The 115,343-nt window shown below is 49.3% G+C and carries 95 protein-coding genes and 6 pseudogenes (1 of these 101 running past the window's edge); 55 read left to right on the top strand and 46 right to left on the bottom strand.

Going from position 1 to position 115,343, the window contains the following annotated elements; translation table 11 throughout:
• Positions 1 to 88, bottom strand: an 88-nt coding sequence (tnpA, locus tag J2T14_RS31070) for an IS66 family insertion sequence element accessory protein TnpA (RefSeq protein WP_444939709.1), incomplete at its 3' end; no start/stop codon positions are given.
• 232 nt (positions 89 to 320) lie between these two features.
• Here tnpA (J2T14_RS31070) and J2T14_RS00005 point away from each other — a divergent pair.
• The 14 genes from J2T14_RS00005 to J2T14_RS00070 all read left to right on the top strand — a co-directional run bounded on the left by J2T14_RS00005 (position 321) and on the right by J2T14_RS00070 (position 15,521).
• Complete coding sequence (locus tag J2T14_RS00005; RefSeq protein ID WP_307466519.1) at positions 321 to 1,352, top strand: ABC transporter substrate-binding protein; 1,032 nt, start codon at positions 321 to 323, stop codon at positions 1,350 to 1,352.
• A 14-nt stretch (positions 1,353 to 1,366) separates the two neighbouring features.
• Positions 1,367 to 2,395 carry a FecCD family ABC transporter permease gene (locus J2T14_RS00010; RefSeq protein WP_307466521.1) on the top strand — a complete coding sequence of 343 codons (1,029 nt, stop codon included), beginning with the start codon at positions 1,367 to 1,369 and terminating at the stop codon, positions 2,393 to 2,395.
• Positions 2,388 to 3,446: a FecCD family ABC transporter permease gene (locus tag J2T14_RS00015; protein WP_307466522.1), complete on the top strand. Its 1,059-nt coding sequence runs from the start codon at positions 2,388 to 2,390 to the stop codon at positions 3,444 to 3,446. The genes J2T14_RS00010 and J2T14_RS00015 overlap by 8 nt, the downstream gene beginning before the upstream one ends.
• A gap of 1 nt (position 3,447) precedes the next feature.
• Positions 3,448 to 4,755, top strand: a complete 1,308-nt coding sequence (locus J2T14_RS00020; RefSeq protein ID WP_307466525.1) for an MFS transporter — start codon at positions 3,448 to 3,450, stop codon at positions 4,753 to 4,755.
• 70 nt (positions 4,756 to 4,825) lie between these two features.
• The gene (locus tag J2T14_RS00025; protein ID WP_307466528.1) at positions 4,826 to 5,635 is read left to right on the top strand and encodes an AAA family ATPase; all 810 of its coding nucleotides are present in this window, start codon (positions 4,826 to 4,828) and stop codon (positions 5,633 to 5,635) included.
• 258 nt (positions 5,636 to 5,893) lie between these two features.
• On the top strand, positions 5,894 to 6,256 hold the full coding sequence (locus J2T14_RS00030; protein WP_307208584.1) for a DUF1304 domain-containing protein: 363 nt from the start codon (positions 5,894 to 5,896) through the stop codon (positions 6,254 to 6,256).
• A 446-nt stretch (positions 6,257 to 6,702) separates the two neighbouring features.
• Positions 6,703 to 9,318: a phosphoenolpyruvate synthase gene (ppsA, locus tag J2T14_RS00035; RefSeq protein WP_307466531.1), complete on the top strand. Its 2,616-nt coding sequence runs from the start codon at positions 6,703 to 6,705 to the stop codon at positions 9,316 to 9,318.
• Positions 9,319 to 9,510: 192 nt separating this feature from the next.
• Positions 9,511 to 10,083, top strand: a complete 573-nt coding sequence (locus J2T14_RS00040; protein ID WP_307466534.1) for a TetR/AcrR family transcriptional regulator — start codon at positions 9,511 to 9,513, stop codon at positions 10,081 to 10,083.
• A 187-nt stretch (positions 10,084 to 10,270) separates the two neighbouring features.
• Positions 10,271 to 11,023: an SDR family NAD(P)-dependent oxidoreductase gene (locus tag J2T14_RS00045; RefSeq protein ID WP_307208587.1), complete on the top strand. Its 753-nt coding sequence runs from the start codon at positions 10,271 to 10,273 to the stop codon at positions 11,021 to 11,023.
• Positions 11,024 to 11,047: 24 nt separating this feature from the next.
• Positions 11,048 to 12,046: an NADP-dependent oxidoreductase gene (locus tag J2T14_RS00050; protein WP_307466537.1), complete on the top strand. Its 999-nt coding sequence runs from the start codon at positions 11,048 to 11,050 to the stop codon at positions 12,044 to 12,046.
• A gap of 109 nt (positions 12,047 to 12,155) precedes the next feature.
• On the top strand, positions 12,156 to 12,938 hold the full coding sequence (locus tag J2T14_RS00055; RefSeq protein WP_307466540.1) for an SDR family NAD(P)-dependent oxidoreductase: 783 nt from the start codon (positions 12,156 to 12,158) through the stop codon (positions 12,936 to 12,938).
• 238 nt (positions 12,939 to 13,176) lie between these two features.
• The gene (locus tag J2T14_RS00060) at positions 13,177 to 13,455 is read left to right on the top strand and encodes an ArsR/SmtB family transcription factor (RefSeq protein ID WP_307208590.1); all 279 of its coding nucleotides are present in this window, start codon (positions 13,177 to 13,179) and stop codon (positions 13,453 to 13,455) included.
• A 91-nt stretch (positions 13,456 to 13,546) separates the two neighbouring features.
• Positions 13,547 to 13,930, top strand: a complete 384-nt coding sequence (locus J2T14_RS00065) for a VOC family protein (protein WP_307468542.1) — start codon at positions 13,547 to 13,549, stop codon at positions 13,928 to 13,930.
• Between the two features lie 421 nt (positions 13,931 to 14,351).
• Positions 14,352 to 15,521, top strand: coding sequence for a styrene monooxygenase/indole monooxygenase family protein (locus tag J2T14_RS00070; protein ID WP_307466543.1), 1,170 nt, complete (start codon positions 14,352 to 14,354; stop codon positions 15,519 to 15,521).
• Positions 15,522 to 15,797: 276 nt separating this feature from the next.
• On the opposite strand, the gene J2T14_RS00075 is transcribed toward J2T14_RS00070, so the two are convergent.
• A complete protein-coding gene (locus J2T14_RS00075) occupies positions 15,798 to 17,384 on the bottom strand; it encodes a S8 family serine peptidase (RefSeq protein WP_307466546.1) in 1,587 nt (528 codons plus the stop codon).
• Between the two features lie 234 nt (positions 17,385 to 17,618).
• Between J2T14_RS00075 and J2T14_RS00080 the strand changes: the two genes are divergently transcribed.
• Positions 17,619 to 18,647, top strand: coding sequence for a phosphotransferase enzyme family protein (locus J2T14_RS00080; protein ID WP_307466549.1), 1,029 nt, complete (start codon positions 17,619 to 17,621; stop codon positions 18,645 to 18,647).
• A 430-nt stretch (positions 18,648 to 19,077) separates the two neighbouring features.
• The gene (locus tag J2T14_RS00085) at positions 19,078 to 22,263 is read left to right on the top strand and encodes a rhamnogalacturonan lyase (RefSeq protein WP_307466551.1); all 3,186 of its coding nucleotides are present in this window, start codon (positions 19,078 to 19,080) and stop codon (positions 22,261 to 22,263) included.
• A 211-nt stretch (positions 22,264 to 22,474) separates the two neighbouring features.
• Here the strand turns inward: J2T14_RS00085 and map are convergent, their stop codons facing one another.
• Positions 22,475 to 23,221 carry a type I methionyl aminopeptidase gene (gene map / locus J2T14_RS00090; protein ID WP_307466553.1) on the bottom strand — a complete coding sequence of 249 codons (747 nt, stop codon included), beginning with the start codon at positions 23,219 to 23,221 and terminating at the stop codon, positions 22,475 to 22,477.
• 7 nt (positions 23,222 to 23,228) lie between these two features.
• Positions 23,229 to 23,621, bottom strand: coding sequence for a hypothetical protein (locus tag J2T14_RS00095; protein ID WP_307468604.1), 393 nt, complete (start codon positions 23,619 to 23,621; stop codon positions 23,229 to 23,231).
• A 44-nt stretch (positions 23,622 to 23,665) separates the two neighbouring features.
• Between J2T14_RS00095 and J2T14_RS00100 the strand changes: the two are divergent.
• Positions 23,666 to 24,591, top strand: a pseudogene (locus J2T14_RS00100) (alpha-galactosidase); the annotation flags it as partial.
• 95 nt (positions 24,592 to 24,686) lie between these two features.
• Here J2T14_RS00100 and J2T14_RS00105 read toward each other — a convergent pair.
• Positions 24,687 to 25,136 (bottom strand): hypothetical protein, encoded by a 450-nt coding sequence (locus J2T14_RS00105; protein ID WP_307466555.1) that lies wholly within the window; start codon positions 25,134 to 25,136, stop codon positions 24,687 to 24,689.
• Between the two features lie 82 nt (positions 25,137 to 25,218).
• Between J2T14_RS00105 and J2T14_RS00110 the strand changes: the two genes are divergently transcribed.
• The gene (locus J2T14_RS00110) at positions 25,219 to 25,815 is read left to right on the top strand and encodes a hypothetical protein (RefSeq protein WP_307466557.1); all 597 of its coding nucleotides are present in this window, start codon (positions 25,219 to 25,221) and stop codon (positions 25,813 to 25,815) included.
• Positions 25,816 to 26,019: 204 nt separating this feature from the next.
• Here J2T14_RS00110 and J2T14_RS00115 read toward each other — a convergent pair whose 3' ends face one another.
• Entirely contained in the window at positions 26,020 to 26,196 is a 177-nt protein-coding gene (locus tag J2T14_RS00115) for a DUF7695 domain-containing protein (RefSeq protein WP_307466561.1), read from the bottom strand.
• Between the two features lie 287 nt (positions 26,197 to 26,483).
• Between J2T14_RS00115 and tnpA (J2T14_RS00120) the strand changes: the two genes are divergently transcribed.
• From tnpA (J2T14_RS00120) to J2T14_RS00160, 9 genes and pseudogenes are all read left to right on the top strand, one after another.
• On the top strand, positions 26,484 to 26,771 hold the full coding sequence (tnpA, locus tag J2T14_RS00120; RefSeq protein WP_307466564.1) for an IS66 family insertion sequence element accessory protein TnpA: 288 nt from the start codon (positions 26,484 to 26,486) through the stop codon (positions 26,769 to 26,771).
• Positions 26,772 to 26,951: 180 nt separating this feature from the next.
• A complete protein-coding gene (locus tag J2T14_RS00125; protein WP_373458084.1) occupies positions 26,952 to 27,257 on the top strand; it encodes a TetR/AcrR family transcriptional regulator in 306 nt (101 codons plus the stop codon).
• Between the two features lie 98 nt (positions 27,258 to 27,355).
• Positions 27,356 to 28,039, top strand: a complete 684-nt coding sequence (locus J2T14_RS00130; RefSeq protein WP_307466569.1) for a response regulator transcription factor — start codon at positions 27,356 to 27,358, stop codon at positions 28,037 to 28,039.
• Positions 28,032 to 29,384 (top strand): sensor histidine kinase, encoded by a 1,353-nt coding sequence (locus tag J2T14_RS00135; RefSeq protein WP_307466572.1) that lies wholly within the window; start codon positions 28,032 to 28,034, stop codon positions 29,382 to 29,384. Before J2T14_RS00130 ends, J2T14_RS00135 begins: the two co-directional genes overlap by 8 nt.
• Before the next feature lie 280 nt (positions 29,385 to 29,664).
• Positions 29,665 to 31,599: a multicopper oxidase family protein gene (locus J2T14_RS00140; RefSeq protein ID WP_307466575.1), complete on the top strand. Its 1,935-nt coding sequence runs from the start codon at positions 29,665 to 29,667 to the stop codon at positions 31,597 to 31,599.
• Between the two features lie 77 nt (positions 31,600 to 31,676).
• A complete protein-coding gene (locus tag J2T14_RS00145; RefSeq protein ID WP_307466577.1) occupies positions 31,677 to 33,194 on the top strand; it encodes a DHA2 family efflux MFS transporter permease subunit in 1,518 nt (505 codons plus the stop codon).
• Positions 33,191 to 35,023 (top strand): annotated as a pseudogene (locus J2T14_RS00150) (ABC transporter ATP-binding protein). Before J2T14_RS00145 ends, J2T14_RS00150 begins: the two are co-directional and overlap by 4 nt.
• Positions 34,992 to 36,717 (top strand): annotated as a pseudogene (locus tag J2T14_RS00155) (ABC transporter ATP-binding protein). The pseudogenes J2T14_RS00150 and J2T14_RS00155 overlap by 32 nt, the downstream one beginning before the upstream one ends.
• 167 nt (positions 36,718 to 36,884) lie before the next feature.
• Positions 36,885 to 37,784, top strand: a complete 900-nt coding sequence (locus J2T14_RS00160; protein ID WP_307466579.1) for an alpha/beta hydrolase fold domain-containing protein — start codon at positions 36,885 to 36,887, stop codon at positions 37,782 to 37,784.
• A 547-nt stretch (positions 37,785 to 38,331) separates the two neighbouring features.
• Here the strand turns inward: J2T14_RS00160 and J2T14_RS00165 are convergent.
• Positions 38,332 to 38,682 carry a DinB family protein gene (locus tag J2T14_RS00165; protein ID WP_307466582.1) on the bottom strand — a complete coding sequence of 117 codons (351 nt, stop codon included), beginning with the start codon at positions 38,680 to 38,682 and terminating at the stop codon, positions 38,332 to 38,334.
• Between the two features lie 128 nt (positions 38,683 to 38,810).
• Between J2T14_RS00165 and J2T14_RS00170 the strand changes: the two are divergent.
• From J2T14_RS00170 to J2T14_RS00220, 11 genes and pseudogenes are all read left to right on the top strand, one after another.
• A pseudogene (locus J2T14_RS00170) lies at positions 38,811 to 39,081 on the top strand (helix-turn-helix transcriptional regulator); the annotation flags it as partial.
• Positions 39,082 to 39,084: 3 nt separating this feature from the next.
• Positions 39,085 to 39,954, top strand: a pseudogene (locus tag J2T14_RS31075) (transposase); the annotation flags it as partial.
• A gap of 513 nt (positions 39,955 to 40,467) precedes the next feature.
• Entirely contained in the window at positions 40,468 to 40,680 is a 213-nt protein-coding gene (locus J2T14_RS00180; RefSeq protein WP_307466584.1) for a hypothetical protein, read from the top strand.
• A 234-nt stretch (positions 40,681 to 40,914) separates the two neighbouring features.
• Entirely contained in the window at positions 40,915 to 41,988 is a 1,074-nt protein-coding gene (locus J2T14_RS00185) for a substrate-binding domain-containing protein (RefSeq protein ID WP_307466585.1), read from the top strand.
• 76 nt (positions 41,989 to 42,064) lie between these two features.
• Positions 42,065 to 43,588: a sugar ABC transporter ATP-binding protein gene (locus tag J2T14_RS00190; RefSeq protein ID WP_307466586.1), complete on the top strand. Its 1,524-nt coding sequence runs from the start codon at positions 42,065 to 42,067 to the stop codon at positions 43,586 to 43,588.
• The gene (locus J2T14_RS00195) at positions 43,572 to 44,543 is read left to right on the top strand and encodes an ABC transporter permease (protein ID WP_307203412.1); all 972 of its coding nucleotides are present in this window, start codon (positions 43,572 to 43,574) and stop codon (positions 44,541 to 44,543) included. The genes J2T14_RS00190 and J2T14_RS00195 overlap by 17 nt, the downstream gene beginning before the upstream one ends.
• A 706-nt stretch (positions 44,544 to 45,249) precedes the next feature.
• The gene (locus J2T14_RS00200) at positions 45,250 to 45,480 is read left to right on the top strand and encodes a hypothetical protein (protein WP_307466587.1); all 231 of its coding nucleotides are present in this window, start codon (positions 45,250 to 45,252) and stop codon (positions 45,478 to 45,480) included.
• Between the two features lie 805 nt (positions 45,481 to 46,285).
• Positions 46,286 to 46,819 carry a hypothetical protein gene (locus J2T14_RS00205; protein ID WP_307466589.1) on the top strand — a complete coding sequence of 178 codons (534 nt, stop codon included), beginning with the start codon at positions 46,286 to 46,288 and terminating at the stop codon, positions 46,817 to 46,819.
• Positions 46,820 to 47,153: 334 nt separating this feature from the next.
• Positions 47,154 to 47,495 (top strand): DUF3888 domain-containing protein, encoded by a 342-nt coding sequence (locus tag J2T14_RS00210; RefSeq protein WP_307466591.1) that lies wholly within the window; start codon positions 47,154 to 47,156, stop codon positions 47,493 to 47,495.
• Positions 47,496 to 47,832: 337 nt separating this feature from the next.
• Positions 47,833 to 48,351: a hypothetical protein gene (locus J2T14_RS00215; protein ID WP_307466592.1), complete on the top strand. Its 519-nt coding sequence runs from the start codon at positions 47,833 to 47,835 to the stop codon at positions 48,349 to 48,351.
• Between the two features lie 293 nt (positions 48,352 to 48,644).
• Positions 48,645 to 49,058, top strand: a complete 414-nt coding sequence (locus J2T14_RS00220) for a hypothetical protein (protein ID WP_307466594.1) — start codon at positions 48,645 to 48,647, stop codon at positions 49,056 to 49,058.
• Between the two features lie 958 nt (positions 49,059 to 50,016).
• On the opposite strand, the gene J2T14_RS00225 is transcribed toward J2T14_RS00220, so the two are convergent.
• Positions 50,017 to 50,232: a tyrosine-type recombinase/integrase gene (locus J2T14_RS00225; RefSeq protein ID WP_307468545.1), complete on the bottom strand. Its 216-nt coding sequence runs from the start codon at positions 50,230 to 50,232 to the stop codon at positions 50,017 to 50,019.
• 100 nt (positions 50,233 to 50,332) lie between these two features.
• Here J2T14_RS00225 and J2T14_RS00230 point away from each other — a divergent pair, with 100 nt between their 5' ends.
• From J2T14_RS00230 to J2T14_RS30770, 4 genes and pseudogenes are all read left to right on the top strand, one after another.
• A complete protein-coding gene (locus J2T14_RS00230) occupies positions 50,333 to 52,255 on the top strand; it encodes a hypothetical protein (RefSeq protein WP_307466596.1) in 1,923 nt (640 codons plus the stop codon).
• Between the two features lie 109 nt (positions 52,256 to 52,364).
• On the top strand, positions 52,365 to 52,520 hold the full coding sequence (locus J2T14_RS00235; protein WP_307466597.1) for a hypothetical protein: 156 nt from the start codon (positions 52,365 to 52,367) through the stop codon (positions 52,518 to 52,520).
• Positions 52,521 to 52,564: 44 nt separating this feature from the next.
• Positions 52,565 to 53,494, top strand: a complete 930-nt coding sequence (locus J2T14_RS00240) for a glycosyl hydrolase (protein WP_307466598.1) — start codon at positions 52,565 to 52,567, stop codon at positions 53,492 to 53,494.
• A gap of 32 nt (positions 53,495 to 53,526) precedes the next feature.
• Positions 53,527 to 53,596: pseudogene (locus J2T14_RS30770) on the top strand (23S rRNA (pseudouridine(1915)-N(3))-methyltransferase RlmH); the annotation flags it as partial.
• Between the two features lie 91 nt (positions 53,597 to 53,687).
• Here J2T14_RS30770 and J2T14_RS00245 read toward each other — a convergent pair.
• The gene (locus tag J2T14_RS00245) at positions 53,688 to 54,611 is read right to left on the bottom strand and encodes an oxidoreductase (RefSeq protein ID WP_307466599.1); all 924 of its coding nucleotides are present in this window, start codon (positions 54,609 to 54,611) and stop codon (positions 53,688 to 53,690) included.
• A gap of 25 nt (positions 54,612 to 54,636) precedes the next feature.
• The gene (locus J2T14_RS00250; RefSeq protein ID WP_307466602.1) at positions 54,637 to 55,302 is read right to left on the bottom strand and encodes an NAD(P)H-binding protein; all 666 of its coding nucleotides are present in this window, start codon (positions 55,300 to 55,302) and stop codon (positions 54,637 to 54,639) included.
• 210 nt (positions 55,303 to 55,512) lie between these two features.
• Between J2T14_RS00250 and J2T14_RS00255 the strand changes: the two genes are divergently transcribed.
• Both J2T14_RS00255 and J2T14_RS00260 read left to right on the top strand, forming a co-directional pair.
• A complete protein-coding gene (locus J2T14_RS00255; protein ID WP_307466604.1) occupies positions 55,513 to 56,169 on the top strand; it encodes a TetR/AcrR family transcriptional regulator in 657 nt (218 codons plus the stop codon).
• A gap of 618 nt (positions 56,170 to 56,787) precedes the next feature.
• The gene (locus J2T14_RS00260) at positions 56,788 to 57,630 is read left to right on the top strand and encodes an oxidoreductase (RefSeq protein WP_307466606.1); all 843 of its coding nucleotides are present in this window, start codon (positions 56,788 to 56,790) and stop codon (positions 57,628 to 57,630) included.
• Between the two features lie 586 nt (positions 57,631 to 58,216).
• On the opposite strand, the gene J2T14_RS00265 is transcribed toward J2T14_RS00260, so the two are convergent.
• Genes J2T14_RS00265 through J2T14_RS00280 form a run of 4 tightly spaced genes read right to left on the bottom strand, consistent with a single transcriptional unit; the run spans position 58,217 to position 63,354 of the window.
• A complete protein-coding gene (locus J2T14_RS00265) occupies positions 58,217 to 60,274 on the bottom strand; it encodes an MMPL family transporter (protein ID WP_307466608.1) in 2,058 nt (685 codons plus the stop codon).
• A 44-nt stretch (positions 60,275 to 60,318) separates the two neighbouring features.
• Positions 60,319 to 61,464 carry an NAD(P)/FAD-dependent oxidoreductase gene (locus J2T14_RS00270; RefSeq protein ID WP_307201079.1) on the bottom strand — a complete coding sequence of 382 codons (1,146 nt, stop codon included), beginning with the start codon at positions 61,462 to 61,464 and terminating at the stop codon, positions 60,319 to 60,321.
• Positions 61,461 to 62,201: a methyltransferase domain-containing protein gene (locus tag J2T14_RS00275; protein ID WP_307468547.1), complete on the bottom strand. Its 741-nt coding sequence runs from the start codon at positions 62,199 to 62,201 to the stop codon at positions 61,461 to 61,463. The genes J2T14_RS00270 and J2T14_RS00275 overlap by 4 nt, the downstream gene beginning before the upstream one ends.
• Positions 62,194 to 63,354, bottom strand: coding sequence for a type III polyketide synthase (locus tag J2T14_RS00280; RefSeq protein WP_307466609.1), 1,161 nt, complete (start codon positions 63,352 to 63,354; stop codon positions 62,194 to 62,196). The genes J2T14_RS00275 and J2T14_RS00280 overlap by 8 nt, the downstream gene beginning before the upstream one ends.
• A 176-nt stretch (positions 63,355 to 63,530) precedes the next feature.
• On the opposite strand from J2T14_RS00280, the gene ku reads away from it, so the two are divergent.
• Complete coding sequence (gene ku, locus J2T14_RS00285) at positions 63,531 to 64,367, top strand: non-homologous end joining protein Ku (RefSeq protein WP_307201083.1); 837 nt, start codon at positions 63,531 to 63,533, stop codon at positions 64,365 to 64,367.
• Positions 64,368 to 64,442: 75 nt separating this feature from the next.
• On the opposite strand, the gene J2T14_RS00290 is transcribed toward ku, so the two are convergent.
• Positions 64,443 to 65,291 carry a deoxyribonuclease IV gene (locus J2T14_RS00290; RefSeq protein ID WP_307466610.1) on the bottom strand — a complete coding sequence of 283 codons (849 nt, stop codon included), beginning with the start codon at positions 65,289 to 65,291 and terminating at the stop codon, positions 64,443 to 64,445.
• A gap of 143 nt (positions 65,292 to 65,434) precedes the next feature.
• Here J2T14_RS00290 and J2T14_RS00295 point away from each other — a divergent pair, with 143 nt between their 5' ends.
• Positions 65,435 to 66,388, top strand: coding sequence for an ATP-dependent DNA ligase (locus J2T14_RS00295; protein ID WP_307466612.1), 954 nt, complete (start codon positions 65,435 to 65,437; stop codon positions 66,386 to 66,388).
• A gap of 54 nt (positions 66,389 to 66,442) precedes the next feature.
• On the opposite strand, the gene J2T14_RS00300 is transcribed toward J2T14_RS00295, so the two are convergent.
• From J2T14_RS00300 to J2T14_RS00310, 3 genes are all read right to left on the bottom strand, one after another.
• Positions 66,443 to 68,002 carry an MDR family MFS transporter gene (locus tag J2T14_RS00300; protein ID WP_307466613.1) on the bottom strand — a complete coding sequence of 520 codons (1,560 nt, stop codon included), beginning with the start codon at positions 68,000 to 68,002 and terminating at the stop codon, positions 66,443 to 66,445.
• A 78-nt stretch (positions 68,003 to 68,080) separates the two neighbouring features.
• Positions 68,081 to 69,004, bottom strand: a complete 924-nt coding sequence (locus J2T14_RS00305) for a helix-turn-helix transcriptional regulator (RefSeq protein WP_307466616.1) — start codon at positions 69,002 to 69,004, stop codon at positions 68,081 to 68,083.
• Between the two features lie 78 nt (positions 69,005 to 69,082).
• Entirely contained in the window at positions 69,083 to 69,502 is a 420-nt protein-coding gene (locus J2T14_RS00310) for a tellurite resistance TerB family protein (RefSeq protein ID WP_307201094.1), read from the bottom strand.
• Positions 69,503 to 69,694: 192 nt separating this feature from the next.
• Between J2T14_RS00310 and J2T14_RS00315 the strand changes: the two genes are divergently transcribed.
• Positions 69,695 to 70,465 (top strand): MerR family transcriptional regulator, encoded by a 771-nt coding sequence (locus J2T14_RS00315; RefSeq protein ID WP_307466618.1) that lies wholly within the window; start codon positions 69,695 to 69,697, stop codon positions 70,463 to 70,465.
• A gap of 69 nt (positions 70,466 to 70,534) precedes the next feature.
• Here J2T14_RS00315 and thrS read toward each other — a convergent pair whose 3' ends face one another.
• From thrS to J2T14_RS00345, 6 genes are all read right to left on the bottom strand, one after another.
• Entirely contained in the window at positions 70,535 to 72,451 is a 1,917-nt protein-coding gene (gene thrS / locus J2T14_RS00320) for a threonine--tRNA ligase (RefSeq protein WP_307466620.1), read from the bottom strand.
• A 546-nt stretch (positions 72,452 to 72,997) separates the two neighbouring features.
• Positions 72,998 to 73,933 (bottom strand): TIGR03943 family putative permease subunit, encoded by a 936-nt coding sequence (locus tag J2T14_RS00325; protein ID WP_307466623.1) that lies wholly within the window; start codon positions 73,931 to 73,933, stop codon positions 72,998 to 73,000.
• The gene (locus J2T14_RS00330) at positions 73,934 to 74,854 is read right to left on the bottom strand and encodes a permease (RefSeq protein ID WP_307466624.1); all 921 of its coding nucleotides are present in this window, start codon (positions 74,852 to 74,854) and stop codon (positions 73,934 to 73,936) included. It abuts the gene before it with no gap.
• 214 nt (positions 74,855 to 75,068) lie between these two features.
• Entirely contained in the window at positions 75,069 to 77,219 is a 2,151-nt protein-coding gene (gene nasC, locus J2T14_RS00335; RefSeq protein WP_307468549.1) for an assimilatory nitrate reductase catalytic subunit NasC, read from the bottom strand.
• Positions 77,200 to 79,371, bottom strand: coding sequence for a nitrite reductase large subunit NirB (nirB, locus tag J2T14_RS00340; RefSeq protein WP_307466626.1), 2,172 nt, complete (start codon positions 79,369 to 79,371; stop codon positions 77,200 to 77,202). The genes nasC and nirB overlap by 20 nt, the downstream gene beginning before the upstream one ends.
• Positions 79,372 to 79,400: 29 nt before the next feature.
• Positions 79,401 to 80,672, bottom strand: a complete 1,272-nt coding sequence (locus J2T14_RS00345) for a molybdopterin molybdotransferase MoeA (RefSeq protein ID WP_307466628.1) — start codon at positions 80,670 to 80,672, stop codon at positions 79,401 to 79,403.
• Between the two features lie 441 nt (positions 80,673 to 81,113).
• Here J2T14_RS00345 and J2T14_RS00350 point away from each other — a divergent pair, with 441 nt between their 5' ends.
• Positions 81,114 to 82,355 carry a nitrate/nitrite transporter gene (locus tag J2T14_RS00350; RefSeq protein ID WP_307466632.1) on the top strand — a complete coding sequence of 414 codons (1,242 nt, stop codon included), beginning with the start codon at positions 81,114 to 81,116 and terminating at the stop codon, positions 82,353 to 82,355.
• 156 nt (positions 82,356 to 82,511) lie between these two features.
• Positions 82,512 to 82,802 carry a hypothetical protein gene (locus tag J2T14_RS00355; RefSeq protein WP_307466635.1) on the top strand — a complete coding sequence of 97 codons (291 nt, stop codon included), beginning with the start codon at positions 82,512 to 82,514 and terminating at the stop codon, positions 82,800 to 82,802.
• 84 nt (positions 82,803 to 82,886) lie between these two features.
• Here J2T14_RS00355 and J2T14_RS00360 read toward each other — a convergent pair whose 3' ends face one another.
• From J2T14_RS00360 to J2T14_RS00380, 5 genes are all read right to left on the bottom strand, one after another.
• Positions 82,887 to 83,384 (bottom strand): DUF1854 domain-containing protein, encoded by a 498-nt coding sequence (locus J2T14_RS00360; protein WP_307201116.1) that lies wholly within the window; start codon positions 83,382 to 83,384, stop codon positions 82,887 to 82,889.
• On the bottom strand, positions 83,384 to 85,573 hold the full coding sequence (locus J2T14_RS00365) for an ABC transporter ATP-binding protein (RefSeq protein WP_307466638.1): 2,190 nt from the start codon (positions 85,571 to 85,573) through the stop codon (positions 83,384 to 83,386). The genes J2T14_RS00360 and J2T14_RS00365 overlap by 1 nt, the downstream gene beginning before the upstream one ends.
• A gap of 28 nt (positions 85,574 to 85,601) precedes the next feature.
• Entirely contained in the window at positions 85,602 to 85,868 is a 267-nt protein-coding gene (locus tag J2T14_RS00370) for a CD3324 family protein (RefSeq protein WP_373458085.1), read from the bottom strand.
• An 833-nt stretch (positions 85,869 to 86,701) separates the two neighbouring features.
• On the bottom strand, positions 86,702 to 87,673 hold the full coding sequence (locus J2T14_RS00375; RefSeq protein WP_307466640.1) for an EamA family transporter: 972 nt from the start codon (positions 87,671 to 87,673) through the stop codon (positions 86,702 to 86,704).
• A gap of 298 nt (positions 87,674 to 87,971) precedes the next feature.
• Entirely contained in the window at positions 87,972 to 88,739 is a 768-nt protein-coding gene (locus J2T14_RS00380) for an RNA polymerase sigma factor (RefSeq protein ID WP_307466643.1), read from the bottom strand.
• Between the two features lie 189 nt (positions 88,740 to 88,928).
• On the opposite strand from J2T14_RS00380, the gene clpP reads away from it, so the two are divergent.
• The gene (gene clpP / locus J2T14_RS00385) at positions 88,929 to 89,513 is read left to right on the top strand and encodes an ATP-dependent Clp endopeptidase proteolytic subunit ClpP (RefSeq protein ID WP_307201124.1); all 585 of its coding nucleotides are present in this window, start codon (positions 88,929 to 88,931) and stop codon (positions 89,511 to 89,513) included.
• An 11-nt stretch (positions 89,514 to 89,524) separates the two neighbouring features.
• Here the strand turns inward: clpP and J2T14_RS00390 are convergent, their stop codons facing one another.
• From J2T14_RS00390 to aroC, 4 genes are all read right to left on the bottom strand, one after another.
• Positions 89,525 to 89,995, bottom strand: coding sequence for an AAA family ATPase (locus J2T14_RS00390; protein ID WP_307466646.1), 471 nt, complete (start codon positions 89,993 to 89,995; stop codon positions 89,525 to 89,527).
• 2 nt (positions 89,996 to 89,997) lie between these two features.
• Positions 89,998 to 90,747 (bottom strand): tRNA(His) guanylyltransferase Thg1 family protein, encoded by a 750-nt coding sequence (locus J2T14_RS00395; protein ID WP_307466648.1) that lies wholly within the window; start codon positions 90,745 to 90,747, stop codon positions 89,998 to 90,000.
• 123 nt (positions 90,748 to 90,870) lie between these two features.
• Positions 90,871 to 91,275, bottom strand: a complete 405-nt coding sequence (locus J2T14_RS00400) for a hypothetical protein (protein WP_307466650.1) — start codon at positions 91,273 to 91,275, stop codon at positions 90,871 to 90,873.
• A 321-nt stretch (positions 91,276 to 91,596) separates the two neighbouring features.
• A complete protein-coding gene (gene aroC / locus J2T14_RS00405; RefSeq protein WP_307201132.1) occupies positions 91,597 to 92,652 on the bottom strand; it encodes a chorismate synthase in 1,056 nt (351 codons plus the stop codon).
• Between the two features lie 113 nt (positions 92,653 to 92,765).
• Between aroC and J2T14_RS00410 the strand changes: the two genes are divergently transcribed.
• The gene (locus J2T14_RS00410) at positions 92,766 to 93,650 is read left to right on the top strand and encodes a LysR family transcriptional regulator (RefSeq protein ID WP_307466653.1); all 885 of its coding nucleotides are present in this window, start codon (positions 92,766 to 92,768) and stop codon (positions 93,648 to 93,650) included.
• 10 nt (positions 93,651 to 93,660) lie between these two features.
• Here the strand turns inward: J2T14_RS00410 and J2T14_RS00415 are convergent, their stop codons facing one another.
• From J2T14_RS00415 to J2T14_RS00425, 3 genes are read right to left on the bottom strand one after another with little or no spacing between them, the layout of a single operon-like run.
• Positions 93,661 to 94,194, bottom strand: a complete 534-nt coding sequence (locus J2T14_RS00415; protein WP_307201136.1) for a hypothetical protein — start codon at positions 94,192 to 94,194, stop codon at positions 93,661 to 93,663.
• A gap of 59 nt (positions 94,195 to 94,253) precedes the next feature.
• Positions 94,254 to 95,942: an extracellular solute-binding protein gene (locus tag J2T14_RS00420; RefSeq protein ID WP_307466657.1), complete on the bottom strand. Its 1,689-nt coding sequence runs from the start codon at positions 95,940 to 95,942 to the stop codon at positions 94,254 to 94,256.
• A complete protein-coding gene (locus tag J2T14_RS00425) occupies positions 95,939 to 97,702 on the bottom strand; it encodes a sensor histidine kinase (RefSeq protein WP_307468550.1) in 1,764 nt (587 codons plus the stop codon). The genes J2T14_RS00420 and J2T14_RS00425 overlap by 4 nt, the downstream gene beginning before the upstream one ends.
• Positions 97,703 to 97,900: 198 nt before the next feature.
• On the opposite strand from J2T14_RS00425, the gene J2T14_RS00430 reads away from it, so the two are divergent.
• Entirely contained in the window at positions 97,901 to 98,413 is a 513-nt protein-coding gene (locus J2T14_RS00430; protein ID WP_307466659.1) for a PCYCGC motif-containing (lipo)protein, read from the top strand.
• 74 nt (positions 98,414 to 98,487) lie between these two features.
• Here J2T14_RS00430 and J2T14_RS00435 read toward each other — a convergent pair whose 3' ends face one another.
• From J2T14_RS00435 to thrC, 6 genes are all read right to left on the bottom strand, one after another.
• Entirely contained in the window at positions 98,488 to 99,696 is a 1,209-nt protein-coding gene (locus J2T14_RS00435) for a VWA domain-containing protein (protein WP_307466662.1), read from the bottom strand.
• A gap of 1 nt (position 99,697) precedes the next feature.
• Positions 99,698 to 102,022: a DUF5682 family protein gene (locus J2T14_RS00440; RefSeq protein WP_307468551.1), complete on the bottom strand. Its 2,325-nt coding sequence runs from the start codon at positions 102,020 to 102,022 to the stop codon at positions 99,698 to 99,700.
• A gap of 5 nt (positions 102,023 to 102,027) precedes the next feature.
• Positions 102,028 to 103,119: an ATP-binding protein gene (locus J2T14_RS00445; RefSeq protein ID WP_307466664.1), complete on the bottom strand. Its 1,092-nt coding sequence runs from the start codon at positions 103,117 to 103,119 to the stop codon at positions 102,028 to 102,030.
• A complete protein-coding gene (locus J2T14_RS00450; RefSeq protein WP_307466666.1) occupies positions 103,095 to 104,918 on the bottom strand; it encodes a HEAT repeat domain-containing protein in 1,824 nt (607 codons plus the stop codon). The genes J2T14_RS00445 and J2T14_RS00450 overlap by 25 nt, the downstream gene beginning before the upstream one ends.
• Before the next feature lie 59 nt (positions 104,919 to 104,977).
• Complete coding sequence (locus tag J2T14_RS00455; RefSeq protein WP_307466672.1) at positions 104,978 to 106,417, bottom strand: SWIM zinc finger family protein; 1,440 nt, start codon at positions 106,415 to 106,417, stop codon at positions 104,978 to 104,980.
• A gap of 148 nt (positions 106,418 to 106,565) precedes the next feature.
• Positions 106,566 to 107,777, bottom strand: a complete 1,212-nt coding sequence (thrC, locus tag J2T14_RS00460) for a threonine synthase (RefSeq protein WP_373458086.1) — start codon at positions 107,775 to 107,777, stop codon at positions 106,566 to 106,568.
• 149 nt (positions 107,778 to 107,926) lie between these two features.
• Here thrC and J2T14_RS00465 point away from each other — a divergent pair, with 149 nt between their 5' ends.
• Complete coding sequence (locus tag J2T14_RS00465) at positions 107,927 to 108,814, top strand: LysR family transcriptional regulator (protein WP_307466680.1); 888 nt, start codon at positions 107,927 to 107,929, stop codon at positions 108,812 to 108,814.
• A 61-nt stretch (positions 108,815 to 108,875) separates the two neighbouring features.
• Here the strand turns inward: J2T14_RS00465 and J2T14_RS00470 are convergent, their stop codons facing one another.
• Positions 108,876 to 109,883, bottom strand: coding sequence for an aldo/keto reductase (locus J2T14_RS00470; RefSeq protein WP_307466682.1), 1,008 nt, complete (start codon positions 109,881 to 109,883; stop codon positions 108,876 to 108,878).
• Positions 109,884 to 110,071: 188 nt separating this feature from the next.
• On the opposite strand from J2T14_RS00470, the gene J2T14_RS00475 reads away from it, so the two are divergent.
• Complete coding sequence (locus J2T14_RS00475; RefSeq protein WP_307466685.1) at positions 110,072 to 110,890, top strand: AraC family transcriptional regulator; 819 nt, start codon at positions 110,072 to 110,074, stop codon at positions 110,888 to 110,890.
• A gap of 33 nt (positions 110,891 to 110,923) precedes the next feature.
• On the opposite strand, the gene J2T14_RS00480 is transcribed toward J2T14_RS00475, so the two are convergent.
• Complete coding sequence (locus tag J2T14_RS00480; protein ID WP_307466687.1) at positions 110,924 to 111,520, bottom strand: YdcF family protein; 597 nt, start codon at positions 111,518 to 111,520, stop codon at positions 110,924 to 110,926.
• A gap of 204 nt (positions 111,521 to 111,724) precedes the next feature.
• On the opposite strand from J2T14_RS00480, the gene J2T14_RS00485 reads away from it, so the two are divergent.
• Positions 111,725 to 112,555 (top strand): sugar phosphate isomerase/epimerase family protein, encoded by an 831-nt coding sequence (locus J2T14_RS00485; RefSeq protein ID WP_307466691.1) that lies wholly within the window; start codon positions 111,725 to 111,727, stop codon positions 112,553 to 112,555.
• Positions 112,556 to 112,732: 177 nt separating this feature from the next.
• Here the strand turns inward: J2T14_RS00485 and J2T14_RS00490 are convergent, their stop codons facing one another.
• Positions 112,733 to 113,746, bottom strand: a complete 1,014-nt coding sequence (locus J2T14_RS00490) for a hypothetical protein (protein ID WP_307466694.1) — start codon at positions 113,744 to 113,746, stop codon at positions 112,733 to 112,735.
• 226 nt (positions 113,747 to 113,972) lie between these two features.
• On the bottom strand, positions 113,973 to 115,343 hold the 3' portion of the coding sequence (locus tag J2T14_RS00495) for an IPT/TIG domain-containing protein (RefSeq protein ID WP_307466697.1). It continues 1,311 nt past the right edge of the window; 1,371 of the gene's 2,682 nt are visible here — the last part of the coding sequence; its start codon lies off the right edge, out of view — the gene reads right to left on this strand; it ends in the stop codon at positions 113,973 to 113,975.

Consider the following 115,343-nt stretch of genomic DNA (forward strand, 5'->3'; position numbering starts at 1 on the left):
AGCACCAAGCTTTCATCGTGAGGCCACTTGCCCGATAGTCAGCGATACGTGTGTGCCAATCTTGTCTGCGTTGTTCTTTGGCATTCATGAGTTACTCTCCGTATTCAGGTTAATCTCATGATCTCATAGTTAGGTTAGTAGTTGAAGGTGTGGAGAGTTTGACGCTAAAAAAGCTCTATCTCCGTTCATCTTTGATGAACGGAGATAGAGCTTTTTTATGAAAGGTAAACATAAAAAAACAGTTTGACATATTTATTAGTAATGATTACTATTAACTATTAGTAATCATTACTATTATTCGAAAGAAGGGGCCCATTGAAATGTCTAGAACTAAAATGAAGGTCAGCTTATTGGTTATAGCGGGAATGGCCATGTTGGCAGCATGCAGCAATAACACAAGTAATAATAAGGGGGATGTGTCTAGCCCCGCTCCAACGGAAACGATAGAACCAACAATCCTGCCTGCTTCTGAGGCAGTATTTAAACCGATTACTATAGAAGACGATACTGGTGAAGCACTTGTGTTTAATAAGCCGGTTGAGAAGGTTGCTTGCGTCGTCTCGCTATGCGTTGACGTTCTTATTGAACTGGGGATGGAGCCGATTGCGATAGCTGAGAGCGGGGTTCGTACCATCGCAACCTCGCCAGAGTTTTTCGGAAGTAAGGGTGAGTCTATTCCTTCCATCGGCGGAAGCTTTTTTGAACCAAGTATTGAGGATCTCGTAACTGCAGAGCCTGATTTGGTCATAGGATTGAAGGGAGTACACGATTCGTTGCGGGAAGGATTGAAAGGAGTCGTCCCTCTAGTCCTTTCTAATCCTAGTAACTATATGGAATCTATCGCTTTTCTCGAAACTATCGGGAAACTGACAGGAAAAACGTTGGAAGCTGAAGAAGCAAAGCAGCGCTTCTTAGACAAACTGAACGATGCCATGGTGAAGGCTCCTAAGAATAAGAAAGCATTGATTATTTTCGGATCAGACGTGAATTTCTCAGTAGTAACTGGATCCGGGCTTGGCGGTACGGTAATGAAAGAAATTTCAAACTATCCTTGGAAGGTAGAGAAGCCGGAGGACGATCCATACGGTGAAGGCAGTGTTCCATACTCGTTAGAGAAGTTGCTGGTCGAAAATCCCGATGTCATTTTTGTTGAAAGCTATTCTTTCAGTCCAGGTACGAAACCGATTTCCGAGCAACTTGCGGCTTCCCCCATCTGGAGCAAATTGAAGGCAGTTCAGAACCAACAAGTACATGAGGTTCGCTCTCCGATATGGGGAGATGGCAGAGGGACACGCTCGTTAGGAATTATGTTGGATGAATCGCTTGCCATTATGTATCCGGACTTATTCTAGGAGGAACTACATCCATGATGAATAAACCTCATTCAGCTTTAGCCGGAAGAAGAATACTTCTTCCGGTTTTTATTTTATTATTCGTACTTGCAGGCGTGTTCGCCGTCAGTATGAAATTTGGTACTCCCACTATGACTATGCACGGACTTTTCGACGTTTTATTGACCGGCGGCGGGGAGGAGCTTGGCCGAATGATTGTCAGGGAAATACGCCTTCCCCGATTTCTGCTGGGATTATTGGTCGGAGCTATGCTCGCGGCTTCCGGCACCCTGATGCAAGGAGCGATGAACAATCGACTAGCCGGTCCCGAACTGCTTGGCATATCGGCCGGTGCATCATTGACAATGGCATCGATTACTGTATTCCATATGCCGATTGCATTTCAATTTCATCCCTTATTTGGTTTAACGGGAGGTCTAGCAGGAGGAGCTGCAGTTGTACTTTCGTCAAGAGGAAGCAAAGGGGCAACGGGTATGTTGCTAATGGGTATGTCCGTTACCGCAATTCTAAACGGCCTATTAATCGTGCTGATTGCCCTGGGGACAAGTAACGATGTGAACTTGCTCTACACCTACTTGCTCGGTTCGTTGGCCAATAGAAGTTGGGAGCATGTCGACAGAATGCTGCCTTGGTTTTTGGTGATGCTGCCCGTGGCGATGTTTTTCACGCGAGCGATCAACCTGCTTCAACTTGGCGATGATACTGCCTCCGGGCTAGGACTGAAAGTCGATCGAACACGAATCGTGATTTTGATCGTCTGTGCGGGGCTCGTTGCGATTTCCGTGGCGCAATGTGGACCAATCGGTTATATTTCCTTACTTGCACCACATTTGACTCGTCTTTTTCTCCGGTCTTCCGATGCTCGCTTCGTTCTACCCCTATCGGCATTATGCGGTGCGGTAATGCTCACAGCTGCGGACCAGATCGCCCGCCTCCTGCTTTCACCGCTGGAAATCCCCGTGGGGGTTTGGACAACCTTGGTTGGGGGCTCTCTATTTCTGATTTTTTTACAAAGACACAGAGGGGGCAGTATCCATGGATGAGTTACCACGAAAAAAGGCTATGTCCATCAAGGTAAGATTCCAGATGACAATAGGGATATTGCTGATTGCTCTTGCGGCTTTCGTCATTTTACATCTTGCATTTGGAAGAACGATGATGTCATTAGAAGAAGTATTGAAGGCTATACTCAATTCTTCAGAGGATAGAGGTCGGCATCATATCGTTTGGAACCTGCGACTTCCAAGGGTGCTAATCGCAATTGCGTCGGGGTTGATGCTTGGTTTGGCCGGGGCTATTCTTCAAGTCATCATGCGTAACCCTCTGGCAGAGCCGGGTCTGATTGGTGCTTCCGCAGGTTCGGTTCTGTTCGTAGTACTTTGGATGCTGTACGTGTCAGGAGATATGTCAACCAATGCGATGCTTCCGTTCGTTGCTCTTCTTGGCGGGGTTATAACAGTGGGTGGTATTTATTTTCTCAATGGAACAAACGGTAATAACAACTTGCGATTGGTGTTGACGGGAGTCATCGTGACTTCTATCCTTCAATCAGCAACTTCGTTACTGCTGCTGAAAAGCCAGGATGGACTTGCATCCATATTGTTATGGAATTTCGGATCCTTGAATGGCAGGGTTTGGGCTCAATGGAATAACGTCTGGCCTTGGGCGCTAGTGCTGTTTTTACTATCTATGTTGCTAGCTCGTAAAGCGGCCCTCTTGCAATTGGGAGATTCGATAGCTGCGGGACTCGGGCTTCCGGTTAATCGCACGCGGCTGATGCTGCTGCTCATCGCGGCAGCTCTGACCGCGGCATCTGTGTCCGTAGTCGGCGCAATCGGGTTTATCGGGTTAATCGGTCCTCATATTGCGGGTTTATTGATTGGCCGCAATCCCGTATATCTGTTCCCGGCGAGCGCCTTGTTCTCCGCTGTGCTGTTAGTTGCTGCAGATTGGATAGGCCAAAGTATATCTGTGAACTTTTACCTTCCCGGCATGGAGCATCACGTAACAACATTGCCGGTTGGGGCAGTAACAACATTAATGGGTGCACCGTTTTTTATATTTTTACTCCGCAGAACTTTGGTAAAGAAGTGAGGTGTCGATTAGATTGTTTAACAAGGGTATACCGCTTTGGACAATTCACAACTTCAGAAGGTATTACATGTTTAATTTATTGAGCTATCTGGGTTCCGGAATATCGATGGTGGCACTCCCGTTTTATATTTATGAACAGACCTTGTCACCGATTTATACATCGCTTGTAGCGGCAAGTTCCAGCACGCCGTACTTATTGTTCGGCCTATTCGCTGGTGTATTAGCTGATAACGGCAATCGGAAACGGATCATGATCGGCTGCAATTTATTTTGCGCCGCCGTACTTGCCAGCGTGCCAGCCACCGCTTTGTTAATGGGTTATACATCGCCACTCCAGTTACTCGTGGTATCATTCCTGGTTGCAACAGCCTTTGTTGGTATGGATTCGGCTAGCCATGGCGCGCTGCTTCAATTAGTGGGAAGGCAGAATCTCGTCGCTGCTAACAGTCTTTTAATCTCTTCGGATACGGTCATCCGAATTGCGAGCCCGGTAATTACAGGAGTTATCATCACTACTTTCGGTGCTGAAAGGGCGATTGCTGTAACGGCAAGCTGCTATTTGATCGCTGCATTGCTCGTTTGGTCCATCAAGCAATCGCTTCTAGTGGCGCAATCTACGAATGTTGGTGGGATCAAGCCTAAACTGTTTTACAAATTAAGAACTGATATAGGCGAAGGCCTGTCCTACATTTGGTCTCAGCCGCTTATTCGCAGCTTGACGCTGATCGGATTCGGGAACAGCTTTGTAGGCGGAATGGTAACTGGTTTAATCGTCGTATTCGGAGCGCAAGTGCTCGGTTTTGCCGATGACGCGCCGCAGCTCGGGGTATTAATCACTTGCGGCTCGTTAGGTGCCTTGCTGGCAAGCATGAGCCTGCCTACGCTCCGCAGACGATTCAAGCCGGGCAGAATCACAATTATTGGACTAGCATTGAATGGGGTATCGCTGCTTGGTTTCTCTCTGAGCAGCCAGATGACGGCTGTCTCGTTATTTTATTTGTTCTGGAATTTAAGCAGCACGCTGATCATTATTAACGGAATTACATTGAGGCAGCAGTTGACACCCGACCATCTTCAGGGCCGGGTTCATGCAAGCAGCCGCATGATCGCATATGGCGGATCGCCGTTTGGATCAATGCTGGGAGGAATGACGGCAGCGGGGTTAGGCGTGCAATCTGCCTATATGTTCATGTCTATATTAATGATCATATTGTTTGTCATTGCACTTCTAACGCCTCTGCGCAGCTATATTATCCATTCTGATTCAAAATCGCAAGAGGCTTTGCAAAATGATCATTCTTCGTTATAATTAAACGTAACTATTACGATTAAAAATAAATTACCGCCATTGCGCCGCACATGATAGGAGCCTAAAACCAATGTCCAATAAAAATGCAAACTCTCGGCTTCCACGAGCAAAAGGAATAGAAATGGCAACGTATTATGCGCCAAAAGACTGCGTAAAAAAGGTTAAGCGTATTGTTCTTCCCCCAATGAATCGACAAATTGTCGAAGAGTTCCTTGTTATCCTTGGCATGAAAGAAAGATTTATCCAATATGATGTACCGATTCCTAACAAAGTTGTTATGTACGGGCCGCCTGGAACTGGTAAAACGTTAACTGCGTTTTATATTGCGACGCGGCTGGAGGTACCGCTTCTACTTGTTCGATTGGATGCGATCATCCATAGTCACCTTGGCGAGACAGCAAGTAATGTTCGAAAAATATTCGAATATTCGAAGGCTATGCCATGTGTATTGTTTCTTGATGAATTCGATGCGATCGCTCGGACTCGTGAAAATAATGATGAAGTGAAAGAAATGGCAAGAGTAGTGAATACTTTGCTTCAATGCTTGGATGAATTCGAAGGAGAGAGCATTCTCATCGCAGCAACTAACCTTCAAGAAGAACTGGATAATGCTATATGGCGTCGATTTGATACGAAAATGACTTATAGCTTGCCAGACGAAGACAGCAGAAATGAATATATAAAATTGTTAATCGGCGATTTCGAGCAAAAGGGGGACATTCTTAACACGACATCGGAGTTATTGGAGGAATGTAGTTTTGCCGATATAGAACAAATTATTCTTAAGGCAAAGCGCAAAGCAATTATCGAAGACAGTCCCCTTTGCCCAACGCACATTGATATTGCATTCAAAGAGTACATGCCTAGACTTAGGGAGTAAATTCAGCGGTATTTAGCAAAAGCCGCAGAAATGATATCAAACGAATTGGTACAGGAAATACAGAAGTATGTTAAAGGTAAGCATCTTTCTCCGAAAATGACCGTTGGAGCAAGCTGGCAGCAGCGGAAAATTTGCGTCTGCGGACTATCTGCAGACGATGCCGATTGGATTTGCCTTGCCAATCTTGTTTCCGACGATTAGAATACAATTATTGGCTTTGGAACGGGCCTAATCCGAGGAACGGAGAAGTGAAATTTTATGGTCATATGGGGTGTTATTCTCGTAGCGCTTGTTGCCTTGGAGCATATCTATATCCTTATTCTGGAGATGTTTCTATGGACCAAGCCGCGGGCCATGCGAATCTTCGGCACGACGAAGTCGTTCGCGGAGCAAACCAAATCGTTGGCGGCCAATCAAGGGCTTTACAACGGTTTTCTGGCGGCTGGTTTAGCATGGGGACTGCTGCATCCGGATGTCCTATTCGGACGGCAGATCCAATTGTTTTTCCTAGCCTGCGTGCTCGTTGCGGCGGTCTTCGGAGGTTTGACGGCGAAGCGGTCGATTCTCGTCACCCAGGGACTCCCGGCACTTATTGCGCTAATCGTTGTTCTTCTGACATAGTACCTACGCCGATCTAAAAACCGCGCAGCTTATAGGCTGCGCGGTTTTTAGAGTTTATTCGATCCAATCTGGTCACAATCCTTAGAAAACGTGAGCATTTTAGGAGTAAAGTGATTCACCGTAGATAGGGATTAGCTTAAAAAGAACCCGATGTAACTTCAGGATTTCCAGGGTTGCATAGGACCGCTAGGGAACTATGCAGCAAATGGAATTCGGCTCGGACCATGGTTTTTGATGTGACAACGATGGCGGGAAATCAAAAAAGAACCTATGCAGATTTATCAGGTTCTTTTTATTGTATATAAACAGACACGATGGTATAATCAGATTGCGATTGCATTGAGTTACTTAGACATAACTGATGCATCTTACACTTTAAATGTACCATGCCGGTAAACTCTTGTCAAATGTTTTTTTCTCAAATTAATGGATAGGAGAGATGTTGAATGAGTTCTTTGGTTCTCGGTTTTCAGGAAATGGAAAAAACGCAGCTTTTGCTCGTTGGCGGAAAAGGGTTGAATTTAGGGGAATTATCGAAAATGGAAGGAATACGAGTACCTGAAGGATTTTGTGTTACAACAGCGGGATATCAAAAGGCCATCGAACAAAATGAAACGTTTCATGCTTTGCTCAATCAACTAACCGTGCTTAAAGCAGAAGATCGAGATCAAATTAGTGAAATCAGCAGGAAGATTCGACAAATCATTATGGAAGCAGAAATTCCTTCCGATGTTGTGAAAGCAGTTACTCACTATCTCTCCCAGTTTGGTGACGAACATGCTTATGCCGTGCGTTCCAGTGCGACTGCCGAAGACTTGCCACATGCCTCTTTCGCCGGTCAACAAGACACCTATTTAAACATCATCGGCAAAGAAGCAATCATGAAGCATATCAGCAAATGTTGGGCTTCCTTATTTACGGATCGCGCGGTAATTTACCGTATGAAAAATGGATTTGATCACAGTCAGGTTTATTTATCCGTTATCGTTCAAAGGATGGTCTTCCCACAGGCTTCAGGGATTTTATTTACCGCTGATCCGATGACTTCCAATCGAAAACTGCTATCAATCGATGCCGGTTTTGGACTTGGAGAAGCGCTGGTCTCTGGCTTGGTCTCTGCCGATTGTTATAAAGTAGAGGAAGGGGTAATCGTCGATAAGAGGATTGCAACCAAAAAATTGGCAATTTATGGGCTAAATGAAGGCGGAACAGAGACAAAGCAGATCGAACCCGATCAGCAAAAGACTCAAACACTCACTGAACAGCAAATTTTACGATTGGCACGCATCGGAAGACAGATCGAAGCTTATTTTGGTTGCCCGCAAGATATCGAATGGTGTTTGGTTGATGATACCTTTTATATTGTCCAAAGTCGGCCTATCACTACTTTATACCCCATTCCTGAAGCGAATGATGCAGAAAATCACGTTTACGTATCTGTCGGTCATCAACAAATGATGACTGACCCCATGAAACCATTGGGATTGTCTTTTTACCTGTTAATTACTCCTGCACCCATGCGTAAAGCTGGCGGAAGGTTGTTTGTCGATGTTACAGCTATGCTGGCTTCACCTTCCGGCAGGGAAACTTTAGTAAATGTCCTGGGAAAATCCGATCCGCTCATAAGAGACGCATTCATAACCATCATTGAGCGCGAAGATTTTATCAAATCGTCACCAGAAGGCGAAAAAGAACCGGGTCCCGCTAAAAGCAATAAAAGGATCTCGCCTGCGGATTATCAAACACAAATCGAATACGATCCGACAATAGTTCCTGCTTTGATCAAGCGTAGTGAAACATCGATTAACGAGTTAAAGCATAACATCCAAACGAAATCAGGATTAGGTTTATTTTATTTTATTCTGGAAGATATCCAAGAATTAAAGAAGGTTGTAACTGACCCGCAAAGTTTTAGTGTAATTATGACTGCCATGAACGCTTCAACATGGATCAACGAAAAAATGGAGAAGTGGTTAGGTGAAAAAAACGCTGCAGACACGCTTTCTCAATCTGTGCCAAACAATATCACTTCGGAAATGGGTCTGGCGCTATTGGATGTCGCAGATGAGATTCGTCCTTATCCGGAAGTCATTGAGTATTTAAAACATGTAAAAGATGATAACTTTATGGATGAACTGGTTAAGTTTGATGGTGGAAAGGAAACCCGGGACGCTATCTATGCTTATCTGGGCAAATATGGAATGCGATGTGCCGGTGAAATCGATATTACTAGAACCAGGTGGAGCGAAAAGCCAGCTACACTTGTCCCCATGATTCTTAATAATATCAAAAGCTTTGATTTTAACGCGAGTCATCGGAAATTTGAGCAAGGGCGACAGGAAGCTTTGGAAAAAGAAAAAGAGATATTGGATCGATTGAAGCAATTACCGGATGGTGAAGAAAAAGCCCAAGAAACAAAACGAATGATCGACCTGATCCGGAATTTCAGCGGGTATAGGGAATATCCTAAATACGCCATAGTCAGTCGCTACTTCGCTTATAAGCAGGCTTTACTGAAAGAAGCCGAACAACTCATACAAGCGGGCGTTATACATGAAAAAGAAGATATTTACTACCTCACTTTTGAAGAGCTTCACGAAGTCGTACGCACAAATAAACTGGATTACCAGATCATTGGCAAACGAAAAGACGAGTACAAATTATATGAAAAACTAACTCCGCCACGGGTTATCACGTCCGATGGCGAAATCATTTCAGGTAAATACAAGCGAGAAAATCTCCCTGCCGAAGCTCTTGTAGGTTTAGCGGTTTCTTCCGGAGTTATAGAGGGGCGAGCACGCGTCATCTTAAACATGGAAGATGCCGATCTGGAAGACGGAGATATATTAGTCACCGCCTTTACTGACCCTAGCTGGACACCTTTGTTTGTATCTATTAAAGGTCTAGTCACCGAAGTTGGCGGACTGATGACCCATGGAGCGGTTATCGCGCGTGAATATGGCTTGCCCGCAGTCGTCGGGGTTGAAAATGCTACCAAACTGATAAGAGATGGGCAACGAATTCGCGTGCATGGAACAGAAGGGTATATCGAAATATTATAAGGGCTGAATGCATCAAGTAAGAGCCTTTGTCATATTAGTCGGCATTAAATGAAACTTGTCATGGATAAAAGGGCGGTTATCCTGTTCGTCCTTTTATCTATGAGAAGATTACTGTCGGGTGACAAAAACATAGTATCATTCAGTTTGCTGATCGTTTACTTAAATGTATAATGATTGTCTGAGGTGATGACAATGGCAAGATCCAAAGAATTTGAAGTTAATGAAGTATTGGATAAAGCAATACAACTGTTTTGGACACAAGGATATGAGAAAACTTCAATGCAGGAATTAGTTGATTTTATGGGCATTCATCGGAGAAGTATCTATGATACGTTTGGGGATAAGCATGCCTTGTTTATGAAAGCTCTGGAACGGTATGAAGCTAAGCAAATTCAAAAAATGAGATTCCTCGTTGAAAAGAAAAAGCCGGTCAAGGAAATAATCCGAGAAGTATTCGAATCGACATTGAGAAATGAAGGAGAGCCGCTGGGATGTTTACTTGTGAACTCGGGTGTGGAATTGGGCGTATTAGATCCGGAGGTTGCATCCTTGGTTGAGGGAAGTTATTCCAAGACTGAAGATTTTTTGAATCAACTTCTTCAGGAAGGGCAGCAAACCGGTGAAATCAGGGCAAACCTTGAAGCAAAAGTTATGTCCCGCTTTTTAACGAATGCCTGGTCGGGACTACGCACATTGGTTAAGACTACGACGGATCAACAAAAGCTAAAGGATATCGTTGATACGACGCTGGCTGTACTAGATTGAACGTGATAACTGGATCATTTTCTAGGCATAGGTTGGATTTATTCCTTTCGAAAAAAAATTCTTTACCAATCGTTCTAGAAATGATAAAGTAAATGCAAGTTAGATCTGACTTTTTTTATTCTTATTAGAATGATCGTTCTTTAATTAGATAACACACATGAAACTGAACTTTGGAGGAGAAATTAATATGAAGTACACCGTGATCACAGGAGCAAGCTCCGGCATTGGATATGAGACGGCATTGGCGTTTGCTGCACGTGGCAAAAACTTGGTTTTGGTAGCCAGAAGATTGGACAAATTAGAAGAGCTTAAATCGACGATCCAAGATAACCATCCTGAGTTAGATGTTGTGATTCATTTAAGCGACCTATCGGTTACGCATCAAGCCTATAAACTGTATAACGATTTAAAGGAATATCAAATCGAGACATGGATTAATAATGCAGGGCTTGGTGAAGGCTCTTTCGTAGCCGAGCAGAAACTGGAAAAAGTCGAAACCATGTTACGCGTTAACATCGAATCCTTGACCATTCTTTCAACACTGTATGTGCGAGATTATGCCGACGTAGAAGGAACTCAGTTAATTAACGTATCATCAGCACTCGGATATGTCATAGCTGTCGGTAGTGTTGCTTACTCTGCATCTAAATATTATGTGAGTGCCTTCACTGAAGGGCTTGCTAAAGAACTCGAATTGAAAGGCGCGAAAACAAAGGCGAAAATTCTAGCACCAGCCATAACGGAAACGGAATTCGTGAAAAAATCAATCGATGTCGAAGAATTTGATTATACAGCCAATATGCCTAAGTACCATACTGCCAAGCAGATGGCGAGCTTCATGCTTGATCTTTTTGATAGCAACGAAGTGGTGGGGATTGTAGACCAGAATTATGATTTCAATTTGAGAGGGCCAATCTATCCGATCTTTGAAGGGCTGTAATAATTCATAGAAAGAGGATAAAACATGAGAGCAGCGCAAATGCGCAAGTATTCAAAAAACATTCAACTGGAACTGAATGAAACGGAAATACCGGCAATCCATAGCGATGAGGTTCTCATCAACGTAAAAGCCGCGGGTGTAAATCCATTAGATATTCTAATTATTAATGGCAATGTTCGGTTGATTTCTGATTATAAATTCCCAATAACTTTAGGCAATGAACTATCCGGCGTTATTGAAGCCGTAGGAAAAGAGGTTGTGAATTTCCGTGTGGGTGATCACGTTTATACGCGATTGCCGATGAACCAAATTGGAGCTTTTGCGGAATACGCAGCGGTAAAGGAAGAGGCTATAGCCATCATGCCTAAACATCTTTCGTTTACTGAAGCAGCGGCTGTACCCCTCACTGCTTTGACGGCCTATCAAGCATTACATGATATGCTTCATGCTCAGCCCAATAAAAAGCTGTTTATTCCTGGAGGTACCGGAGGCTTTGGTGCAATGGCAATTCCTATCGCCAAATCCATGGGTTTGTATGTCATTACAAGCGGCAGCGAAAGAGGCAGATCACGGACCCTGTCGATTGGCGCCGACCAATTCATCAATTATAAAGAAGAGAACTATGCTGACGTTCTATCCGACATTGATTATGTGATCGACACCTTGGGAACCAAAGAGATCAAAGCCGAAATGGGTATTCTAAAACCCCAAGGAAAATTGGTATCCTTAAAAGCTGCGCCAAATTATCAATTTGCGGCTGATCGGAATTTTCCATTATGGAAAAAACTATTGTTTGGCTTAGTTGGGTCCCGCATCGATTCTTTGGCACGCAAGCATCAAATTGAATATCGTTTTATATTCGTGCAGGCCAATGGCAGTCAGTTACAAGAGGTCACTAATCTTGTCGAACAAGAAAACATCAAGCCCTCAATAGACTCCGTTTATCATTTTAATGACATTAACAAGGCATTGGTTAAAGTCTCTACTGGCCATTCGCAAGGCAAAGTAATTGTAACGTTCTAAGCCGAGCTCTCGAAGCTGGATTTCCGATGACAGAGACGTATATCTCTTATAGCATATATTTTTTCGTTTTATTAGAACGATCATTCCCTAATATGAGGTGGATATCACAATGAGAAGGACTGTTCTTATTACAGGGGCTTCCGGTGGGATCGGTAAAGAATTAGCTGATCGGTTTGCCAAGGGCGGACATAACATAGTTCTGGTAGCTCGCAGCAAGAGTAAAATAGTGGAACTCGCGCAGGAATATCAAAAAAAACACGGTATTCAGGCAACGGTCATCGCCAAGGATGTGGCGGCACCAGGGGTACCCGAGGAAATCTTCACGGAGCTCAAGGAGAAGGGGATTACCGTTGACTATTTGGTCAACAATGCCGGCTTCGGTTTGTTTGGGACATTTATGGAAACGGATATGGAGCAAGAAGTGAATATGATTGACGTTAATATCAAGGCTCTGACGGTTATGACGAAGCTATTCTTGCCGGATATGATCAAACGCGGGCAAGGTGGGGTGATGAATGTAGCTTCCTTGGTAGGTTTCTTCCCAGGACCGATGATGTCTGTTTACTATGCGACGAAGGCGTACGTGTTGTCGTTCACCGAAGCTTTGGCGAACGAAGTGAGCGGAACAGGCGTGACTGTAACCGCATTATGCCCGGGGCTGACGTCAACCGGCTTTGTTGATCGTTCTGGTATGGGCGCCTCGAAAATGTTGAAGGGCGCGATCATGGAAGCTGGACAGGTGGCTGAAGAAGGGTATCGAGGCTTCTTGCGTGGAAAGACATTAATTATGCCCGGTGTCCGCAACCGTTTCATTGCGTTTATGCCGCGGTTGCTGCCTCGTATGATGATGACTCGTTTAGTTAGAAGGTTACAGGACAGGACGGAGCATTGATTCAAACGGGAAACTGAAGTAGGAATAAGATCCAGGAATCTGCCTGATTGAGGCTGTTAGAAGTGAAGATTATCGTTAGCTCCTTAAACACAAAGACGGGGGTGTCTCAAAAGGGTCACCCTCGAATTTGTGTTCACTTTGAAGCATTAAAATTTTTTTATAATACGATACCTTGAACATGCAACTTATAAGTTGCTTATTCTTGACGAGCAACCACAGGGTTGCTTATAATCGATATATGAAATGGGACAAAGACGCTATATTCAAAGCACTTGGCGACTCGACTCGGCGGACGATATTAGACGAACTATCCGAACGCAACGAGCAGACGTTGTATGAACTTACGGTACGTCTTATTACGAAGCACGACCTTGCCATTTCGCGACAGGCGATCGCTAAACACCTTTCTGTATTGGAAGATGCAGGGCTCGTCAAATCAGAAAAAAAGGGGAAATTTCGAGTGGTTATTTTCAATAACGAACCACTGAAAAATTTACTGAAAGGATGGATTGAGTAGTTTTAATTAAAAAGTTCTGACGAATGTACTGGTTGGAGCGGATTGTTAGCAGAGCACCAACGTTGCAAATATCAAAGGAGGCAAAAACATGATGAAAATCATTGTTACCAGTCTATTCGTTCAAGATCAAGACAAGGCATTGGAGTTTTATACAGAAACGCTGGGCTTTGTTAAAAAGCATGACGTTCCCATGGGGAAATTCAGATGGATAGCGCTTGTTTCTCCCGATGAGCAAGATGGTACCGAGCTTATACTCGAACCGAATGAACATCCTGCCGCCAAAGAGTATCAAAAGAAGATATTTGCCGAAGGCGTCCCAGCAACAATGTTTGGCGTTGCAGACATTCATAAAGAGTACAATCGATTATTGGAAAACGGCGTGAAGTTTACTATGGAGCCGACAAAAATGGGCGAATTCACAATTGCTGTCTTCGACGATACATGCGGCAACCTACTTCAGATTATTCAGAAGTAATTTTATGACGAAATATCGGCACTTAAAAGAAAAAGGATTAAAAATACAATAGCGCTCGCTGTGTCTCGATTTGCCAAAAGAATTCGCTGTTCTTCGCAGGCTTCCGGGAGTGCCTTAAACCTCCAAAATTTTCGTTTTGCGTATATAATTGATTGAGTGAAAGCTTGAGTAAATCAGGCTTTTTTTTTATACGGAAATTGATTTCGAAGAAATGTCGATACGCTCTGAGTTGCGTTAACGGGATACGTTAGCAACAACTGCGGCAGCCGGTTCAGACCGAGCAGTCTTATGAAAATCAACCGGAGGGACGAGTAGCTGCCCACTTGGCAAAATTACTACATCGCATAGGTAATAATTCCCTTATGATCGAATAAAATATTCGGGATTCTTATAGGAGTCCTTTCAAAGGGGGAGATCATTTATGAGCAAACGGATTGGAATTATCGGCAGCGGTACCGCCGGACTGCAGCTAGCCTATTCCTTACATAAGGATTTCGACGTAACCCTGCTTCATTATGAGGAGCCGGATGAGATTCGACGCGGGCGAATACAGTCGACCCAAGTTCATTTTCATCCAACGCTTCTTAGGGAGCAGCGCTTTCTTATGCCGGAAACGGACGCGGCCCCTTCCATTCGAACGATTCATTTCAACATGGGCCAGCAGAAGTTATTCGTAGGGAGACTGAAGGGCAAGGCAACGTCTGTCGATCAGCGCTTGGCCTACGCCAAGACGATGGATGATTTGGCGCGGCAAGGCGTACGCTTACGCAATGGCCGCGTAATGCGGAACGAGTTGGAGTCCTTGGCTGAATCGTATGAACTATTGATCGATGCCACCGGTAAATCCGGACCGCTGTTCTCTTTCCCGGTTGATGCGGAGCTTACGCCATTCCTTACGCCTCAACGCAAATGCATCGTCGGTTATTTTACGGGGGTATCTCCGGTTGAACCCGAAGGGATTTCGATAACGGTACTCCCCGGAGCCGGCGAAATGTTTGAAATTCCCGCATTAACCGAACAAGGACGCGTAACTATTTTATTTATAGAGGCGCAGCCTGACGGAATATTGGATGCCTTTAAAGGGGTAAGGACAGCTCGAGATTTTACGGACCGGATGAAGAGCATCGTGCAAGACTATTTGCCGGAAGTTTACGGGCGTATCGATCCGGATCGTTTCTCTCTGACAGATGAGGCCGCATATCTCCAGACTGCAATCACGCCTGTTGTTCATCATCCGTATTTCATGCTGAATGGCACTTTGGTGCTGGGATGCGGGGACAGTGTGATCCTTGCAGATCCGATCACGGGTCAAGGCTGCAATACGGCCTCCTATTGTGCGGAGCAGTTGTTTGAGACCCTTATGGCACACAAGGAATCCCCATGGGACGAACAAATTGGAATCGATTATCGGAACCGAACCAAATCCTATGTAACGGCCGTGACGGAATGGACGAATGCCATGACAGAACCACTGCCCGAGCATATCGTCCAAATGCTTATGCAGGCAGCAACGGATCAAGAGACTGCCGACCGTATAGTCCATTGGTTCGAGAATCCGCCGAAAGCCCATGAGGCATTCTTCCTGACATAATAGGAAAGCCATCCAAGCTCGGATAACCTTAAAAAGACATGAAACCTGCATAATTTGCGGGTTTTGTTTTTTACTAATCCGAACGAATAGCAGGAGTAGAACTGGGATGATTAAACCCTTTGGGTCGGTTTTTTACGGTAAAATACCGGAGGATCTGTTACTCCTTACGGATCGTGACAGAGATTACCTAATGAGAAATATAGCTCATAATACAACAGCGGAAGCCTAGGACTTTAATTTGTCCAGGGCTCCCGCTGTTCTTCTCCATGCCGCGATTTACAAGCCTTTCGCCAGAGTGACCGCCGCATCCGCTTGAACGAGACCGTAACCGTATGAATGATCCCGACCGGAAGCGCCTAGGTCCAGCGAGCTGTTCCGGAGGACGCTGCGAATTTGCTCGTTGGTGAGGCTCGGATTCGCGGACCAAGCGATGGCGGCTACGGCCGAGACATGCGGCGTAGCCATTGAAGTGCCTTCAAAGTAGTCGTAATCCCACTGGGAAACATGGACGAGCCCGCTACCGAGCCCGCCGCTCCGGATGTTGCTTCCGCTGTTATAAGATACGGAGACGGCGGGAATCCAGCTGCCTTCGGCGCCTAACGTGAAGCTGCCTGCGTCTTCAGGGCTAACTGTATCGTTGTTTGCAATGATAGCTCCAGCCGCTCCTTGAGTCATGACGTTCTGGAGCTTCTCTGTAAAGGTGATATCCCCCCGATCGATGAAGGCGATCCAGGATCCGGTTTCGGGTTTGCCGTTACACGATGTAGTGGAATCGGCCAAGCCGCAATCGACCAGAGGTCCCGTTGCATTGCCGACGTTGGAGAACTCGATGATGTTGTTCCGATAAGGCGTTTCCGTCCCGTTCTCTGTTTCCATTACCGTTCCCTTCAACGCGGTGCCCTGCGGCACACTGGATAACGTTCCTACTCCCGGGGCAACCAGCTCCTGATCTTTACCGAAATTGGAAAATCCGGCGAGAGCCAGGTTGCTGTCGACGGCGCCCACAGCGACAACGGAATCGTACTTGGCGGGGTAACCGATTTTGCCGCTGTCGTTTCCGCTTGCCGCGATGCTGAGCATGTTATTCATATAGGCAAGATCGAATACTTTCTGCTCCGTTCGGGACGGCTTGCTGCTGCCGAGGGAGAGGGTTGCGATATTTGCATTATTTTCCTGGCACCAATTCATGCCGCTGATGACGCTGCTGGTCGTACCGCTGCCGTCGTCGCCCAACACTCGCGCGATATAAAGGTTAACGCTTGGAGCAACTCCGATCCTGCTGCCGCTGGCATCGGTCTGCCCGGCAATCGTGCCTGCAACGTGGGTGCCATGCCCGTCCCCGTCGCGCGCATCCGGATGACCGTCATTGACAAAATTTTTGCTCGCTTTTATGATCGAAACGCCATTTCGAGTAAATTCCGGTTGATCGTAGTCAATGCCGGTATCAAGCACGCAAATATTGATATTCGTTCCAGTGGCATTTTGGCTCCAAGCTTGTTCGGCATGAACAGCCTGCAATCCCCATGTTAGCGCCCCGTCGGAATACGAACCACCGTCACTCGTTGCATAAACGGGGCGGTCCTCCTCGATATAGCTGACATTGGGGTTACGCGCCAGACCGGATGCGGCGGCTTCCGAAGCTTCGATATGCATCGCTTCAAGGTTGGCCCAATGGGATGCAATCCGGACGCCCGGTACATGCAGGGCCTTTGTTGAAGCGCCGGGCTTTAACCCGATTAGGTACGAATGCTTCTGGGATTTGTCAGTTGGAGCAGCTGCAACTACATTGGAGGCGAGGAGCAGGACGACCGTCATGGAACTTAACGCTTTAGATACAATGCCGGCTTGAATCCATTTTTTCATTACTCATTCTCCTTTCGTTTCGCATGGCTACTCAGATTACATTCGTCTAGTTCCAGTAAATTCCTTCAATGAATCACTAAATTTGGTCGTATAGTACTACAATTAAAAATATATTTGCTGACAGACATACGAAACTACTAAAATGTATATTAATTGGATAGATTGGTGTCGAAAAAAGGAAATCGTATTCATGTGTGCAATATACGATCATTAGAACAATGGAGGGCGGTCGTTATGGAGCGGGAAGTAGAGAGGCTGTTCGGGGACCATATTCTGCGGGAAGCCGCAGACCGGTTCGGCCTGAAGGCAGATGCATGGTCGAAGCTGGGTGATTTTGAAAACTACGTGTACGCTGCGTGCATGGACGGTACCGACGTTGTTTTGCGGCTGACCCACAACAGCCATCGAACGCTTGACCAAGTGAAGGCGGAGCTGGATTGGATCGCGTATCTCTCGGCATCCGGCTTGGAAGAAGAGATTTCCGGATGTCTCCCGTCCCTCAATCATCTTCTGGCTGAACGGATTGATGCGGATGGTAACGACTCCTACTTTATAGCCTGTCTGTTCCGGAAAGCTCCTGGCAAACGCCCCGATACCAAGGATCCGGCCGACTGGAACGCTAATTTGTTCAGGGAATGGGGAGCGGTAACGGGACGGATCCACCGAATCACGAGAGGGTACCGCCCGGCCGTGCCTGAAGCTCCGCGCCGACCCGATTGGGACGAGGATGAGCTGATCTTAGAGTCGAACCGTTACATTCCGAAGGAAGAGCACATCGTTCGGGAAAGGCTAACGACGGTGCTTGCCCGTCTTAAAAGCTTGCCTAAGCCGGCCGACGGTTACGGCCTTATTCACACCGACATGCATTCAGGTAATTTTTTTGTGGAGCAGGGGCGCATCACGGTCTTCGATTTCGACGATTCGGCGTACAACTGGTTCGTTCATGATCTGGCCATCCCGCTTTACTATTCCGTAAGCAGAGGAGTTCCAGAAGCATATGCCGGAGACCGGACCGCCTTCGCCCGGGACTACTTTCAGGCATTCTGGAAAGGGTATGCGTCCGAGTACCGTCTATCTCCGGAATGGCTCGACTGGCTTACGCTCTTTCTGGAGATGAGAGACCTGACGCTCTATTTGGTTATTCATAAAAAGATGGATGTGACAGCGCTGCCGGATAATCTCAGAGACTGGTTCGGAGAAATCCGGGAACGGATCGTCTCCGGACGACCGTTGGTGGAGCTCGATTTTCGGGGACTCGTGTAAATCGTCCGATTACGCTAAAAGGCAACTTTTAAGCTTAAACGGGTACGTTAGTTGAATAAAACAGCGGCAGTCTAAGACGTTATTTTCCGTCCAGGGCTTCCGCTGTTTCTTTTTTGGAGGTCCCCTTCCAAGCTGGATCATCAATCACAGTGTTTCTTGTTCCGGTCGATGCAAAAAAAGTGTTAAACGGCAAAAATGTGCAATCCTTCCGAAAAACAAATAATGCAAACAGGTTCAAGAATGTGCAATATACATCCATTTTTGTAGGATTTAGAATGAGTGTGAAGTTGGCTGATCATATCTTTTTGAATAGGATCATGAATCATCAATTTCCAAAGGGGGAGGTATGGAAGCTGTCGTTTGGATTCTTCCAATGAAAAGCAGCAAGACAAACAACATTCACAAGCATGACAATAAAAGGAGTGAAAAGATGGGTATTCGCAAACCGAAAAAATTCATTTCTATTGTTTTCGCAATGAGCCTCTTGTTAACAAGTATGTCGCCTGCATTTGGCAAAGAGGTAAATGCCTTGAATGTTGACGGCTATGAAACAGTGGATTATACCGATTTTGGCGATGAAGGGGAAGTGGTTCCTCCCTATTGGGGCTTCGCTCCGGCTTCTTCAACAGTTACTATTCATACGGAAGATCTCGGCGGCAATACGACTCCTAAGCTGCAGTACAATATCGTGGACCAGTCAGGGGGACGACTGGCATCGAAGACGTTCGCTTCCCCTGTTGGAGGAACAAAGGTTCTGTTTGAATTTGACTGGTATCCCGGCAAGGTGAATGATAAAGGAACCCACCAATACGAAAATGGCGGCGAAGTAAAAATCTTTGACAGCGCAGGCAAAGCGATCTTTACTTTGAATAATACGAATAATGCGAATCTCACCTATTATGTCGGCAGTCAGGAGCGCGTTGCTACCGGCTTTGCCGATTCGGAAGCCTGGTATCATGCCAAGGTTGCTTTTGACCTGATCAACAATGAAGTCATGTTAAGTCTTCAAGATCAAAGCGATACAAAGGAAGAATATGCGGCTTCCTTGGACGGAGTTAATTTCAGCGGTTCTTTCAACATGATCAGGTTGCAAGGCGTGCGAACATCCGGCAATAATCTTACATGGACGTCGTATCTGGACAACTTCGGCATTTATAATGCGCCGGTCTCCGATCATGCTATCTTGAAAGTGGACGACCTGCCGTATCATAGAGTCTATGTCGGTGAGACAGCTAAAGACATATCTTCCATCGGATTGCGGGACGAAGTACCCGTTACGCTTGCTGACGACAGTAAAGTTAATGTGCCGATAAGTGAGTGGGTTGCGATCGGCAGCGAATGGGATCCGGATCAATCCGGCGTATACGAGTTCAGGGGTACGCTTGCCGAAACAGAAGGCGTGGAGAACGTCTTCGGAAGATTTGCCACGCTCTATGTCTATAATCGTCTGCATCCGGTCGATCCGGCGCAGCAAGTGGAATGGCTGGACAGAGGCGTTATCGCTCTTCCGTCTGAAGAGGGTATCTTCATTAGTTGGCGATTGCTAGCGGATGAATATGATCAAAATGTAAAGTTTAATATTTACCGCAACGATGAGAAATTAAATGACGAACCGTTAATCGTGACAAATTTTGTTGATGCGGAAGGTGTACCTGGAGACACCTATACAGTGGAGACGCTTGTTCAAGGAGCTCCTGCAGAAAGCAATGAAAGAACAGCGGCAGCCAAAGATTACCTCTCCCTCCCGCTGCAAAAACCTGAGGGTGGAACGACGGCTACAGGTGTTTACACCTATGCATCAAATGATGCGAGTGTAGGGGATTTGGATGGCGACGGGGAATATGAAGTGATCGTGTTATGGAGTCCGTCTAACGCCATGATGGCCCTGGAAGACGTGATCACGGGTCCGGCGATTTTCGATGCCTATAAATTAGACGGTACTCTGTTGTGGCGGATCGATATGGGGCCTAACCTGACATCCGGACCCCAGTATCATCAGTTTGTCGTAGGGGATATGGACGGGGACGGAAAATCCGAATTCCTCATCAAATCTGCGGACGGTACAACCGTATATGGCGCAACGAACGGCGTTTACGACAGCAGCAAAGTTATCAGCGTGATCGGCGATCCGGAAGCCGATTGGGTCAATGACGGCGGTCATGTCGTTGGCGGGCCTGAATATATATCCGTATTCAACGGGGAAACCGGGTCAGTGATCGATACGATTGACTTTGCATTCCCGGTAGAAAAGGTTCCAGGAGACGGCGGTATTTCTTGGGGAGATAACTTCTATAACCGTTCGGACCGATTCCTTGCTGCTATGGCTTACTTGGACGGAGTTACGCCGAGTGCTATTTATGGCAGAGGATATTATGCAAGAACGGGCTTTGCGGCATATAGCTTAGTGGATGGCGAGCTTCAGGAAGTATGGACGTTTGATTCCGACGAAGCAGGCAGAGGGGGAGGCCTCGGCAACCATAACCTGGCCGTCGGCGATCTTGACAATGACGGATATGATGAGATCGTAGCCGGCTCATTGACCCTTGATCATGATGGCACGATTCTTTACGCGATGGACGGCGAGATGGGACGCGTAAAAGGCTCTCATGGCGATGCTCTGCATGTAGGCGCATTTGACCCTGATCGAGAAGGACTACAAGTCTTCGGTGTACATGAGGAAACCACCGTAGCTTCTTTAGAGTACCATGACGGTGCGACGGGAGAAACGCTGCAAGCGTTCTATGCATACAAGGATGCAGGCCGTGGAGTAGCTGCCAACATTACCTCTTCACCGGGTTATGAGTACTGGGGAGCAGGCGGCTCGACGGTTGAAACAGGCGGCGGTGTCTATAATGTACAAGGTGATGTAGCCCTGGAGAGTTTCAGAAATATCAGTCTTCCCGTTAACTTTGTCATGTATTGGGACGGCGATTTGCTGCACGAATTGCTGGACGGTACAACCATTTCGAAGTATGACGAAACGACTGGCGAAGTGAATGTGATGAAGGCTTTCGAAGGCGTTGTAAGCAATAACGGCACAAAAGCCAACCCGACGCTGCAAGCTGATATTGTGGGCGACTGGCGCGAAGAAGTGATTTACCGCACACCTGACGATTCGGAGCTCAGATTATACAGCACAACGATTCCTACTTCGTACAGACTGTATACTTTGATGCATGATCCGGTCTATAGAACGGGTATTGCGTGGCAGAATGCAACCTATAATCAGCCGCCGCATATCGGTTTCTATCTGGGTGAAGATATTAGAGACACTGTTCTTGCCGGAGAATTGGAAGCAGAAAATATCGATTATACGCCAAATGTCGATGCGATGAGGCAGTCCGTAACTCTTGAATGGGATGGTCCGTTACAAGCGAAATTAACGAATGCTCTGGATCAGGTGCAGCATCAATTATATATTGGAAGACCCGGTCAAGCGGCAAAGCATATGCAGAATTTTATAAAACACCTGGATAATATAAGTGATAACATTGAGGTGGAAGATCAGTTGAAAGCCAATTTGATCGCCGATGCTCAAAGGTTAATAGAGGGATGGAATCATTTAGCTTCTAAAATAATATCGCAAGACGAACAGCTGCCTGGAACGCTCCAATAAGTGCATGTCGCCGCGAATAGATGATAAAGTCCATTCAAAAGCTGAATGAAATCAGGCACTTTTGCCTGATTTCACTCGGCTTTTTCTTTTTCATCATATAAAAACATTTAATGAATAAAGGGGTATATCGATTTACAGACATTTGTATAAAATATTAAGCAATCTACATTTACTGAAATGACCTAAAACGCTAGTCGGGCCTCTAATTATTCTATTGCGCGGTCAGAATCTGTGGACCTTCAGCCGTGATGGCGATCGTGTGCTCGTATTGGGCGGCGAGCTTGCGGTCCAGCGTCCGCGCGGTCCAGCCGTCCGCATCGATTGTCATGTAGTAGGTTCCTTCGGTAATCATGGGCTCGATCGTGAACACCATGCCCTCCTTGATGCGGAGGCCTTTGCCGGGCTTGCCGACATGCATATAGTTCGGCGCCTCGTGCAGGTCCCGGCCGATGCCATGCGCGAGAAGGTCGCGCACGACGCCGAAGCCGTTCGATTCGGCATGCTGCTGGATCGCGCTCGTCACGTCGCCTAGCCGATTGCCGGGCTGCGCCTGCGAGATGCCGAGGTCAAGGCATTCCTTCGTGACGCGAATCAGCTTCTCGGCCGTCGGTGAGATCTTCCCGACCGCATAGCTCCAGGCCGAATCGCCGAGCCAGCCGTCGAGCTCCGCAACCGTGTCGATCGTCACGATATCGCCTTCCTCAAGTGGCTTATCGCTAGGGAAACCATGCGCGATCACGTCGTTGACGGAGACGCAGGTCGCATATTGATAGCCCTTGTAGCCCTTCGTGTAGGGCTTGGCGCCGTGCTTCAAGATAATGTCCTCGAAGATGCGCTCAATCTCGTTCGTCGTGATGCCCGGTTGGATAAGCGGGGCGATCGTGCGATGGCATTCGGCCACCACTTGGCATGCCTTGCGGATGGCCTCGATTTCATGCTTGTTTTTTAAGATGACCATGTTCGTATCAGGACTCCTTCGTAATGGCTTGCAACGCGAGCTTGGCTATTCGATCAACGTCCAGCTCGGAAGTGCCCGCATAGTAGTGCAGCCCGCAGCAGCCGACCAGCACCGCAAGCATATGATCGACGCTGTCGTCTTCGCGTTGGGCGATCGATTGGAGCGTAACGTACAACCGTTCCATGAATCGTCTCTTGGAGGCGTGCCGATCCTTCTCAGGCAAGCCTGCATAATGCTCCGCCGCCATCTTGTAGACGAGATATGCGCGGGCGTCCGACTGCCACAGCCGGAGCAGCGCCTTGCAATACGTCAACAGCTGACTGTCATCCGGGCTGCCGCCGCGGATTTTCGCCCATTCTGCCAGGCCTTGCTCGCATCGATCGAAACCGCTGTCCAACACATCTTCTATCAATAAATGGCGGTTGGGGTAATAATGGTATACCGGCAGAGAAAATCGAGAAGATCGCCGAGGCGGGAGCCGAGCCGGGGATCGAGCTTTTCGTGCTGGATGACGGTTGGTTTGGCAGGCGCGACAGCGACAACACTTCGCTCGGCGACTGGGTCGAAGACCGCCGCAAGCTGCCCAGCGGACTTCGGGATTTGGCGGAACGGATTACCCGGCGCGGTCTGAAGTTCGGTTTGTGGTTCGAGCCGGAGATGATCTCGCCTGACAGCTACCTGTATCGCGCTCATCCCGACTGGTGCCTGCATGTTGCAGGCCGTCGTCGGACGGAAGCGCGCTGGCAGCTGGTCTTGATCTTTCGCGTCAGGAGGTTCGGGATTATTTGTACGATTCCCTTGCCCGAATTTTCTCGGATGTTCCTATCGCTTACGTCAAGTGGGATATGAACCGCGGGCTGACGGAGATTGGATCCGCTGCCGCCTCGCCGGATCGTCAACAGGAGATAGCGAACCGGTATGTGCGGGCCTATACGATCTTCTGGAGAGGCTGACCTCGGCTTTTCCGCAGATTCTATTCGAAAGCTGCTCGAGCGGCGGCGGGCGATTCGACCCAGGCATGCTTTATGACATGCGCAGACCTGGACAAGCGATAATACGGACGCCTTGGAACGGCTAAAAATCCAGTACGGCTTCAGCCTGATCTATCCGGTAAGCACGATCGGCGCTCATGAATCATCAAGTCAGAGACGCCGCTCAAAATGCGCGGCGAGGTGGCGATGTCCGGCAACTTCGGCTACGAGCTTGACCTGACGAAATTCAGCGAAGCTGAAAGAGCCGAGGTCAAGAAACAGGTTGAGATGTACAAGGAGATACGTTCTCTCGTGCAGAAGGGCGATCTCTTCCGGCTCCGCAGCCCGTTCGCGGGCAACGAGACGAAGAAACTCTGGGCGAAAGTAAGCGTCAAACAGCCCCCACCTTGTCATCAAGTTGAGGGCTGTTTGACGCTTACATAGCAAGGTGGAGGTCATTTTACGCTTACATTAATACCAAGCTGCCATTTACTTTATTTACGTTTCCGAGAACTAATTCTCATCAGTTGATCTTGATTAAAGGTTAACCCTGGGACTGTGGAGGTATCTCCATTGATTGCGAAAGTATTTGCGATTACGTTATCATTACGAAGATAAATAATCCTAACTTCATAATGGAAAGGTTCTACATCTTGTGAAATAGCAGTATGAGAAAGTGGTGGAAGGGTTACATTCTCGCTCAATAGTATAACTGGAGATCCACTATTCCAATCATAGACCTGAACCGTCACTTCCGCTGATGTAGTAGCACTAAAGTTCGCCACTTCAATGTGAGCGGCTGTTTGGCCGACAGCAGTATTTAAGACGCCTGTTGTTAACACTTTCGTTCCACTTTTACTTCCTTTACTACCGCCACTTTTAGCTGAAGTACGCAGTACTAAGCGTTTTAGGATTTTCGCAGTAGGTTTGCGAGTTTTTTTCATAGTATCGCCTTCTCCTTTATTTTAAATTTAGAGGGTCTCCATACCCTCAATAGTAATGTATTCTATTGAATCAACATCAGATATGGATAAACCTTCAGTAGAATTAGTGGAGTTTAATAGAATCATTACGCTAACAAATACCTACCGTATTAATGCTGTTGCTGGTGTCAGCGCGGCAGACATGGGTAGGACATTCCGTGAAGGATGGACGGGTGGAGGTCCGGCATCTTCTGTAATCGGTACGCTTGAGGCCGTCGCTAAGCAACGTACCGCTGAACCAAATGGTGCTGAACCGGCTTATTTCGCTTATGTACCGAATGAGGTAGATGAGGAAACCGATCCGGAAACCGCAGAAGGGCACGAATACTACAGAACACCACGAGCACAGCATCCAAACTCTGTAAACAAGTTCCTGTTTACGAGCGTTGATAAAATCATGGCATTCACTGCAATTGACGATAAAATCAGCACGTTCTTAAACCAGCCGCTCTTGTTGGTTGCTGGAAGCAAAGCCGGTACACGTTGGCAAAGTGAAGAAATTCATAAATTTGGGAACGAACCGAAAGAACTGGTTATTCTTGAAGGTGGATCCCGTTTGATAAATATCTGTCCGGTGAACATCTTGATTCTCAGTCGGAACAGCTTCCTGAGACTATCCAGTAAGCACCAATCAGACTAAATCCGGCTGCCCAAAAGGGGCAGCCGGATTTGTCTATTATCAACATAGTATTATTAAAAGGGAAAAAACAACTCATATAATGTGGTGTAGATTGACATAAAGCTCCCCACTACAAAAACCTTATATTTATAGGGTTTTTCCCTACTTTATTGGAAATTGACATTAAACCGCCAACCTTATAGCTGGAGGCAGCTTGTGTAATATTTACTTCCATTCCGACAGTTCTTCATAATCATCTAAAGAGCCTATACGTCTTAAATAATCATAACCTCCGTCCACACCGACTTTCCCACACTTGCAAATTCTAAAATCATTTTTATCTTCTGAACTAACTTCATTATGACAATGTTTGCATCGAATAGCATTTCGAATTATTTTCATTGAATCCTCCTTTTGTTTATCGATGAGTCTAAACTTTATTCATTATTGTCTTTGTCTATCAGCATTTAATCAATGCCTTTGTCGAACTAACCACTATCATTTTAAAAATTGATTTTCAACATAATTCGATAAAACTAGTGTTTTTTCATCAAAGGATTTTATTATGGAAAGCTAGAATAACGAAGTAACTCCATTCTTCAACAAATGTAAGCGTCAAACTCTCCACACCTTCAACTACTAACCTAGCTATGAGATCATGAGATTAACCTGAATACGGAGGGTAACTCATGAATGCCAAAGAACAACGCAGACAAGATTGGCACACACGTATCGCAGCCTATCGGGCAAGTGGCCTCACGATGAAAGCTTGGTGCTCCGCAAATCATTGTTCTGTCGAACAATTGAAATATTGGCTGTACAAAATAAAGCGTGTATCATCCTCAGCTACTCCAGATCCAAAGACTTCTCCCGTACAGTTTGTACCTCTTGCCACTGTAGATCCACCTGGCAGCGTTTCTCCTTCTCCTTCTCTAATCCTTCGTATCGGTGAAGCCAGTATCGAGCTTGTTACTTAGAGAAAGAATTGCCAATAGATTTCGGAGAAGAATTGCCTATTTTGAAATTTAGATGTGAGCAAGATACACGTATTAATGAGAATACTTTTTACGAACAGCTACTCCAACAATTAGGACATAGCCTGCCGTATTCGGGCCGTAAAACTCTTAAAAGTGAGCGAAGTTTTAGCCGAGGATGGATTGGAAGCAACCAAAGTTTCCAAAATTGTAAAACGAGCAGGCGTGGCTCAGGGAACCTTTTATTTGTACTTTCCTTCCAAAAATTCCGTGATTACTGCTCTCGCACAAGAAATGCTGGAAAGTGTTTTGGTCGCTGTCCGAATGGAAACGGAAGGGTTGCAGACCTTTGAGGATGTAGACTCAAAGGGGATTTCAGCAGCCTGCTATCAAATGGGGGAATATCGTGATGTTTTTGCGATTCTCAACAATGGTGGGGGAGTTGTGGAGGACCCGTTAGAGTGCAACAGTTTGCAAACAAGAAGTTAGAACAAGCTATTACAAGAGGCCCGGAGCCCAACCGCGTGGCATTGTGTAATTCTACAGATGTACACCATGGTTACTAGTTTAGTAAGGAGGCATAAGCAATGACAAGTGTTCTTGTAGTCGAAGATGATGCGCATATGTTGGAAATGATTTTAATAGTTTTAAACCACGAAGGATATCATGTCCGGGGCGCGGTTAACGGCAAAGAGGCGCTTGCAGAAATGGAAAGCTCACCGGCGGATTTGGTTGTGCTTGATATCATGATGCCTGTCATGGACGGGTGGGATTTGTGCCGCGAACTGCGGCTTTTGTACCCCGAACTGCCCATAATCATGATTACGGTCAAGCACGAGACGAGTCAGAAGGTGAAAGGATTCGGCCTGGGCGCCGACGATTACCTGGTCAAGCCCTTCGACCCGCAGGAGCTGGTGATCCGAATCAAAGCGGTGCTGCGCCGGTACCGTATTGCGGCCGATAAGAGGGTTATATTGGGCAGCTTCAAGCTGGATCGGCTTCGGGGAACCGTTTCGGACGGTAACGTTAATTGGAATTTGCCGCTCAAGGAATTCGAACTGTTATATCAGCTTGCAAGCTATCCCGGCCAAATCTTTATGCGAGAGCAGTTAATCGAAGCGGTATGGGGATTCGACCACGATGGGGACGAGCGGACGGTCGATGTTCATATCAAGCGGCTGCGGGAGCGGTTCGCCGCCTATACCCATCTGTTTCGCATTGTAACGGTTCGCGGTCTCGGATACCGATTGGAGACCGAAAGCTATGATTAAGAGCATCAACTTCAAAATTTTATTGATCTTTATCGTTGCACTAGCGGTAGGTTTTGGACTCTCCATTCCGATCACCGTATCTTTGTTTCAAAACCAAGTCACGCAATCCATCCGGGACGAGTATGCGATGAAAAGCGGGTTGATTGCGGATGTTTATTCCCGATTGGCGCCAACCGAGCGCGGACATTATCTGAAACAGTTGTCCGAAGAGATGAAGGTATCCCTGTGGATCTACGATCGGATCGGATTGCGCTACGCGTACGGCCAGACAAGCAAGCCCAACCTTACCGATGACGATATACGACTCGTCCGGGGCGGCGCCGAAGTCATGAGGCGCGCGTCCGTCCTGCCCTTGCCGACGAGCCTGCAAATGGGTTTTCCTTTGCGAACGGCGGATGAGCCGCTGGCGCTCGTCATCCATCCGGAAAGCTCCAGTATGTATCTCCTATTCACCATTATGGGTTCGTTCATTTTGATTGCGCTCACGATCGGCAGTTTCAAATTCATTCTCTTTACGAGAGTAGTGGTGAAGCCCTTAAAGGCATTGACGGCCGCGACCCAAAAAGTTGCCAAAGGAGACTATAATATCGTTTTTCAGACGAAGAGCAAGGATGAATTAGGCGTCTTGTCGAAGCAATTTCAGCAAATGGCCCACGAGATCGGCCAGGTTGAAAGGATGCGGCAGGAGTTCGTTTCCAACGTGTCCCACGAAATTCAAACCCCGCTGGCGTCCATTTCGGGTTTTGTTTCCATCCTGCAGAAAGACGGTCTTGATGAAGCCGAGCAGCTACGCTATCTGAACATTATCCGGCAGGAAAGTATGCGGTTGTCCCGACTGAGCGAGAACATGCTCCGACTGGCCACGATCGATTCGAACCATTATCCCTTCTATCCGTCGCTCGTTCGGCTTGACAGGCAGCTGCGCCGTATTGTCGTAGCCGCAGAGCCGCAATGGGCGGCGAAACGCTTGAATATTCACCTCGTGCTTCCGAAAACGACGATTCATGCGGACGAAGACCTTCTGAGCCAGGTTTGGCTGAATATTTTCGGCAACAGCATCAAATTTACGCCCGAAGGCGGCGACATCTCCATCGAGCTTCAGTCCGGAAACGGTGAAATCGGAGTCGTCTTTCGGGATACGGGAATCGGAATCGCCGAAGAAGACCGCAAGCGCGTTTTCGAGCGCTTTTATATGGCCGATAAATCGCACAACCGCGAAGCGGGGGGAAGCGGACTTGGTCTCGCGATCGTCAAGCGCGTTGTCGAATTACACAGCGGCTCGATCGAGATCGACAGCGCTGTAGGAAAAGGCACGGCGGTAACCGTCTTTCTGCCAGCCATGTAACTCCGTCACACAATCGAAAACCCGAGCGAACGAAAAGGTGAACGATCCGTTCATCTTTTTTACATTTGTTTCCATTTTGTTCATATTACGTTCACATAGGTCGCGTAGTATCGGTTGCGTAATCGAATCAGAAAAGATAAATCCACGAGGAGGAAATCGTTCATGCTGTGGTTGATGGTCAATTTTGCGATGACCATATTGTTTCCAATTTTTTGGGGGGATTGCCGCTTGGCATGCGAGCCGAGCCTATCGGGCGCCTACGAAAGGCAAGTATTCCCGTTTGCGGTCGTCGCTCATTTGGACGGGAATAAGTGGACTGGCCTTTTTCGTCAAAGCGACGGTGGTTGTTCTCCTGGGGGCGTCCGGGTGGTTCGTCGAAGATAAAGTGACGATGCAGTTGCCGATGGTGGCGATCCCCGCGGCGGCGATCGTGTTGTTCTCGATACCGGCGGCAAAGGCCATTCGGGCGGCAGCGGTTAAAGCATCAAAGGAACCGTTGACGGTTCAAGATCGTTTGGCGGCGGCCGCGCCAGGCTGGGTGTTCCCGGTCCTTGTTTCGTTTGTCGGCTCGCTTGCGGCGGCGGTTCAAGCTTTTTTTATCGCACAATGGCCGCTAAAAATCGGAACGGTAATTGCTGTTTGGTCGGTTTATGCGATGGTCGTCTATCTGCTATGGATTCGCCAAAAAAGAAGTTACTGCCATTTCGTCGTAACCGGATCGCCGAAAACGGGTACGCTCGCAGTACGAATATCCTGGAAATTCGGAGTTTTACTGCCGGTCGTGCTAGTTGCCGCAGTCGGGTTTATGTTCGGAGCGAAGGCGAGCCGCTTGCCAGAGCGGATGAGCATGGCCGATCATATGCACGCTCATACCGGCGGTAACGCACCGCAATTCGTGAACGTCACCGAATTGACCGGACCAAGAACCAGGACCCCCGACCGATCGTTTACCCTTGAAGCAAAAAAAACGATGATTACGCTGCCTTCAGGTGAAAGAAAAGAAGCTTGGACCTACAACGGTCAAATTCCCGGACCGGAATTGCGAGTGAATCAAGGGGAATTGGTCGAGGTCACCTTGATCAACAAAGACATCGATGAAGGCGTTACAAACCATTGGCACGGTGTTGATGTTCCGAACAGTGAAGACGGAGTCGCGGGATTGACGCAAGATGCCGTCATGCCGCAAGAGAGGCACGTATATCGTTTCACTGCCGAGCAAGCGGGGACGAATTGGTATCATTCCCACCAGCAATCGTCCAAACAAGTGCAAATGGGACTTTATGGCGTCTTCATAGTGGAACCGGACACAACGCTGCCGTACAAAACGGCGGATATGGCGGTCGTCTTGCACAACTGGCAGGTGGAAAACGGAACGTCCGTTTCCTTGGGCGAACTGAACCGGCTTCAGCGCAAAATTGCGGAACCCGGAACTCTCGTTCGACTGAGGTTCGTGAATGCGGGAAATATGCGTGCCCCGATTCATATTTCGGGCGTTCCGTTTCAAGTGGCGGCCATTGACGGCACCGACATTCATGAACCGGAGGATATGACCGACAGCCGTCTGGATTTGGCGGCCGGAGGAAGATACGATGTGACGTTCGTTATGCCGAATACGGTTGTAGGCATATCACGGCAAACCGGACCGTTTGCCCATGACGGCAACGTTCTCGTTATTAGCCCATCGAATGAGGGAATACCGCCGGACGCCGTCAAGGGGCCGATATTCGATCCCGCGTCTTATGGAACGCCCGCGAAGACGAAGTTCGGTCTCGATACCCGGTATGACCGAAATTACAAGCTAGTATTCGACAATCGGCTCGGCTTTTATAATGGGAAGTTTACGTTTGTGCATACGATCAACGGTAATGTTTTTCCGGATGCGCCGATGCATACGGTTCGCGAAGGCGAACTTGTAAAAATAACGTTCGTGAACCGCGGCTTTGATGATCATCCGATGCATCTGCACGGTCACCATATCCAAGTGCTCAGCCGCAACGGCAAGGCCGTTACGGGCAGTCCGTGGATCGCCGATACGCTGAACGTGGCTCCAGGGGAAACGTATAAGGTTGCTTTCATTGCCGACAATCCCGGCATCTGGATGGATCACTGCCACAATCTCGACCACGCCGCCGTCGGGATGTCGGCGCACCTCGCCTATGAAGGCGTCTTTTCACCGTTTGAAATCGGCAGCGCTACCGTCAACCTGCCGGAGTGAGCGAATACTTCGATAAGGAACATACCGGAATCAGAAAATGGGTATCAGGAAAGCAAAAAGGCTTGGAGGAGTTCGCTATGACCGCAAATTCTAAAGCAAGCATTCCCGATTCAAAACCATCATTACGTGCGCTTATTGCACCGCTTATTGCCATTATTATCGGGATGTTCATGGTTATTCTGGATGCCACTGCCGTGAATGTGGCCATTCCGGTTCTCGCAGATGATTTCAAAAGTTCCTTAAGCCTCATTCAATGGACGATTACTGGTTATGCACTTGCACAGGCAGCAGTGATTCCATTGGCAGGGTGGATGTCCGACCGGTTCGGTCCCAAGCAGGTTTTCATTATTTCCATCATTTTGTTCACAGCCAGCTCCATCTTATGTGCCTTTGCCAATACGGCAGAGCAGCTAATCCTCTTCAGAATATTGCAAGGCTTGGGCGGCGGCATGGTCATGCCGATTGCTTTTGCCATGACCTATCGGATCAGTCCGCCTGAGTCAGTAGGCAGAATCATGGGCTTGATGGGTGTTCCGATTTTGCTTGCGCCTGCGCTCGGACCGATTGTATCCGGTTATTTGGTTGACTATGTGAGCTGGGAATGGATATTCCTGATTAATGTGCCCATCGGAATCATAGGTGTTATTACGTGTATCCTGGCGCTGCCGAATTTGCCGAAGAAGGCATCGACCTCATTGGATTTCCTGGGGATCTTGCTGGCACCGCTCGCTTTTGGCGGCCTTTCTTACGGACTGAGCGAAGGAGGGTCCGGTTGGAATTCGGTCAAAACCGTCACCGGTGTTGCTGTCGGTGCGGTCGCCCTGATTCTGTTCGCCATCGTTGAGCTTAGACGTAATAAAGAACCTTTGCTGGAACTGAGGGTTTTCAGATCTTCGCAATTTACCCGCGGGATTCTCGTTCAGTGGACTTTGCAATTCGCCATGTTCGGCATTATTTTCGCTGTGCCGTATTTTATGCAGCAGTTAATGGGGATGAGTGCATTCGAAGCGGGTTTTTGGACACTGCCTCAAGCGCTTGCCGCCGGAATCATGATACCGTTTGGCGGACGTCTATTCGATCGCATCGGTGCAAGACCTTTAGTGATCGGCGGCTTGATCTTCGTAGCTGCAGGCGCTTATCTTTTTTCCTTGATCGATCCGAGCAATAGCCCTTGGACATTTCTCGTTCCCCGTATGTTGCTCGGCATCGGAATGGGCTTGTCATACATTGCATTGAATACTCATTTGATTCAAACGGCGCCTCGCGAACTGGTTGGACGAGTTACCTCGCTGACAAGCGCATCCCAACAGGTTGTCACTTCATTCGCAATAGCTGGACTTACAACTTTTCTTGTCAGCCGTTCAAGTCATTATGTAAGCAAGGGTGAGGCTGCATTGCCCGATGCACTGACGCATGCCTTCCATAACTCCTACATTCTGATTGCTATACTTGCTGTAGCGGGTCTATTTTTAGCGACCACACTCAAACGCCCCGCTAAAGACGATACAGCCATTCAGCCTAGCGTTGCAGATGAAGGTTCAATATTGGCCGTCGGCGACATCCTGAACCAAACGCAATGGGAGGGAGAGCAATGACAAATAAAACGGGAGTCACCAGACTACTGGAAATCGCCGGAGAGAAGCGCGGACTGATGATGGTCTCCGGCCTGTTATCTTCGCTTAGCGCCGTTTGCATGCTGGTGCCTTACGCTTCCGTCTTTTTCATTTTGAAAGAGTTGCTGGAACACGCAGCATCCCCGGCTTTGGCAGACGGAGCGAAGATGATCCGTTGGGGCGTTATCGCTTTAATCGGCTTAGCGGCCGGTTTGGTTACGATGTATGCGGGAGGAATGGTTTCTCATATCGCCGCTTTTCGTATTCTTTACGGTCTCAGAGTCAAGCTTTCCGGCCATATCGGCAAGCTTCCGCTTGGTTGGCTGAACGGTAAGTCGACGGGAGCCGTCAAGAAAACGCTGGAACAAAACGTGGAGAAAGTGGAAACGTTCATTGCTCATCATTTGCCCGATCTCGTCCATGTTGCTGTGACCACGGTCCTGATGATCGCCGTGATGTTTACGCTGAATGTTTGGTTGGCGCTTGCGTGCGTCGTGCCGATTGTCCTCGCTTTTGCGGTTCAGATCGCGTTGATCAGCGGAACGAGGACGAAAGAAAACCTCAAGCTTTGCCATGATTCGCTGGAACAGATGAATGCTTCTGCCGTCCAGTATGTGCGGGGGATGCCAGCCGTCAAGGTGTTCGGGCAAACCGTGCAGTCTTTTCGCCAGTTTTATCAGGACATGATCCGCTACCGTGACTATGGTGTGAAATTAACGGATCAGTTTCAATACGGATATTTGATTTTTAAGGTAATTCTCGGCTCGCTTGCCGCATTTGTTCTGCCTGTCGGCGTGTTCTTATTGAGCCGCGATCCGGGCAGCGTCGCCTTCGCCTCCGTCCTGCTGTTTTTCCTGGTCATGGCGCCAGGCATATACGCTCCGATGTTTAAAATCATGTTCCTGGCTTAAACGCTCAGGGATATTAACGAGGGCGTTCAGCGCATCGACCGCATATTGGCGGAAGGGCATGTGCCGGAGCCTGAGCGTCCGAGGCGGCCGACTTCATTCGATGTTTCATTCGATCATGTCTTTTTTTCGTATGGTACGGAGCCTGCGGATAACGATGCGCTTAAGGACATTTCCTTTACCGCTCGCCAAGGGGAAGTGACAGCGCTCGTTGGCCCGTCGGGAGCGGGCAAATCGACCGTGGCCAATCTGGTGCCTCGTTTCTGGAATGTAAACACGGGAGCGATCCGCATCGGCAATGTGGATATCCGCGAAATTGCGACCCCTGATCTGATGAACACCGTCGCATTCGTGTTTCAGGAGTCGTTTTTGTTTTACGATACCGTGTACAACAATATTGCGGTCGGGCGGCCGGATGCGTCGCCGGAAGAAGTGTACGCCGCGGCGAAGGCGGCGCAGTGTCATGCGTTCATCGAGATCCTTCCGCTAGGGTATGACACGTTGATTGGAGAAGGAGGCGTCTATTTGTCCGGCGGGGAAGAACAGCGGATCTCCGTGGCCAGAGCGATCCTGAAAAACTCTCCCATCCTAGTGCTCGATGAGGCGACGGCGTTTGCCGATCCGGAGAACGAGCATGAGATGCAGCTGGCGTTGAAAGCGTTGATAAAAAACAAGACGGTCATCGTCATCGCTCATCGCCTGTCCACCATTCGAGATGCGGAACAAATTCTTGTGATGGAAAGCGGGAGAATCGTCGAACGGGGAAGGCATGAAGCCCTCATCTCGGTAAACGGATTGTACGGACTCATGTGGCGTTCCTATAGACATGCAGTACAATGGCATATGGGCAAAGGGGAGGGGGACGCTGAACATGAGCATGCTGCGCAACATTACGGCGGATAATCCGCGCTCGTTGATCAAACCTGTTTTTTACACGACCGTTGCCAATCTGGCGGGCGTAATCCCTTTTGCGCTGTTGGTGGAAGCAGTGAGATTCTTTAACCCGTTTGTCCATCCCGATATCCAGCTCGATACGGCACGGCTCTGGTGGGTGTGCGGGGGGCTGGCGGTTTCGCTTGTTCTCTTGTTCGCATGTGAAAATCCCGCCTATCGTGCCCAATACCGCGATGCATACAGCGCGGCAGCGGACGGACGATCACGGCTGGCCGAGCATTTGCGCAAGTTGTCGCTAGGTTACCTGAACAGGCGAGATCCAGGCGACCTGGCCAATATGATGGTGGGCGATTTTGCGATGCTGGAACACGGTATCTCCCATTTGGTTCCGCAGATGATCGGGGCCGCCGTCATGCCGGTTCTGGCCTTGATTGGCCTGTCTTTCCTCGACTGGCGTCTGGCGCTTTCCCTGTTCGCGGCGCTGCCGGTGGCAATCCTGCTGGTGCTCTTGACGTCGGGTATCCAGCGCAAACTCGGCTCGCAGCAAACACGGGCCAAGATCGATGCTTCCAACCGGCTGCAAGAATACTTGAACGGTATCCGGGTGATCAAGGCTTATAACTTGACCGGAGAACGTTTTGTCCGGCTTGAACTGTCATTCAGGGTATTGATGCGGAAGAGCATCCGCCTCGAAGGGAATATTGGGGCCGATTGTACTGAGCGCGGTTGCCTGTGTTCGTGCCGGTGTTACCCTGATGGTCATTCATCTGCTTCTCGGCGGAAGCCTGGATGTTATCACGTTCGTAGCCTTCCTAATCATCGGAACCCGAATTTTCGATCCGCTGACGACAGCGCTCGCCGGTTATGCGCAGTTTCGCTATTCCGAGCAGGCGGGCGAACGTATCGTGCAGCTCTTACGGGAGCCGGTCATGCAAGGAGAGCGGCAGCCCCCTGCAGATCATGATGTCGAATTGAAGCAGGTTACGTTTGGCTATCTGGATCAACTGGTCTTGCGAGACGTGAGCGTAAGCATGCCGGCAGGTTCCTTCACCGCATTGGTCGGCCCTTCGGGCAGCGGCAAAAGTACCATTCTTCGGCTCATTGCCCGTTTTTACGACCCAGTAAAGGGAATGGTGACAATGGGCGGGGAGGATATTCGTGCCATGGACCCGGAAGCGTTGTTGCACAAAGTATCCATGGTGTTTCAGGATGTGTACCTCTTTCAGGATACGATTGCAGGCAATATCCGGTTCGGACGAAGCGACGCAACGCACGAGGAAATCGAGGAAGCGGCGCGGCTTGCTTGTTGTCACGATTTTATCCTGAAGTTGCCAAACAGTTACGACACGATGGTTGGCGAAGGCGGAAACACACTGTCGGGCGGTGAAAAACAGCGAATTTCCATTGCCAGGGCGATGCTGAAAAATGCGCCGATCATTCTCCTCGATGAAGCAACGGCTTCACTCGATCCCGAGAACGAAGCGGAGATTCAGAAAGCGATCGATCGGCTTGTTCGAGGCCGAACCGTCATCGTCGTTGCTCATAGGCTCAAAACCGTACAGCATGCCGACCGGATTGTTGTTCTGAATCATGGGCGGATCGTGGAGCAAGGCCGCCATGACGAATTGCTTTCGTCGAATGGCCTGTATGCCCGGCTATGGCGACGGCAGCATGATGCAGGCGAGTGGCGGATGACTCTGTGAATGCTTACGGCGGCAATGCCCAATAAAATTCAGATTCTTTTCGATGCCTAAAGGCTTGCATATCTCTGGTGTTCAGGATACTAAACTATTTCAGCAACGAATTGATGAAATAAATTCGATAAGCGCTTGAAGATGTATGTAAAGTACAATAAGAGAGGATTTTTGAGATGAAGCGAAGCAAACGGAGCAAACTGGTAGAATATATTTTATTAATGAGAGGTACAAAACAACGTTATTCAGACAAAGTGAAGTTTGCGAAATTCCTCGAACAAAAGCGAACCGAGAATGCAAAACCATATATTTTGCCTAGAAGAATCCAACAGAAACTGAATATTGCGATGGAACATTCGTATGGGAAGGATTGTTATATTTTACAAGGAAACAAACAAGCCAATGAAAAATATATTATTTATTTACATGGTGGAGGTTATGTAAATCAGCCTCTGGGTGCACATTGGAAATTCATGCGTAAAATAACAGACCTGAGCCATGCTACCATGATTGTACCTGTCTATCCAAAAGTCCCTCTTCACAAGTATCATGAATCATATGATCAAGTACTCCCCATTTATGAAAAGCTGTTAATGAAAACCTCTCCGCAAAATATTATATTTATGGGAGATTCGGCAGGTGGTGGATTTGCGTTAGCATTAGCTCAATTGTTAAAGGAAAAAGATCTACCACAACCGAGTCGAATTATATTACTTTCTCCATGGTTAGATATCACATTGTCGAATCCAGATATTCAGAAATTCGAGAAAAATGATGCCATGCTAGGTTCATATGGACTCGCCATTATCGGAAAACTATATGCTGGTGACACAGACCCGAATCAGTATCTTTTAAGCCCAATAAACGGTGATATACAAGGCTTAGGGGAAATTTCCTTATTTATCGGAACTCATGAGTTGCTGTTAGCTGATGCGCGAAAGTTTAGAGACCGAGCTAAAAAGGAAGGTGTCATGATCAATTACTACGAATACCCAAAAATGAACCATGTCTTTCCTGCGCTGCCGATTCCAGAAGCCAAAAAAGCAATCAGACAAATCATTGATTTGATCTCTTGAAATAAAAACCGGAAGTATGTCAAGACTCATAAAAAGCTGATCTTTCGCGAATGACCGCTAATTCAGATAAACTTAAATCTAGATAATGAAATGTAGATAAAGTTTAGAACTCAGCATATTAAAACTTAGGACCTGAGCCGGTGCAAGGATGGATCGTAGCGATGGATGCCAGGACGAAACTTGTTCATGTGCAGAAAAACGGAGAGGTAACCAAACTGCCCTTCATGGATATTATGCGCGTGGGGAGCACTGAATAACGACGAGATTCCAAGAACCATAAATCAATAGAAACATTGAAGAATCGAATATATAGTAGCATGTAATAACACTATCTCTATCTTAAGGGAATAGTACCCAGCAGATGTCAGGGGTCAAATCCCTCCGACCAAACCAAACCTCGAAAACCCAAGAATCCTTATTCTATAAGGGTTCTTGGTTTTTTTGCAATTCCAAGAAGTCAAAACCAATGCAAAGCCGAACAAACCGTTTACGCGAACAGCATGCGCCTGACCGTTTCACCGCCAAATCCGATAGTGTAACGCATCCGTCAATTTAGCCAGCCACACAGAACCTTGCCGTGCAAGGGCGGTTTTTCTCTTTCGAGAACACCTTCCCTTCGGGCAGACCCTTGCACGGCAAGTATTTCTTCGAGCCAAGAATCCGAAAGTTCCTTTACTTGTAGGAGTGTTTGAAAGTTCTCAAATGGTACTTGGATGTCAGGCTTACCTTGTATTCCACGAATCCAACTATATTCCACATCTAAAATGTGAAAGATTGTTTTGAGAATACCACCTAGTCCGCCTGTGCGGTTAAGCAACAACTCTTCCGATGGTACTTGTTTTAATAATTCAAACCATTCATTTCTAACCGTCCAATTATATTGAAACAATTTAATCAACCTACAACAACTCCTAGATAATATTAAGCTCATCATTCTATATTAGAACGCATGTTCCCTTTAGTAAATGTTTTCCTTGATAGGATTTTCAATTCTGCCAGTTAGCTTAACGCCCACGCCAGTCTAATTTTGAAACCAGCGTGAGGACCATCTATCGCGACATTCAGGCGCTCAGCGAAGCAGGCGTGCCGATTACAGGCACTACAGGCACAGGGTATACCTTAATGGAGGGATATTTTCTACCTCCGATTAGTTTTACGATAGAGGAAGCCGTGACCTTGCTTATAGGAACAGAGTTTATCGAGCAACGATTTGATGATGATTATCGTGATAGAGCTAATGTTGCTAGGAGGAAAATCGAGGTCACTCTATCAGACAGTGTCCGCAGTGAGACCTCCCGTAAGCCTCCCCCAAGGCGTTTATGCCGAACTGCGGGAAGCGATGAAAATTCGCGAACACCTGTCAACTGACCTTTGTGTTGTACAAGCGCGCGTCCATAACTGGCTGGATCGGTACTTTCCAGAGTTCCTCACAGTATTTAAAGATTGGGAATGCGTATCAGCACTTCAAATGCTAAGCCTTCAGCTTCTGCCGCATGAGCTTGTTTCTGTACCAGACGAGAAGTTGTTAAAGCATCTGAGAGAAGTTGCAAAGCGTGGGCTTGGACTAGGCCGCATAAGGAATCTGAAGGCAGCAGCCAGCCGTTCTGTCGGCATAAAACAAGGACCAGAATTAGCCAAGATGGAGCTGCACTTGTTGTTGACCCAATATGAATTTCTCCATAGTAAGCTTGAGGAGCTGGAAGCAAAGCTAGATGAGCTGCTTTTAAAGATTCCCCATGTACAGCAAGTGTTGGCCATTAAAGGGATTGGTAGAGACACCGTCGCTGGGTTTCTAGCAGAGGTAGGAGACATTGGCCAGTACCATCATCCAAAGCAAATAACGAAGTTGGCTGGATTGAATTTGAAAACAAATTCATCGGGCACACATACAGGACAGACCAGAATAACAAAAAGAGGTAGGAAACGTCTTCGTGCCCTACTCTTTAGAGTGATGATGCCGTTGGTTGCTAAAAATACAGCATTCCGAGCGTTGCACGAGTACTACACCAAAAGGTCGAAAAATCCGTTGAAGAAGATGCAGTCTCTCATTGCGTTATGTAACAAACTTATTCGCATCCTATTCGGCATATTGAAGAAGGGGCATGAGTTTAAGGAAGAGAAGATGATGCATGACATCCCTCGAAATGAAGAATTGATATTGGCAGCTTAACTAAACGTTTTCCAATGAACATGACCTAACGAAGGACTAGATAACAAAAAGCACGGATGAGTCGGAACGGCACTATCCATACGGACGAAGATCCTGCCGGGCAGCATATCTGACCTCCACCTCATGGACAGGTTGAATGAAGGAATGTGGGAGCGTAGACTCTGCGAGATGTGGGAGGGTTGACCACCATGAGCCCATGTGGAGATCCAAAGATGCAACCATACTTTACCGGAGTAACCACTTTTTACAGAAGGTGGTCTAGGTGGATACTTTTATTCGCCTTTGCTAGTCCCATAAACTGCATCATCTACAACTATGTTCCACTGAAATGTTATCTGCAGTGAGCAAACTAGGACAATATTCTAAGAAAACGTGAGTATTGAAGAGCAAAGTGATTCTCCATAGAGGGAGGATAGTTGAATGAATTAGTGAAATATATTAAAGGTGAGCTACTTGCAAAGTTGCAAGGGGTATGACACCTATTATTGATAGGTCATTGTTTTGAGGAGTGAAGTGAACTATGTATCATACTTCGCCGGAAACGGCGCTAAAAATGAAACGGTGGCCAAAGAATACCATAGCGGCGGGTCATCGGCTTCCGTTGGTCTCCTTTCGGACGGCACGGTAATGGCTGTGGGGAGAGTGGACGAAATACTGAAAATCAAAGGAGATTTAAGAGAAATGTTTATTGAATTTGAAACATCTGAACAGACGATGCAGTCATGAAGAAGAAAATCTTGCAAGTCATTCAACAAATTTCATGAATTATAATAGTAGTCAATAAAGGGCCATCCATTATAGGGTGGCCCTTCAAACTTGCCGGAAACCAACCTGTTAGACCATGCCGAAAAGCACGATTTAGGAAACCACAATCCCCCTTATCACTCTGACATGATTGTAGTTGTACACGAATACACTTGATTGAGACCAAAGGGAATATATCAAGAATGGAGGGTTGGTATGATTAGAAATCGAGTTTCAGTAATGCTGGTGCTCGCTATTCTGGTGCTGTCCGGGTTGGGACTAGCCGGCTGCACGAGCGACGGCTCCGGGAAGGAAATTGCCGTCATGGTGCCGAGCGCGGATCATGGTTGGACGGGGGCTGTTCTGACTTACGCACAGGAGAAGGCAGATGAGCTGAATAAGGACGATGCGGTGAAGGAGAAATTCAAAGTCAAGGTGTTTGCAGCGACGGATGTGGAGAACCAAATTAAGCAAGTGGATGACCTCTTGAGTAAATCGGGCAGCATAGGCGGCATTGTTATTCTTCCGTACGATAACGGTCTTCAATCGACTCTGGAGAAAATTGCGGCCGCAGATATCCCCTTTGTCCAATTCGACCGTGTCATAACGAGTCCGATGATCGATGAGAAGGTGGTCTCGAACGTAAAGGGCGATAACGAAGGCATCGGTTATGAGACGGCTAAGCGATTCGTTGAGAAGGGTCTCACCAAGGACGATTATGTCTATGAAATGATCGGAGACAATTCCTCCGTGCCGGAGCTTCGTTCGAACGGATTCAGGACATACCTAAGCGAGCAAGGCTGGACAAAAGAAGAGATCGACAAGACAGTGGTGAAATCCGCAGCCACCGGCTGGAGCCGCGATACAGGGAAGGAGCTGTTCGAATCGTGGTTCGGCAGCGCCCAGCTTGATACCTCCAAGGAGAATTGGATCTTCACGCACGATGATGAAATCGCTATCGGCGTCCTGGAATCTCTGAACGGTTCAGCCCTTGATGTAGGCAAGAAGGAAGCGTTTCTGAAGCAGCTGAAGGCACTGGGCGCCTCTTCGGGTCTTGCCGAAATGCATGCAATTTTGAAAGACAAACATCAGACAATAGCACGCCCGTCCACATTCGATATCTTTTCGGTAACCTACGATCCGGCTATGATTCAAGAGGCCATGCAGGTGATGACGGACTTCCTCATGAAAAAAGGAACAGTCGAGCAGGATCACGTCATTCCGGTTAAGGTCGTCGATGCCGGCAACGTAGCGGATTTCAAGGCGTTCGGCACGTACGAAGAGAAATAGTACGGTAAATAAACCGCTCATGAGATGATCGTGCTTATGAGCGGATTATCCTAATATACAAGGTGAGTGGGGGCATATGGAACTGCTGAAGATAGACGGCATCACCAAAGCGTTCTATGGAGTTACTGTGCTCGACCGCGTTAGTCTGAGCGTTAACCGGGGAGAAGTACACGCCTTGCTCGGAGAGAACGGTGCGGGCAAATCCACGCTGATGAACATCCTGGCTGGCGTTCATAGCAAGGATAACGGCCTGATCTCTTTCGACGGCAGGGAGATCACCCAACACAGCATCAAGTCGGCCGAGCAGCACGGGATTGCCTTTGTTCATCAAGAACTGAATATATTTAACGATTTGCGTGTGTACGAGAATGTGTTTCTGGGCAAGGAGCTGACCGGTTCCCTCGGCAGATTGCGAAAGAAAGAGATGGTTGATCAGACAAGCGCGTTGATGGGTAAACTGGGTGTCGATATAGACCCTATGGAATACGCAGGCAGCCTGGATACGGGGAAAAAGCAGCTGCTGGAAATCGCGAAGGTGCTGCAGGGGGAAGCGAAGCTTTTTATACTGGATGAGCCCACCACAGCGCTGAACAACGAAGAGATTGAGCGGCTGTTCTTTATTATCCGAAGATTGAAAAATGCCGGCAAAAGCTTCATCTTTATCTCCCACAAGATGCCGGAGATCTTCCGGATTGCGGACCGCTTCACCGTGCTTCGCAACGGAAAGCTGGTTGTATCGAATGACATCAAGCACACCACGCCGGAGGAAATCGCCAGACATATGGTCGGGGAACGGTATTCATCCGATGTAGGGTATGAAGAGCGCACGGCAGGTGTTGCAATCGTAGAGATACAGCAGCTCTCCGGCAGGCGGTTTCACAACGTCAACTTGACCGTGAAGAAGGGCGAAATCATTGCATTTACAGGCTTGGAAGGCGCTGGCTGCTCGGAGCTGTTGCAGACGATCTTCGGCGTATTGCAGCCTCATAGCGGCAGGCTTCTCATCTACGGCCGAAGCCTCCAGCCTCACAGCATCCGAAGCGCGATGAAGTTAAGAATAGCGATGGTGCCCGCCAACCGCAAGGAAAACTCCGTCATCCCGGACCTCAACCTGCTCGAAAATACTTACCTCTCCGAGCACGCGATTCATTCCAGACAGAAGTTTATATTCAAAAAACGAGAGCTTCAAACCTACGAGGAGTTGAGAAAAAAGCTTGCAATCAAGGCGGGCAGCTATCGGGACATGATCACAAGCTTGTCAGGCGGAAACCAGCAGAAGATCATCCTGGCGCGGTCGCTGCGCACCAACGCGGACCTTATTCTTTTCGACAACCCTACGCAGGGGATTGACATCGGCGCGAAGCACGAAATATATAAGCTTATTCTCGAGCTGGCCAAGCAAGGAAAAACAATTATTGTCAATACACTCGAGATGACAGAGATTCAGAAAATTGCGGACCGTTGTGCGGTGTTTTATCGCGGGACCATTACGGCGATTCTGAACCGGGAAGAAATCAACGAAGAACGCGTCATGCTGCATGCGACAAACGCCATTGTTCCGGAGGAGAGGAGTGCGGCGGAGAATGAGCGTCAACTATAAGCATCTGTGGTCCAACTACAACTACATTATCGTCTTTATCGGCATATTCATTGCCTTCTTGTTTACGAATGGCAGCGATACATCCTGGACCAGCATGACGAATATATTGCTTCACAGCGCCATTCTGGGGACGATTGCGCTCGGAATGGGATTCATCATTCTTACCGGGGATATCGATCTCTCTGTCGGCTCCTCCTTCGTCCTTGTCGGCGGGCTGACCATTATCGTTTACAACCAAGTGGATAACATCTTTGCAGGGCTGATCATCGCCATTCTGCTCGGAATGGTGTGCGGCTTCATTAACGGCGTGCTTGTTGGCTGGCTGCTGATGCCTTCGTTCATAGTCACTTTGGCAACGATGCTGATCTTTAGGTCGATCTCGCAATATATGATGAATGAGCGGGGTGAAACGAGATACAGCGTGGACGGATCATTATCCAGCTATTCGGCGCTGTTCAAGCTCGGCAATGGAGAATTGCTAACACTCCCCGTCATTGGCATTATTTTTATCTGTATCGCAGTGGCTCTCACGTACATATCGTCCTCTACCAAATTCGGAAAGCGTGTCTATGCGCTCGGAAGCAATCCGCGCGCTGCTAAGCTAGCCGGTATCGATATTCATTGGACCAGAATCAAGGTATTCCTGCTTAGCGGCGCATTGGTGGGATTTGCAGCGTTCCTGAAGATTGCGAAAGATACCTCCTTCGACCCGGCAACGTCCGGTCAGAACTTCGAGCTCTATGCCATCGCTGCCGTTGTCATCGGCGGAATCAGCATGTCCGGCGGGAGAGGGAAAGTGGCGAGTATCGTGTTCGGCACCATGTCATTCACAATGATCGATAAAATCATAACGGCGGTCGGAATGAATGCGTTGTTGAACGATTCAGTAAAAGGGTTGATTCTCCTTGCCGCTGTAGGGTTGCAGATGGTGAAGCGGCAATCAAGGTCGGGGTAGGGAGCGAAGTTGGAGGCCGCTGAAAAAGTCGGAAAAGGTACATTTTCCTTAAATTTAAGGGGAATGTACCTTTATTATTTTAATGTATAACGGCGAAAAGGTTGAAGGGGCTTGGTAATAGGCCATGAGTATAGTATACATTTGAAGGAGGCGGTTAGATGAAACAACTCGTAATTAGTCATGTTCAAGTTTAGGTCAAAGATTTATTGCAGCTTGTCACATGGGCGGGAGGGATTTCGGTGCAAAACCAACCAAACGGATTTCGTTTGCATTCGACCTGTTATATTTGCAAAAGAGAGTTTGGGGTCTTCGAGGGAACTCAAGTTTACGACCGAGTGAAACGAAACCGAAAAGGTATGCATTACTGCGAGGATTGCAAGTACAGGATCGAACTTGAAGCACGTCTGCAGTTCTCTTGAAACAATATTGTCAGACGACAACAACATTTATACAATCGAAGTCGCATATATTGCGGCTTTTTTATTTTTGTATAGAAGTTCTTGTCGTGAGCTCAAGACAAGAACTTCTATACAAGGCCGTGATCCCCAAAAGCATCAGATCGAGTTATTAAACTACCATGAAAGAACGAACTAACTTTAATGCTCTGTGGTGCAAATATAGATGCATGGATGGCTAACGGGCAGGATAACGTGGAAATTTAATAGAAATCTAAACGTACAGATAATTCTTCTGGCGGAGGTATTAAATGAACATACCTGCTCAATTGGACGGTGCAAGGGTGATAATGTATATAGAAAATGATGTGAATCGTACCATCACTAAAATGTTTTATGAAGAAGAAGATGGCTCAGCAAAGGAAGTATTAATTACAGGGTTGGCGTTGGCTAAATATGAACAATCCAATGAATATTATCTGTTCTTATGTGATACCAATTGGGAAATCCATCAAGATTTTGATATGGAATCAATTGAATAAGCAATTAACTGTTCAATTACAACTTTTAGTCTGAACCAGAATGATTGGAAGTTCTTATGATTGAAATTTGATTGAGCTATCGAGGAACTATAGTTCAAATAAAAAAGCTGCAGCAGATCGGAGGATCCGCTGCTGCTTTTGTTGAAGTAAAGGGCAGTTTAGTTTAACAACAAATGGAAACCGTGATAGTATTAGGAAATAATACGAAGATGATTTTTGTCCGAATAAGAAGGAGGAAAATATTATAAAACTGAAGATCCCGGTAATTATTTTTATTTCATTGGTTATTGTGGTCGCTGCAGTATTATTTTTTAATCATAGGTCTAATAAGGTACAAATTAACAATGATGCAGCAAAGATGCAACGGTGTGATGATGCTGGAATATTTACTAAATTGTCCGGGACAAAAACCAAAGCTTGGGGATTTGGAAGTGGCGGAAATATGATGTTTAGCGGTTCTGAGGTGTGCATATATGATGGTTTTGGCAAGCCTAAGATTAGTAAGATTATATACGAGAAAAAAGGGGAAGCAGAGATATATGTGCAAACAAATAACAGTATACTAATCAAAATCAAGTAGAGGTTATTATACCTAAAGTCTTTACTATTCATGTTTTTGATTTTGAAACGAAATCTAGTTTTGAAATCTACCCTGACGCATTCCAGGATTAAGCTAAATGGGAACGATAGCATAATTAAGCAGCACGGCCGCCGCCACTTCACTATGTTCGGCTGCTGTTTGCTCAACTAGGAACCATAGATTAAAGTAGTGAGAAGTTCATTTTTACTAAGTTGGAGGTCGTAGATGAAAAAGCGATATTGGCTGATTCTTGTTGTACCAGCGCTGCTGATTGTTCAGTACTTTGGCTTTCTAGATTCAGTTTATCCGGAACCGCCAAAACCGGCTGTGACGTACGCAGAGTTTCCTCTAAACGCCGTGTATATAATGAACGGTCAGCGCCACGAAATTAAGGACACAATAATTGGCGAATACGACGGGATGGGCTGGAACGAAGGAATTGGAAAATTCCGCAAGTGGAAGCTAAAGCTTAAAAGCAGCGGAGCAGATCGGTTGACCCTTGTCAAAACAAAAGAGGGAGACATGGAAATCGAGATATTTTTTAGCTTAAGCCACGCCGAATATCTTATGGGGGATCCTGAGAAGGATCGCAATTACAAACAGAATTACCCAAGCAGTCCCCTGATTTCAAAAAAAGAAGGCAACATGACTAGCACAAGTTTGTTCACATCTGGTGAACTGACAGAGAAGTATAACATACGTATCCTTGAGTGGGAAACGAGCCCGCCGATTCAAAATCATTTTGAAGAAGAAAGCTGAGACTTGTATGAAAATCTACACAAACAAACCTTGTTTATAACGGGTAATGTCAGGTCGAAAACCTGCCAGGGATGATTAGTTACGCTAACGGGAGACTTTAGTTCAACAATCCAGGAGCAGTTTGCCGCCGCGGCAACTGCTCTTTTTGTAGTATAGTTATTGGGCAAATTATACAAATGAATATACTTCCCTTACCTGGACAGATTAAGTTGTGAATTGATGTAATAAGGTAATGGGAGGGAAATTCACTTGAAGGTTTTAATTTGCTTTGTAATCCTACTTTCAATGGTCGGAACGCAACCTACTTATTGTAATGCAGTCGGTAAGAAGCCACTTGAAGACTCGAGGGAACTACAACTTTCAAGATATGCTGGTATTGCTTTTACGACCGCATATGGAAGAGAAGTTAGATGTATTTACAGTACCGGGATCCCCAGATATATATCCTTATTTAGTTGATGTAACGCACACTGAAAGAACCAATGGTTTCCGTGGATTTGATTTATTAATCACACTCGATGTGCGTCCAACTGTTGGCCCACATATCCCAGTCGGTGAAGATATTTTTATTACTTATCGGATCTCGGCTGCTGGGGTAGAGCTAAAAAATCTTGAACATCTTAAAGGACCTAATAAGAACGAATTCCCTCCAAATTACCAAGATCTTTTAAAGTAACGGGAGACGATAGTTAAATAAGTAACGGACGAAGCTGCCGAGCAATCGGTGGCTTCATTGTGTTAACGGGCAGATTGTTGTGTGCCCCTTCGAATGTGTTTAATTAGTGGTTGTCCAGTAAGATTGTCAGTTGTCGTTGTGTTCATTAAGGATTTTACCGAGCGGTAGCAGGGTTGGGGCACCCTGATCATCTATACGTCTCTGGAAGTGGAGTAGGGGATAACAGGGAGGGGGCAATTGCCCAAGCCAACGCCAGCACGCTGACATATACATGTTAGAGAAGCACCCATATGAAAATGCAGAAACGAGTGTATTATACAAAAAGAGGATGAAGCATATGGCGAAGATCCCTAACTTCCCCCAAAGGCTTATGGATGAGCATGCCCGATGGCATATGAGCCATATGAATCGGGATGTGCGTTCGGGCGACGGCATTTCGTTCCTTCGGTTTCATCGAAGGTTTTTAAGAAAAGCCCTGCGATGGTATAAGGGTCAAGGGCTCGATCACCAAAGAGTGACGGCGTGGTCCCGGATCCCATTGGCTGTCAAAGCCACTCCCGGCTGGGACAGCCAGCTGCAGGAAGCCGAGGATCGTATGGTGAAGCGTCTGGGCTCGTTCAAGTCCTCGGATGAACTGGGCCGTTTTCTTCTGACGTCCTCTCTCCACGACTCCATTCATGTCCTCGGCTCGGAGGTTTACGGAGACCCAGATTTCGGAGTGATCCTTAGATCCCCTCGAAGCACCCTATTCTATCGCTGGCATGGCCTGATCGACCGATGGTGGAGGAAGTACCAGCAGCTGAACAAGAGCAAAGAAACAAAGACAAAGACAAAGACCGTGAAGTCCGCTCGGTGAGCGGGCTTTGGTCTGTTTAAGCTGATTTGTGGGGGCAATTCCGCTTCACAAGGAGTTTGTAAAATCAAGTTACGTTTGATGAAATTGCTCAAGGCAGTTGATTCAACTAACGGGAGACGATAGTTCACTGCCGAAGGGCTGCCGCGTGGCAGCCCTTCGCTCAACTACCATGAAAGAACGGGTTAACTTTCATGCTCTGAGGTGCAGCATAAGAGATGCATGGATGGCTAACGGGCAGGTTAATGCAACATAACTTCTCATTGAACGTCTGTAAATACAGAGGTGGTTTACATATGAACTTAATGAAACCAGCTTTTATTGGGACTGTACTTGTGATTTTATTCTTATCCGGCTGTGGTAATCTTCAGGTATTAAAATCAGTTGAGTCAGAGGAAACTGTTTCACTGCCTACAAGTTCCACTATTCCTACTGAAGAACGAATACCTAATGATGGGAATCAGTTAAGAAGAATTGCATGGGAACTAGTAGGTGACATCGCAAGAGAAACTGTTATTGGTGATTGGAAGGAAGCCTCCATAGAAAAATCGAGATTTGAACAAGTGCCACTTAAGAAGGACTCTATAAAGACATCAAATAACATTTATAAAGTTACTTTCAAGACTAATCAAGACGAGTTAATTGGGGCTATAGGGATTTACATTGATGCTGTATCCAACCAGGTTGTAGGCGAAGACGCTCGGGATTAGTGGACTGAAATGTCGTCGCCTTCATTGAAGCTGAAAAAGAGCATGGCGGTGAGGCAAGTGGGATCATATTTTCATGTATTTTGTCCCGAAGGAGTGACTAGTAAATACAAGCTGATTGTTTACGATTCAAAGAAGGAGCCCTGTATCCCTCTGACCGAGTACTATCACGATAAGAACTGTCGGGTGACATGAACTTAAATGCTTAAAAGTCGCATAGTTGCGGCTTTTTTTGTTTTATCGATATAAGTTCTTGTCAAAAGCGAATGACAAGAACTTATATCGTTTGCCGATGGAGGACAAGAACATGTATTGTTCTACCAAAACGAGGGTGACTCTCAATAAGAGGGTTAATCATGAGCCGTATGCAGGGGAGGGATTTTCGGCCGGCTGAGCAATACCGAACTGGCCTGCGGCCGGCACCGTCTCAGGCGGCGGATAGTGTCTCTCGTGTGACCCCTTTTCTATCAGTTTTTTAAAGGACCTTATTTTGAACTATATGTGGAAGCATCGAATTAGGCCGTTTTTTCGACGCTCACCTTAACACCAAGTGACGCTATCCGTTTGAGCGACTGTTTGATCAAAACGTCTTTTCGACGCTGGTCATAATAATCGGCACCTAGCTCAACATAAATTTTGTTGACGAGTTAGAAGATAGTAAACGATCGTTGTGGGTTCGGTAAATTTGGGAGTAGGGGTTCATGGCGCAGAGTCGTTGCTCAAGCTTGTTCAATTCTTCTACATCGACATAATCCGTTTTGTTGACAATTGTCTATATTGTGCTGTATCCATGACCAGAACATCAAGGTTACATGTCAAGTCTTCTAATAATATTTATATAAATGTGATATAAAAAGGGGGCCCATGCCGACTAAATATGCAATATCACATATTAATGTCAAAATATCACCACTATAATCCTGAATGCGTTTTCATTATATTGAAGTCGCAACTGATTTAACTACTCTTTAAAGGTCTGAGGAAAGGGAACGATCCGATCCTTATTACCTTTTCCTTTGTTGATCCGGATCTGACAATAATGGAAATCGATGTCCGATAGCTTAATGTTGATTAGCTCACTAACGCGAACGCCAGTATACATGAGCGTCTTTACGATCATCATGTCCTGAAAATTCTTTGATTTCCAGACAACCTCATAGCTCCGGCAATTCGATATGCCGAATTCAGATTTCGCATGGACAACGTAGTAGTGTTAAGAGTAACAGTAAAACAAGATTTCAAGGACATATGATTATACTTATTGGAGGAATATTGCGATGACGATCAAGATCAACTGGAAACAACGTGAACATGACAATGGCTATAGGTTCCTATTGGGCGAAAGGACCATCGGCGACGTTTTGCCGTTCGAGGACGAACGCTTTGCCGTAACCGATACGTTCGAACCGTTGCGGGAGGGACTGTTGCAGTGGACGCGGCAGTTCACCTATCGAGGCGAATCGACCGCGCCATGCAAGCTTTCGATGGATTTCGCCACCGACTACGAGCCCGAGTATTATATGATTCCTTCCGTCACCTATAACGGGAACGGTTGGGGCAGTGGCCTGGAGCCCAAAGGGCTGGTGCGCGATGGGCAACCTTGGGTATTTGCGTGGCATCGGGCGGCAGTGGCCGGCGCAACCTACTCGGAGGGAGGCGGGATCTCCGTAGCCTTGTTCGGTGAGCCTCCCCTGGATATGCAAGGCTTTTCCTGCTCACTCGTGCCGGCTGCAGGACGCATCATCCATCGGCTGATCTGGCCCGTTGCAGAGACACCTGCGACCTACTATTACCGTGACCATTACAGTGAGGCATTCGAAGTGGAAAGGACGTTTGTGCCGGGCGAGACGTTTACGGCCCGTGCGTTTCTGGCGCTTAACGCTTACACCGAGCCGCGCACGGCGTGGAGAATGATGCTCGAAGAGGCTTGGCGGATGCAACAACATCCGCTTCAGGTATGGTTCGAACCAGAGCGCATCTGGGAACTGGGCATGGCGTATGCCAAGAATAGCCTATGGGCCGAAGACGGGGATTTTCGGGGATTCGCAATCGGCAGATACTGGGACGGCGAAAAGTGGGTACAAAGACGTCATTATGAAATAGGCTGGTGCGGGCAGAACGCCTCGTTGGCCAATTCCATGCTTGTCGATTATCTGAATTCCGGCAATGAGGATTCGCTTCATAGAGGCCTCGCAGTTCTGGACAACTGGACAGCCAGCGGAAGGCTGCCGAACGGGATGATTCATTGTCATTACGACTATGTCATAGGATTCGAGTCGGCAGAGCGGGAAGTGCAGGACGCCTGCAACCTCGGCACGGCTGCGTTAAACCTGTTCGAAGCGGAAGAATTGGCCCGGAGATGCGGAGTGGAGCGGCCGATCTACCGCGAAACCGCGCTGGGCATTTGTGATTTTGCCTTATCTGTGCAGTCGCCGGAAGGTCAGATTGGTAAATCATGGAAGAGCGACGGGACGCCGCATGATCCAGAGGGTACGGTAGGCTGCTTCCTCATCCCGCCTATGGTTAAGGCATACGAGCTTACCGGTAACGAAGCCTATCTTCATGGGGCCGAGCTTGGCTACCGCTATTATATAAGGGAACTGCTCGAAAACGGTTACACGACGGCGGGGGCGCTGGATACGTATTGCGTTGATAAGGAATCCTCTATCCCTTTGCTGAAGGCGGGACTTGCCCTATTCCAGATCACCGGCAAGAGGACGTATCTCGAATGGGCGGAGCATGCCGCATGGTATCTGGCCACGTGGCAATGGCATCATACCGTCGGGTATGATGCAGGAACCGCACTGGGAGACATGGGGTATGATACGTTTGGCGGAACGGCAGTATCCACTCAGCACCATCATATAGATCCCTTCGCATTGGTTTTTGTCGAGGACTGGCTTGAGCTGGCCGAACTCACGGGTAACAGGATATGGCGCGATCGAGCTATTGCCGCATGGGCGAATGCGACGATTGGCATTTCGGACGGCAGCCTGACGGTCATGGGCAAGCTGCGCCCAGAGGGCAGCCAGGACGAGGGCTTCTTACACACTCGCTGGGGAGATAAGTTTAACGTTTCGCAATGGCTGGTGGCGTGGCCGACAGCCTTCCGGCTTGAAGTGTTGCGCCGGGTGGGCATGGAGGTTGTAGAAGAATTCGAACTAAATCTAGCATCTGGCGGAGATGATGAGCGGAGATGAGCTTGCAAGAGACTTTGGCCATAAATACGAAAGACCGCAGAGCGGAGATGGGCGACCTGTTCGGCCGCATCGGACCAATTGACGAAATACGAAGCGCGGCTACTTGCGGATGACTCCGAATCGATACCGATGGAAGAACACGCTCGGCGATGTCGCCGAGCGGGCTGCTGAACCGGAATCGATCGATAGCGAGCATTTTACGCTATCGATGACAGCAAAAAGAAAAGCTTGGGGCAACCCGTGCCCTATGATCATCCGCTGTTAAAGTCTATACTAAAATAGCTTGACGCAATTAAGACTTTGGAGGTTATGATGAAATCGCCATTATATCGAGATCCTATTTTTGATGGAGCAGCAGATCCGGTTGTGATCTGGAATCGGCAAGCCAAGGAATGGTGGATGATTTATACGAACCGCAGAGCGACTGCGGAAGGCCCGGGTGTCTCTTGGGTGCATGGGACCGATCTCGGTATCGCTTCCTCGAGAGACGGCGGCAATACCTGGGTATACCGGGGCACGCTTCCCGGCCTCGATTTCGAATGGGGCCGTAATACGTTCTGGGCGCCGGAAATAATTTGGTACGAAGGGCTTTATCACATGTATGTGAGCTACATTCAAGGCGTACCGGATCAATGGGCCGGCCATAAGCGCAGCATGCTGTATTATACGAGTCCCGATCTACTCGAGTGGACCTATCGTTCCAAAATCAAGCTCAGCTCAGATCGCGTGATCGACGCATGCATATACCGAATTCCGGACGGTCGCTTCCGGATGTGGTACAAGGACGAGGCCCACGGTTCGGTCACCTATGCCGCGGACAGCGCAAATCTGTATGACTGGGAGGTCGTCGGCCCGATCCTGACCCATCGCGCTCATGAGGGACCGAACGTTTTCAGGCTCAAAGGCTACTATTGGATGATTATTGATGAATGGCGGGGACAGGGAGTGTATCGCTCTGATGATTTGGAGCATTGGGAGCGGAACGGCCTCATTCTCGACAAGCCCGGAAGCCGTGAAGACGACGGCACGATCGGACTGCATGCCGATGTCGTTGTGCAGGATGACGAAGCATATATCTTCTATTTTACGCATCCGGAACGCAAAGGCGACTGGGAGCGGATCAAGCCTTATCCTATGCAACGCTCTTCAATTCAAGCGGCACGGCTTGATGTCATTGACGGCGTCCTGGTGTGCGACCGCGACGAAGAATTCAAGCTGGAGCTGCGAGCGGAAGAGTAGAACCACGCCGCCCACTGACGATCATAGGCACGCGGCTGGTGCTGGTGGAGGCAGATTTATCGCGCGTTGCGGATCAATCGGGGGGAACCGTATCACAAGTGAGGCGAAATTTCAGGCCCGTTGTCGCTTCGTTCACACTGTTGATAGCACGTTGCTTTCGCGCTGCTCGGCGTTTTTCACGCTGAATCAGAAACTATTTTTCAAACTGATAATATATACCCGTTAAGGTTTCCGAAGCTCTCCATAATTTGCTTGATAAATTAGAGTCATATAGTCTTTCGATAATCTCGTCGTTCTTAGGATAGCCCTTTCGGCCGCCTTTGCCATCTGGACCAATATACTCCCCTCCCTTAATTGTTGGCGATGTTGCACTAAACAAGGTAGGCAAAGCGCCCATATGGGCCGGTTGAGTTGCAACGCTTGCAAGCATCCGGATGAATATATTTGCCCGCTTCCCTGAACCAAAGGAAGATAGATTGGTATTGGAAAATCCGGGGTGACAGGCGACGCTCATGGAATCAATATGATGGCTGCTAAACTTGTTTTGCAGTTCTTTCGCAAACAATAAATTTGCAAGCTTGCTTTGACCATACAACTTGAAGCGATCATATCCCTTGGAACCGTCTAAATTGTCGAAATTAATACTGGCATTATGAGCGGCTATACTGCTCAACGTTACAACTCTCGATTTCGGAGTTGAAATCAAGCGAGGCAATAGCAATCCGGTCAGTGCAAAATGGCCTAAATGGTTACCGCCAAATTGGGATTCAAAGCCATCCTTGGTTAACTGAAAAGCTGGGATCATAATGCCTGCATTGTTAATAAGAATTGACAAGGATTCATGCTTTTTAAGAAAATCTGCTGCAAATGTCCTGACACTATTCAAATCGCTAAGGTCTAGCTTCATGAGATTGACATCCGCACTGGCATAGACGGATTTTATTTTATTCAGGGCTGCTTCTCCTTTGTCCATGTTTCGAACAGCAAGAATAACCTTTGCCCTTCTTTCCGCTAATGCTGCCGCTGTTTCGAAACCTAGCCCGCTATTCGCGCCTGTCACAACAGCAACCTTACCTGATAAATCTGGGATATTATCCTTAGTCCAAATATTGTTCATTTAACGTGAGCCCCTTTCATTTGAGTTAGGTTTGTTCCGCTGTCCGCGCGATCCGATCTGATTGATAGACAAGGATGCCAGATTGGCTGCTCCGCGCTGCCAGAAGCATCGCTTTGGCTACGGAACGCGCCTGAATGGGTCGATATTTTCGCAGGCGGCCCGAGAATAATGGGGAAAGAATGCGCGAGAGGGATGAACCGATCCGCTCGCCGAGCCGAAACTCCTCACGGTTGCCGAGTAAGAGAGACGGACGGAAGATATGCAGTGCAGGAAGACCAAGCCCGTTCAGCGCCACCTCAATCTCCCCCTTCACGCGATTATAGAAGAAACGTGATGACGTATCCGCCCCCATTGCCGTTACAATTAACAACTGCTTCGCGCCCTGTGTTTTCGCCATTCTGCCCAGAGCGAGCGGATAAGCAAAGTCAACCTGACGGAAAGCCTCTTGTGTTCCGGCTTTTTTGATCGTCGTTCCAAGGGTACAAAATACGTCCGCCCCGGTCAGATTGACATCGGATTGCTCGAGCAGATCGAAATCGATCACCATTTCACGAAGTTTCGGATGCGTTATTCCCGCCCGCCGCCGCACAAGCAGCGTTACGTCGACGTATGCACGATTATTAAGCAGCAATTCTACGAGTTCTTTTCCGATCAAACCGGTAGCCCCTACAACAACTGCTTTTCGATTCATTTTCCATGCCCCCTTACTATTAGAGAAGCTTTAGGATTATCCTGTCGCTTTGCCGAAACCCGAGTATTCTAAGCATGAACATAAGGTTTGACAAGGATTATGATACCAAACTTAATTAACTAAATCAACATTAGTAGTTAATCTGGTTATTTTGGTATTTCGGGTAGAGAAGTGTGTTATAATAAAGGTTAGACAGCAAGGAGGAGAATTATGGTTGAAGATCAACGAGACAAGACGCGCAGAGAAATGATATACCGACTTGTTATTCACGCTCGCAAGGAGAGCCTCATTTCCATGAGAGCCGAGGATATGGCCAAATATATGGATGTAAGCAAGGTGACGATGTATAAATATTTCTCTTCCAAGGATGAAATATTAAACTTGGTCATCTCACACTACGCGAATTTTCTGCGCAATGAGGATATAGGTTCAACGGGTGAGAGCGAGGCTATCTTGGAACGATATCAAAAATCATTTGAGCAATCTTTAATGATTAACTACTATTTCCCGGAACAATTCTTCCATGACTTTAAAGCGTACAATTCGCGTTTGTACGAAGAAATTGTGGATGCGCAGCAATTTCGCTTAAAACAGTTAGATGAACTGTTTCATCTAGGAGCGGAACAGGGTGTTTTTTATCCTGTGAACTCTGCGATATTTGTTTTGGACGATGAACTGATTTTGCGACGAATACTTGATCCGTCATTCCTTGTCCAGCACGGTTTACCTTTGGAGAAAGCGCTGCTTGATTACTACGAAATGCAAAAGAGAAAATTAATCTGCCCAGAGTACCTGAAAACAATGGACAATTCACGGATTGAAGAGATGATACGTTACTTTGTAGCTAAAAATTCAAGGAATTTATAGGACGTAAAGAATTTGAAAGTAAGGGGTCCTAATCCAAACCTAAGGGTAGCTAACTGGGTTGCTTTAGGATCGATATGCATTTGTGTCAAAGACCGGTATTTCGAAGCTCGGGTTGAGATGGACTATCAATGGTACTTACTCATTGCGGGGGATTTAGACTACATCCGGGGAAGAAGTACGATACCATCTTGCTGTTATGCGGTTATCGTCGCGCGGCGGCAAAAATTTCGCCTTAGCGTTGATATGCTGAACCGTATCATAAGTGAGGCTAAACCTTGGTGTTTTGATCTCAGTCTCATAAACAGGGGTCAGTCCAAGGTAAGATTGTGGAGAGCGATTAATAGAACTCGATTTGGTCAAAAGCGTAAAAGGATTCTGGAATTGTTATTTCGGTTGAAAAAAAAAGGTATCGACTGCTATTTTGTCGAGGCCTTTTTTTATTGTAAAAGCCGTTTAAGCGATTCTCTGAGACGGAGCAAAATATTACAGAGATTCGGATAAATCCGCAGTGGATGCGTATATGTACCAAACTGTTGATCAATAGTATCTTAATCTTAATGAAATAATGAATCAATGTGAGTTGAAGTAAATGAATGGAGAGAAGGGCAGGAGACGAATATGAGTAATCAGCATTGGGACGCAACAAAAATACCTGATCAAAAAGGAAAAGTTATTATCGTAACAGGCTCAACGAGCGGTATTGGTAAAGAAGCTGTAAAAGTCATTGCCGGTAAGAACGCAAAGGTTATTATGGCTGTAAGGAATGTTGATAAAGGTAAAGAAGTTGTAAATGTAATCAAAAAGGAATTCAAAAAAGCTGATATTGACGTTAGAAAATTAGACTTATCAAATCTTAATTCTATTAGAGCTTTTGCAAATTTAATTAAGGAAGACTACGATCGATTGGATATACTGATTAATAATGCTGGAATTATGTTTTCTCCTTATTCAAAAACGGTTGACGGGTTTGAGAACCAGTTCGGAACAAATCATTTAGGCCACTTTGCGTTAACTGGCTTACTAATGCCGCTATTGAAAAAGACAGAAGGATCAAGAATTGTCGTACTCTCCAGTACAGCTCATACGATGGGAAATCTCAATTTTGAAGATTTGAACTGGGAAACGAGAAAATATAATACTCAGAAAGCTTATGGTGACAGTAAATTATCAAATCTTTACTTTACGTATGAGCTCGCAAGAAGGCTAAATAAAGAAGGTGATCATCCAAGAATCACCGCTGCACATCCAGGTTGGACAGCTACAGACTTACAGAGACACTCGGCTCTCTTGAGAGGATTGAATAAGTTATTTGCTCAGCATGTGAATATGGGGGTTTTACCTACCCTTAGAGCTGCTTTTGATGAAGATGCAAAAGCCGGGGAGTTTTATGGACCATCAGGAATAATGAATTTGAGAGGATTGGCACGCCTCAAGAAGTTGCTGAAGCAATACTCTGGTTAAGTTCTGAGAAGTCCTCATTTGTAACCGGGTCACTCACTCGTTGTTGATGGCGGCAGGGTCAGCGAAAACTGATTACGGGTACAGGCCACACAGCCGGCTTAGTCCGGCTGTGTTTTTTTAACTTATTTTTCTCGGTTAAAAATAGGTGTTATTTAGTGTATGACACTAAATCAAAAACCAATGGCCGAAAGGGATTAAACTGATTTATGGACATTTGTACAAAATACGAGTTTTGTGAAGATGTCGTAATCAAAAGAAAGGTAACAATCGTTTTATAGGATTTTTTTGATATTTCGTTCTTTGGTTCATTCATTTCTCTTTTAATCTTTAATGCTTTCCTATTGTCTTTTATAATCATTTATTTGCATTCTTTTCTTGATCTTTGTTCAATATAAGTTTAGTTCTTGTTTTTGCAGCAATCATTCTTCATTTAGATTCTATATTCATTTAGATTCTATAAACGAATTGATTAATCGCCATGTATGTTAAATCGACGATATTCATATTAAATCTCATACGCAATCCTAAGTCTATTATCGATCCATTTTATGGATATTATTCGAATTGTTTTGATCAACCTTGATTGTTACTTTCTCAGCCATCTCGGCGCCCACCAATTCCATTGGCCCAGCAGCTTCATTAAGGATGGCACTAGCAGCATCCGGATGATCGTTGCATCGATAAAGATCGCCGCGGCTATGCCGATCCCAAGCTGTTTGACGCCGACGACATCACCAAATGCAAACGGGACGGTTACGACGATGATGATAGCGGCTGCACAGTTAATGATTCTGCTTATGGAAGACATTCCCACAAGCACGGCGCGATCATTGTCCTGTGTGCGCTCATACTCCTCGTAGATCCTGGAAATAAGAAACACGCCGTAATCCATGCTGATACCAAAGGCTAATCCAAATATAAATACGGGGATCATGATAGCAATGCTGCTCGGCTCCATGCCGAAGTGCCCCTCCTGAAAGATCCAGCTTAAAATCCCGAAGGCTGCTCCCATGCTTAAGAAATTCATGACTATCGTTTTCAATGGAATGAGAATGGAACGGAACGCGAGGAACAATACGATATAATTGGAAACGAACAGAAATAGGAGCACATCACTCAAGTTGTCAAACACATCGTCATATACCTCTTGCTGATATTTGGCTTCTCCTCCGAGAAGGTAGGTTAAGCTTGACGTTTCCCCTGCTCTCTCCCATTCCCGAAGCCAGTCTCGGACCTCTGCCGACGAGGGATCGCCATGCAACGTCACCCGAATAAGCATCTTAAGATCACTCACAGCAGGCCGATCACTGACATCCACAACTAACGGGTCACCCTTTAAATGTTTTATGAGCTTCATTGCTTCGAGCCGATCGTCGTTTCCGACTTTATCAGCTTTTCCAAAAGCAAGCACATACACTTCGGTACGATTGGGAGGAACGAATTGCGCTTGATAGTTCTCAAAGGTAATTCGAGCAGCATAGCTAGGCGGCAACGATGCCGCATCCGGAATGCCGACGCTCATTTGACCCAATGGCAGAAAACACACGATTAATAAGAAAGTTGCTGCCAGACCATGCCGAATGGGCCTCTTAAGCACATAACGCGACAATAACATCCACTTATTCCCTTTCTCGGGCAAAAACGAAACTTGTCGCTCTTCTATTATGGCCGGCCACATGACAGCAAGCAGCGCTGGAACGAACGTTAAAGCGATCAACAGCGATACGGCCAATACAGTAGCTGCTCCAAGCGCGATCGAGGAAAACATCGGCAGCGGTATGAAGAGCACCCCGATTAATCCTAAACAGACGCATAAGCCTGAAAAAAAGACGGCTCTTCCGGCTGTCATCATCGTCGTCACCAAAGCTTGTTTGGCGGAATACCGCTGCAATTGCTCCCGGAAGCGGCTGACGATCATCAAAGCAAAATCGATGCTAAGCGCGAATCCTACCATGGGGATGACGTTCAACACAAAGTTTGACAGCTCGATTGCCGTTCCAAGCCCGTACATCATGCCCATCGTACCCGTAACCCCGATCATTCCCGCAACAATCGGTATAAGAGCGGATCGAATTCCACCGAAAGCAAGCAGTAAAATGACGAAGGCTGCGGGTATGCCGATTCGTTCCGCTTTGAACAAGTCCGATTGGCTCGCCCGATTCACATCGGCTTGGACGGCCGATTTACCTGTTATACCGATCTTCGCATCGGAATGACTTGGCAGCTGCTTGCGAACATGCTCCAGTACGGCTTCCATTTGATGGGGTTCCTGTTGGAAGTAAAGAAGCGCGTAGGCAAAGTTTCCTTTGAACATATCGTCATGATCAAGCGGCGATATCGCGCTATTAAGTCCCTCCATTCCTTGCAATCGGTTCAAAGCTTGCTGGATGTAGCGTCGGAAGGTTTGCGGAGTCACGGCGGCCTTTTTCTCGAAAACGAGGATAACCGGATCTTTAGGGATACGGAAATCGGACGCCAATTGCTGCTCCACCTTGGCGAATGCCCCATCGGGCGCCAAGCCGTGATCGTGCAGCACATGAGGAAGCTTCGGGGCGAAATAACCAAAAAAAAGCATGAACAGCACCCAACCGAGAATGATCGTTTTGGGGTAACGATACGCGATGACCGCGAGCAGCTGAAACATCAAGGCCAGCCTCCTTTATGCTCCGAATCATGCAGAACTTCTCTTCACTTTAGACGAGTCGCCTGTACCATTTTGTAAGCCAGTCCTGGTGTATATGGGGATGCCGTAAGCATGATTCTCGGCAAGAACGGTAAACCAAGCAGCCATTGCAATCGTCTACCCCACTTTAATGGTCCATGGAAGTCCTTCCGAATAGCTTTCGTGTATTGCTGCTCCCATTGAGCAAGCGTCATTTCACCTTTCAAGTAACTGACCGCCAGAGGTGCGCACAATTCAGCCGAACGCAAGGCCATGCTCATTCCATCTCCGCATAGCGGCGGTATCATGATGGAGGCATCTCCCAAGCGGGCGATCCGATTCCATGCTGCAGGCTTCTTATTAAGATGAACGGGAGCGACAGCAGCTTGCGTCCCGGGTACGGGATCAGCATGCGTCAGCCTCTTGGCAAGCCTCGGATTTCTTCTGCAACAAGCGTCTATCCAACCTAGTATCGACTTGTCCGAATCCGCATGGGTAAACTCCTTTCGTTTCAACAGAGCGGCGACATTAACCAAGCCTCCTTCGATCGGAGAAATGCCCAAATATCCGCCGTTAAAAAAATAGAGCTCCACGACAGGCTCCGCTTCGATTCCGCTAAAATGCGACTTTACCCCAATAAACGCTTCCTTGTCGTGCTCTACTTCTGCTCTGCCCGGCAATCCAGCCCGATTAGCTGCTCCCCATGCCGCGATAACGGCCCGTGCATGAATCGTGACTGCCTCTGCACGATCTTGTTTCGTTTCGATCAAATAGCCATAATCATGAGGAGTGACTGCCGTCACCGTCGTACGGGTACGGAGCTTAGCGCCGGCTTCCGTCGCTGCTCGATGAAGCACAGAATCAAGCGCGTAGCGGCTTACGCCAATGGCATGTCCGGGCAAGTTAATCTCAAGCGCCTTTCCGTAGCTGAAGTTTAGCCGTGTCCGCTCGATCGAAGCAGGCCTTAGCTCTTGTATATAATCATCCAAGCCAAACGACTCCAGCATGCTTCTGGATTCCGGAGATAGAAACTCTCCGCAAACCTTATGCCTTGGGAACGATTTCTGGTCCACCAACAAAGTATCCAAGCCGCGATCCGCTAATAGCTTGGCCAAGCTGCTGCCTGCTACGCCAGCGCCTACGATGGCCACATCATGGATATGCATCGTCATAAGCGGCCCCTGACTAGCGGGTTATGTCGCGGTTGTCTAATGACAACGGCATATCGGAATAACGGCCGCCACGAATAGGACAACTCCGCCTTTTCGCCGAGCGAATGCTTTAGACGCTCCCAATCTTCCGCTTGGAAGCCTTTTGCTACCGATAAAGGTCCATCATTCAAAATATAACGGTTGCTTGAAAGGAATCGCGTCATGAGCCATACCGCCGCCCATGCCAACCAATGCCGGTGAATGTCATTGATGACGACGCCAATCCGTGCGATAGCAAGCATTTTCAAGATCACTGCAGGAAGCTCATCATCGCTAAAATGGTGCAGGAACTGCGTTCCCGTAACGATATCGACGGAACGCTCGGGCACATCGAATAAATTGCTTTGCGTGACATGTACTCTAGGTTCAACTTGGAAAAGCTCTTTGGCTTCCTCGCAGGCTTCCGTCGTGATATCGACAAGCGTAATGGCTATCTCGATGCGGTTCGCGTCTGCCCACTGCAGGAGACGCCGATTAACATCGCCGGAGCCGGAGCCGATATCCAATATCGAGAGGCGAGTCGGCTTGTCCGCTTCGATCCAAAGCCTTTCAATGCCATATAACGTAGGCGCAGCGGCAGCAAAGATACGATTCAACCTTCTTAGATGCCGCAAAGCTTCGCGAAGCTCGTCGCCTCCGATCGTAAAATCGTCCATCAATTCCTGTTCGACCGCACGTTTGCTCCAATCTCTATACATGGATTTCATTCAACTGCGCTTCTCTCCTTTGATTTGAAGGCACATAGCCGAATTGAATCATCTCGCATGTAAGTCCGGGTCCGAAAGCGAGCGCTAGTCCGTTCGAAGGGCCGGCATCTCGTTCCATTAGGCCCTGTCTCATTTCGCTTAGCACAAATAGGATGGTCGCGGAAGACATATTGCCGTAATTGCGCAGTACCGTACGGCTTGGCCTCGACTGCTCTTCCGAGAGCCCGTACAGTTCCGCTAACGTATCGATGATGCCTTTCCCGCCGGGATGAATCGCCCACAGCTCCGGTTTGCCATGCTCGCTAATGAGTTGTTCGATTTGTTCGGGAATATATCTGCCAATCAATCGGGGGATATTGGGCGAAAGATAAAGATCGAATCCGAAGTTTCCCACTTCCCATACCATTTCATCCGCACAATCGGATAGCAGAACGGAACGGTCAGCTCCTAAACGAAAGGCTCCGTTCGCAGCAGACCGCTCGTGCTCAAGCGACCCCGACACGCAAGCAGAAGCGCCATCGCCGAAAAAAGACGCGCCAAATAAGGCCTCGCGCTCGCTTGAGGGCTGAATGTGGAGCGTGCATAGTTCGACGCACACCATCAATACTTTGGCTGCTGCATGGTTCGCTATGATTTGTTTGGACAGGCTAATGCCTCTTAAACCCGCAGCGCATCCTAGAAAGTTAAGAGGTAAACGGTTAACCGTAGCAGCTAGTCCTAACCGGCTTACGAGTATGGTATCCATCCCCGGCAGGAATTGTCCCGTACAGCTTACGGTGATCAGATGCGTAATGTCGGACGCCGGTACGTTCGCATCGTCTAAAGCCTTCCTCGCTGCGGCTAGCGCAAGCGGTACGGACTCTCTTTTGTATGTTTCCATACGTTCTGCTGTCGAAGGCCATTGCTCGCTGGGCGACTGCAAGAAGTAGCGGCATCGATCGGCCGGTTCCAGCAGATTCGGTTCGCATGTATAGCGAGTCTCCACCCCGCATTGCTTGAATATTCGTTTGGCCCAACGCGCGGAGTCGGGATAGTCTTGCAAAGCCTCCGTTATCCGCATCGACGTATGGGCTTGTTCGAGTTTAAAAGCCGGCACGGCCGTGCCTATTCCAAGAATCGCAACGCTTGAATTCGCTTGGATCATCGTCGTTATTCATCCCCTCGATACTCACTTTGAATATATCTATTCGATACAGCATTTCAATATGATGGAAACCGATAGAATCATATGAACCAGGCGGATAACGACAATCGTATTTGTCCGATTAATCTCGACCTTTTCGGGAATAATTAGGACAAAAAGGAGCGTGATCCCGTAAGATGCACACGGTATGGAAAGGCGCAATCAGCTTTGGACTTGTCCACGTCCCGGTCAAGATGTTTACGGCTACGGAAGATAAAGACGTCCACTTTCGGAGTATACATAAGGAATGCGGAACTCCTATTTCCAATGTACGTACTTGCGCCCATTGCGGCAAAGAGGTAGGGCTCGACGATATTGCTAAAGGCTTCGAGTACGAGAAAGGCAAATTTGTACTGTTTAATGATGAAGAAATCGAGGCGCTCAAACCTGAATCGGCGAGAGTCATTCAAATTCTTGATTTTGTCGACTTAACGGATATCGATCCGCTCTATTTCCAGAAAGCGTATTACCTCTCGCCTGATATGTCGGGCGCTGGCGCCTACAGCTTGCTGCTTGAAGCGATCAAACAAACGGGTAAAATCGGGATTGCCAAAATATCCATTCGCAGCAAAAGCAGCCTTGCGGCCATTCGCGTCGTCGGCAATTGCCTTTGTCTCGAGACGATGCATTATCCCGACGAAATTCGTTCTCTTGCCCTAGTGCCAAATCTTCCGGAACAGACCGTTGTGAATGAAAAGGAATTGCAGATGGCCAAAATGCTCATTGAACAGCTATCTGAAACGTTTAGTCCAGAGAAATATACCGACGACTACCGATTGTCGATGCTGGAAGCCATTCAGCATAAAATCGCGGGTGAAAGCGTGGATATCGTCTCGGCGCCGGCTGAAGGTCGATCCAATGTCATCGATCTTATGGCTGCCTTGCAGGCTAGCCTGGAAGCAGCCAAAACGCCGCCGGCGGCTCCTAAGCCAAAACGTAAAAGCCCGTCGAAGAAAACGAAGGAAATCGTATGACATAACGTCACTGTGAGGAAGTCTCGAGAAAAGGAACGAAAAAAGCTCATTCCAAGGGATGAGCTTTTTGACGCATTATTTGTTAATCGTCTGCCCTGCAGCAAGGGTGTAGACGTATTTAATCTCATCCCGGTGAGAGTATGCCTGAGAACTCGGAGTTTCCAAGATGAGGGGCAGATCCCTTATAACGGAGGACTGCAGAAATGCCTTCATATTATTTTCGCCGATATATCCCTTTCCAACGTTGGCATGACGGTCTTTGCAGGAGCTGCTTGGATAAACGGAATCATTAAGATGAATAGCCTTAAGATTGTCGAAGTACCCTAATTGTGTCCCCTTCTCCATGATCGTCGTCCAATTATGCCCGGCCCATAAACCGCTGGCGAATGCATGGCAGGTATCGAAGCAGTAGCCGATTTTCTCGGGATAATACGTCAATTTTCGGATTTGCACAAGCTCTTCCAGCGTGATTCCCATTTTCGCCCCTTGTCCGGCGTTATTCTCGATAAGCACCAAAGACTTGCCTTCCCAGTTCGTAAGAATTTGATTAAGCATATCGATCATGAGCTTATATCCGACTAGAGGATCGGCGCCTTTATATTTTCCGAAATGGACGACAAGGCCGATGGATCCGCATGCTTCCGTTATCGCTAAATCATTCAAAATGGAACGGATCGTCACTTGCTGCAACTCTGGATCTTCGATCGATAGGTTCGTCGTATAAGGGGTATGGGCGATAGAAACGAGACCATGCTCTTGGCAATAACGAGCGCAGCTACCCGTATCCTTGAGGTCAATGGACTTTATGGACAGGCTGCGCGGGTTTTTAGGAAAATACTGAAACGCACTCGCCCCCAGCTTTACTGCCTCTTGCGCCGCGCCCAAATACCCTCTTCTAATCGTCACATGGCTTCCGACCTTCATCTTTCTCCTCCCATTCCATAAAACACTGCAACACGATAACCGCTATGATATAGTCTTGTCACCCGTTACATTTGTTATGCTGGAAGCCGGATGTGGGCAAACTTACTTGAACTAAACAATTTTTCGGGAGGCGTTCATCTACTATGGATCTTAAGCCCGTTTACCCCTTTGAGCCTATTAGTACGACTACTCCCCCGACGGGTGACAACTGGGTGTCGCAGATCAAGTGGGATGGCGTTCGTGTGCTCCTTTATAATGACGGCAACGCAACCAAACTTATTAACCGGAGATTGAATGAACGAACGTTGCAATATCCCGAACTACTTGACGCAAGATTATTTTGCAAAGCCGATTCCGTTATTCTTGATGGAGAAATTATTGCGTTTGACCAGAGTAAACCTTCCTTCTACGAGGTGATGAAAAGAGACAGCTTAAAGCAATCTCAAAAAATCAAGCAAACCTCCGTTCAAATTCCGGTTACTTATATGATCTTCGACGTCTTATTTTATAACGGGGATTGGGTGACGGATAGATCGCTGCAAGATCGTCAGGCATTACTTGATCAAATCATAATTCCGCAAAATAACGTGCAAATCGTGCAAAACTTTGTTGACGGGGAAGCTCTGTTCGAACTGATGAAACAAAATCATATGGAAGGCATCGTTTATAAGGACCTTGGCAGTACTTATCGTATCGATGGCAAAGACGGTCGTTGGAGAAAGCTGAAGGTCATGAAGGATCTCTATGCCGTTGTAGGCGGGGTCACATTAAATCATTCGATCGTGAACTCGCTAATGCTCGGTATTTATACAAATGATCGTGAATTGATTTATATCGGTCATGCGGGCACCGGTAAATTATCGCAGAGAGATTGGGCCAAAATGACGGAAGAGATAAAGGGGATTCAAACCGATCAAAGTCCCTTCCATAATGAACCCGAAAGGACCAAAGACGCGATTTGGGTAAAGCCCGAACTGACGGTCAAGGTCGAATACTTCGAGTTTACCTCCAAGGGGACGATGCGTCACCCAAGCATCCAAGCCGTTGTGAAACGAGACGTGAACGAATGCACGATAGACCAGTTAAAGGGACAGTAAACGGAAGAAGAAGATCCCTATAAGGATCTTCTCTTTGTTCTGTTAAGATTGTTGTTAATGAGCGCCGGAATATTTCACGGCATCAGTCGATTCAACTGCCTCTGTGGATGCATCCAGCTTATCTCTGCCCATGAACGATGCAGCCAGCAACGCTAGAGCGACGGGGATGACTGCCCAGGCGAAGGTTTGAACGATGGAATCGGATAGCTTGCCCGTTATCGCATCCAGGAACTCGTTTGGAATGAGCTGTCTTGTTTCCGGCATGAGCAAGGTATGCGTATCCTCCAGATTCAGCCCTTCCGGAAGCGCTGCTCCGCCTTCTGCGCCGTCGGCGGTTAAGCCGCTCATCTTGTTCGAGAACGACTGGCTCTGAATAAGCCCGAACACGGTGATGCCAAGCGTCATGCCCAGCGATCGCAAGAAGTTGAGCGTTGCGCTCGCCGAGCCGCGCTGACGATAGGAAAGACCATGAATAGCCGCGCTGCTGAGTACCGAGAACGAAGCGCCGATGCCAAGACCGATCAATACCATATACGATGTTACCAGCAAACGTGAAGACTCAGGTGTTAGCGTCGTAACAAGCGCCGTGCCAAGGCCGAGCAAGGCAAGCGTCGGGATAATAACGCTGCGATAGGACAATTTCGAGATAACCATGCCTCCGAGCGTTGCCGTAATGACCGTACCGATCATCATCGGCAGCAGAACGAGTCCGGAGTTCGTTGCCGTACCGCCGAGAACCCCTTGTATGAAGATCGGAATATAAACCGATGCCACGATAAAGGCTGCTCCGCTGAACAATGCAACAAGGATGCTTGAAGTATAGAGCCGGTTCTTGAATAGCTTGAACGAGATGATCGGCTCCTCGGCCTTCCGCTCCGCAATGACGAATCCGATCGCCAGCACAACGAAGCCAACGATTAATCCGATCATTTCAAATGAGCTCCATGCAAATGTTTTACCGCCAAGCTCAAGCGCGAAGATGAGACAGACAATCGCGCCGAGCAGCGTTGAGGCGCCGAGCCAGTCGATAGGCTGCTTGGAATGCTCATGCGATTCTTTATAATTGAAGGCAACCAAGGCAAAGGCGATCGCGCCTAGCGGCAGATTGATATAGAAGATCCATTGCCATGAAATATGATCGGTTATATATGCGCCTAGAAGCGGGCCGAAGACGCTGGATAAACCAAATACGGCGCCGAACAGACCCGTGAGGCTGCCCCTCTTCTCTAGCGGGACGGCATCTAACAAGATCGTGAACGCGATGGGTATAAGCGCTCCGCCGCCGATGCCTTGAATGGCTCTATAGATCGCAAGCTCGGTAATCGTCCCTGCCGTTCCGCATAAGGCGGAACCTATCATGAACACAATAATCCCGAAGACGAAGAAACGTTTGCGTCCGTACATATCGGACAATTTGCCGAAGATCGGCATGCCGGCCATCTCTGCGACCATGTACGCGGATGTTACCCATACGAATTTGTCCATGCCGCCCAATTCGCCGACGATGTTGCCCATTGCGGTAGCAACAATCGTATTGTCCATGGATGCCATTAGAATGCTAAGCAGCAATCCGGCTATGACGAGCGTTAGATTTCTTTTGCTTAAATGCGTCATTGGTTGAAAACACTCCTTCGATTCAATCGTTAATTTGACCTGAGTTCAGTGTAAACAAAAAAGTATGACAACAGTTTGTCATACTTCCGGATAGATTCGAACCATTTTTTTGATTTTTTCTTTCATCCGCTCTCGAAGCGTCGGAGGCTCAAGCACCTCGACTCCGTCGCCGAAGCTTAGCAGGATCGGTATGAGCCAGCGTTCGCTTCCTCCTGCGGTCACGCGCAGCTCGATGATGAGCGAGCCGTCTTCCTGATACGTTTTGTCGGCGTTATAGAAGAAGTCGAGCGCTCTGGCTAAGGTTTCGACCTTGAAGTGAAGCACTGCATCCTCTTGAACCGCTTCCGGCCTATAATTCTGCTGCAGCCGTTCACCATATATTGGCGCTTCATGTTTTCTCGTGTAGTGCTCGCCTAATGCCGTTAGCTCCGCTATTCGCGACAGCTTGAACTCGCGATAGTCGCTGCGCGTTCTGCAATAGCCGAATAAGTACCAGGAATCGTACTTGAGCAGCAGACTTGCAGGTTCGACATCCCGGCTTGCCCGCTCGCTCTTTGCATTTATATACTCGAAACGGATCACTTTGCGTTCCTTAATGGCATTGCGGATGATTCGAAGGTATTCATTATAGGCGTGCTGCGAGCCGATATCCATCGAGAGGCTTGGCATGCCGGAATCATTCTGAAGCGTCTGCAGCTTATTGATCGTTTCCTGGGCCTTCTCGTCGTCGAACACGGTGGACATGCTATGCAGGATCGTTACGAGCGATCCGACATCATAGGAGCCTAACAGGCTTTTGTCCATTTTATAGGTATCGATAATGCCGAAGCCGCCGTTGACGCCTTGGTACGATACGACCGGAATGCCTGCCGCGCAAATCGCATCAATATCCCGGTAGATCGTTCGTTGCGATACGTTGTATTTCTCGGCCAGAGCCGAGGCGGACAATATCTCATTGTTGAGCAGCATGTAGATCATTGAAATGAGTCTTTCCAGTTTCATTGCTTCTCTCCTTCATACAGATCAAAAACCACCGCTTGAGCAAGCTTGGAGCGGTGGTTTGGATGTTGTTGTTACGAGTTAACCATGCTGCGGAGGGTTCAAGATCAGCTTCATGCCTTCAACCTTAAGCTGATCGACGCGGATAACCCAATCTTTGAACACCTCGTACGTTTCGTCCGAGAAGCCGAACAGCTTCTGCATATCTCTGACGATTTGTTTCTCTTCATCATTATAGTCGCCGTCAGCGAATATAAGCAGCAATATTTCAGCGAAAAAAATGTTCTTGGTCGGCTCGTCCTTCAGATCGCCGATAATGTCGGCAAGCGGCCTCGCCTTGATCGTTTGCAGCTTATACGGCTGCATATCCATTTCGCTTAAATAGGTACGCAAATATTCCTTCTCTCTGCGGTTGACGAATCCATCGGCGTTCGCAACGACATGCGCCAATTCCAAAAATGCTTCCTTATGCTCTTGGGTTTGCAGGAAATGCAAAAACAAAACGCTCCACTCCCTTGTTTCTTATCGTGTTTTTCGGATCATCCTTTTAGTTTCGACGGGCAAGGCGCGTAATCCTACATTGATGATGAAAACAAATAAACAATTTTTCAAATGGAATATGAAGTTGAAAATTATCGTTTGACATTGACGGTACGTAAAGGTGTACGATTACTTGTGTCAGGAGGAATAAAGATGGAATATACCGTTCAAAAGCTTGGGCAGCTCGCCGGCATCAGCACGCGGACGCTGCGTTATTACGATGAGATTGATCTTCTGAAGCCGGCCAGAATCAACTCGTCGGGATATCGTATCTACGGCAATAAGGAGGTTGATCGACTCCAACAAATTTTATTTTACCGCGAGCTTGGCGTCAGCCTGGAGTCGATTAGAGAAATGATGAACTCGCCTGCCTTCAATGCGGAATCCGCGCTGAAGGAACATCGCAAGCAGCTGATGGAGAAGCGCGAGCATTTGAATCGGCTAATTGAAACCGTCGACCTGACGCTAGCCCAGAAGGAAGGGAAGATTACGATGACCGATAAGCAGAAATTCGAAGCTTTCAAGCAGAAGCTGGTTGACGATAACGAGAAGCAATACGGAGAAGAGATTCGTTCCAAGTACGGAGACGAGCAAGTTAATCGTTCGAATCAGAAAGTCAAAGGAATGACGGAGCAGCAGCATGCGGAGCTGGAGCAGCTCGCAGCCGATATTCACACGACACTAGCCGCAGCGTTTGCAACCGGCGATCCGGCCGGAGAGCTTGCGCAGCAAGCGGTCGATATGCATCGCAGATGGCTCACCTTCTATTGGGACCAGTACAGCAAGGAAGCACATGCCGGCGTTGCGCAAATGTATGTCGATGACGAACGCTTCACCGCTTATTACGATAAGGAGCAGCCAGGCATAGCCGCTTTCCTAAGAGACGCTGTGTTCATCTATACAGGCACGGAGAAGATTGAATAGATGATGAAATAGTCGGGGCTGACTCCTAAGATGCTTAGGAGTCAGCCCCCGTTTCGTATTTTCGGCTGTTTATGAAGTTTTCGCGCGTATTTCGCTTAGAAGCTGCTCGATTAGATCGGGCACGCTCATCGTTAGAAGCCGATCCTCTCCCCGGCTTCTGACGGACAGCCTGCCGGATTCTCTTTCGCTTCGGCCAAGCACAAGCAGATAAGGAACTTTCTCTAGCTGCGCCTCGCGAACTTTGAACCCGAGCTTCTCGCTGCGAATATCGGCTTGCACGCGAATACCAGCAGCTTCCAGCTGCTTCTTCACCTCCAGCGCATATTCGATCTCGTTGTCAGAGATCGTCAGAAGCTTCGCTTGCGCCGGCGCGAGCCACAGCGGGAAGCTCCCCGCGTAATGCTCCGTCAATATGCCGATGAACCGATCAATCGAGCCGTAGACCGCGCGGTGAATGACAACGGGCCGATGCTTCTGGTTATCTGCTCCGATATAGGAAAGATCGAACTTTTCCGGCATCTGGAAGTCGAGCTGGACCGTTCCGCATTGCCAGCTGCGCTTCAGCGCATCGTGAATGTGAAAGTCGATCTTCGGTCCGTAGAAAGCGCCGTCCCCCTCGTTAATCCGATATGGCAGACCGGTGTCGTCCAGCACCTGCTGCAAGGAAGCTTCCGCCTGCTGCCACAATTCATCCGATCCCATGGAATCGTCGGGACGTGTCGATAGCTCGACTGAATATTCGAACCCGAACACCTTATACATATAGTCAATCAGCGCAATCACCCGTTTTATCTCATCCTCGATCTGCTCCGGCAGGACGAAGAGATGGGCGTCATCTTGGCAAAATGTACGAACCCTCATCATCCCTCCAAGCGCGCCGGAGGCTTCATGCCGATGCACTTGCCCGTATTCAGCGAGGCGAATGGGCAGCTCCCGATAGGAATGGAAGCTGTTCTTGAATATCAGCATGTGGCCGGGGCAATTCATCGGCTTGAGCGCATATTTCGTCTCGTCGACTTGCGTGAAGTACATATTGTCCTTGTAATGATCGTAATGTCCGGACTGCTCCCATAGCACGTTGTTCATCATGAGCGGCGTGCGTACCTCGCGGTATTCGCGCTCCCGATGCAGCTCGCGCTCGAATTGCTCCAGCTCATTGCGAAGGATCATCCCGTTCGGCAGGTAGAACGGCATCCCGGGAGCATCCTCGGCAAACATGAATAGGCCAAGCTCCTTGCCAAGCTTGCGATGATCGCGTTTCTTCGCTTCTTCCAGCAAATGAAGATGCTGCTCAAGCTCTGATTTCTTTGGAAAAGCAGTACCGTAAATGCGCTGCAGCATCTGGTTGTCGGCATTGCCGCGCCAGTAGGCGCCCGCCACGCTGAGCAGCTTGAAGGCTTTTACTCTTCCCGTCGACGGGAGATGCGGACCGCGGCAGAGATCGATGAATTCGCCTTGTTCATAAAACGTAATGACGCTATCGCTTGGCAAGCCGTCAATAAGCTCGAGCTTCAGAGGTTCTTCTTGGCGCTCGAACAGGCTCGTTGCCTCTTCCCTGCTTATTTCATGCCGTTCTATCGGCAAATCTTCGCGTATGATATTTACCATTTCCTCTTCGATCGCCGCCAGATCGTCTGTGGACAGCGGCTTCTCGATATCGATGTCGTAATAAAAACCGTCGCTAACGACCGGTCCGATTCCAAGCTTCACCGCTTCATTCCCGTATAGACGCTTGATCGCCTGTGCCATAATATGGGCTGTACTATGGCGGTAAATAGCCAGTCCCTCCTTGCTGTCCGTCACTATAATTTCGAGCTGGCAGTCCTGCGCAATCGGATGGTTCAGATCAACAAGCTTGCCGTCGATTTTGCCGGCGATCGCGTTTTTGCCTAAGCTTGGACTGATGGATGCAGCGATGCTTGCAATGGTCGTACCTTGCGCGTACCTCCTGATTGATTGATCGGGCATAACGGCGTTGATTTCCATGATTGGCCTCCATTTCCGCAAATTCGATTATTTTATATTTTTTTGAACGCAAAAAAACGCATCTCTCCCGGAAAGGGACGAGTGCGTTCAAGCTCGTGGTTCCACCCTTATTCGACCAAGCGGACGAACAACGCCTCGCGAGCGCGCTCATTGCCGAAATGGTCCTTATGGTATCCGTTAACGGGGATAAAACGGTGCCGTATACTGTTCCGATGGATTGATCGGAGGTTCCACGACACGGCTGCAAAGCGGTAATTCCACAACCGTAGCTGAAGAAGCTCGCACCAATCGCTTCTCTCTCTGACAGCCCGAGTACGGGAATGTTGTCTTTGGTCATTGCCTTGTTATGTTCCACCGCGAAACGGATTATTTTTTCAAGCCGGATTAAGGATGGCTTCGCCGTTTACGCTTGGTAGAACCGATCATAACGAATTGGATTTGCAAATGTCAAGCGTTAATTCGGATATAATAATAATCAATGTGAAAGGTTCGTTGTTTAATTAATGACATTAAATTTATGAACATTTAATCTCGTTAATTGTAGCTCTATGATCGATATACGTAAGGATCTTTCGGCGCGTCGATCTTGCTCCATTCCGTCACTTTGAGCACCGGAATCGTTTGTTTGAACGGCTGATACAGCTCCCAAGTGAGCTTGCCGGATACATGCACCCAATCGTCATCGGCGAGCTGCGTTCCTTTTGGAAAGTCCGCCAGCATGCCGAATACGCCTGAATCGGCCACGCAGTGGATAAAGCCAAACCGGAAGACGAAATAATGGCCGCCGTCCACCTGCGTTCCTTTGTAGGCAAACCCGTCAAACGCAATCGTTTTATTCATGAAAGCGGCTGGATCGTTATAGATAGCCTCCATCCCCTTCAAATAATCGGCTTCAGTCAGCTTAATCACAGGCTGATTCACGAACTCCTCAAGCTCGCGCTGCGCGACCTCTTTGTAATCATCCTTGTTGTAGAAGATGCTGGAGTCCGGCTTCAGAAATTGATGGTTGCCTGGATTTTGCTCCGCATTTTGCTCGAAGGTCGGGAAAGAGAAACCCTTTGCCTTCACGAAGCTGGAGTCGAGCGCATACGCAGGAAAGAACAAGCCCGTGAATATCGGTACGAACAGCACCGCATAACCTAAATACCGTTTAAGTTTGTTCGGTTCCTCATGCGAATGGCCGTGGTCGTGGTCGTGATGATGCTCGTGATTGTGTTCGTTGGCATGACAGCTGTCGCAATCCGAATGATCATGTTGGTCATGAGCCGGTTGATGCTCCTCCGCTAAAGCCGCTCGTTTCTCTTCGGCAGCCTGCTTGCGCGAGAAGCGCACAAATTCCACAACGCCAAGAAATCCCATAATGACAACCGCGCTAATCGACAGATAGGCATATTTCATATTGATATATTTGTTAATGTCGCCTGTATAGTGAAGCATAAAGAACATGAAGGCAAAGCCGATCAAGATAAAAAATCGGATCATTTAAAACAACCTCCCAACGAGTAGAGAACCGGCTAAAGTGAAGCATGCGATAAGGCCGATTAGCACGATAACGAACTTTGTTTTGAAAGTGCCAAGCAGCATCAGCGTATTTTTGATATCCACCATAGGCCCGAATACAAGAAAGGCCGATAAAGAACCTACCGTGAACGTGCTGCGGAACGAAGCCGCGATGAAGGCATCCGCTTCCGAGCATAACGAAATGAGAAAGGCCAGCGCGATCATGACGAGCGACGAGGTAACCGGATTGCTTCCCATGTGGAGCAAGGTCGAGGTCGGGACGAACGTCTGCATGCTTGCTGCGATAAAGGCGCCAAGCACTAAATATTTGCCCACGGAGAAGAACTCTTCGATGGCATGGACGATCACCTCGTACAGCTTAATTCGTAAAGGGATACGTTTCTCCTCCCCTGTCTTGCCATTTCCCAAGGCGGTTTGCGGAACGTTGTCAAGCTTCGTATTTTTGAAAGGAACCGCTTTGAACATATAGGATAGGATGACGGATACGCAGAATGCGACCGCTGCGGCCAAACCTGCGCGAATGCCGACCATCTCCCAACTGTTGCCGAAAGCGATATAAGTGGAGAACAGCACGATCGGATTAAGAATCGGGCCGGTCAGCATGAAGGCGATCCCCGCATGAAGCGGCATGCCTTTCTTCATCAGCCTGCGCGTGATCGGAACGATGCCGCATTCGCATGACGGGAAGAATAGTCCGATGCCGCAGCCGGTCAAGCTGGCGAGAAATCGGTTTCTCGGCATCATTCTTGTGATTAAGCTTTCTTTCACGAAGGACTGAATAAGTCCGGATAGGAGTACGCCCACTAGTACGAAAGGAATGGCCTCCATCACCATGCTAATAAAAATCGTATTCAATTGATACAACGTAGTCATTGCTATCATCTCCAAAAGTTTCTGTCTATCCGTTATTTGAGACATATGCGAAAGCAGTCGACGAATCAGGAAAATCATTATTTATTAGATTAAATATAGCTCTTAATCTCTTAATAGGAAAGGTAGAGCATTTAGAACATATTGCCTGTCATCCGTAAACGAAAAAAAAGTGATGTTCCGTAAGATCGTTGATCTTAACGAACATCACTTCGTTGGAAATGCATTATTCAGTTGCGCTCAGTTCCTCTTGAAGCCTGAGCGGTATAATGGATACGACTGACGTTTTGAAGCCCGGCATTTTGCAGTTCGGATCAAGCTCGGGGCTTGTTGCGCGGTTGACGTTCTGAGCGCCGCCCCAATGCATCGGCACGAATACGGTATCTTCGCGAATCTGATCGCTATATCGGCTTCGCACGGTGAAGCTGCCTCTGCGGGATTGCACGACGACCCATTCGCCTTCCTCAATCCAATACTGCTTAGCTGTCTTTGGATGGATCTCGATAAAATTATCCATGTTTCTGGCAGCAAGCGTCTTGCTTCGGCGCGTCTGCACGCCGGTCAAGTAATGCGACAGCACCCTGCCATTCGTCATCGTAAGCGGATATTGCTCGCACGGCGTTTCTTGCGGCGCGCGGCTCTCCACGACGGTGAAGACGGCTCTTCCGTCAGGATGGGGAAAGAAGTTCTGGAACATGATGCCTGAGCTCGGCTTATCGGGCGAAGGGCAGGGCCAGTAAACGCCGCCCTCCCGGCGCAATCGATCGTAAGTAATGCCGTAATAATCGGCCAAGCCTCCACGGCTTGCTACACGAAGCTCTTCGAATATTTGCTCGGCATTCTGGAACGGGAAATAGCTCTCATGTCCCAGCAATGCAGCCAGCTCGCATAGTATAGCCCAATCATTCTTCGTCCCGCCCGGAGCCTGAACGTTGGATTCTCTCAGCAGCACGCGACCTTCCAGATTCGTGAGGGTCCCAGTATTCTCGATATAAGAAGTGACGGGCAAGATAACGTCAGCCATCCGTGCCGTTTCCGACATGAACATATCGGCGACGACGAGAAACTCGCACTTCGCAAGCCCTTCTTCGACAAGCGTTGCATTCGGATTGGAGACAACGGGATTGGAACCCATTACGAACAGGGAGCGAATGACGTCTTGATGAACAAGCTCCATCATTTCGTAAGCGGAGACGCCTTTGCGCGGCAACATTGCCGGGTCGATTCCCCATACTTTGGCAACATAAGCTCTGTCATGCTCGTTCTCGATCGAGCGATAGCCAGGCAATTGATCACTCTTCTGTCCATGCTCGCGCCCGCCTTGTCCGTTCCCTTGTCCGGTTACCGCGCCGTATCCGCAGCCCGGCTTGCCGATCTTGCCGGTAGCGAGCACAAGATTGAGGAAACCCCGAACAGCCATATGGCCGTCCGTCTGCTGCTCTACCCCTCTGGCGGTGAAGATAATGCCCGTGTCCGCTTTACCGTAAGCTATTGCCGCCTTGCGAATATCCGCTTCGCTGATGCCCGTTAATTCGGCTATTTGATCGATATCGATCGTCGATATATTTTTTTTCAGTTCATAGAACCCGCTCGTCTTTTCGCCGATGAATTTCTCGTTCAGCAGACCTTCTTCTTCGATCGCTTTCAGAAGTCCGTTAGCAAGCGCGGCATCCGTTCCGGGTTTTACTTGCAGATGGATGTCGGCAATTGCCGCCGTTGCCGTTACCCGCGGATCGATAACGATGATTGTCGCACCGTTCTCCTTCGCTTTCGTGAAATATGGCATAAGCGTGGGTTGGCATTCGGCTATGTTCGTGCCGGCGAGAATAATGCATTTGGCCAGCGGAATATCTGCCAGACGGCAAGTAAGACCGCGGTCTACGCCGAATACTTTCGTTCCCGCCGATGCAGCCGCCGACATGCAGAAGCGCCCGTTGTAATCGATATATTTGGTTCCCAGCGCGATACGCGCGAACTTGCCTAGAAGATAAGCGGTCTCATTCGTTAATGAACCTCCGCCATATACGCCGACGGCGTCCGGTCCATATGTCTGGCTTGTCGCTTGAAATCGATCGCGGATCGTACGGAGCGCTTCCTCCCATGTAGCTTCAACGAACTTTCCGCCCCGTTTGATGAGAGGATGCAGCAATCGCTCGGTACTCGTCGCATGCTGGTGAGCATTCATTCCTTTGACGCACAAACGGCCTTCCGAAGCGGCATTGGCCGCTCCTTCTATCGTATAGGACAAGCGGTTCGAGCCCTTTGCAGGTTCCGTAATCGTAACTTGCATTTTGCATTGCACGCTGCAAAATGGACATTGCGTCTGTATGACATTCAGTTTATCGCTGCTTGTAGGTTCAATGACTAACGGCGGCATTCGCTTCACCTCTCCTCTCGGTTGCTTCAAGCTGCAAGTTAGGACGATTCGCACGATCGAACAGCTCTCTTCTGATGTCCAAGTCAAGCAGCATTTCTCTTACTTCAACCATTCCATCTCGTTCCAGCCACTTCCATAACGGCTCGCCGTAATAAGCTCGCTCGCGATAAAGCTGCAAGCAGGCAACGGATAGTTCAAGTGCTTCAATATCGCTCTCGGCGATGCCGAGCAGTTGCCCTTGCTTAACGGGCAGCTCCATATGCCCCCCGGCATACAGCTCCCAGCCCGATGGTGAACCGGTTAGGCCGATATCATGTACAAGCACGCCGATCGGCGTCTTGACTCCAGAAGATACGGCTGCCTTTACCGGTTTTGGCATTGGGGCTGAAGGCCACATCGAACGCAGCGTCTCGCTTAGCCATGCGGAATTGTAGCCTTCTCCCTCGCTCGCGGCTGCGGAACTTGCGGCAGTAACCGTAAGACGATTGCTCCTTCCCGCCAAAGCTGCGGAAGCGGATGATTCATGATCACCACGCTGCTGTGGAATGCTAAGCTCCATGTAATAGTGGATTGCGCTGTTGCAGATGCGGCATCCGTCCATTTTGCCCCAGTTCAATGTTAGTTTGAGTGCATGTGCATTCATGGATGGATTGCTCTGTATAGCGGCTTTCAGCGCTTGATGACCGACAGACGTACAGCTGCAAATGGCCGGTTCTGCCGTGGCAGCTCCTTCCTTGCCGCTGCGAAGGGCGAATCGGACGACTGCACCTAACATCGGACGGCAGCCGCCGCATGAGCTGGACGCTTTCGTCTTATCGCGCACCTGCTCGGCAGTCTGACAGCCATCATCCAAGACAGCACACATGATGGCCGACTTCGTAACGGCGTTGCACGCGCATACGGTCTCGCGAGGCGCCATGTTCTCCGCTTCTGCATCTATTGGCGAGCTGCCGTCTTGCGCTTGACCGCTTGAAGCCTTAAGCGAAGCGACGGGCGCCTTTTGCTTAACGAGGTTAAGTAAAGTGGTCGCTTCGTCCGTATCGCCGTACAAGATCGCGCCGCACACTCTCCCGTATTGCATCGTTACTTTTTTGTAGGTATTGCGAATGCCATCGAATTGTTGAATGGCGGTATCTGCCTTATCCTCTTGAATATCTCCCACGGAGAACACTTGGACACCCGATACTTTGAGCTGCGCATAAGGGATCGATCCCTCATAAGGAGGCGTTGTTTCGCCGCAAATCGTACGTGCAAGCACTTTGCCCTGTTCATAGAGCGGTGCTACGAGACCATAAGCGATTCCTCTATGCTCCGCGCATTCACCAACGGCATAGATATTTTCGATATCGGTCCGCATGTAATCATCGACTAATATGGCTCGATTCGTATCAATGCCGCTGCGTTTGGCGAGCTCGGTGTTCGGCCGGATGCCGACGGAAAGGACGACAAGATCGGCTTCAACGGTATAACCAGTCGTGAAGCGCACGCCTTTCGCGCGATCTCTGCCGATGATTTTGTCCGTATCCTTGCCAAGCCAGAAGCGCATGCCTTGCCCTTCCAATTCCTTCTGCAGCATCTCGGCTGATGCGCGGTCGAGCTGACGATTCATTAAGTAGGGTGCGTTATGGATGACTTCAGCTTCCATGCCGAGATTGAGCAGACCTCTCGCAGCTTCGAGGCCCAGCAAACCTCCGCCGATGACCGCCGCCTTGCGATACTTGCCGGCATAGTCCATCATCGTCTGGCAATCGTCGATATTGCGGAAAGAGATGACACCGGGTTTATTAACGCCGATAATCGGCGGGATAAAGGCGGAGGATCCCGTTGCTATAATAAGTACATCGTAAGGAATGCGAAGCCCGGAAGCCGTCTCTACGCTCTTCGAAGCGCCATGATGGATACGCGTGGCGGTCTCGCCGGTATACAGCTTGATCCCTCTCTCCGTGTACCACGACCAATCATTGATGACAATATCCTTGATAGAGGAATCGCCTTGCAGCACCTTGGATAATAAGATTCGGTTGTAATTCGGATGTTTCTCGCTGCCGATAACCGTTATTTGAAATTGTTCCGCATTAATATTCAATATTTCTTCGACGCATTTGATGCCAGCCATGCCATTTCCGATTACAACAAGTTGTTTTCTACTCATTATGTCCACATCCACTCGCACATTTTTTTCTATTTCGTGAGCGATACCCATTGCACTTCTTGGCCGATAATAGCACCCGTACCACCCGGTGGAATGAGCGCTAGCGCATTTGCTCTCGCAAACGCCGCAACGTTGCCGGATTTATCATTCGTTATTGGTTCGACCATCCATTCTTTCTCGGAACGGTATACGAATGCTCTAATATATCTTGGATAAGGGCAAGGTTTAAGAATGGAATCCATTAAGCGTCCGTCCAGCCAGCAGGAGCGATAATCGGATTTGCCGGTTGCCTTGAGGACGACGGGCTTAACCAATAGCTCTAGTCCTGCGAAGCAAGCGGATGGATTGCCGGATAAGCAAATAATCAATTGATTGGGAAGCCGGAACGCCGAGGTTGGGGTACCTGGCCGCATAATCGTTTTCGTGAAAATGGCTTCAGCCCCTATATGTTCCGCGGCTTCCTTTACATAGTCATAATCGCCAACTGATACGCCGCCGGTCGTAACGACGATATCCGCCTTCGCGAGGCAATCATGGATAGCAGCTTCTATTAATTCCAAACAATCGGGTACGACTGGAAAACGTATAACCGAAGCGCCTAGCTCTCTCAAACGCGCTCCAACCATATAGCTGTTGGAATCGTAAATTTGGCCTCCGCTAAGCTCGCGTTCAGGAACAACCAGTTCATCTCCGATAGGAATGACCGCGATGGTCGGCCGCTTATAGACGTTAATCTCCCATTGGCCGACGGAGGCGAGTATAGCCACTTCCTTCGCCCGCAGTTCTGTTCCGCGATACAACAATTTCATGCCTTCCTGGACATCCTCGCCTTTCTCCGCGATATGCTGTCCGAGTGCGCAAGGTCGTTCCAAACGGATTCTGCGATAACCGTTACGGGCATCCAAGGTGACTGCCGCTTCTTGCATGACGACCGTATCATAGCCTTCCGGCACCGGTGCCCCGGTAAATATACGAACAGCGTCGTTCGGTTGAAGCGCCGAAGCCGGAGGCTGTTCAAGCAATGTATGTCCTGCGCGCACTTCATCAATAATACGTAGTTCCACGGGATGCTCCCTTGACGCTCCTTGCAGAGCCGCAGCTTGAACGGCATAACCGTCCATGGCTGCTCTTCGGAATGGCGGCAGCGAGACGGGGCTTTCGAAGTCGCTCGCAAGCACCCTTGCGGTGGCATCCTCTAATGGAATGCTTTCAATGGGAGGTTCTTTCACGCAAGCAAGGAGCTTCATCGAAGCTAATGATACCGAAGCTGACATTGGATGCTGAACGTTTGCGATTGCCATTATGATCCTCTCCCATCTTGGCGTATAGGGTTCAATGAACAGAAAATGCCCTTTCCCTGTAATAGCAGGAAAAAGGCACCGTTGCCGAATGAGCCGGCACAGCGCTGTGCGAAGCTCTGATAATACTTTTAGAGTAGGTTATTTTTGTTCTTATGTCAATATACGTAACATAATAAAACGTGTGCGGACACAAAAATATTTCATGTTATATATATTGACATGAAGGTGACTCACCTCTATAATTCGAGTTGTGAACACCGTAAGCAACTATATGGTAAACGACAGGCAGCACAATGATGTGCTTCCGTTGGCAATGAAGCCGCGTTTCGTACCTTTCTTCAATAGGGCGAAGTGCGGCTTTTCTTCATCTCTTGAATAGTTAAAACAAAAGTCGGTCCGGACCGAAAAGAAAAAAAAGAGAAAATAAAGGGAGAGATTGACATGGAGAAAAAAAGTTTTTGGCAAAGCGGACACAAACCAACCTTGTTTAGCGCATTTTTGTATTTTGATATCAGCTTTATGATTTGGGTTCTGATCGGCCCGCTTAGTGTCATTATTGCTGCCGATTATCCGATGGACCCGGTGCAAAAAGCGAACCTCGTGGCTCTGCCGATACTAGGCGGATCAATCTTGCGCTTGGTGCTTGGCTTCCTAACCGATTATATCGGCCCTAAGCGCACGGCACAGATCGGTATGATTACGACTATTATACCCCTCGTGCTCGGCTGGCAATTCGTTCACTCGCTGGATCAGCTCTATATTGTAGCCCTTCTGCTAGGCGTTGCAGGCGCCTCGTTCGCGGCTGCGCTTCCGTTGGCCGGCCAATGGTATTCGAAGGAGCATCAAGGGCTTGCAATGGGTATTGCAGGAGCCGGCAATAGTGGCACGATCTTCACTACGCTGTTCGCTAATCGTCTAGCTCAGCATTTCGGCGGTTGGGAAGCCGTATTCGGCCTAGCGCTTATCCCGATCGTGCTCGTCTTTATCCTCTTCACGATATTCGCCAAGAACAGTCCGAATCGTCCGGCGCCTAAGAAGCTTACGCAATACGGCTCTCTTCTGAAACAACGCGATGCATGGGTGTTTTGCTTATTCTATTGCGTGACCTTCGGCGGTTTCGTCGGTTTGACCAACTACTTGACGATCTTCTTCAATACGCAATACGGCCTTGCCCCCGTCAAAGCGGCTGATTTCACGACCCTCTGCGTAATCGCGGGCAGTTTCTTCCGGCCGGTAGGCGGTTACTTAGCCGATCGTTTCGGCGGCACGCGTATGTTGACGGTTCTCTACGCCGGCGCAGGGCTTATGCTGGCATGCATCTCGACGATTCCACCGCTCCCCGTCGTCCTCATCTTATTGTTTGCCGGCATGATGTGTCTTGGCATGGGTAACGGATCTGTGTTCCAGCTCGTACCACAGCGGTTCGGCAACGAGCTCGGTCTTATGACCGGTATCGTTGGCGCGGCAGGAGGATTGGGCGGTTATGCATTGCCGCTTATTCTGGGCAAACTGTATCAATCGTCTGGCGCATATACGGCTGGCTTCCTTGTACTAAGCGGTATCGCGCTTGCTGCTCTTATCCTTCTCTACGTTATTCAGTTCAGCTGGCGGAAGCAATGGATGGGCAAAGGCGGCAAAGCGCTGATCAATACCGGCGGGGACACGTCTACGATTAATGCATAAACCACTAATAACGATTGTTTTCATCTGACCGCCCGACGTATCGCAACGTGTCGATAAATAATTCATTCGAGGTGCAATAAGTGACAAACATCACGCATACAATCTGATAGTATGTTTATCATGTTGCCTCTCATCTTATGAATAGGAGCGTTGTCAATGAAAACAATCGCAAATGAAAATTTCAAAGACGAAACGATACAATTTGACGGGTTTAACTTCGTCAGTTGCACGTTCACGAACTGCATCATTATTATTTCTACACTGGAGTTCAACTTCCAGCAGTGTTCATTTTTCGAATCGACGCTGCACGTGAATCCGAAGCTGCCAATCTTCGAAATTTCGCATCGTCTCTCTCAATCTTCATACGATAACGATACGAATTGCTATAGAGCCGATTATAAATATCCGAGAACGGCAATCGATCTTCCTTTCGCGACGCCGCATTAACAGTCGAGCTTCGACAAACGAAAACGAGCGAGCCTAACCGCATGTGCGGAAAGCTCGCTCGTTTCTTTTTGCCGTTCTAATCGCTTACAGAACATCGCTCAGTTGACTCCGGCTATGGGCGTCAAGCGCTTCCCAATCGGCGATCTCGCACCGCTTGCCGTTCATATCCGTCAAGATGACGCGATTGTCGCCCGGGAACTGGAGATGCTCGTGCAAATTACGCATCGCCATGCTTGTAGGGCCGAGATTCGTCTGCAGCTCCCATATCCATAAGTCGGATTTCTGCTTCACGCTATCTACCCTGCTAACAGTCGGGAGAAAATAGCGGAATCGCAGCTCCTTATCAAGCTCCTTCATACTCTCGTCGTCCAACTTCTCGATGTCTTCGATGACGCCGAGCTCGTCGCCCTTCACATCCCTAACCGATATATACCGTGTCGTGTAAAGGAAAGGGAAAGTACGATGAATGACGAGTTCGTCGTAGGGCTTCCCTTCTATGATGCCTTGAAAGACGCCTCCCTTTCCCCTGCTGAACAAAATGTGCTCGGGGTCGAACACTTTGATGCTGTATTTGTCGTCCATCAGCCTTCAACCCCCTTAATCTTCGACAGTTCCTGCTGCGCTTCGACGAGCTTATGGTAGGCGCCTTTCTTCTCCAGCAGCTCTTCATGCGTGCCTACTTCGACGATCCTGCCGCGTTCGAGCACGACAAGCCGGTTCGCATTGCGAAGCGTAGAGAGACGGTGAGCAATCGCAAACGTTGTTCTGCCTTTGATTAACCTCGTGATCGCTTCCTGGATCTGACGCTCCGTCTCCGTGTCGACAGAAGCCGTCGCTTCGTCCAGGATAAGGATACGCGGATCATGGATGATCGCCCGTGCAATCGATACACGCTGTTTCTCGCCGCCGGAGAGACGATGGCCGCGTTCGCCGACTCTCGTATCGTAGCCGTCCGGCAGCCGGACGATGAAGTCATGCGCATTGGCGATCTTCGCCGCCTGCATGATTTCAACCGGAGTCGCATCCGGCTTGGAGTAAGCAATATTTTCGGCGATCGTCCCATCGAATAAGAAAGTCTCCTGCAGCACGACGCCGATCTGGCTGCGCAGATCCGTCTGGCTGATGCGGCGCAGATCGATGCCATCGATGGAAATCGCTCCTTCATCCGTATCGTAGAAGCGGCAGATCATATTGATGAACGTTGATTTGCCGGCGCCTGAATGACCGACAAGCCCGATCATTTCACCGGCTTCCACGTCAAGATTAATGTCCTTAATGACCGGATGATGCTTCTCGTAGCCGTAAGTGACTTTATCGAAGCGCACATGGCCTTCTATCGTTCCGATAACCGCCGGATCCTTCACTTCGGGCACTTCGGAAGGCGTATCCATAATCTCGAATACGCGGTCGGCTGCGGCAATCGCGTTGCTGGCCCAATTGATCATTTGGCTAACCCATTGGAGTGGGCCGAACAGCATCGATAAATACGCGATCAGGGCCATTAATGTACCGAGCTGAAGCTCATTATGTATAACCGATAGACCGCCGTTATACCAAATGAGCAGCGTTCCGATGCCGGCAATAAAGGAGAATAACGGGAACACGCCTTGCCATAGCCCTTCAATTCTTATGTTATGGCGTACTACCTCGCGGTTCGCGACCGCATAGCGGGACATTTCCGTCTTCTCTTGGCCGAATGCCTTGACGACCCTTACGCCTTGCAACGAATCGCCAACCAAGACGTTCAGTCTGAATATAGCGCGCCATTGCTGATACCAACGCCTTCCTATCTTCGGCCATAGCTTCATGGACACAAGAATCATGAAAGGCATCGGCAGCATCGCGAATAAAGTGAGCTTCCAATCGAGGCCGAACATGATGATGAAGATCGCGACGACGCGCAGCGACTCGCCGCTCGCCCAGATGACGCCGTCGGTCATGAACTGGCGCATCGCTTCGGAATCGCTGTTAACCCGGCCGATGAATTGCGAAGTTTGTCTCCGGTCGAAAAAGGCCAACGATAGCCGCATTAACGAGCTGTAGACGTCCTTGCGCAGATCGCCCATCAGCTTGGAGCCGACCCATACGCCGATCAGCCCCCGTACCGTTTGCATGACGGACATGAGCAATGCCGTTACACCGAGTCCGATGACGACCGTCAACAGCGCGGAACCCGTATCCTTGGGCTGGAGAACGTCATCGATCATTACTTTCGTCAAGTAAGGCGGAATAAGCTCAACCAATGTCGTTAGGATGAGCAGAAACCCGGCTGCCACCATTTGAAGCTTATACGGCATCGCGTAGCTGAGCATACGCAGAATGACTTTTTTGTTGTTCTTGCATAAGGGGCATACTTGCGTTCCCTCCGAGAGCGGGTTGCTGCATTTCGGGCAATATCTAGGAAACTCCTTCTCCGAAATGACGGGTCGTTCCTCCCCTTTGGCTAATGCGCCAATAAGCTTGGCCGCGAAACTGAACAGCGTTGTCAGGGCCGCCGTATAACGAGCCGCAACGACAGGCCCTTTCTTCGTATCGATCATGAGCGAGCCGCCGCCAACGCCACCCGCTGTCCGCGCGTCCGTCACTTCGCTAAGTTTAATCGCGAGCTGCTGCTTGCCCTCTACGTTCCAAAGCATTAATTCCTGTTCCGTCACGGTGAGCCACTGCACGCCGAAATGTCCATCGGTCATCAAATCCGTTTTTCCGCTGAACAACGGCTCTTGCTGCAGCTTCGTCTGTATAGCAACTGGCAGTTTATCTAGAACCGACAAGATCGCACCTCCATTCGCCGACGAATCATTAGCGAGCCTTTACGATAATTTTGCGGATGCTCTCGCCGGATAGATGATACTTGCGTTCTAGGTCGGAAACCGTCCAGCCATTCGTATAAAAAGAGTAAATCTCGGCGTTGCGTTCCGCGAGCAGCTTTCTTGTCCCGCTTGCTTCGCCCCAACCGATGCGTTGATTCGATGGTTTGGGTATATAGATCAGATCGCCCTGAATGTATTTCTGAAGCTCCGTCAATAAGCTAGGGGGAAGCACATCTCTCCCATTTTTGTAGTTCACGATAAACGTCCTCCTCGAACATGTTCAATTTTGTCGTATTCGTATTCGCATGGCTGTTCATTTTTACTACAGTTGCATTTTTCATAGCTTTTACTGCCTCCTTTCGCGTATTTGAAATTCGTTTTTGTAAACAAAAAAAACCGTGGACGTCATTCCTCCACAGCATCCTTCATGCCATTTGTGCGACAGTCTGCTGCCGCTTGCTCGCCTAACGATGCTTCCTCGCAGCATGAGACGATACCGGATCGATTCCGGCGTCAGAGGATATTCAGTTAATATGCAATCACCGTCATTCCACTCAGCATGTTGTTCGACTCCTTTCCATCCCTGAATTTATGTCGTGCACGTATTGATTATAATGAAAGCACTTTCACCTTACAAGAAATATTTCTCAAATTTGCAGGTTATTTTTGTTAGGCGTTCATTCGTCCCGACAAAAATAGGGGGAGGCCTTTCGGCCTCCCGTTTATGGATGATTTCCGTCTATTGCTAGACGGAAATCACCTCAAGGTTGTGATACAAAATAGATCAACTCCTTTCCTAATGATTCGTCGGCCCGACAACCATAGTATACTTCCATTTTATAGGATGGCGAAAGAGAAAGCATTTTTTATAAATAAACTTTACCAAGGGTTGCGATAGCATCTGCAAGAGTTGTTTGCGATTCCGATGATCGGATCCCGGATAATCGACGTCGTCTCTCGTCCCCCTTGATTTTTATGTAACAAAAAAACGCGCAGGACCCTTTGGTCCTGCGCGTTGCGATGTCGCAGTGAGGCCAATGCGAAATGCGTGAGCCTACCGCGGATATCGATCAGGCGTGCTAAACGCCATTATACAGCATGATAAGCCTGTTTGCCTCGTTTCCGCTTTAACAGCTCAGGCAAAGCGATTCCGATTAGAACCGCAGCAACTCCCGCCCATTGAAGCGCGCTTACGTACTCATTCAGTACGAAGGCCGACATCATAACCGCAACGGGCAGCTCGGAGGCGCCAAGAATGCCTGCCATCCCTTCCCCGATTCTCGGAACGCCGACTGCGAACAATACGGGTGGAATGAAAGCGCCGAAGAAACCAAGCATTAGGCCGATCAAGAACAAGCCTCCCCACAACGTTCCGTCGAACAGAAAGGCCGGCGTGAAAAGAATGAATACGAGCGCCAATGCACCTGCCAGCATCCATGCGCTGCGGTAAGCAGGGTGCGCGCCGGGAACGGCTTTGCCGCTGAACCAAATGAACAGCGTATAGCTGACAGCCGACAATAACCCCAATATCACGCCGGTCATATTGAATTGGGAAGTACCTTGTTCAAGTATGCCTGCAGCGAGCAGCGTTCCGACAAGCAATACGGCAAGGCCTAGCATCATCGGGCCGCTTGGCCGTCTGCGCTGGCGAACCGCTTGAACGACGATGCTGATCCACGTGAACTGGAATAGCAGGATAATCGCGAGCGAAGCCGGTATATGCTTAAGCGATTGGTAGTAGAGCAGACCGGTTATCGCGGTCGGTGCGCCTGCAGCCATTAGCAGAAGACGCTGCTTCCAAGTCAGTCTTGATCCGGGCGGCTTATTCGCAATACCGCTGACAGTAGTAGTCGACTGCGAATCCAATTCGTCCCGCTTCGATAGCCGTCGCTCTCTCCATTTTGTGAATAGTGCCAGTGCCCAAGCAAGTATGAACCCCATCAGCAATTGACTGCCTACAACCTCGCCCAGCTTGTAGCCTTGACCGTAAGCAAAGACAACGATGGTGGACAATATGCCGTAGCTTGCGGCTCCTAGAAATACGGATAATAAATACTTCATGCGTAGTTGATGCTCCCTTCTTGCTGCTGCTGCCCCGATCCTTTGAACGCAAACAAAAAATCCTAACCCCGAATACGGTTTAATCGTGAGATTAACCGATATTCGTAGTTAGGAAGTATAGGCTTCCAGTAGAGACCCTCACCCTGTTCCAACTCGTTAAGCTGTGAGGTTATACGATTGATATGTTATTGTTTCCGAACAACAACTCGTATGTTACACGACAAGTGAACTATTGTCAATCGGTGCATCGCAAAAATTCGTCTGGTTTATTATTGAAGCTAACCTGTACGGCCGCTTACTAAGCAGCCATTAGCATACTTGCGCCGCTATCGTATGAATACGCTCCGTTAAAGACAGCGCCTGTACCGACTGCTTGCGGTTTCCGCCTGCCAATAATGCCAGACACGACAGCAGGTACGAGCTGTTCCTGCTGCATAAGCTCGATCAGCATGGCAATATCGTTCATCTGATACGCATTTGCCAGCGCTTGGACGTATGCGATGTCAGCGGAATGACTGTTCTGTGACTCCGTCTTTCTATCCTCAATCAGGTCCCGCTTAACGAAGGCAAGCGATTGACGGGCCCGGTGCAAGGCGGCTTTGACCGCGCCTTCGGTCGTACGGAGCAATTGAGCGGCTTCGGTCGCCGAATAATCAAGCACGTCGCGCAGCAAAAAAACGGTTCTTTGCAGCGGGGGCAAATGCCTGACGAGTGAATGGAACAATCGCTCGATCTCGAAGACGGAATGACTGCTGTCAACGATTAGACCGTCAACGTTATTGATACGATTTTGCAACAGTTTGAGAGTGACGTCCTTCCTTCTGGACTGATCGATCCACGTCGTCTTTGCAATCCGAAGAAGAAGCGCCTCCGGGTTTTGGTGCCCTTTCGACCGGAGAACGGGTAACGCTTTGAGCCATGTATCTTGGGCTAAGTCCTCCGCGTCATGTCCCGACTTCGTAATCGACAAGCAATATCGGCGTACGGTTGCATGCAACTGGTCGATTGGGATTCCGACTGTCTGGATCGTATCCGTCTTCATGGAACGTGCTTGCTTTAATGTCATGAGCCAGCCTCCTTGACGCTTATCGTTTAAGTAAGTTCCACACATCAAACATAGTGCCTTCTAATAAGAAAACGATTGAGATTAACATAAGGATACGCCAAATAAAACTTTTTGTTAACCGTATCTTCTGCCATTGGCCGTTCGTTTACGTAACGAAATCGAAATCAGTAGCATACGGAGGTAATGAAGATGAGTTCCTATGTACCTTATGTTGTGGAGCAGACTGGGCGCGGCGAGCGATCGTACGATATTTATTCCAGGCTGCTGAAGGATCGGATTATTATTTTGGGCTCAGCGATCGATGATCAGGTAGCGAATAGCATTATTGCTCAGATGTTATATTTGGCTGCCGAGGATCCCGATAAAGAGATATCGTTATACATCAACAGCCCAGGCGGATCCACGACGGCCGGTTTCGCGATTTTTGACACGATGCAATACTTGAAGCCGCCCGTGCATACGATCTGCGCCGGTTTCGCGGCATCGTTCGCAGCTATTCTGTTGCTGGCTGGCGCTAAGGGCAAGCGGTTCGCGCTGCCGAACAGCGAGATTATGATCCATCAGCCGCATGGCGGGGCTCAAGGTCAAGCAAGCGATATTGCCATAAGCGCGAAGCGGATCATCAACATTCGTTCCAAGCTGAATAGCATCGCCGCGGAACGAACCGGGCAGCCGATCGAGCGTATCGAGAAGGACATGGACCGGGATTATTTTATGTCCGCCGAAGAAGCGCTTGAATATGGAATCATCGATAAGGTTATAACATCGTTATAGCCGGCACGACATTAATATGAAGCTGGACCGGGAAGCTGCGGCTTCCCTGCCCTGGCTTCAACTGTAAATACACCATTCTTCGATGTGACGTCGTAGATGTCGTCGAACCCTTCGTCCCATGTCGGCTGCTGAAGCTTCTTCATGACGCTCCTGATGCCGATTTCCGGTATCTTTGCTTTGCCGCTTCGCCCTTCATTCCGATTTATCGACTCCAGGTAGTCCGGCACGAAATAATAGCCTACGATTCGGAACCGATGCGCTTGCGCCTTGTCGATGTATGCTTTGCGATCCTCCGCCGTCGGATTCGTATTATCGACGACGAAAGGCTGCTTTGCCTGCAATAAGGCGTCCAGAAGAATCGCTTCGCGGCGGCGCGTTCGAAGCATATCCATGTTAAGCCGCATATGCGTCTCGTACCATTTTTCCTTGAAAAACGTCGATTTCCCCGCTGCTTGCAGTCCTACGAATAGGAGCATCTCCATTCTTACTCATCCTTATCCCGAGCATGACTTGAATATACGTATTGGTTAATGTAAGCCCTATTCTGCGAGAACACGGGCGTCTCATGGTCGACCTCCCAGCGGTTGCGAACGACATCGCCCACTTGCAAAGGCTGCTTCGTAATGCAAACGCCGCGTTTCTGCCACACCGGAAGCTCATTCCAGTTAATGCCCTTCGCTGTGAAAAGCTTGTCCTGCGTTTTTTTGCCATCCAATCCTTGCAGCTCGCTCTGCGGGAAGTGCGCCTGGGCTACCATCGAGATGCTGTTCTTGGTCGCATCCTGCTGCCGCCATAGGAAGTAGTTCGTCACTTCGTCTTCCGGAAGCACCCACGCCCGGCTGTCGAAGAACGCCAGCTCTTTGTCCGGATACACGCTGCGCATAATATCATTGAATTTCGCCGTTGCCATAGCGGCCGATACGGACACCATCTTCTGTATATTATTGTCATACCAAGCTTGTGTGGTCAGCTTATCATTGTTCGTCAGCAAAATCGATATTTCATCGCTTTGATGGTAAACGAGCTTGCAGCCCATCAGCTGTCCGGCCAAATATTTGCACGTTTCCCAGAACGCTTGCGTAAGCTTCGCGTCAAACGGTTTGTTGAGCCCTCGCGTAAAGGTATGAAAATGACACCCGTCCAACCGCAGCAAAACCGGCATGCGTCTAGGCAAGCTGTGGCGAAACGCGTGTTCGTATCCTTTCATTCGATTGCCGAAATCATCGTTCTTCATCTCGTAAATCTCCCTTCTGAGGCTAAACTATATTCGCTGCGGCATGCTTTATTTCATTCCCGCGGGAAGTATGGACCCGGACAAAGCGGCCCGAGATATCGATGATCGTGGAAATGGCGGACGTCAGGCAAATCCAGCGACTCTCGGGGCATACGATGGCATACGAGCTTCACTGCTATTTTTAATGGTAGCAAGGCGGTATGGAATGACCGTCCGTCTCTGGCGATATTCGGAGTTCTTAGCTGATTGACGAAAAAAATGAGTGTTAAACAGCTTGCTGTGCGTAAATTGGCGCAGATTTTTCAGGAAATTCTGGAATGCCGCCGAATGATGCGTTTTCCTTGAACGAATATGATTTATGATCACATCTGGAATCGGCGATGGACCGCTCTTCCAGTTTTCTTTCTTCTTTGAAAGGCGGTAATGACCGTAAACGAGCTTCTCTTGCCAGTTCACGTCTTTTGGAGAAAATCGATAGATAAGCAGTTGCCGGTCTTTGGCGGCAGTGCGCATCAATTTGCTTACCATAGGAGTAGCGCCGTCGGCAAGTATTCCAATGACGGGGCCCAGACGAATAATGCCGTTGCGAAAAAGGGCATGAAACGTATTGCCCGAAGGTATCGGACAAGAATGGAATAGTTTGTGCGATAGGACGAGGATGCGATCTTGTACGGTCGCGGTCGTCTCTCATTAAGTTATGGGGCATCCGTCCACTCGACACGGTATATGCCTATTCAATGTCTATTCTGTTGCAATTGCAGCACGATAATCCCCTGTGTCCGCAACAAGATGCATGAAAAAACCATCCCAGTAGATCTGCTGCTGGAATGGCTTTCGTCTTTTTTATGGCTAGTCGTGCAGAGCGGCTTGGCGTTTCATTAGATCTTCAAGGACGATACAAGCCATCGCTTCGATGACAGGCACGACGCGCGGGCAGATGCAAGGGTCATGACGGCCTTCCGTCACGATGATCTGCTCCTCGCCGCGAACGTTCATCGTCTGCTGCGGCTTCGAAATCGAAGAGGTCGGCTTCACCGCGACGCGGAATACGATTTCTTCGCCGTTGCTAATGCCGCCGACGATACCGCCCGCGTTGTTCGTCATATACCCTTCGGCGTTCATTTGATCGTTATGCTCGCTGCCCAGCATGCCTGCGGCGCTGAACCCCGCGCCGAACTCGATGCCTTTGATCGCGCCAATCGACAGCATCGCCTTCGCCAGTTCCGCATCGAGCTTATCGAATACTGGCTCACCGACTCCCGGCTTCACGCCGCGAATGCGGCATTCGACAATGCCTCCGCAGCTATCGCCGACGGCCGCAAGCTCTTCAATGCGTTTCACCATTTTCTCCGCCGCTGCGGGATCGCATGCACGGACAGGGTTCTTCTCGATCGATTCCTCAACGAACGATTCGCACTTGATGCCTCCGATTTCCTTCGAATAGGCAACGAGGCTGACGCCTCTTCGCTCGAGCAGCTTGCGCGCAACCGCGCCTGCGGCTACACGGCCGGCCGTCTCGCGACCGGATGCCCTCCCGCTTCCGCGATGATCCCTTATTCCGTATTTGCTCAAATAAGTGAAGTCCGCATGTCCAGGGCGGAACGCATGCTGAATGTCGCTGTACGCTTCAGGCCGCATGTCCTTGTTATGCAGCATAATGAATAGCGGGGTTCCCGTCGTCTTTCCTTCGAATACGCCCGACATTATGTTAATGATGTCGTACTCCTTGCGGGGTGTCGTCACGGACGATTGCCCCGGCTTGCGACGATCCATCTGCACTTGAATATAAGGCTCGTCGATCTCCACGCCTGGCGTTACTCCGTCTATAATGACCCCAACCGCTTCGCCATGCGATTCGCCGAATGTCGTAACTTTAAATGCTTCTCCATATGAACTTCCTGGCATATCATGTTGCCTCCTGTAGCTGCTGCTTGATTTATGTCCTCATTATAATTTAGTATATGAAATAAATGAAATCGTAATATCGATGTCTTGTCATAGAGAGGATCTATATCATAATGCTGATGAATATGGAATGGTATCGCATCTTCCTTCATACGGCCCGCTCGGGCAACCTAACCAAAGCTGCCGTCGAGCTTCACATCACGCAGCCGTCCGTCAGCTATGCTATTAAGCAGCTAGAGGAAGGCTTGCAGGTCAAGCTGTTCGATCGGTTGTCTAGAGGCGTTCAATTGACGGCAGAAGGTGCAGCGCTCTTCGATTTCGTGCAGAAGTCTTTCCATCTGCTTGATGCAGGCGAAGCGCGCATGCAGGCGTTGCGAAAGCTCACTGCGGGAGAGCTTCGCATCGGGGCTAGCGGGCCGATTATGAAGCATGTGCTTCTCTCGCCGCTTGACAGCTTCCATGCTCAATACCCGGAGGTGCGAGTCAGACTTTCCCAAGGCAAATCATCCGATATCCGTACGAAGCTGAAGGAAGGCCATATCGACGTTGGGCTTGTCCATCTTCCGTTCGCCGATCCCGAGCTCATCGTCCGTCCGCTCGTCACGATTCAGGATTGCTTCGTCGTAGGAGAGGCCTACCGCGAATGGACGGAAGAAGTTAACGATCCGTCCGTGCTTACAAAAATACCGCTTCTGCTCTTAACGCAAGGAAGCAGCACCAGGCGGTTCGTCGACCAGTGGCTGGCTTCGCAAGGCGTGCAAGCGGAAGCGGATATTGAATTGAGCAGTATAGATATGCTAATTGAATTTGCTATTCGCGGCTATGGGGCTGCATTCATTACAGAGTCCTTCGTCCGGGAAGAGCTGGGCAGCGGCAAGCTGCATTCTCTTAAGCTAACCGCCAATCCGCCGGTGCGCGAGATCGGAATTGCCGTACGTGCGGATCGTTCGTTGTCGATGCCCGCGGAGCGTTTCGTCGAATTGCTTGAGAACGTCTAGACTCGTCTAGCTAGACTGGAGTAGATGAAACAACCTCCCATCTATGGCGGTACTGCTCCAGCTTTGCATGAAGCCGGTCCGGCTCTGACGATACAATAAGCCGCAGCTTCACAATCCAATCCTCGAACGAAGAATACGAGGCAAACTGATTCGCTGTCTCTGGCGTCAGGTATAGGAAGTACGGGGCCGGATACGTCTCGGCAATATGCCGAAGGACAGAATCAATGGGCGTATACTTCTTGCGTTTGCCGTCCAGACGATCGACGATGACCTCTTCTCTGCCGGATTCCCGCTTCCATTCGTGAAGCCTGTCTTCACGCTTGTAATATGCGCTGACCGGCGACTTCGCCATCCGTCTAACGCTCTCCTCGTGCAGCGGATACAGCACGAACTTGGCAAATGATTTCTCCCTGGCGACCGCTGCCGCAATCTCCAGCTCCTGATCGGATATTGCCTCGAAGGAGTCATAGAAGATAAGCGTCCCTTTCCTCGTCTCGGGGGCTGGCTCGTAGCCAAAAGGCACTTTCATATTATCGTTGGTCATTCCAATTCCTCCATCCAATCTCTGTATATGCTTCTCATTATACCCTGAGCGGCAGCAAATCATGGCTGTTCGGAAGCCTGCGCTTTACGCACTTCTTCACCCACCTCTTGCGTTATTTGATTACCGCCTTGATTCGACCAAGTCTGAGCGAAGGAGTCGAAAGCGTCGACCGGCAGCTCGCCGGTCAATATTTTCAAATACGTCTCGTTCTCAAGCTTCTGCAGCGCTGCCCACTTCTTCTCCATCGATGGAGTCGTATCGTAAAACAAGCTTTCGACCTTAATCATCGGCTTCTTGCTAACGGCACCGCCCAGCAAATACGCTTGCGAGCTGCTCCAGGCTTCCAGGTTTTTGCGCGGATGCTCGATCTCCATTAACAAGTTATCGTACAGCGTTCTCGTCTCCGTATCAAGGGAATCCAGTTCAATCTCCCGATTCAATGCCAGAATGAGCTGGTCATGCCGCTTGACGACAGCATCCGGATAATCGAGCAGCAGATCGAACGGGTAATAGTTGCGAAGATGAGCGCCTTGCTGCTCCGCGATCGTCCGCAGCTGCTCGCCTGCCTTCCAGTTCGGAACCTGATTGCGCTCCAGCTTCGTCAACAAGTTCAGTACCTTAAGCGCAGCTTCCGGGTATGCGTAGCCTTTGCGGACGACCAAGTAACGGTCGGTCAGCGGCGCCGTCTTCGTGACGAACATGCCTTCCGCGTCGGTCGGTGCCAAATACACCCGCCATTCCGCCTTTGTATCGTTCGATACGGAGCTGATCAGCGGCCAGTATGGACCCCACCATGGCGCGAACACAACGCCGGCGTTGTTGTTCGTAACGAGATCGTTGATTTCTTTGCGGAGCACGAATTGCGAATCGATTATGCCTTCCTTATACCACTCCGAGAGCTTGGCAAGCGCAGCTTTAGCTTCCGGTTGAATCGACCCGTAAACGAGATTGCCCAGCCCATCGTAGATCCAGCTCTTTGGAAAAGAATGATAGGCGGCGAACACGCCGTTAAGACCGTGTACGCCCGTCTTCTCGCCATATACGAGCGTGCGCTCCACAGGTATGCCCGTCGTGTCGTTCTTTCCGTTGCCGTCGGGGTCGCCTTTTATGAATGCGCGGACGATCCTCTCCATGTCTTGGAGCGTATTCGGCGGCTGCAGCTTCAGCTTCTCGAGCCAGTCCTGCCTTATCCATACGTAAGAGGGGGCGTCCGCTTCAATCGCAACGTTAGGTAAAGCGTAGAGCTTGCCGTCGACCGATGCTTCTCTTAGTGCCTGACCGCCTGTCGAATCGTAGATCTCCTTGACGAGCGGCGATGCGTACCTCGGATAGATGTCGGTAAGGTCCTCGATCAATTGCTGATTCTTTAGCACTCGGAACTGCTCGCGATTCACGATGAACGCGTCGGGAAGATCGTTGCTGCGGATGGCTAGATTGAGCATGCTCTTATAGTTGTCCTCGCCGCCCGCTTCCCAATCGTATTTGATGGCAACGCCCGTCTGTTCCTCAATGTACCGGGTCAGAAAGTTATTGTCGCTATTATCGCCTTCGGGCAGCTCGATATCGGAGTAAGAGTATGCGATCCGCAACGTAACGGGGGGATGGAAAGGCAACTCAGCCTCCATCTGATCGTTGGCAGTTGAAGTAGGCTCATTGTTCTGACAAGCCGTTGCTAGGAGCAATCCGAAACCACTTGTCAACAACAGTATACGATTTATTAATCGCCTCATACGATCATCCTTAGTCAATGATATCCCATCCTTCCGTCCTCGATAGCTGCAGGTATTTCAACGGAGAGCACGGTTCCTTGTCCCGGCGCGCTCGAAATACGAAGCAAATCGCCGTTGCCATAATAACGGTCAAGCAATCGCCGCACATAATTAAGTCCAATGCCCATCCCGCCCAGAACAGGTGTTCCGTCCCCCGCGCCAAGCAGCCGTGCCAGCGTAGACTCGTCCATGCCGGGACCGTTGTCGACCACTTCCACGCGCATCTTGGCCTGCTCCGTTTGCCGGATCGTAATGCGAATTACGCCATGATCCTCGTTCTTGCCGTGATAGATGGCATTCTCGACAAGCGGCTGCAGCAGAAATCTCGGAATCGGGATATGATTCGTCCGTGGATCGACGTCGATCCGGAAGTCGAGCTCCCCCTCGTATCTGATGCTTTGCAGCTCGATATATTTTTGCAGCGCTTCGATCTCGTCCCGTACCGTTACGATCAAACCCGGCTTGCCCATATTATAGTGGAGCACCTGCACGAGCAGCGTGACGATGCGGTCGATATCCTCCTGCCCGTTGGATCTGGCTAACCACTGCACCGTATTGAGCGTGTTGTGCAAGAAATGCGGATTGATCTGGCTCAGCAGCTTCTCGGTCTCTAGTTGGCTCTTCATCCGTTCGTTGCGGCCGACCTCGTGAATCAGCTCGTTGACGGTCGTCTTCATCACTTGAAAGTTGCCGAGCAATTGGTCGAACTCCTCGATTTGGGTGTAGCTGACCGGCGCTTCTCTGTCTCCGGTCATCTTGACGATTTCCTTGTTCACTTTGCGCAGCGAGCCATATACTTTGCGCCAGATGAGCATCGCGATAAAGATCGCCAGAGCGGACGAGCCTACGAACAGCAAGCCTATGCGCTGAAACCACGCATTGATCTCGTGATTGATAATGCTTTGGTCGACTGCCGTTACGAGCTTCCAGCCTTGGGCGCTCTCGTAGCCGAACAGGTAATGGCTCTTGAACAGCTTGCTTTCGGACACGGCCATTTCCCAACGCAATTGTCTAGGGTCGAACGGCGGTATGCCGGTATCGGCGAAGATCGCCTGTCCTTGCTCGTTGATCAAGTAATGAGATACCTTCATACCGTACCACTCGCTGTTCATGATTTTGCGAAACAAATTATAGTTGGATTCCAAATAGATGTAGGCCGAATCGACGCGGTCCGTCTTCAATTCACGCATGGAGGAAAAAACGATATTCGTACTGTTCTTGTACTGCGTACGATGCGGGCCAAAGTAGTCGGCGCCGTTGTAGCGGACGAAGGCTGGAAGATGATCAACGCCGAACGCGCCGCTAACGGCAAGATTCGTGAACAGAATCGGATTTTGCTGGCCGGGACTATAATAAACGGTTAACCCGAGATTCGGATTCGTAAAGTTAACGATATTAAGGCTTGACTCGATATCCTTCATCATCTCCGCCTTCTCGGTTACGCTTTCCGTGTTCAAATATTCGCTTACCTTCTCGGCGGTTAGTCCGTCGAGCGCGAATTGCTTGGATACGAAGTCGAGATTGCTGAGCAAATTTTCGAGCCCGGTCGCCTCTTGTTCAAGGCTTGCATAGATTCCGGTACGTATTTTGTTGGAGAGAATCGAATGCAAGGAAGAATACGTATAGACCGAGAACAAGACGGGCGGGAATAAGCATGCTATGAGCAGGTAGAACACAAGCGTTCGCCGTAAAGTGCCCGTCTTGAACGGATGCGGCATTTGGCGAAAAAATCGCAGCATGTACAATCGATCATGCCCCTTCCGGCGGAAATCGCTTACATCGTTTATTTTACCAATAAAACCCATGAGCTGTAACTAGTAAAATAGCGTTAGTTTTCCTGTTGTCTATGATTTGTCAATATCCTACTCAAGCTCTCAGCTTATAAGATGATATAATGGTCAGTAGGAAGCTTACATACAGAAAGGAGTTCCATTCCTTTGAAAAAATCGATTCGTTCTGCCATATACTTGCTCGTGCTTGCCGGTTTTGTGCTTGGCGGCTGCTCGAATAACGCGCATGAGGCTCATAACGAGGAAACATCGTCGCATGAGGACCAGCATCATACCGTTTCCGGCGATCTCCAGGAACGGACAGCTTCTCTGGCTGAACTCCCTTCCTTCCTGAACGCCGCGTCGCCAACGATACGGACAGCCTATGCCGTCGCGGCGTCCTTGACCGATACGCTGCCCTACATTCCGTGCTATTGCGGCTGCGGCGAGAGCGCAGGACATCGAAGCAATCTCAATTGCTTCATCGCTGAAGTGAAAGAAGACGGCTCGGTCGTCTGGGACGATCACGGTACGCGCTGCGGCGTCTGTATGGAGATTGCCGTGAAGACAGCGGCAATGAAGGAAAGCGGCGTAGAGCTGGAGCGCATCCGTCAAATCATCGACGACGCGTATAAGGAAGGTTACGCGAAACCGACGTTGACGGAGCTTCCTTCCGCTTAAAAGATTGAAATAGAGGGCTGAAACCAAAGTCATCGTCAATGACAGCGGTTCAGCCCTCTTCCTTATTCGAGCTATTATACTTTCACTGGCGACAGCGTCGCTGCAAGCTCCTTCAAATCTTTGCCCTTAATCGCCCCTTCGACGAGCTCCGCCAATCGATCCGGCGAGCAGGCGAAGCTCGGGATGCCCATGCCGGATAATCGCTTGGCAAGCTCGGCGTCGTAAGACGGCGCGCCGCTATCCGAAAGAGCGAGCAGACATAATACGCTGACGCCCGATTGCTTCATATGCTCCATTCTGCGTATCAATGCCGACTGGTTGCCGCCTTCGTAAAGGTCGGAAATAAGGATGAATAACGTCTTCTTCGGATCGGTTATGAATGGCTCGCAATAGACGACCGACTTATGGATATCGGTTCCGCCGCCAAGCTGAATGCCGAACAGCATGTCGACGGGATCGGCAGCGCATTGCTCGCTCAGATCGACGATTTCGGTGTCGAAAGCGACGACTCGGGTATCGAGCGACGGCAAGCTGGCAAAGATCGAGCCGATGATCGACGCGTAGATGACCGATTCGGACATCGAGCCGCTTTGGTCGATATCGAGGATGACCGTCCATTCCCTGCTTCGCTTCGCCCGATCGAAGAAGTAGAAGCGCTCGGGAATGAGCAGCCCGCTGTTCGTATCGTAATGGCGAAGATTGCGGCTGATCGTTCGCTTCCAATCGAGCCCCGAGAACGACGGCAGCGGCGAATGCTTGCGTTTATTGAGCGCGCCGGTAACGGCCCGCGTAATCTGATCGCGAAGCCGGCTCATGATATCGTCGACGACCTCCTTCACAAGGAGGCGCGCCGTCTCCTTCGTCTGCTCCGGAATACGTCCGCGCAGCGACATGAGCGTGGCGACCATGCGAACGTCGGGCTTGATCTGTCTGAGCGTCTCCGGCTCGAACAGTAGCTGCTTCAGCCCTTTCCGCTCGATCGCATCGCCTTGGATAACGGAGACAATATCCGAAGGAAAGAACGTCCTCACGTCGCCTAGCCACTTGGTAAGCTTGGGTGCAGACGAACCTAATCCGGCCGAGCGGCGGCCTGAAGGCGAGGCATCCTCCTCGCCCCAAGGTGGCGTCTGGTCATAGATCGCGGCTAACGACTCATCCATCGCAATCCCTTCCTCGTCAAGCAGCGAGCCGCCGCCCGCCATGCCTTCAAGCTTTTGCTCCGCGGCCTGGCCTAATACGAGCCTCCATCTTCTAAGCTTCTCTAACCGTTGTTGATCGTCCATATTAGATGTCTCCAAAGTCGAACTCATCGAGTTCGGTTAATGTTTGCTGCTCTTCTTCGCTTAACGGCTGCGACAATGCGTCGCCTCCCTCCAAAGCGCCAACGTCCCAAAGCTCCCCGAGCAGTTCCGCCACCATGCTCCTGTCTCTTGCTTCGAAACCGCTGAATGCCCGACGAAGATAAACGAGCGAGCGCCGGAACTGCGTCTCATCGAGCGAGTGAATATATAGATCCAGCTGCTCCCAAAGCTGCCTTCTTGATAGAAGGACATAGCGGTTGCGCAGAGACATGCCTTCGAACCAACCTGCTCCCGTATCGGCGTCCGTGCCTGGCGATAATCTGCGCGATACTTCCGCCGCCAGCCGATCTGCTTTGATCAGATTGCGCTCCAGCAGCAAGGCGAAAGCGAGTCCGGACAGCTTCGCATTGCGATCGTCCCGATAGGCAAGCAGCTCCAGCTGCTTCAGCCAGCGCTCGTCATCCACATCGTCGTAATGCTGCTGCGAGATGGCATGCATATCGATCATCGCCGCCGCTATTGCTGCAGCCGCTTCGTCATTGCAGGCGGCGCTGTCCACAAGCAGCAGCGTACCGCGCAGGAACAATTGTTTAAGCAGAGGGATAAGCACGCTCGTATCGGCTTTCCTCACATCGCCGAACTGGATGAGCGCGGACAGTTCGCGCAGCGCGCCGGCTACTTGTTCGATAGCGCCTGCATCTACGGCAAGCTGCTGCAGCATGCGCCTCGCATCCTCCATCGATGATGGAAGGCCGCATTCCCAAGCTTGCTTCACAAGCTTGGCGGCCGTTCGCAGATCGGGACTCTGCTCCAACGCTTCCTTAATGGCGAATGCGGCTGCAAGCTCTACCGTCTCGCCCTTGAGCGTAGCCTCGACGATCTGGATCTCCGCTTCCGGCGACCACTGCAGCACCCAATGCTCAGCCCATGTGGCGCCGTCCTGACGAATGGTCTTCTTGCGGACGAAGCTGATTCCCAGCAGCTCAAGCCGCTGAAGGAAGAAAGAGCGACGAAGATCGATGAATGCCGCCTCCTCAGACTTGACCCGCCGATTCTCGCGCAGGTCAAGCTCCAGGTCGGCTGCTACGGCACTTTTGTATTTGTCCAGCTTGAGCAGCTTCAGATTGCGGTTCAGATCGTCTTGAATCGGCGTCTGGCTAACTCCTTCGGGCAAGGCGCCAATGCTCGTTCCGATATCGGTTTTCACAAGCGCTTCCGATACGACCGATAGCTCCCCATGCCCCAAGCATACGATTGCCGCATCACGCAGATCCCTCCATACGGGCAGACGGCCGCCGCGAAGCGACGTAAGCGCCTCGGCAAGCCTTACCCCTTCGATGACCGAAGCTGCCGAACGATAAGTGCCGCTCTCGCGCATATAGCCGGCAATCTTGGATAGATAGAGGGGCGCAAGCTTGCCGGGATCATCGGCTTGCAGGCATTGCCATGCTAAGTCGAAGTACGCCGGTGCGTGATTGCCCGCTCCATAACCGGAATGATTCGAAAGCTTGTAATTCGAATACGGCATCAGCGTCAGCTTCGTATCCCTTCTCGGAAGCGCTGCCGCTTCCTCGTCCGACATCGGCGCAATCGCCGTGGTCAGCGCCGATACGTGGTAAGCGCCTGCGATAACAACGATCCGATCAGCCGGTACGCCGCCAGCGATCGCTTCTGCGATTCTGCTTCGCATATAAGCTTCGCGGATATCGTTCGAAGCTGCTTCGAGCGGCGTGCTGCTGCGCTCCTCTTCCTCGTTCAGCAATCTCATCTGCTCCGAGAAAGCCGCAATCGCGCTTCTGTAAGTGTCCGAGGCGGACGAATGCTCGAAATACCGTTCCCAATACGAGTCGTAATCCGGTTCTCCGGCAAGCTCGGCTACTTTCTCGTAACGTTCATTGACGTTGCTCCAGTGCTGCTGAGCTTCCTGCTTGATCCCCTCTTCTACGGCTTCCCGTTTGCCAAGGTGCATGCTGATTGCTATATTCGACGGCAGGTCGATGAACCTTGCCTCCGCGCCATTGCTTGCCGCCCAGCGGAACGCTTCATATTCCGGCGAATAAGAGGCTAACGGGAAAACGAGCGTGCGAATCGGTAATTGGTCGGTATACGCTAATATAGCGACCGGCGGTGTAACGCCGCTTCTCGTTATATGGCCGATTAGCGGCGTTGCGTCTGCCGGTCCTTCGACGAGGACAAGCTCAGGCTTGATTTCGTTCAGAAAATGCCGCAGGTGAATCGCGCCCGCAGGCGACAAATGGCGGATACCGAACAAATGCACGCCGGCTGTTTCTTTAACCGCAGCCTTCATAGCGCTCACGAGCTAAGCTCACGGCAAGCGTTGTACAGGCCGCGCCATTCCGATCCGCGTTTCTTCATGACATTCTCCAAGTATTCCTTCCATACGGCGTCGTCTTTGCCGTCATCCTTGACGACCGCGCCGAGCAGCCCCGCCGCCAAGTCTTCATCGGAGACGCTGCCGCCGCCGAAGCTGGAAGCGAGCGCCATGCTGTTCACGAGCAGGGATATGGCTTCTGCGGTTGAGATCGCGCCGCTCGGCTGTTTAATCTTCTCCTTGCCGTCGAGCGTCATGCCTGCCCTAAGCTCGCGGAAGATCGTGACGACCTTATGAACGGCAGCTTCCGTTGGCAGCGCCTCGCCAAGCCGGTAGTTCGCCGCGATCTCGCTAACCCGCTTGCGAACGATGTCGATCTCCGTATCCAGGTCGGCAGGCGCTGGAAGAACGACAATATTGAATCTGCGCTTCAAGGCGGCGGACATATCGTTGACGCCGCGATCGCGCGTGTTCGCCGTTGCGATGATCGAGAACCCCCGATTAGCGGGTACTTCGCTGCCGAGCTCGGGAACGGTGATCGTCTTCTCCGACAAGATGGAGATCAGCGCGTCCTGCACTTCGGAGGCGCAGCGGGATATTTCCTCGAACCTTGCGATACCGCCCGTCTCCATCGCGCGGTAGATCGGGCTCTTCACGATCGCTTCGTTCGAAGGTCCGTTCGCAAGCAGCATCGCGTAATTCCAGGAATAACGAATTTGCTCCTCGCTCGTTCCCGCCGTTCCTTGAATGACCTTCGATGAATCGCCATGGATGGCTGCCGTCAGGTTCTCCGACAACCAAGACTTTGCCGTACCCGGCTCGCCGATCAGGAGCAACGCCCGATCCGTCAGCAGCGTCGCTATCGCAATCTCCACGATCCGCCGATTGCCGATATACTTCGGCGTTATGGCCGTTCCGCCCGCTTCACCCCCGATAATGAAGGTTAAGACGGCGCGGGGGGACAATTGCCAGCCTTCGGGGCGCTCTCCTTTGTCCGACGCTCGCAACGCTTCAAGCTCATGCGCGTATAGCTTCTCGGCCGGCAGTCTTAACGTACTTTGCTTTTGATCCATGATAACAATCCCGCTCCTTTGGTTGTATCCTCTTCCGCCTTAGCCGCGACAAGGTCTGCCAGCTCAAGCAGCTTATTGCGCGCTTCTTCATAATAGAATCGATCCTCGACCAGTCTTATCCGATCCGCATAGCGGCTTGGAAGAGAGGCGATCAACAGGTCCGTTTCTTCCTCGAAATAATAAATTTGCTTCGGCCTCGCTTTTTCGATCGTGCTCATGATCAGCTCTGAAGCATCTTCGTGGCCGAGACGGACGAGCGCCAGCAAAATCGTTGTCGTACGGTAGGTTGCGATGTTCGATTTAACATTGGCCTTGTTAAACAAGTAATCGACAACTTCCTTGTCCGGCTTGACGGCAAGCCTTGCGACAAGATCTTCTTCGTTCATTTTGACAAAACGGTGCACCCATCTGTCATCCCATACAATTGAGGGTTCGGGCTGCTGCACATTCTCAAGTGAATGACGGAGCTCATGCAACGGTCCCGGGACCCATTCATGGAACACCTGCAACAGTTGCTTCGCGGCAGGTCCCTTTCGATCATCCAAATAAGGTCTATAGGCTTCATAGGCGTCCGCAGGCTGCTCGAGCCTAATCGCTGCCTTGAACGAATAAGCGAGCAGATTCGGCCGCTTATGCCTAAGCTCATGAAGGAATGCCAGCGCCTGGGGATGCCCCGATTCCAGCAGCGCCTCGGCCGCTTCGCTCTGAATACGCGACGTCTCCGTGACGTCTATCGCGTCATCATTGAGCAATCTCATTAGAAAATCGCGCTCGGCCGCATGTTCGTCCGGCGATCTCAGGCCGCCCAGAACCGCCAGCATCCGCTCCAGCCAGCTAACGCTCTTTCCATCAGCCGCCATCGCTCCGAGCAGCTCCTCGCCGAATGCCAGCACGCGCTCCTTCAGCTTTGGATTGCCGCTTCTGCGAATCGGTTCGGCCGCTATGGCGGTATCTTTCTTGACAAGCGCCTCCATCAGACGCTCCAACGCTTGCTCGCTGTCGCTATCGGATAACGCGAGCAAGGCAGCGCTTCTAATCTCCTTCTTGCGGTCTTGCGACAGCTCCAACAGCTTTTCCTCAAAATCGGAATCGTTAGCGGCTAAATGAATGGCGGCTATCCGTACAGGCTGCGAGCCTTCAAATGCCGCTTTACGAACAAGCTCCTTCGCTGCAGCCGTCTCTTCCTTGGACGTTAACCGATAAATGGCCGTCAGCTTGCGCGCATCCCCGCTCCCGCCTTGCAGATCGAAGCTCGCATGAAGCACGGGCAAGGCGCGCTGGCCGATCTTCGGCAGCACTTCCTCGGCCACGTATTCCGCGATTTCCGAATACGTATCTTCGAGTGCCGCGACGGCCGGAACAACCGTTCGCATATCCGCAAACAAGCCATCGGCGTTCGCTTGGCGAATGGCCTCCAATCGGCCTGAGCCGCTGTTCGTCAATGCATCGATGACCGGTTGAAGCTTGCGATACGAAATGGCGGTAGGCGCTGTTTCCAAAGTGTCCTTCAAACCGATAGGACGCAGTTCTCCGGCTGCTTCCGCCGATCCTTGCGTATGTAAGATCGCATGGAGCAGCACGGATAGATCGAGCAGCTTCGTTGCCGCTTGGTCAGGCGAAGCGCCCAGTACGCCGCTCACCGTCTCGGCAACTTTCTTGAATACCGGCGCGGCTTCTCCGAGCCGTTCCAGCTTGGGAAGCATCGCTTCCAGCCGCAAGTCGTTAGGCGCAAGGGAGGCGCCAGCTATGAATAGTCGCCGCATGTCTTCGTGCAACTCGCGTAATAATGGTATGCTCATCGTTAACTCCTTTGACCGGTTATTTGAATGTATAAGTTCGCATTGACGGCGGTTGGTGTCTAATAGAGTAATCGTATCGCTTCATCCTCGGCAATAAGCGCTAAAGGCTGCGCTTGCAGCCGGCCTGTATCCAACCGGTCCTCGAACATGACGAGAACGGCGCAGTCCGTCAAGCTTCCCTCCTGAATAAACGGCAGAAAGGATAAGGTTGGCTGTCCTATCGCCTCGATATGGCCGAGAGCAATACGTTTGCCCTGCTCATCTTCCATCGCATACCCGTCTTCCGTCTGCCCGATCCTTGCGGCATGCAGCAGCATGAACGGGTTTTTGTCCGAAAGCGGATTTTTTAGCACGTTTTTAATCGTTTTGAGCGCATCCGGGTATGATTTGACGGCGTGCTGACGCACCGCTTGCCAATCGGCGGCTGACGTTTCCCGCAGCGTCATTTCCTCCCAGCGCGCCCTGCGATTCCATTCGCCCGGGTATACAGCCAGTTCCTTCGTCTGGACGATATGGAAGTAAGAGTCCTCTTCCTTAATAAACTTGGCGGCGCGGAACGGCCGATAGGTGCGAGTCGCCACAAGCTGGCCGTCATGCAGCTGCATCCAATAGCCTTCGTCGACGTATTCGCCGCGGGCCTGATCGCTGTAGGAACGGAAGCTAAGCTGGATTAATTCAACCTGTTCGCGAACTTGCCCCGCTTCTCTGAGCTCGGCGAATTGCCACGCATGCCCAAGCTTCTCCTCAAGCGCGCTATCCGTGCTTATAGCCATCTCGGGATCCGCGATTCTAGCGGTCAAGTAATCCCGGCCTCGCTTCAGAAGCGAATGCAAGGAAGTAAGCTGCTCAGCCGCCTCCACGTAGCCGGAAGAAGCGCTTTTCTCCGAACGGAGGCAATCGATCAGCTCGCGGAAGGACGCCTGCAGTCCGGGAACGAAATAATTGCCCAGTTGCTTCGCTTGCTCCTCATATTGGCGCAATGCCCTTGCGTCAGCAGCCGCTAAGCCTGAGGTTGCCAATTGCTTTAGCAGCTTCTCAGTCAGTTCTATGCCTTCAAGCTGTGCGGCGAGCTTCTTGGCCAACGCGGACTTGTTCACCTTCCTCTTCGGCGACGCGCCATCGCCCGTAACGGCTGCCTCCTTCTTCTTCTCCTCGCGTTTTTCCGCCTTTTCCCGCTTCTCGGCGATGTCGCTCGGCAGCTCCGCAACGGAGAATGTCTGACCGGCTGCAGCTGCATACAGCAAACCTAAAATATGTTTGCACGGAAACTGCCTGCTCGGACAGGAGCAGCGATAAACAGGCTGCTCCTGATGCATGAAATCCGCCGAACAGCGATAGGGCTCCTTGCCGCTGCCCTTGCATTCCCCGAACAGAAGCGTATCGTCTTTCGTTCGGTTCAGTATTGGAAAGCTATTTTTGCGAACGAGATCCTTGCCATTCTTAATGGATGCCGCGTTCAGTGCAATCGAATCTATATATGCCTCGGTTAATGCAACCATAATTCCCCTCGCTTGTCTGATTGGATTTCTCTTTACTTCCACAAAAGCGGGCCCGTTTCCTGCCGCAACGCAATAACCCGAACGGTTACGACCGTCCGGGTCCTCTCATTTATATGCAGGCTCATTTCAAAGTTATGCCATTGCGCGACTACCCAAACAAATGTTCGGCAAACACTTCCTGTTCATATCGCTGCAAGGCATCTAAGTCTTTGAGCAGGTTGCCGGTCAAGAGACAGACGGCCGTCTCCTCCCGGTCAACGATGCCGCTTGCCGTTAGCTGCTTTAATCCGGCGAGCGAAGCGGCGGAAGCGGGCTCGCAGCCGATACCCGACCGGTCAATGACTGCCTTGGCTGCGAATATTTGCTCATCCGTCACCGAAACCGTGACGCCATCCGTAAAGGCTAACGTTCTAAGCGCCTTGCGCCAGCTTGGCGGATTGCCGATGTTCAAAGCGCTTGCTTCCGTCTTCGGCTTCTCGCAAGCAACGAGCGATTCGGCGCGCTGCTCGACCATCCGGTGGAACGGGCTTGCGCCTTCCGCTTGCACGACCGCCACGCGCGGCACCTTCTGAATAAGTCCCAGTGTCTTCAGTTCCTCCAGCCCTTTGCCTAAGGCAGCCGTATTGCTAAGCGCGCCGCCCGGCAGAACGATCCAATCCGGCAGCTCCCAGTTCATATATTGCGCAATCTCGAACACGATGCTCTTCTGGCCTTCGATGCGGAGCGGGTTGACGGAGTTGCACACGTACATCCCAAGCTCCTCGGCATGCTGCTCCAAATAAGCGAGGCCGTCATCGTACGTGCCCTTAAAGCGAACAAGCTTGCCGCCGTAAGCTATGGTCTGTCTTATTTTGCTTGCGGCAACGCCTTCCTCCGGCAAGTAGACATACGCTTCGCCTCCGGCTATCGCCGCATACATCGCCAGCGATGCCGACGTGTTGCCGGTTGACGAGCACGCGAAGCGGTTCATGCCCAGCCACCTGCCATGCGATACCGCAGCCGTCATCCCGTTATCTTTGAACGAGCCGCTTGGATTCTCGCTTAATGCCTTCAGCCATACGCCTCTTGCACCTGCGTATACTGCCCCTGTCGTTGAACGATATAGGCCGGTATTCCCCTCGTATTTCGTTACGATCTGCTCCAATGGCAGCTCGGGATGAATGAGCTCCTTATATCGCCATACACCTCCGGCAAGCGCCGACATACGGTCCGATAGCCGCTCGTGAAAGAGCGTCTTCAAATATTCGCCGTCGAGCCGCGCCAAATCTTGTTCAATCTGCAATAATCCTCCGCAGCTGCATCTTGTCCGAGGTTTATACAAATCCCAACTTTTCGAGCATTCCGTGCAACATAGCTTCATAACTAACGCCTCCTATTGCTTGATGAAGATCGGCTTGCAGCTTCTTCGCTTGAGGCTTACAATAATCGATAATGATTGATAAATATAATACATATAATTTCACTTATCATAAAAAAAATTTATGCAAATCTAAGAGGAGGTCATTCCTGTTGAATCTACATGCGCTCAAGCTATTCCATACGGCTGCCCAGGAAGGCAGCGTCACTCGCGCTGCGGAACTGCTGCATATTAGCCAGCCTGCTGTCACCGTTCAAATTCGGAATCTGGAGAAAGAGATCGGAATGCCCCTTCTGCTGCCCAAAGGCAGAGGCATCATGCTTACGGAAGCGGGACAGTTTGTCGCCGATCAAGCTGGCCGTCTATTCGCGCTGGAAAGTGAGATCGAACGAGAAATAATCGATTTCAAGTCGGGATTAACCGGCAAGCTTCGTATCGCAGCTACCTACTTGCCCGCCAACTTCCTGCTGCCGCGCTGGATTGCCGTCTACAAGAGGGGGCGTGAAGGCGTGCAGGTACTGCTTCAAACCGCGAATGCTCAAGATGCGATGTTTCGGCTCGCCCATTATGAAGCCGATCTCGCCATCATCGGCGGCGGTATTGAGCCTGCACCGGGAATCGTCCGCAGCTTGCTCTTCGAAGATCAGATGTGGTTCGTTGCGCCTAAGGGCCATGCGCTTGCTAATAAGAGGGAAACGACGCTGGCCGAGGTTCTTCGGGAGCCGTTCATTATGCGCGAGGAAGGCAGCCGAACGCGAGAGATGCTGCTCGCGCTTTGCCGGACGGCTCGTCTCGCCCCTCCCCGTGCCGCGGTAGAATGGAACGGAATGAACGAAGCGGTTAGGGCGGTCAAGGCCGGAGTGGGACTTCTATTCGCCTCGGCATCGGAAGTTCGCGAGGATGTGGATCGCGGAGATGTATCATTTGTAAACGTTAGCGGCATTCATGCCGTTAATCCGATCGCTATTTATTATCGCGAGGGCGAGACGTTGTCTCAGCAAGCGCAGGCTTTTATTGAAATCGCAAAAAAAGGCAGCTAAGCCTCATACGGTCATAGACGTGATCGTACGAGCTGAATAGCTGCCCTCTATTTTTTCTATATTACCAAGGCACATCTCCGATATTGTGCATAATGCGGTCGATCTCGGCAAGCTCGTCAGCCGTTAACGGCGCATGAGCGAGCGCCTTCACGTTCTCCTCGATTTGACTGACGCGGCTAACGCCGATCAGCGCAGATGTAACGCCGCCTTCGCGCAGCGCCCAATTCAGCGCAAGCTGAGATAACGTCTGTCCGCGACCGGCTGCGAACTGCTCAAGCGCGCGGAACTTCTGCACGCGCTCTGGCGTCAACGCGGCTGGTTTAAGGCTGCTCGCTTCCGGCGATTTGGATTCAAGCTCGATTCTGTCTACGTATTTGTTAGTCAGTTGGCCTCTGCCTAGCGGACAATATGCAATCGAACCTACACCCTCATCTTGCAAAATATGCTGCAAGCCATCCTCGATCCAGCGGTTAAGCATCGAATAGTTCGGCTGATGGATAAGGCATGGCGTGCCAAGCCGCTTCAAAATATCGATCGCCTGCTGTGTCTGCTCCGCGTTGTAGTTGGACAAGCCGACATATAGCGCTTTGCCGGATCTCACGGCATAATCGAGCGCGCCCATCGTTTCCTCGAGCGGCGTTTCCGGATCGGGACGATGCGAGTAAAAAATATCGACGTAGTCGAGCCCCATCCGCTGCAAGCTTCGGTCGAGGCTTGCCAGCAGGTTTTTGCGCGAACCCCATTCCCCGTAAGGACCTTCCCACATATAATAGCCGGCTTTCGTGGAGATCAGCATTTCATCGCGGTAAGGCACAAGATCCTTCTTATAAATGCTGCCGAACGTCTCTTCGGCTGAACCTGCCGGCGGACCGTAATTGTTCGCGAGGTCGAAGTGAGTGATGCCCAGATCGAATGCGCGCGTTACCATTGCTCTCGAGTTCTCCAGCGGCTGATTGCCGCCGAAATTCTGCCATAAGCCAAGCGACAATGCAGGCAGTTTAATGCCGCTTCTGCCGCTCCGCTTGTATTCCATCTCCGAATAGCGGTCTTTGCTTGCTTTGTATGTCATTATTCCAGCTCCTCGTTATTGATCGTATCCATTTATTTCTCATGCAATAATGAAAACGATGATTTCCGTTACGCTTCAAAGTATACTTAGAAAGAAAGGCGATTGGAATGTCGACAAGAAAGTTTAATATGGTATAATGCAAGTTACCTAAAACAAGTAACCCAATACGGCCCCGGAGCTGATAACGAATGAATGAACGATATGACCTGACATATTTCTATAGCGGCAAAGAGGCATGTTATCCCGGCTATACGTGGGGACCTGGCGTGAAGGACAGCTACAAGCTCGTATTCGTGCACGAAGGATGCGGTACTTACTTCCTTAACGGCAAGCTGCATCATCTCCATAAGGGCCAAGGGTTTGTCGTATATCCGCATATGCTGCTCTGCATGAAGGCCGATGAAACCGATCCGTGGACGCATTCCTGGCTAGCCTTCCACGGCGATTGCATCGAGTCATTGCTTGAGCAGGTGCATCTGACGAGAGAAGCCCCGGTCTTCGAGCTATCCGATTCAGCATGGTACGATCCTTGGCTCGATCAGTTGCAGGCTGCTCATGCGATGAACCGCAACGGCGTTCTTGTGATCCATAGCCTGCTCTACCTTATCGTGGCGAGCTGGCTGGAGGAGCTTCTTGCTCCGATTATGCGGCAGCCTGCTCCAAGAGCGAAGGAGCTATACGTGAGGAAAGCAACCGAGTATATGAAGGCCAACTATTCGAACAAGCTTAGCATCACGGAACTGGCGAGCTGGATCGGCATTGACCGTATTTACTTATCCGCCTTGTTCAAGGAGCTTGGCCTGCAATCGCCGCAAGCTTATCTGCTGCAGCTCCGGATGGATAAAGCATGCGAGCTGATGCGCAATCCCGAACTGACTGTATCGGAAATTGCCCATTCCGTCGGCTATCAAGATCCGCTCCTCTTTTCGAAAATGTTCAAAAAACGAAAAGGCGCGTCGCCTTCCCATTATCGTCAAACGATGAAACATTCAAGTAACGTTCGATAAGGTGAGAGCTTATGCGCATTCCCGGGCTGACCGTCACTTATTCGATCTTATAATCCAAACGTAATGGATCAATCCTTTTATTTCATTATGGACACGCTTACTGCCATTTTTATATTTCCACCAGTTATCAGGTCGGGTTGTTCTGTCTAGAACAGGATGAAAACTATATTCAATCCATGGAGGTGCATACTTTTGAAGCGTTAAATGACACCTGCGCATGTGGTAAAAAGCTGTACAAATCATTATACGATTTATGTTCAATAATCCGATGTAATGATCCAATACAAGCAATGATTCAATTACATTTTCCTTCGTATTAGTCGATTTAGTCTCCGCGATTATGTCTTTCTCGGGAACACCTCTCTCTAATGCCGTTTTCTTCATCGGTGCCGATTCAAAAAACTCACCGTTATATCCACCTGAAAACAGGATTTTTGACGAACGGCCTAAAAAATATTGCTTTACGGCCCCTGGCGTGCGGAACTTATTACCTGTGCGACTTGCAGGAACAAAGATGCAATCGCACGGCTTTCCGTCATCGCTAATATTTTTAAACAGAATGTCATTTATCAACTTTTTAGAAATAACTTCTTGGTCCAATTCAGATAGATACAATACTATCGCCACCATTCCTCCAGCTCTTTTTGAAAATTGTATGATTCTAGATAATAAGATTATTGGCGTAGCAGCGGCCATGAGGCCCAAAATAGCGGCTAAATGATGCAGCGAGAAAAGCAGCATATAAAAAAGCCAAATTCGCTACATTAATTCTGCCGCGTCGAGTGGTATGCTAGATTCAACGTTAATGAAATGACTAGAGTGAGGCGGTTGATTATGTCCTATTTATCGGTAAGCACTTGGAGTTTGCATCGATTGCTCGGTCCCCTTAGGTGGACGGCATGGGATGCCGAGCAAGGGCAGCATATCATTCACGAGCAGATGCAGCCGCAAGAGCATACGCTGCTGGAGCTGCCGGCAATTGCAGCCGAACGCGGCTATCAAGCGATTGAAGTATGCCATTTTCACTTTCCGGACACGAGCCTCGCTTATTTGCACCGATTAAGAGACGCTTTTCAAGCGGCTGGACTATCCTTTGACACGCTGCTGCTTGATTACGGCGATCTCACCTCCGAGGATGAAGTCCGTCGCTCGGCGGATCAACAGCTGATGCGCGAATGGATCGATATCGCGTCCGAGTGCGGCGCGAAGCAGATTCGTATCGTAGCCGGAGAAGCGTCGCCAGATAACGAACAAGCGATTAGCCTTTCGGCGGAGGCGCTCTCTTCACTCGCGGCTTATAGCGCTCCGAGGGGCGTTCGCGTTGTAACGGAAAATTTCAAGCCGCTTACTTCGACCGCTCTAACAAGCGAACGGCTATTGGATTTAGCCGGCGAGCAAGTCGGATTCATTACCGACTTCGGCAATTATAAGGGTGCTGCGGTAGCTGAGGAGATTGCGAGGACGACGCCTCGAAGCGTGTCGATTCATGCGAAAGCGGATTTCGACGAGGCAGGCATACCGAACGAGCTCCCCTTCGTTCGTTACCTCGAGGCTGCGGCCGGAGCCGGCTTTGACGGCGCTTATGTGCTTATCTACGACGGACCGGGCGATATGTGGAAAGGGCTGGAGCGGGTAAGGCGAATCGTTGAGTCGTATATTCATTAATTGGCGGTCTACCGCACGTTGCTGCGAGATTTCTTCTTCAAGGCAGCCAAGACCATTGCGCAATTCGGCTCAATAAAATAAAAACGGCTGTCGACGAGTGTCGGCAGCCGTTTTTATATCATTTGGAATCGCGCGGCATATTTTGTGGCCATAAAGAAGACACGCTTTCGCCATTAATCAATGTATGGGTTCGTTATCAAAAATAAGCTCGTCCACCAATTCGTTTTTGTACATCAGAGAGAGGTTTAAACCGCTGTAGTCCTTTTCTTTGTCAAGTTCCTGCATCAGCCGGGACGAAATGACTTCAGCGTCATTGACGTTGGAACGGTTACGGAAATCAATAAAGCCGGTTAACCGGCGATGCTGAATGTTTACTGTAGCAGTACCGATCGGCATCTTTCTGGAATTTTGTTGGTAAATCTCGTACGTTAAAACATCACCGTCATCACGGGCTAAAACAATGCTGTAATCCTGTTCCTTCGGAACCTCTATCTCGTTATCCAATAGATCTTCATGGGTCAATTCCACGGTCTCCAATAGTTCCCCGTCAAATTTATGGTTAATCATGAATGTATCAACCGTATCTTCATCAAAATCCGTCACTAGCAGCTCGGTAATATTTTGGACTTCGTCATCATCGGGCTCGAAAATCCAACGTACGTCGCCTGAAATGTCCGCATGATCAATACTAAGTAGAGCTTCAGCAATCCATTTTCTTTTATAGTCGTAAATATGATATACAATTCGATTCCGCTTTTTGTTTACAATTACCAACTCATACTCGGCTGATTCCCAATCCTCCGTTGAACCCTCATTCTCTTCGGAAAAGAAGCCGTGTTGACGCTCGCTGTAATCATGCCTGTCTCGGGGTTCAAACTCTTCCGTTATCTCTTCATAATCAACCTCATCCGTAGTAACAATATGGTCGTAATGGCTGAACGTCATCACAACGTCACATGTCTCAGCACGGACTGCGTGGATGAAAAATTGAATATAATCCTTCAGATATGATTCGACGCTTTGTTTGTCGGCAGGCTTTAATGAATCCTTTTCCAGTTGGACGGATCCCGTAATGCGGTCTCCTTCGCGGTAAACCAATGCCAAGGTACCGGCAAACCGCCCGCCCACCATGATATCGCTGAACTCTCCTCCGGTTGTTTTAAGATTAGGCCTGATTTCGATATTCCGCATGCTTTTCGCCTCCCGTATAAATATGCAGCAATATTTAATGTTCCCAAACCGGGACGGAAATATATACCCTCATATCGATTCTGATCGTAGTCATATTATCCCATCAAATTTTTCATAATGATCTTTCACATTTTCATCACGTTAACTCGGACATCCTAACCGGCAGCAAAAGGAGCGCCGGCTCATAGCCGACGCTCCACTTTCGGGTTTTGTTTGTAAAATTGAATTATAACAGCGGAATAATAGCGTTTGCGTAAGCTTGCGCGCCCTTCGGATTCGGATGGCCCATCGAGGCGCGTTTGCATTTTTCCATATCCAGACCGGTACAACCTGCTTTCGTGCAGGACACCAGCCGGTCGCTCGCTATGAAATCCTGCGGCGATAGGTCCAAGTTAACCCCGAACAGGTACGGATCGTCGGTAAGCGCCGCGTGGTCGGGGCCGAAGTTAGGATCGGCGAAGAAGATACGAGATTCACTCAGCTCACTGTTTCTTTTGTTAATAGCCTGCTGCAGGTATATCTTGGATTCTCGCTCCAGCTTCTCGCAGCGGTTGCAAATCGCTTCGAATTCGGCAAGTCCGAACACGCCTCCAGCCGCTCCTCCGCCGGCTCCTCCCACGAGGATGCCGAGGGCGATCAGCAGCGCCTCGACGGCCGCCAGATCGCTCTTGCGGGAAATCGGCGCATAATATCCTGTAACGATGACTTTAGCCTTAGAATAATCTTTCGTAACTTTCTCCAGTAGTTTATACATGCTTTGATTAAGATGCGTCTCCAGCAGCTCATCCAGATTCGCCGGACTGAACGGATTCAGAATGGTTGTGACGTCAACGTCGTTCATCCCGCCGTCCATCAAAACCAAATCGACTTTATCCTTACTGCCGGTGAACAGGTCGCACTGCTGCCAGATCGTCGGATAAGACGTCGGCACCTCGCCGTCCACAGGATCGACGGTTTTTTGATCGCCGATTCCGATCGTCGCTCCCGAATGCGCCAAAACACTCGTATACTGCTTGATATTGCCATTCTTGGCCTGAATCGCCGCGCCAACGAGCGAGTAGAATTTCTCGTGCTCCTGCATCCCTTGGCCCCAGCTGACCGAATCGCCGATCACCAGCATATGGTACGTTTCGAGCTCCAATTGGAATGTATTGGACAGCGTGCCGTCCGCGAAACGAACCTTCAAGGCGACTTGTTCGCCAGATGCGTTCTTCACCGTATCGGAAGGGCGAACCATCGTAAATTCGATTTGATTCGAGCTTATAAGACGGACATCCGGCATTTCGTGATCGTTGACGAGCACGAGCGTTCCTTCCGCGAAGCCGCTTCCCTTCAAGGTAACCTTCATGCCCGGCTTGACGCGCAGCAGCTCATTCGGCTTCCTTTCTTCCATCCCTTCCTGCCCGATATCCATAATCTGAGGCAGAACATAAACAGAAGCGAGATTTGACAACGTCGAATCCGTTTGACGGACCTGGAACATACGCGAGCCGCCGAACAGCTGGGGTACCGTAAACTGCAGCTCTGTATCGCTTACGACCGTCGTAGCGGCCTCAATACCGTCTATCACCACGATATCGCTCATCGTGAAGCGTAA

It is taken from the genome of Paenibacillus harenae, assembly GCF_030812415.1.
Lineage (GTDB): Bacteria > Bacillota > Bacilli > Paenibacillales > Paenibacillaceae > Pristimantibacillus > Pristimantibacillus harenae_A.

Bases quoted from the DNA above. Each gene is read 5' to 3' on its own strand.
- aroC (WP_307201132.1), bottom strand. From the start codon at position 92,652: ATGCCAGGAAGTTCATATGGAGAAGCATTTAAAGTTACGACATTCGGC.
- J2T14_RS00350 (WP_307466632.1), top strand. From the start codon at position 81,114: ATGGAGAAAAAAAGTTTTTGGCAAAGCGGACACAAACCAACCTTGTTT.
- J2T14_RS00105 (WP_307466555.1), bottom strand. From the start codon at position 25,136: ATGAAAAAAACTCGCAAACCTACTGCGAAAATCCTAAAACGCTTAGTA.
- J2T14_RS00375 (WP_307466640.1), bottom strand. From the start codon at position 87,673: ATGAAGTATTTATTATCCGTATTTCTAGGAGCCGCAAGCTACGGCATA.
- J2T14_RS00195 (WP_307203412.1), top strand. From the start codon at position 43,572: ATGAGCGTCAACTATAAGCATCTGTGGTCCAACTACAACTACATTATC.
- nirB (WP_307466626.1), bottom strand. From the start codon at position 79,371: ATGAGTAGAAAACAACTTGTTGTAATCGGAAATGGCATGGCTGGCATC.
- J2T14_RS00475 (WP_307466685.1), top strand. From the start codon at position 110,072: ATGAATGAACGATATGACCTGACATATTTCTATAGCGGCAAAGAGGCA.
- J2T14_RS00305 (WP_307466616.1), bottom strand. From the start codon at position 69,004: ATGAAACTGGAAAGACTCATTTCAATGATCTACATGCTGCTCAACAAT.
- J2T14_RS00070 (WP_307466543.1), top strand. From the start codon at position 14,352: ATGAGCAAACGGATTGGAATTATCGGCAGCGGTACCGCCGGACTGCAG.
- J2T14_RS00040 (WP_307466534.1), top strand. From the start codon at position 9,511: ATGGCAAGATCCAAAGAATTTGAAGTTAATGAAGTATTGGATAAAGCA.
- J2T14_RS00470 (WP_307466682.1), bottom strand. From the start codon at position 109,883: ATGACATACAAAGCAAGCAAAGACCGCTATTCGGAGATGGAATACAAG.
- nasC (WP_307468549.1), bottom strand. From the start codon at position 77,219: ATGCCGCCGTTAGTCATTGAACCTACAAGCAGCGATAAACTGAATGTC.
- J2T14_RS00325 (WP_307466623.1), bottom strand. From the start codon at position 73,933: ATGATCCGATTTTTTATCTTGATCGGCTTTGCCTTCATGTTCTTTATG.
- J2T14_RS00025 (WP_307466528.1), top strand. From the start codon at position 4,826: ATGTCCAATAAAAATGCAAACTCTCGGCTTCCACGAGCAAAAGGAATA.
- J2T14_RS00415 (WP_307201136.1), bottom strand. From the start codon at position 94,194: ATGACCAACGATAATATGAAAGTGCCTTTTGGCTACGAGCCAGCCCCC.
- J2T14_RS00240 (WP_307466598.1), top strand. From the start codon at position 52,565: ATGATGAAATCGCCATTATATCGAGATCCTATTTTTGATGGAGCAGCA.
- J2T14_RS00135 (WP_307466572.1), top strand. From the start codon at position 28,032: ATGATTAAGAGCATCAACTTCAAAATTTTATTGATCTTTATCGTTGCA.
- J2T14_RS00045 (WP_307208587.1), top strand. From the start codon at position 10,271: ATGAAGTACACCGTGATCACAGGAGCAAGCTCCGGCATTGGATATGAG.
- thrS (WP_307466620.1), bottom strand. From the start codon at position 72,451: ATGGAAATCAACGCCGTTATGCCCGATCAATCAATCAGGAGGTACGCG.
- J2T14_RS00080 (WP_307466549.1), top strand. From the start codon at position 17,619: ATGGAGCGGGAAGTAGAGAGGCTGTTCGGGGACCATATTCTGCGGGAA.
- J2T14_RS00380 (WP_307466643.1), bottom strand. From the start codon at position 88,739: ATGACATTAAAGCAAGCACGTTCCATGAAGACGGATACGATCCAGACA.
- J2T14_RS00280 (WP_307466609.1), bottom strand. From the start codon at position 63,354: ATGATCCAAGCGAATTCAAGCGTTGCGATTCTTGGAATAGGCACGGCC.
- J2T14_RS00455 (WP_307466672.1), bottom strand. From the start codon at position 106,417: ATGGTTGCATTAACCGAGGCATATATAGATTCGATTGCACTGAACGCG.
- J2T14_RS00450 (WP_307466666.1), bottom strand. From the start codon at position 104,918: ATGAGCATACCATTATTACGCGAGTTGCACGAAGACATGCGGCGACTA.
- J2T14_RS00005 (WP_307466519.1), top strand. From the start codon at position 321: ATGTCTAGAACTAAAATGAAGGTCAGCTTATTGGTTATAGCGGGAATG.
- J2T14_RS00390 (WP_307466646.1), bottom strand. From the start codon at position 89,995: ATGGAGATGCTCCTATTCGTAGGACTGCAAGCAGCGGGGAAATCGACG.
- J2T14_RS00435 (WP_307466662.1), bottom strand. From the start codon at position 99,696: ATGGACGATCAACAACGGTTAGAGAAGCTTAGAAGATGGAGGCTCGTA.
- J2T14_RS00355 (WP_307466635.1), top strand. From the start codon at position 82,512: ATGAAAACAATCGCAAATGAAAATTTCAAAGACGAAACGATACAATTT.
- J2T14_RS00205 (WP_307466589.1), top strand. From the start codon at position 46,286: ATGAAAAAGCGATATTGGCTGATTCTTGTTGTACCAGCGCTGCTGATT.
- J2T14_RS00260 (WP_307466606.1), top strand. From the start codon at position 56,788: ATGAGTAATCAGCATTGGGACGCAACAAAAATACCTGATCAAAAAGGA.
- J2T14_RS00255 (WP_307466604.1), top strand. From the start codon at position 55,513: ATGGTTGAAGATCAACGAGACAAGACGCGCAGAGAAATGATATACCGA.
- J2T14_RS00215 (WP_307466592.1), top strand. From the start codon at position 47,833: ATGGCGAAGATCCCTAACTTCCCCCAAAGGCTTATGGATGAGCATGCC.
- J2T14_RS00300 (WP_307466613.1), bottom strand. From the start codon at position 68,002: ATGACGCATTTAAGCAAAAGAAATCTAACGCTCGTCATAGCCGGATTG.
- J2T14_RS00065 (WP_307468542.1), top strand. From the start codon at position 13,547: ATGAAAATCATTGTTACCAGTCTATTCGTTCAAGATCAAGACAAGGCA.
- map (WP_307466553.1), bottom strand. From the start codon at position 23,221: ATGGTCATCTTAAAAAACAAGCATGAAATCGAGGCCATCCGCAAGGCA.
- J2T14_RS00130 (WP_307466569.1), top strand. From the start codon at position 27,356: ATGACAAGTGTTCTTGTAGTCGAAGATGATGCGCATATGTTGGAAATG.
- tnpA (WP_307466564.1), top strand. From the start codon at position 26,484: ATGAATGCCAAAGAACAACGCAGACAAGATTGGCACACACGTATCGCA.
- J2T14_RS00145 (WP_307466577.1), top strand. From the start codon at position 31,677: ATGACCGCAAATTCTAAAGCAAGCATTCCCGATTCAAAACCATCATTA.
- J2T14_RS00410 (WP_307466653.1), top strand. From the start codon at position 92,766: ATGCTGATGAATATGGAATGGTATCGCATCTTCCTTCATACGGCCCGC.
- J2T14_RS00440 (WP_307468551.1), bottom strand. From the start codon at position 102,022: ATGAAGGCTGCGGTTAAAGAAACAGCCGGCGTGCATTTGTTCGGTATC.
- J2T14_RS00480 (WP_307466687.1), bottom strand. From the start codon at position 111,520: ATGGTGGCGATAGTATTGTATCTATCTGAATTGGACCAAGAAGTTATT.
- J2T14_RS00360 (WP_307201116.1), bottom strand. From the start codon at position 83,384: ATGGACGACAAATACAGCATCAAAGTGTTCGACCCCGAGCACATTTTG.
- J2T14_RS00400 (WP_307466650.1), bottom strand. From the start codon at position 91,275: ATGGTAAGCAAATTGATGCGCACTGCCGCCAAAGACCGGCAACTGCTT.
- J2T14_RS00185 (WP_307466585.1), top strand. From the start codon at position 40,915: ATGATTAGAAATCGAGTTTCAGTAATGCTGGTGCTCGCTATTCTGGTG.
- J2T14_RS00200 (WP_307466587.1), top strand. From the start codon at position 45,250: ATGAACATACCTGCTCAATTGGACGGTGCAAGGGTGATAATGTATATA.
- clpP (WP_307201124.1), top strand. From the start codon at position 88,929: ATGAGTTCCTATGTACCTTATGTTGTGGAGCAGACTGGGCGCGGCGAG.
- J2T14_RS00345 (WP_307466628.1), bottom strand. From the start codon at position 80,672: ATGGCAATCGCAAACGTTCAGCATCCAATGTCAGCTTCGGTATCATTA.
- ku (WP_307201083.1), top strand. From the start codon at position 63,531: ATGCACACGGTATGGAAAGGCGCAATCAGCTTTGGACTTGTCCACGTC.
- J2T14_RS00490 (WP_307466694.1), bottom strand. From the start codon at position 113,746: ATGCGGAATATCGAAATCAGGCCTAATCTTAAAACAACCGGAGGAGAG.
- J2T14_RS00060 (WP_307208590.1), top strand. From the start codon at position 13,177: ATGAAATGGGACAAAGACGCTATATTCAAAGCACTTGGCGACTCGACT.
- J2T14_RS00250 (WP_307466602.1), bottom strand. From the start codon at position 55,302: ATGAATCGAAAAGCAGTTGTTGTAGGGGCTACCGGTTTGATCGGAAAA.
- J2T14_RS00230 (WP_307466596.1), top strand. From the start codon at position 50,333: ATGACGATCAAGATCAACTGGAAACAACGTGAACATGACAATGGCTAT.
- J2T14_RS00050 (WP_307466537.1), top strand. From the start codon at position 11,048: ATGAGAGCAGCGCAAATGCGCAAGTATTCAAAAAACATTCAACTGGAA.
- J2T14_RS00265 (WP_307466608.1), bottom strand. From the start codon at position 60,274: ATGTTTCAGCTGCTCGCGGTCATCGCGTATCGTTACCCCAAAACGATC.
- J2T14_RS00190 (WP_307466586.1), top strand. From the start codon at position 42,065: ATGGAACTGCTGAAGATAGACGGCATCACCAAAGCGTTCTATGGAGTT.
- J2T14_RS00220 (WP_307466594.1), top strand. From the start codon at position 48,645: ATGAACTTAATGAAACCAGCTTTTATTGGGACTGTACTTGTGATTTTA.
- J2T14_RS00395 (WP_307466648.1), bottom strand. From the start codon at position 90,747: ATGAAGAACGATGATTTCGGCAATCGAATGAAAGGATACGAACACGCG.
- thrC (WP_373458086.1), bottom strand. From the start codon at position 107,777: ATGAAGCTATGTTGCACGGAATGCTCGAAAAGTTGGGATTTGTATAAA.
- J2T14_RS00245 (WP_307466599.1), bottom strand. From the start codon at position 54,611: ATGAACAATATTTGGACTAAGGATAATATCCCAGATTTATCAGGTAAG.
- J2T14_RS00030 (WP_307208584.1), top strand. From the start codon at position 5,894: ATGGTCATATGGGGTGTTATTCTCGTAGCGCTTGTTGCCTTGGAGCAT.
- J2T14_RS00235 (WP_307466597.1), top strand. From the start codon at position 52,365: ATGACTCCGAATCGATACCGATGGAAGAACACGCTCGGCGATGTCGCC.
- J2T14_RS00010 (WP_307466521.1), top strand. From the start codon at position 1,367: ATGATGAATAAACCTCATTCAGCTTTAGCCGGAAGAAGAATACTTCTT.
- J2T14_RS00290 (WP_307466610.1), bottom strand. From the start codon at position 65,291: ATGAAGGTCGGAAGCCATGTGACGATTAGAAGAGGGTATTTGGGCGCG.
- J2T14_RS00295 (WP_307466612.1), top strand. From the start codon at position 65,435: ATGGATCTTAAGCCCGTTTACCCCTTTGAGCCTATTAGTACGACTACT.
- J2T14_RS00160 (WP_307466579.1), top strand. From the start codon at position 36,885: ATGAAGCGAAGCAAACGGAGCAAACTGGTAGAATATATTTTATTAATG.
- ppsA (WP_307466531.1), top strand. From the start codon at position 6,703: ATGAGTTCTTTGGTTCTCGGTTTTCAGGAAATGGAAAAAACGCAGCTT.
- J2T14_RS00425 (WP_307468550.1), bottom strand. From the start codon at position 97,702: ATGCTGCGATTTTTTCGCCAAATGCCGCATCCGTTCAAGACGGGCACT.
- J2T14_RS00330 (WP_307466624.1), bottom strand. From the start codon at position 74,854: ATGATAGCAATGACTACGTTGTATCAATTGAATACGATTTTTATTAGC.
- J2T14_RS00015 (WP_307466522.1), top strand. From the start codon at position 2,388: ATGGATGAGTTACCACGAAAAAAGGCTATGTCCATCAAGGTAAGATTC.
- J2T14_RS00055 (WP_307466540.1), top strand. From the start codon at position 12,156: ATGAGAAGGACTGTTCTTATTACAGGGGCTTCCGGTGGGATCGGTAAA.
- J2T14_RS00315 (WP_307466618.1), top strand. From the start codon at position 69,695: ATGGAATATACCGTTCAAAAGCTTGGGCAGCTCGCCGGCATCAGCACG.
- J2T14_RS00075 (WP_307466546.1), bottom strand. From the start codon at position 17,384: ATGAAAAAATGGATTCAAGCCGGCATTGTATCTAAAGCGTTAAGTTCC.
- J2T14_RS00115 (WP_307466561.1), bottom strand. From the start codon at position 26,196: ATGAAAATAATTCGAAATGCTATTCGATGCAAACATTGTCATAATGAA.
- J2T14_RS00445 (WP_307466664.1), bottom strand. From the start codon at position 103,119: ATGGATCAAAAGCAAAGTACGTTAAGACTGCCGGCCGAGAAGCTATAC.
- J2T14_RS00110 (WP_307466557.1), top strand. From the start codon at position 25,219: ATGGATAAACCTTCAGTAGAATTAGTGGAGTTTAATAGAATCATTACG.
- J2T14_RS00485 (WP_307466691.1), top strand. From the start codon at position 111,725: ATGTCCTATTTATCGGTAAGCACTTGGAGTTTGCATCGATTGCTCGGT.
- J2T14_RS00275 (WP_307468547.1), bottom strand. From the start codon at position 62,201: ATGTATAGAGATTGGAGCAAACGTGCGGTCGAACAGGAATTGATGGAC.
- J2T14_RS00085 (WP_307466551.1), top strand. From the start codon at position 19,078: ATGGGTATTCGCAAACCGAAAAAATTCATTTCTATTGTTTTCGCAATG.
- J2T14_RS00270 (WP_307201079.1), bottom strand. From the start codon at position 61,464: ATGACGATGCATATCCATGATGTGGCCATCGTAGGCGCTGGCGTAGCA.